94 protein-coding genes and 13 pseudogenes (1 of these 107 running past the window's edge) are annotated in these 113,964 nt (G+C 69.1%); 58 read left to right on the top strand and 49 right to left on the bottom strand.

From position 1 onward, the window contains the following. Positions 1–244: 244 nt before the first annotated feature. From ACIP2X_RS07210 to ACIP2X_RS07200, 3 genes and pseudogenes are all read right to left on the bottom strand, one after another. Positions 245–427, bottom strand: a complete 183-nt coding sequence (locus ACIP2X_RS07210) for a hypothetical protein (protein ID WP_401668565.1) — start codon at positions 425–427, stop codon at positions 245–247. 240 nt (positions 428–667) lie between these two features. Beyond that, positions 668–1,348, bottom strand: coding sequence for a hypothetical protein (locus ACIP2X_RS07205; RefSeq protein WP_401668563.1), 681 nt, complete (start codon positions 1,346–1,348; stop codon positions 668–670). 294 nt (positions 1,349–1,642) lie between these two features. After that, positions 1,643–1,816: pseudogene (locus ACIP2X_RS07200) on the bottom strand (AraC family transcriptional regulator); the annotation flags it as partial. A 13-nt stretch (positions 1,817–1,829) separates the two neighbouring features. On the opposite strand from ACIP2X_RS07200, the pseudogene ACIP2X_RS07195 reads away from it, so the two are divergent. Further along, positions 1,830–2,155 (top strand): annotated as a pseudogene (locus ACIP2X_RS07195) (transposase); the annotation flags it as partial. A gap of 33 nt (positions 2,156–2,188) precedes the next feature. Here the strand turns inward: ACIP2X_RS07195 and ACIP2X_RS07190 are convergent. Further along, positions 2,189–2,572, bottom strand: a complete 384-nt coding sequence (locus ACIP2X_RS07190) for a peptidoglycan-binding domain-containing protein (RefSeq protein ID WP_401668561.1) — start codon at positions 2,570–2,572, stop codon at positions 2,189–2,191. A 206-nt stretch (positions 2,573–2,778) separates the two neighbouring features. On the opposite strand from ACIP2X_RS07190, the gene ACIP2X_RS07185 reads away from it, so the two are divergent. Both ACIP2X_RS07185 and ACIP2X_RS07180 read left to right on the top strand, forming a co-directional pair. Continuing rightward, a complete protein-coding gene (locus tag ACIP2X_RS07185; protein ID WP_401668558.1) occupies positions 2,779–3,645 on the top strand; it encodes a peptidoglycan-binding protein in 867 nt (288 codons plus the stop codon). Continuing rightward, positions 3,642–4,490, top strand: coding sequence for a DUF2690 domain-containing protein (locus ACIP2X_RS07180; RefSeq protein WP_401668555.1), 849 nt, complete (start codon positions 3,642–3,644; stop codon positions 4,488–4,490). The genes ACIP2X_RS07185 and ACIP2X_RS07180 overlap by 4 nt, the downstream gene beginning before the upstream one ends. 22 nt (positions 4,491–4,512) lie before the next feature. On the opposite strand, the pseudogene ACIP2X_RS07175 reads toward ACIP2X_RS07180, so the two are convergent. The 3 genes and pseudogenes from ACIP2X_RS07175 to ACIP2X_RS07165 all read right to left on the bottom strand — a co-directional run. Further along, positions 4,513–4,726 (bottom strand): annotated as a pseudogene (locus ACIP2X_RS07175) (winged helix-turn-helix transcriptional regulator); the annotation flags it as partial. 172 nt (positions 4,727–4,898) lie between these two features. Continuing rightward, positions 4,899–5,117, bottom strand: a pseudogene (locus ACIP2X_RS07170) (metal-sensitive transcriptional regulator); the annotation flags it as partial. A 72-nt stretch (positions 5,118–5,189) separates the two neighbouring features. Further along, the gene (locus tag ACIP2X_RS07165; protein ID WP_401668553.1) at positions 5,190–6,140 is read right to left on the bottom strand and encodes a hypothetical protein; all 951 of its coding nucleotides are present in this window, start codon (positions 6,138–6,140) and stop codon (positions 5,190–5,192) included. Between the two features lie 180 nt (positions 6,141–6,320). On the opposite strand from ACIP2X_RS07165, the gene ACIP2X_RS07160 reads away from it, so the two are divergent. From ACIP2X_RS07160 to ACIP2X_RS07140, 5 genes and pseudogenes are all read left to right on the top strand, one after another. Further along, a complete protein-coding gene (locus ACIP2X_RS07160; protein ID WP_401668550.1) occupies positions 6,321–6,575 on the top strand; it encodes a heavy-metal-associated domain-containing protein in 255 nt (84 codons plus the stop codon). A gap of 81 nt (positions 6,576–6,656) precedes the next feature. Next, positions 6,657–8,924, top strand: a complete 2,268-nt coding sequence (locus ACIP2X_RS07155) for a heavy metal translocating P-type ATPase (protein WP_401668547.1) — start codon at positions 6,657–6,659, stop codon at positions 8,922–8,924. A gap of 122 nt (positions 8,925–9,046) precedes the next feature. Further along, positions 9,047–9,880 (top strand): alpha/beta fold hydrolase, encoded by an 834-nt coding sequence (locus tag ACIP2X_RS07150; RefSeq protein ID WP_401668545.1) that lies wholly within the window; start codon positions 9,047–9,049, stop codon positions 9,878–9,880. A gap of 1,178 nt (positions 9,881–11,058) precedes the next feature. Then, complete coding sequence (locus ACIP2X_RS07145) at positions 11,059–11,484, top strand: cupin domain-containing protein (RefSeq protein WP_401668543.1); 426 nt, start codon at positions 11,059–11,061, stop codon at positions 11,482–11,484. A gap of 305 nt (positions 11,485–11,789) precedes the next feature. After that, positions 11,790–12,448, top strand: a pseudogene (locus ACIP2X_RS07140) (ATP-binding protein); the annotation flags it as partial. On the opposite strand, the gene ACIP2X_RS07135 reads toward ACIP2X_RS07140, so the two are convergent. Together ACIP2X_RS07135 and ACIP2X_RS07130 are read right to left on the bottom strand one after the other, a co-directional pair. After that, positions 12,405–12,695: a hypothetical protein gene (locus ACIP2X_RS07135; protein ID WP_401668540.1), complete on the bottom strand. Its 291-nt coding sequence runs from the start codon at positions 12,693–12,695 to the stop codon at positions 12,405–12,407. The pseudogene ACIP2X_RS07140 and the gene ACIP2X_RS07135 overlap by 44 nt on opposite strands. Positions 12,696–13,067: 372 nt before the next feature. Beyond that, entirely contained in the window at positions 13,068–13,847 is a 780-nt protein-coding gene (locus tag ACIP2X_RS07130) for an alpha/beta fold hydrolase (RefSeq protein WP_401668538.1), read from the bottom strand. A gap of 237 nt (positions 13,848–14,084) precedes the next feature. Here ACIP2X_RS07130 and ACIP2X_RS07125 point away from each other — a divergent pair. From ACIP2X_RS07125 to ACIP2X_RS07110, 4 genes and pseudogenes are all read left to right on the top strand, one after another. After that, a pseudogene (locus ACIP2X_RS07125) lies at positions 14,085–14,357 on the top strand (site-specific integrase); the annotation flags it as partial. 112 nt (positions 14,358–14,469) lie between these two features. Then, on the top strand, positions 14,470–14,847 hold the full coding sequence (locus ACIP2X_RS07120) for a nuclear transport factor 2 family protein (protein ID WP_401668535.1): 378 nt from the start codon (positions 14,470–14,472) through the stop codon (positions 14,845–14,847). A gap of 22 nt (positions 14,848–14,869) precedes the next feature. Continuing rightward, entirely contained in the window at positions 14,870–15,433 is a 564-nt protein-coding gene (locus ACIP2X_RS07115; protein ID WP_401668532.1) for a carboxymuconolactone decarboxylase family protein, read from the top strand. A 147-nt stretch (positions 15,434–15,580) separates the two neighbouring features. Next, positions 15,581–16,159 carry a TetR/AcrR family transcriptional regulator gene (locus ACIP2X_RS07110; RefSeq protein ID WP_401668529.1) on the top strand — a complete coding sequence of 193 codons (579 nt, stop codon included), beginning with the start codon at positions 15,581–15,583 and terminating at the stop codon, positions 16,157–16,159. 23 nt (positions 16,160–16,182) lie between these two features. On the opposite strand, the pseudogene ACIP2X_RS07105 reads toward ACIP2X_RS07110, so the two are convergent. The 3 genes and pseudogenes from ACIP2X_RS07105 to ACIP2X_RS07095 form a co-directional block, all read right to left on the bottom strand. After that, positions 16,183–16,424, bottom strand: a pseudogene (locus tag ACIP2X_RS07105) (Tn3 family transposase); the annotation flags it as partial. A 64-nt stretch (positions 16,425–16,488) separates the two neighbouring features. Further along, positions 16,489–17,190, bottom strand: a complete 702-nt coding sequence (locus ACIP2X_RS07100; RefSeq protein ID WP_401668932.1) for a zinc ribbon domain-containing protein — start codon at positions 17,188–17,190, stop codon at positions 16,489–16,491. 780 nt (positions 17,191–17,970) lie between these two features. Beyond that, positions 17,971–18,440 (bottom strand): annotated as a pseudogene (locus ACIP2X_RS07095) (baseplate J/gp47 family protein); the annotation flags it as partial. A 220-nt stretch (positions 18,441–18,660) separates the two neighbouring features. Between ACIP2X_RS07095 and ACIP2X_RS07090 the strand changes: the two are divergent. From ACIP2X_RS07090 to ACIP2X_RS07075, 4 genes are all read left to right on the top strand, one after another. Continuing rightward, complete coding sequence (locus tag ACIP2X_RS07090; protein ID WP_401668526.1) at positions 18,661–19,050, top strand: ArsR/SmtB family transcription factor; 390 nt, start codon at positions 18,661–18,663, stop codon at positions 19,048–19,050. Continuing rightward, entirely contained in the window at positions 19,047–19,538 is a 492-nt protein-coding gene (locus ACIP2X_RS07085) for an SRPBCC family protein (protein WP_401668523.1), read from the top strand. Before ACIP2X_RS07090 ends, ACIP2X_RS07085 begins: the two co-directional genes overlap by 4 nt. 153 nt (positions 19,539–19,691) lie before the next feature. Further along, on the top strand, positions 19,692–20,333 hold the full coding sequence (locus tag ACIP2X_RS07080) for a M15 family metallopeptidase (protein WP_401668930.1): 642 nt from the start codon (positions 19,692–19,694) through the stop codon (positions 20,331–20,333). 99 nt (positions 20,334–20,432) lie between these two features. Then, a complete protein-coding gene (locus ACIP2X_RS07075) occupies positions 20,433–21,203 on the top strand; it encodes a PIG-L deacetylase family protein (protein ID WP_401668520.1) in 771 nt (256 codons plus the stop codon). Positions 21,204–21,352: 149 nt separating this feature from the next. Here ACIP2X_RS07075 and ACIP2X_RS07070 read toward each other — a convergent pair whose 3' ends face one another. Further along, positions 21,353–21,637 (bottom strand): hypothetical protein, encoded by a 285-nt coding sequence (locus tag ACIP2X_RS07070; protein ID WP_401668518.1) that lies wholly within the window; start codon positions 21,635–21,637, stop codon positions 21,353–21,355. 378 nt (positions 21,638–22,015) lie between these two features. On the opposite strand from ACIP2X_RS07070, the gene ACIP2X_RS07065 reads away from it, so the two are divergent. Together ACIP2X_RS07065 and ACIP2X_RS07060 are read left to right on the top strand one after the other, a co-directional pair. Then, a complete protein-coding gene (locus ACIP2X_RS07065) occupies positions 22,016–22,465 on the top strand; it encodes a hypothetical protein (RefSeq protein ID WP_401668515.1) in 450 nt (149 codons plus the stop codon). 185 nt (positions 22,466–22,650) lie between these two features. After that, a complete protein-coding gene (locus tag ACIP2X_RS07060; RefSeq protein ID WP_401668512.1) occupies positions 22,651–22,929 on the top strand; it encodes a hypothetical protein in 279 nt (92 codons plus the stop codon). Positions 22,930–23,327: 398 nt separating this feature from the next. Here ACIP2X_RS07060 and ACIP2X_RS07055 read toward each other — a convergent pair whose 3' ends face one another. The 3 genes and pseudogenes from ACIP2X_RS07055 to ACIP2X_RS07045 all read right to left on the bottom strand — a co-directional run bounded on the left by ACIP2X_RS07055 (position 23,328) and on the right by ACIP2X_RS07045 (position 26,645). Continuing rightward, positions 23,328–24,524, bottom strand: a complete 1,197-nt coding sequence (locus ACIP2X_RS07055) for a phosphatidylinositol-specific phospholipase C1-like protein (protein WP_401668509.1) — start codon at positions 24,522–24,524, stop codon at positions 23,328–23,330. Between the two features lie 388 nt (positions 24,525–24,912). After that, a pseudogene (locus ACIP2X_RS07050) lies at positions 24,913–25,263 on the bottom strand (transposase); the annotation flags it as partial. Positions 25,264–25,925: 662 nt separating this feature from the next. After that, positions 25,926–26,645: an alpha/beta fold hydrolase gene (locus tag ACIP2X_RS07045; protein WP_401668507.1), complete on the bottom strand. Its 720-nt coding sequence runs from the start codon at positions 26,643–26,645 to the stop codon at positions 25,926–25,928. A 270-nt stretch (positions 26,646–26,915) separates the two neighbouring features. Between ACIP2X_RS07045 and ACIP2X_RS07040 the strand changes: the two genes are divergently transcribed. The 4 genes from ACIP2X_RS07040 to ACIP2X_RS07025 all read left to right on the top strand — a co-directional run bounded on the left by ACIP2X_RS07040 (position 26,916) and on the right by ACIP2X_RS07025 (position 31,392). After that, on the top strand, positions 26,916–27,368 hold the full coding sequence (locus ACIP2X_RS07040) for a GntR family transcriptional regulator (RefSeq protein WP_401668504.1): 453 nt from the start codon (positions 26,916–26,918) through the stop codon (positions 27,366–27,368). Continuing rightward, positions 27,368–28,345, top strand: coding sequence for an ABC transporter ATP-binding protein (locus ACIP2X_RS07035; protein ID WP_401668502.1), 978 nt, complete (start codon positions 27,368–27,370; stop codon positions 28,343–28,345). Before ACIP2X_RS07040 ends, ACIP2X_RS07035 begins: the two co-directional genes overlap by 1 nt. Beyond that, positions 28,342–29,403: a hypothetical protein gene (locus ACIP2X_RS07030; RefSeq protein ID WP_401668499.1), complete on the top strand. Its 1,062-nt coding sequence runs from the start codon at positions 28,342–28,344 to the stop codon at positions 29,401–29,403. Before ACIP2X_RS07035 ends, ACIP2X_RS07030 begins: the two co-directional genes overlap by 4 nt. Positions 29,404–30,210: 807 nt before the next feature. Continuing rightward, the gene (locus ACIP2X_RS07025) at positions 30,211–31,392 is read left to right on the top strand and encodes an adenosylhomocysteinase (protein ID WP_401668497.1); all 1,182 of its coding nucleotides are present in this window, start codon (positions 30,211–30,213) and stop codon (positions 31,390–31,392) included. A gap of 297 nt (positions 31,393–31,689) precedes the next feature. Here ACIP2X_RS07025 and ACIP2X_RS07020 read toward each other — a convergent pair whose 3' ends face one another. Then, positions 31,690–36,351, bottom strand: a complete 4,662-nt coding sequence (locus ACIP2X_RS07020; RefSeq protein WP_401668494.1) for a family 78 glycoside hydrolase catalytic domain — start codon at positions 36,349–36,351, stop codon at positions 31,690–31,692. Positions 36,352–36,813: 462 nt separating this feature from the next. On the opposite strand from ACIP2X_RS07020, the gene ACIP2X_RS07015 reads away from it, so the two are divergent. Then, a complete protein-coding gene (locus ACIP2X_RS07015; RefSeq protein WP_401668492.1) occupies positions 36,814–37,119 on the top strand; it encodes a barstar family protein in 306 nt (101 codons plus the stop codon). 129 nt (positions 37,120–37,248) lie between these two features. Here ACIP2X_RS07015 and ACIP2X_RS07010 read toward each other — a convergent pair. The 3 genes and pseudogenes from ACIP2X_RS07010 to ACIP2X_RS07000 all read right to left on the bottom strand — a co-directional run. Beyond that, a pseudogene (locus ACIP2X_RS07010) lies at positions 37,249–37,509 on the bottom strand (transposase); the annotation flags it as partial. Between the two features lie 41 nt (positions 37,510–37,550). Then, positions 37,551–38,390, bottom strand: a complete 840-nt coding sequence (locus ACIP2X_RS07005) for a hypothetical protein (protein ID WP_401668490.1) — start codon at positions 38,388–38,390, stop codon at positions 37,551–37,553. A gap of 778 nt (positions 38,391–39,168) precedes the next feature. After that, positions 39,169–40,015, bottom strand: a pseudogene (locus ACIP2X_RS07000) (IS701 family transposase); the annotation flags it as partial. 88 nt (positions 40,016–40,103) lie between these two features. Here ACIP2X_RS07000 and ACIP2X_RS06995 point away from each other — a divergent pair. Further along, a complete protein-coding gene (locus tag ACIP2X_RS06995) occupies positions 40,104–40,499 on the top strand; it encodes a PPOX class F420-dependent oxidoreductase (RefSeq protein ID WP_401668487.1) in 396 nt (131 codons plus the stop codon). Between the two features lie 486 nt (positions 40,500–40,985). After that, positions 40,986–41,504, top strand: a complete 519-nt coding sequence (locus ACIP2X_RS06990; RefSeq protein ID WP_401668484.1) for a hypothetical protein — start codon at positions 40,986–40,988, stop codon at positions 41,502–41,504. A 101-nt stretch (positions 41,505–41,605) separates the two neighbouring features. On the opposite strand, the gene ACIP2X_RS06985 is transcribed toward ACIP2X_RS06990, so the two are convergent. The 6 genes from ACIP2X_RS06985 to ACIP2X_RS06960 form a co-directional block, all read right to left on the bottom strand. Further along, complete coding sequence (locus tag ACIP2X_RS06985) at positions 41,606–42,076, bottom strand: hypothetical protein (RefSeq protein WP_401668482.1); 471 nt, start codon at positions 42,074–42,076, stop codon at positions 41,606–41,608. A 206-nt stretch (positions 42,077–42,282) separates the two neighbouring features. Beyond that, entirely contained in the window at positions 42,283–45,417 is a 3,135-nt protein-coding gene (locus tag ACIP2X_RS06980) for a glycoside hydrolase family 38 C-terminal domain-containing protein (protein WP_401668480.1), read from the bottom strand. Between the two features lie 50 nt (positions 45,418–45,467). Further along, positions 45,468–46,691 (bottom strand): glycoside hydrolase family 76 protein, encoded by a 1,224-nt coding sequence (locus ACIP2X_RS06975; protein ID WP_401668477.1) that lies wholly within the window; start codon positions 46,689–46,691, stop codon positions 45,468–45,470. Between the two features lie 93 nt (positions 46,692–46,784). Beyond that, positions 46,785–47,600, bottom strand: a complete 816-nt coding sequence (locus ACIP2X_RS06970; RefSeq protein ID WP_401668928.1) for a carbohydrate ABC transporter permease — start codon at positions 47,598–47,600, stop codon at positions 46,785–46,787. A gap of 2 nt (positions 47,601–47,602) precedes the next feature. Further along, positions 47,603–48,562 (bottom strand): carbohydrate ABC transporter permease, encoded by a 960-nt coding sequence (locus tag ACIP2X_RS06965; protein WP_401668475.1) that lies wholly within the window; start codon positions 48,560–48,562, stop codon positions 47,603–47,605. After that, positions 48,559–49,872, bottom strand: a complete 1,314-nt coding sequence (locus ACIP2X_RS06960) for an ABC transporter substrate-binding protein (protein WP_401668473.1) — start codon at positions 49,870–49,872, stop codon at positions 48,559–48,561. Before ACIP2X_RS06960 ends, ACIP2X_RS06965 begins: the two co-directional genes overlap by 4 nt. Positions 49,873–50,164: 292 nt before the next feature. Here ACIP2X_RS06960 and ACIP2X_RS06955 point away from each other — a divergent pair, with 292 nt between their 5' ends. The 6 genes from ACIP2X_RS06955 to ACIP2X_RS06930 all read left to right on the top strand — a co-directional run bounded on the left by ACIP2X_RS06955 (position 50,165) and on the right by ACIP2X_RS06930 (position 58,426). Further along, complete coding sequence (locus tag ACIP2X_RS06955; RefSeq protein ID WP_401668471.1) at positions 50,165–51,883, top strand: class I mannose-6-phosphate isomerase; 1,719 nt, start codon at positions 50,165–50,167, stop codon at positions 51,881–51,883. Beyond that, complete coding sequence (locus ACIP2X_RS06950; protein ID WP_401668468.1) at positions 51,880–52,815, top strand: ROK family protein; 936 nt, start codon at positions 51,880–51,882, stop codon at positions 52,813–52,815. Before ACIP2X_RS06955 ends, ACIP2X_RS06950 begins: the two co-directional genes overlap by 4 nt. Positions 52,816–52,859: 44 nt before the next feature. Continuing rightward, positions 52,860–53,870: a LacI family DNA-binding transcriptional regulator gene (locus tag ACIP2X_RS06945; RefSeq protein WP_401668465.1), complete on the top strand. Its 1,011-nt coding sequence runs from the start codon at positions 52,860–52,862 to the stop codon at positions 53,868–53,870. A gap of 350 nt (positions 53,871–54,220) precedes the next feature. Beyond that, a complete protein-coding gene (locus tag ACIP2X_RS06940) occupies positions 54,221–55,525 on the top strand; it encodes a glycoside hydrolase family 125 protein (protein WP_401668463.1) in 1,305 nt (434 codons plus the stop codon). Between the two features lie 254 nt (positions 55,526–55,779). Further along, positions 55,780–56,985: a cysteine desulfurase-like protein gene (locus tag ACIP2X_RS06935; RefSeq protein WP_401668460.1), complete on the top strand. Its 1,206-nt coding sequence runs from the start codon at positions 55,780–55,782 to the stop codon at positions 56,983–56,985. Between the two features lie 232 nt (positions 56,986–57,217). Further along, on the top strand, positions 57,218–58,426 hold the full coding sequence (locus tag ACIP2X_RS06930; RefSeq protein WP_401668458.1) for an acyltransferase: 1,209 nt from the start codon (positions 57,218–57,220) through the stop codon (positions 58,424–58,426). Positions 58,427–59,032: 606 nt separating this feature from the next. Here the strand turns inward: ACIP2X_RS06930 and ACIP2X_RS06925 are convergent. Beyond that, entirely contained in the window at positions 59,033–60,001 is a 969-nt protein-coding gene (locus tag ACIP2X_RS06925; RefSeq protein ID WP_401668926.1) for a hypothetical protein, read from the bottom strand. Between the two features lie 601 nt (positions 60,002–60,602). On the opposite strand from ACIP2X_RS06925, the gene ACIP2X_RS06920 reads away from it, so the two are divergent. Continuing rightward, positions 60,603–61,523: an NADP-dependent oxidoreductase gene (locus ACIP2X_RS06920; protein ID WP_401668456.1), complete on the top strand. Its 921-nt coding sequence runs from the start codon at positions 60,603–60,605 to the stop codon at positions 61,521–61,523. Between the two features lie 504 nt (positions 61,524–62,027). Here the strand turns inward: ACIP2X_RS06920 and ACIP2X_RS06915 are convergent. Beyond that, a complete protein-coding gene (locus tag ACIP2X_RS06915) occupies positions 62,028–62,669 on the bottom strand; it encodes a TetR/AcrR family transcriptional regulator (protein WP_401668453.1) in 642 nt (213 codons plus the stop codon). 84 nt (positions 62,670–62,753) lie between these two features. On the opposite strand from ACIP2X_RS06915, the gene ACIP2X_RS06910 reads away from it, so the two are divergent. After that, positions 62,754–63,491, top strand: a complete 738-nt coding sequence (locus ACIP2X_RS06910; protein WP_401668451.1) for an SDR family NAD(P)-dependent oxidoreductase — start codon at positions 62,754–62,756, stop codon at positions 63,489–63,491. A 276-nt stretch (positions 63,492–63,767) separates the two neighbouring features. Here the strand turns inward: ACIP2X_RS06910 and ACIP2X_RS06905 are convergent. Beyond that, a pseudogene (locus ACIP2X_RS06905) lies at positions 63,768–63,935 on the bottom strand (transposase); the annotation flags it as partial. Between the two features lie 196 nt (positions 63,936–64,131). On the opposite strand from ACIP2X_RS06905, the gene ACIP2X_RS06900 reads away from it, so the two are divergent. From ACIP2X_RS06900 to ACIP2X_RS06890, 3 genes are all read left to right on the top strand, one after another. Beyond that, positions 64,132–65,067, top strand: a complete 936-nt coding sequence (locus tag ACIP2X_RS06900) for an SDR family NAD(P)-dependent oxidoreductase (RefSeq protein WP_401668449.1) — start codon at positions 64,132–64,134, stop codon at positions 65,065–65,067. Between the two features lie 108 nt (positions 65,068–65,175). Further along, positions 65,176–65,802, top strand: coding sequence for a TetR/AcrR family transcriptional regulator (locus ACIP2X_RS06895; RefSeq protein WP_401668446.1), 627 nt, complete (start codon positions 65,176–65,178; stop codon positions 65,800–65,802). A gap of 537 nt (positions 65,803–66,339) precedes the next feature. After that, positions 66,340–67,884: an alpha/beta hydrolase gene (locus ACIP2X_RS06890; protein ID WP_401668924.1), complete on the top strand. Its 1,545-nt coding sequence runs from the start codon at positions 66,340–66,342 to the stop codon at positions 67,882–67,884. Positions 67,885–67,894: 10 nt separating this feature from the next. On the opposite strand, the gene ACIP2X_RS06885 is transcribed toward ACIP2X_RS06890, so the two are convergent. Next, entirely contained in the window at positions 67,895–68,674 is a 780-nt protein-coding gene (locus ACIP2X_RS06885) for an SDR family NAD(P)-dependent oxidoreductase (protein ID WP_401668444.1), read from the bottom strand. 348 nt (positions 68,675–69,022) lie between these two features. Then, entirely contained in the window at positions 69,023–69,205 is a 183-nt protein-coding gene (locus ACIP2X_RS06880; RefSeq protein WP_401668441.1) for a hypothetical protein, read from the bottom strand. Between the two features lie 132 nt (positions 69,206–69,337). Between ACIP2X_RS06880 and ACIP2X_RS06875 the strand changes: the two genes are divergently transcribed. Further along, positions 69,338–70,090, top strand: a complete 753-nt coding sequence (locus tag ACIP2X_RS06875) for a calcium-binding protein (protein WP_401668438.1) — start codon at positions 69,338–69,340, stop codon at positions 70,088–70,090. A gap of 743 nt (positions 70,091–70,833) precedes the next feature. Here ACIP2X_RS06875 and ACIP2X_RS06870 read toward each other — a convergent pair. Continuing rightward, positions 70,834–71,559: a nuclear transport factor 2 family protein gene (locus tag ACIP2X_RS06870; RefSeq protein ID WP_401668436.1), complete on the bottom strand. Its 726-nt coding sequence runs from the start codon at positions 71,557–71,559 to the stop codon at positions 70,834–70,836. Positions 71,560–71,650: 91 nt separating this feature from the next. Then, entirely contained in the window at positions 71,651–72,352 is a 702-nt protein-coding gene (locus ACIP2X_RS06865) for a hemerythrin domain-containing protein (RefSeq protein WP_401668434.1), read from the bottom strand. Between the two features lie 72 nt (positions 72,353–72,424). On the opposite strand from ACIP2X_RS06865, the gene ACIP2X_RS06860 reads away from it, so the two are divergent. Both ACIP2X_RS06860 and ACIP2X_RS06855 read left to right on the top strand, forming a co-directional pair. Continuing rightward, positions 72,425–73,048 (top strand): TetR/AcrR family transcriptional regulator, encoded by a 624-nt coding sequence (locus tag ACIP2X_RS06860; RefSeq protein WP_401668431.1) that lies wholly within the window; start codon positions 72,425–72,427, stop codon positions 73,046–73,048. Between the two features lie 257 nt (positions 73,049–73,305). Further along, positions 73,306–73,617 (top strand): hypothetical protein, encoded by a 312-nt coding sequence (locus ACIP2X_RS06855; protein WP_401668429.1) that lies wholly within the window; start codon positions 73,306–73,308, stop codon positions 73,615–73,617. A 403-nt stretch (positions 73,618–74,020) separates the two neighbouring features. Here the strand turns inward: ACIP2X_RS06855 and ACIP2X_RS06850 are convergent, their stop codons facing one another. Next, a complete protein-coding gene (locus ACIP2X_RS06850; RefSeq protein ID WP_401668426.1) occupies positions 74,021–75,202 on the bottom strand; it encodes an amidohydrolase family protein in 1,182 nt (393 codons plus the stop codon). 809 nt (positions 75,203–76,011) lie between these two features. Between ACIP2X_RS06850 and ACIP2X_RS06845 the strand changes: the two genes are divergently transcribed. Further along, the gene (locus ACIP2X_RS06845) at positions 76,012–79,581 is read left to right on the top strand and encodes a S8 family serine peptidase (RefSeq protein WP_401668424.1); all 3,570 of its coding nucleotides are present in this window, start codon (positions 76,012–76,014) and stop codon (positions 79,579–79,581) included. Positions 79,582–79,732: 151 nt separating this feature from the next. On the opposite strand, the gene ACIP2X_RS06840 is transcribed toward ACIP2X_RS06845, so the two are convergent. The 8 genes from ACIP2X_RS06840 to ACIP2X_RS06805 all read right to left on the bottom strand — a co-directional run bounded on the left by ACIP2X_RS06840 (position 79,733) and on the right by ACIP2X_RS06805 (position 87,209). Beyond that, entirely contained in the window at positions 79,733–80,128 is a 396-nt protein-coding gene (locus ACIP2X_RS06840; RefSeq protein WP_401668422.1) for a cupin domain-containing protein, read from the bottom strand. Positions 80,129–80,432: 304 nt separating this feature from the next. Beyond that, positions 80,433–80,990: a DUF3152 domain-containing protein gene (locus ACIP2X_RS06835; RefSeq protein ID WP_401668419.1), complete on the bottom strand. Its 558-nt coding sequence runs from the start codon at positions 80,988–80,990 to the stop codon at positions 80,433–80,435. Between the two features lie 497 nt (positions 80,991–81,487). Next, positions 81,488–82,210 carry a hypothetical protein gene (locus ACIP2X_RS06830; protein ID WP_401668418.1) on the bottom strand — a complete coding sequence of 241 codons (723 nt, stop codon included), beginning with the start codon at positions 82,208–82,210 and terminating at the stop codon, positions 81,488–81,490. Positions 82,211–82,214: 4 nt separating this feature from the next. Next, the gene (locus tag ACIP2X_RS06825) at positions 82,215–82,739 is read right to left on the bottom strand and encodes a SigE family RNA polymerase sigma factor (RefSeq protein WP_401668415.1); all 525 of its coding nucleotides are present in this window, start codon (positions 82,737–82,739) and stop codon (positions 82,215–82,217) included. 168 nt (positions 82,740–82,907) lie between these two features. After that, positions 82,908–84,146 (bottom strand): ABC transporter permease, encoded by a 1,239-nt coding sequence (locus tag ACIP2X_RS06820; RefSeq protein ID WP_401668412.1) that lies wholly within the window; start codon positions 84,144–84,146, stop codon positions 82,908–82,910. Beyond that, entirely contained in the window at positions 84,143–84,877 is a 735-nt protein-coding gene (locus ACIP2X_RS06815; protein ID WP_401668410.1) for an ABC transporter ATP-binding protein, read from the bottom strand. The genes ACIP2X_RS06820 and ACIP2X_RS06815 overlap by 4 nt, the downstream gene beginning before the upstream one ends. Further along, positions 84,874–86,298, bottom strand: coding sequence for a peptidoglycan-binding protein (locus tag ACIP2X_RS06810; protein WP_401668408.1), 1,425 nt, complete (start codon positions 86,296–86,298; stop codon positions 84,874–84,876). The genes ACIP2X_RS06815 and ACIP2X_RS06810 overlap by 4 nt, the downstream gene beginning before the upstream one ends. Next, entirely contained in the window at positions 86,295–87,209 is a 915-nt protein-coding gene (locus ACIP2X_RS06805; RefSeq protein WP_401668405.1) for a hypothetical protein, read from the bottom strand. Before ACIP2X_RS06805 ends, ACIP2X_RS06810 begins: the two co-directional genes overlap by 4 nt. Before the next feature lie 380 nt (positions 87,210–87,589). Here ACIP2X_RS06805 and ACIP2X_RS06800 point away from each other — a divergent pair, with 380 nt between their 5' ends. Continuing rightward, complete coding sequence (locus tag ACIP2X_RS06800; RefSeq protein WP_401668403.1) at positions 87,590–88,030, top strand: SRPBCC domain-containing protein; 441 nt, start codon at positions 87,590–87,592, stop codon at positions 88,028–88,030. Positions 88,031–88,103: 73 nt separating this feature from the next. Here ACIP2X_RS06800 and ACIP2X_RS06795 read toward each other — a convergent pair whose 3' ends face one another. Continuing rightward, positions 88,104–88,517 carry a hypothetical protein gene (locus tag ACIP2X_RS06795; protein WP_401668400.1) on the bottom strand — a complete coding sequence of 138 codons (414 nt, stop codon included), beginning with the start codon at positions 88,515–88,517 and terminating at the stop codon, positions 88,104–88,106. Positions 88,518–88,751: 234 nt separating this feature from the next. Between ACIP2X_RS06795 and ACIP2X_RS06790 the strand changes: the two genes are divergently transcribed. Further along, positions 88,752–89,153: a hypothetical protein gene (locus tag ACIP2X_RS06790; RefSeq protein WP_401668398.1), complete on the top strand. Its 402-nt coding sequence runs from the start codon at positions 88,752–88,754 to the stop codon at positions 89,151–89,153. A gap of 152 nt (positions 89,154–89,305) precedes the next feature. Here the strand turns inward: ACIP2X_RS06790 and ACIP2X_RS06785 are convergent, their stop codons facing one another. Then, positions 89,306–90,028, bottom strand: coding sequence for a right-handed parallel beta-helix repeat-containing protein (locus ACIP2X_RS06785; RefSeq protein WP_401668396.1), 723 nt, complete (start codon positions 90,026–90,028; stop codon positions 89,306–89,308). Between the two features lie 370 nt (positions 90,029–90,398). Here ACIP2X_RS06785 and ACIP2X_RS06780 point away from each other — a divergent pair, with 370 nt between their 5' ends. Next, a complete protein-coding gene (locus ACIP2X_RS06780; protein ID WP_401668394.1) occupies positions 90,399–93,278 on the top strand; it encodes a BTAD domain-containing putative transcriptional regulator in 2,880 nt (959 codons plus the stop codon). A gap of 119 nt (positions 93,279–93,397) precedes the next feature. Then, the gene (locus ACIP2X_RS06775) at positions 93,398–94,015 is read left to right on the top strand and encodes a hypothetical protein (RefSeq protein ID WP_401668391.1); all 618 of its coding nucleotides are present in this window, start codon (positions 93,398–93,400) and stop codon (positions 94,013–94,015) included. A 45-nt stretch (positions 94,016–94,060) separates the two neighbouring features. On the opposite strand, the gene ACIP2X_RS06770 is transcribed toward ACIP2X_RS06775, so the two are convergent. Next, positions 94,061–94,777 (bottom strand): enoyl-CoA hydratase/isomerase family protein, encoded by a 717-nt coding sequence (locus ACIP2X_RS06770; RefSeq protein WP_401668389.1) that lies wholly within the window; start codon positions 94,775–94,777, stop codon positions 94,061–94,063. A gap of 618 nt (positions 94,778–95,395) precedes the next feature. On the opposite strand from ACIP2X_RS06770, the gene ACIP2X_RS06765 reads away from it, so the two are divergent. From ACIP2X_RS06765 to ACIP2X_RS06715, 11 genes and pseudogenes are all read left to right on the top strand, one after another. Next, entirely contained in the window at positions 95,396–98,452 is a 3,057-nt protein-coding gene (locus ACIP2X_RS06765) for a BTAD domain-containing putative transcriptional regulator (RefSeq protein WP_401668387.1), read from the top strand. Positions 98,453–98,670: 218 nt separating this feature from the next. Beyond that, positions 98,671–99,168 carry a GNAT family N-acetyltransferase gene (locus ACIP2X_RS06760; RefSeq protein ID WP_401668385.1) on the top strand — a complete coding sequence of 166 codons (498 nt, stop codon included), beginning with the start codon at positions 98,671–98,673 and terminating at the stop codon, positions 99,166–99,168. 288 nt (positions 99,169–99,456) lie between these two features. After that, entirely contained in the window at positions 99,457–101,079 is a 1,623-nt protein-coding gene (locus ACIP2X_RS06755; RefSeq protein WP_401668382.1) for a 4-hydroxyphenylacetate 3-hydroxylase N-terminal domain-containing protein, read from the top strand. Between the two features lie 171 nt (positions 101,080–101,250). Then, positions 101,251–102,381 carry a maleylacetate reductase gene (locus ACIP2X_RS06750; protein ID WP_401668379.1) on the top strand — a complete coding sequence of 377 codons (1,131 nt, stop codon included), beginning with the start codon at positions 101,251–101,253 and terminating at the stop codon, positions 102,379–102,381. Continuing rightward, entirely contained in the window at positions 102,374–103,240 is an 867-nt protein-coding gene (locus tag ACIP2X_RS06745; protein WP_401668377.1) for a dioxygenase, read from the top strand. Before ACIP2X_RS06750 ends, ACIP2X_RS06745 begins: the two co-directional genes overlap by 8 nt. Before the next feature lie 219 nt (positions 103,241–103,459). Continuing rightward, complete coding sequence (locus ACIP2X_RS06740; RefSeq protein WP_401668374.1) at positions 103,460–103,957, top strand: flavin reductase family protein; 498 nt, start codon at positions 103,460–103,462, stop codon at positions 103,955–103,957. Between the two features lie 244 nt (positions 103,958–104,201). Beyond that, positions 104,202–104,696, top strand: coding sequence for a pyridoxamine 5'-phosphate oxidase family protein (locus ACIP2X_RS06735; protein WP_401668372.1), 495 nt, complete (start codon positions 104,202–104,204; stop codon positions 104,694–104,696). Positions 104,697–104,909: 213 nt separating this feature from the next. Further along, positions 104,910–105,173: a hypothetical protein gene (locus ACIP2X_RS06730; protein ID WP_401668369.1), complete on the top strand. Its 264-nt coding sequence runs from the start codon at positions 104,910–104,912 to the stop codon at positions 105,171–105,173. Positions 105,174–105,349: 176 nt separating this feature from the next. Next, a complete protein-coding gene (gene gcvH / locus ACIP2X_RS06725) occupies positions 105,350–105,733 on the top strand; it encodes a glycine cleavage system protein GcvH (RefSeq protein ID WP_401668366.1) in 384 nt (127 codons plus the stop codon). A 197-nt stretch (positions 105,734–105,930) separates the two neighbouring features. Continuing rightward, on the top strand, positions 105,931–106,506 hold the full coding sequence (locus tag ACIP2X_RS06720) for a dihydrofolate reductase family protein (RefSeq protein WP_401668363.1): 576 nt from the start codon (positions 105,931–105,933) through the stop codon (positions 106,504–106,506). Positions 106,507–106,599: 93 nt separating this feature from the next. Next, positions 106,600–107,013 (top strand): annotated as a pseudogene (locus tag ACIP2X_RS06715) (ankyrin repeat domain-containing protein); the annotation flags it as partial. An 80-nt stretch (positions 107,014–107,093) separates the two neighbouring features. On the opposite strand, the gene ACIP2X_RS06710 reads toward ACIP2X_RS06715, so the two are convergent. Both ACIP2X_RS06710 and ACIP2X_RS06705 read right to left on the bottom strand, forming a co-directional pair. Beyond that, positions 107,094–107,618, bottom strand: coding sequence for a GNAT family N-acetyltransferase (locus ACIP2X_RS06710; RefSeq protein WP_401668360.1), 525 nt, complete (start codon positions 107,616–107,618; stop codon positions 107,094–107,096). 211 nt (positions 107,619–107,829) lie between these two features. Beyond that, positions 107,830–108,408, bottom strand: coding sequence for a TetR/AcrR family transcriptional regulator (locus tag ACIP2X_RS06705; protein WP_401668357.1), 579 nt, complete (start codon positions 108,406–108,408; stop codon positions 107,830–107,832). A 71-nt stretch (positions 108,409–108,479) separates the two neighbouring features. On the opposite strand from ACIP2X_RS06705, the gene ACIP2X_RS06700 reads away from it, so the two are divergent. Both ACIP2X_RS06700 and ACIP2X_RS06695 read left to right on the top strand, forming a co-directional pair. Then, positions 108,480–109,070 (top strand): dihydrofolate reductase family protein, encoded by a 591-nt coding sequence (locus tag ACIP2X_RS06700; protein ID WP_401668355.1) that lies wholly within the window; start codon positions 108,480–108,482, stop codon positions 109,068–109,070. Positions 109,071–109,308: 238 nt separating this feature from the next. Beyond that, positions 109,309–109,893, top strand: coding sequence for a DUF7010 family protein (locus ACIP2X_RS06695; protein WP_401668353.1), 585 nt, complete (start codon positions 109,309–109,311; stop codon positions 109,891–109,893). Between the two features lie 434 nt (positions 109,894–110,327). Here the strand turns inward: ACIP2X_RS06695 and ACIP2X_RS06690 are convergent, their stop codons facing one another. Beyond that, positions 110,328–110,783: a VOC family protein gene (locus ACIP2X_RS06690; protein ID WP_401668351.1), complete on the bottom strand. Its 456-nt coding sequence runs from the start codon at positions 110,781–110,783 to the stop codon at positions 110,328–110,330. Positions 110,784–111,218: 435 nt separating this feature from the next. Here ACIP2X_RS06690 and ACIP2X_RS06685 point away from each other — a divergent pair, with 435 nt between their 5' ends. After that, entirely contained in the window at positions 111,219–112,370 is a 1,152-nt protein-coding gene (locus ACIP2X_RS06685; RefSeq protein ID WP_401668349.1) for a PP2C family protein-serine/threonine phosphatase, read from the top strand. Between the two features lie 144 nt (positions 112,371–112,514). Here ACIP2X_RS06685 and ACIP2X_RS06680 read toward each other — a convergent pair whose 3' ends face one another. Further along, a protein-coding gene (locus ACIP2X_RS06680; RefSeq protein WP_401668346.1) for a trypsin-like serine protease crosses the window boundary here: on the bottom strand, positions 112,515–113,964 show its 3' portion. 368 nt of this gene lie beyond the right edge of the window; only the last 1,450 of its 1,818 coding nucleotides appear in the window; the start codon falls outside the window, past its right edge; it ends in the stop codon at positions 112,515–112,517.

Genomic DNA, 113,964 nt, shown 5'->3' with positions numbered 1-113,964 from the left:
AAAATGGTACTGAAGACGCTCAAACGGAGCCGTGACGTTCTTGACACGGCGCAGGTATCCGATCTGCTCAACTGGCTGATCCTGCCACCACCGTGCTGCCCAAGAGGCGGCTGTAGAGCGGACGCTCACGAGACGACATGACACTCGTCTCTGCCGCCGTCGCCCCGGCCCAATGCCTGACCAGCGCAAACACACCCGCCACTTCCGAAAGGGCAACGGCTTCTTACACAGCATCGTGGCTCAGCTATTCCTGCTGCCGTACGCGCCGCATCATGATGATTGCGGGGATACCGACCGCGAGCAGCACCGGGATTGCGGCGGCGATCCCGAACCAGAGGAAGACCGCGAGATAGCCGTAGACGGCGTTGTCCACGTCCGCGTCCGCCTTCACCAGGAAGACGATGCTGGCCACGAAAGCGACTGCCATGAGGGCCGCGACGGCGCTCGCGAGCCAGAGCAGGATACGAGCCCAACGCCGGTAGTCGGCACCGATCCCCTGCAACCCCGGCGGCCCGTACCCGCCGGGCGGACCGGACAGCGGGCCTGACGCCGGGCCTTGCGCCGGCCGCTGATCAGACATGAGGCCCAGTTCTACGGTGCGTTGCCGCTGAACGCCAAGTACCGCCGCCGCAGCATGCGCCGCGACGGGGTGTTGTCCCCCGGGCCACTACTTCACCGAGTCCCAAGCGCCTGCGTTGAAGCTGCGCAGGAGGGCGATCAGCGCTGCCCCGAGCCGCCAGTCCACTTCGGGTGCGTGTAGATACAGTTTGTCGCCCTTGGACCTGAACTCCAGCGGCACCTGCCCGTTCGCGCGCCACCGGATGCGCCGGGGTGCGCGTGCGAAGCCGCCCTCGTTGCCAGGGACGCTGTCGAAGACGCTGAACACGAGGACCACCGTCATCAGGGGCAGCAAAAGCCACCACATCCACCACCATACGATCCTCCCCTTGTAACCGACCGCTTCGCACCCGCTGGACTGCTGCACGGTCCAGCGGGTGCGAAGGCCTCTGCCGCGAAGCGCCTTCTCGCGCATGAGCGTGCCGATGACTTCGCCATGCGCGCCGAGCACCTGAAACCTCGCGACGCCGCCGCTGGCCGACAGGGTCACCACGGTGGCTACCCGCTGCCGGCGTTGATCGTCGGCCCACAGGGCGAAGGAACGGGCTCCGCCGCCCCGGGCCGCAAGGTACGCGGGCGTGTTTCCCGGCGGCAGATCGCGCTCCACGTACACGGCCGACGGCGTCGACCCCGACGGGTCGGAGAAGCTGACCATATTCGCCACCCTTGCCTGACCCTGGCCGTCACCTCGCTTCGGCCCGACATACAGGGTCAGTACGTTGTTGCTCATCCGACGTGCTCCAAGGGGGTAGTCGCTGCCGAGGTTCCGGCCCGGTCCGTAAAAAGGTGCATGTCTCGTGGCCAGTTCGAGGAGTCGTGCGTGTCAGGCAGCGCCCTTGCCGTCCGCAGAGTCACCGACTCGCAGGCCCACGAGGCGCCAAGCTGAGACAACATCTCTCCGCACAACCCTCATCGGATTTCACGACACAGGGTGTCGCCGTTCAGGCGTTCGAGCTACTGATCCCAGGTGGTAGGTCACGTGACACGCGGCCGGGCGCAGGCCACCACGTGCAGGGCGTGGGGGTGCCGAACAGATCCTGATGGGCCCCACGGCGCCCAGCCCGATACGAACGGAGATGTCCTCAGCCGGCGGGCCGTGGTCGAGGTCAACCGCCACCATGGATTCCCACACCGCGTTCCGGACCACTTCCTCCCGGTCCTGCGGCGGTATGAACGCGGTGTCAAGGACCGGGCTCACGGGGCAGGCCTCTTTCTCCATCGGCGACGACACGTTGTGGGGCGTCAACCGCCGCAGGAAAGGCGCCGCGGACATGCTGGCCGCGCTGAAGTCGATCCGCGCAGTCCGGCCCGACGGCGCCACCATCTACGTGCTCCTGGACAACCTTTCCGCCCACAAGGGCGCCGACCTCCGTCTCTGGGTCATGTCACACAGGGTCGAGCTGTGGTTCACCCGACCTATGGTTCCTGGGCCGACCCGGTCGAGGCGCACTTCGTGCCGCTGCGGCAGCTCACCGTCGCCAACTTCCACCACCCCGACCACACCGTCCAGACCCGGGCCCTGCACGACTACCTCCGCGGGGGCCGACACCCCTCGCCGCCGGGGCCTGCACTAGCAGGACTGCCGACTGGCGAACTCCGCGAATTCTTCTCTGGTCTCGGGTCCTGCGACGCCGGTGATCTCAAGGCTCGAGCCGGGCCTGCCGGACAGGAAGCGCTGCAGAGCCTTGATCGTGTCGGGTCCGACGATTCCGTCGACGACTCCGGCGTCGTAGCCCCAGGCGTTGAAGGCCCTCTGTGCCGCCTTCCAGCTGTCGGTGCCCAGCTGACCGTCGATCACGCCGGGGCTGTAGTGCCAGTCCCGCAGGTAGCACTGCCACTTCTTCGCCTGAGTGACGGTCAGTCCCAGGTTGTTCACCGCGAGCGGCGCGACCGCGCGGACGTCCGCCGTGCGCTGTGCCGCCGGCGCCGCCTCGGCCCCGCTCGCGGTCGCCATAACCCCGGCGGTGATTCCGACTGCGGCGACGGCACTGACAAGCGCCTTCGTCAAAGCACGCATCCTGTTCCTTCCACTGACATGTGAGCGGAGCCCGCCGCCCTGGCCGGCTCCGCCGACGAGCCTGCGGGTTCAGCACGGGGCATGGCTACAGTGGTGACCCGGATGGCAGCGTTGTGGGACGTCCCTGTCGCTGACCTGGTTGGATGTCGGCTGCCTTGTCATCCTCGTGGGACGCGAGTCGACGCTTGGTGGGGGAGAAAATGGTGCGCTGGAGGGCGCTGCCCGCTGAACTGCATCCGCAGGTCCTGCAGTTGATCGTGCAATTACGTGCGTTGAAGGATCGCAGCGAACTCCGCACGCGACAGTTGGCCGCGAAGACCGGCTACAGCGCGAGGTCGTGGCACCGCTATCTGAACGGCCTGTCACTGCCGCCCCGGGAGGCCGTCGAGGCGATGGCCCGTATCGGCGGGGTCGATCCGGTCCGGCTTCTGGCCCTGCACGAGACCGCCGCGCAGCGCTGGGCGCAGGGGCACGCGGTAGTCGCCGACGTCCCTGGGAGCAGCTCGCCGCCGGTGCCGGAGGCGCCCGTCGACGAGCAGTCGTACCGGCATAATGCGCGCTTCTCACACGCCTTCGTGATCGCGGGAGCGGTGGCCTTGGCGCTGTCCATTTCTCTGGCGCTCCTGCTGGCCGTGCGGCTTGCCGACGCCCGAGCGGAACTCGCGCAGGCCCGTGCCGACGCCGATGCCAGGGGGCCGGCCACTGTGTCGGAGTCCCTCGTGCCGGTCGTCTACACCTGCCGGCCACGACAGAGCGGCGACGGCCACTGGTACGCGGGACTGAGCCGTACTTCCAGCGTCATCCTCGCGTACACGCATGTCGGCCCCGAGGTGGCCGAGGCACAGTGTCTGTTGCGCAGGGCGGGCGCATCTCCCGGTGACATAGACGGGGTCTTCGGTCCCAAGACCCAGCGCGCCGTCATACGTGTCCAGACGCGGGAGGGACTGGTCGTGGACGGCGTCATAGGTCCGCACACCTGGAAGGTCCTGCGGGAGGCGGACTCGAAGTGAGCACGGGACAGGCGTATCTGATCACAGCGTTGCGGGAGCTGAGAGACCGTACGGGACTTAGCCTGGCCGCACTGGCGGAGCGGACGACCTACAGCAAGTCCTCGTGGGAGCGCTACCTCAACGGCAAGACCCTGCCCCCGAGACAGGCCGTTGAAGAACTGTGCAGAGTCGCGGACGAACCGGAAGGACGGCTGACGGCTCTGTGGGAGATCGCCGTGTCGGACCGGAGCGGACGCGCCCGGGTTCTCTCCCCCGTCAGCGAAGAGCCGCAGCCGACGACGGAGAAGCCGCGGGCGGGTTCCGGCCGTCGACGCAGTCGCAGGGGCCGGCTGCTCGTGATGATGGCTGCGGCGTACACCGTGATCGCCGCCGTCGCTGTGCTGGCGCTCGTGCTCCCGCCAGGCAGGGATTCGTCGGCCGGGGCGGCACCTTCGGACTCGGCCTCGTACTCGGTCGGCCCGCAGTGCAATGGGCCCGCCTGTGAGGGAAAGGACCCGATGCGCCTCATCTGCGGGATCAACCCCGCCTCCCTCACCACCTACCGGACCTCCACCGGCGCGCACGTCGAGTTGCGTCACAGCAACAAGTGCGGCGCAAGCTGGGCCCGAGTCTGGGGGACCCGGATCGGCGACCGCGTGGAGGTCACGGCGGGAGGACCGGTGCACGAGGTGCGCATCGCGAATCAGGACGACACGGAGACCTACGTCTACACCGACATGGCCGCAGCCCACGCAGGCAGTACCGTACGAGCCTGCTTCTGGCCCGCAGCTTCCGGGGGTGGACCGGAGTGCGTGCGGGCCCGCGTGGGCGAAGCCAGCAGTGCCGTCCTCGATCGCCGGTTGTGAGCAGCCTCGCCCATCTTCGGATGGCGGTGCATTCGGCTTCCTGTGCAGCCATGACCTCGTCACCATGCTCGAAGGCCCATCCTCCGACAGCGTCGATGGGCGCCAGCAAAGTCCGCCCTAGGACGGCGAGGCGGTACTCAACTCGTGCTGACGCTCGGGATGGGCCGCCGCTCCACCAGTCCGCTGGGCTGCAGGCCCCGCAGTGTCTCAGTGAGGACTTTTACTGATCCCTCGATCTGCTGGCCAGCGGAGGACGGGACGTGCAGAAGGCCCTTGCTGAAGTGGCGAAGTCGCCCTTCTCGGTGACCGAGCCCTCCTACGGTGATCTGGCCTCCCCGGTCGGGCGCTCCGGACCAGGACAATGAGTGGCAGCGAGGAAGCCAACGCCTCGGTGCTGTTCGACGTCTGCGAGCGCACAAGGCGAGCGAGGGCGGCTTGTGCTTCCTTCAGTTTCATGTCGCCGTCTTCGCCGTTTTCGCCGCCTTCCGCGACAGCGGTGCGCACGCAGGTGTTCCTGTGCTCGTCGAGCATCTGCAGGGCGAAGGATTGTAGGGCGCGTGTAGTGGCGGAGACTTGGGTGAGGACGTCGATGCGGTAGGTGTCTGCCTCGACCATTCGCTGCAGGCCGGCCGCGCCGACACGAATCCCCTGGCCATACCCCCTAGTGGTATGCAACCGCCTGGTCGTCGCTTGTGGGCGTCAGTGCTGGTGGGCAGGCCGTTCTTCGCTGTCGGCGTGTTCCGGGGCGGTGGGGGCTCTGTCGGTTTGCACGGTGAAGGCTGCGGTGCGGACGGTGCCGTTGTGCTGGAAGTCGAGGAAGAGGCGATAGATGCCGGCGCTCGGTGCCGTGGCGGTGAAGGAGATGTCGGGGCCGGGCTTGGTGGTGTTGTCGCCGGGCTCGCCATTGGGGTGGACGTGGAGGTAGGCGAGATCGCCGGATCGCAAGGCTACGAGGTGGCCGTAGGCGCCAAGGTAGGGCTGTAGGTCGGTGACCGGCTGTTCGTCATGGTCGACGGTGAGGGTGAGCTTGGTTGCCTTGCCTGGGCTCAGTTCGCCGTGGAGTGTGACGTCGTAGCCGTCGACGGTGGTGGTGGCGGCGGGTTCGGGCAGAGTGGCGGCGTTGTAGGCGCCGGAGGCGGCGAGGTCGGCGCCCAGGGTGAGGTTGGTGGCTCCTTCGGCGACTGGGGTGAAGTCGGCGAACACGCGGTAGGAGCCGGCGGCGGGCAGGGTGACGGGGGTGTGCCAGGTGCCGTCTGCGGCTCGCGCGGGGTGCAGGTGCCGGTAGGTGACAAGGTCGCGGGAGGCGAGGATGAGGTGCAGTTCCTTGCCGTGCTCGCGGCGGTAGGAGGTGACCTGCCGTCCTTCCTTGTCGCGGATGGCGAAGCTGAGTTCGCTCTTCTCGCCCGCGGTGATGCTGGGCGTCTTCAGGTCGAGGGTGTATCCGGCCTGGGAGATTTGCAGGCCCGCCGGTGTGGTGTCCGCGTGGGTGCTCTCTTCGTGGTCAGCCGGGCCGGGGCGGGGGTGGTCGGCGTGCGCGGCTGGTTCCGGGTCTGAGGTGACGGGGTCGATGGCGGTGCCGATGCCGTAGGCGGCCGCGAAGATCGCCGCGACGGAGGCGGTGTAAGCAGTGATCTTTACGCCGGTGTTCATGACGGTTCCTTTCTCGGTGTCCATCACGCTCGATGACTGACGTCGCCGACTATATACCCCCTGGGGGTATTGGCAAGCGATCGCCGGGCCACTTGTTCATTCATACCCCTAGGGGGTATATCTAAAGGGCGTCCCCAGTACCCCCCGGGGGTACATTCCTTGATCCTTCGGGAGGAACCCATGTCCTGCTGCACCCCTGACAGCAGCTGCTCCACCGACGGCAGGACCACCGTCTACAACGTCTCCGGCATGACCTGCGGGCACTGCAAGGCCACGCTCACCAAGGAGACAGGCGCGCTGGAGGGCGTCGGGGCGGTGAACGTCGACCTCGAGGCCGGCCAAGTCTCCGTCACCACCTCCGGACAGGCCGACGACATGTTGCTGGCACGGGTCGTCGACGACGCCGGCTACGAGCTCACCGGCCGCGTGAGCTGAGGGCTGCACCTACCTGCCGGGCCCGCCCACGGTCCCGGAGGCTCCTCTGCCCGTTCCGCACTCCCAGTCCGAGGAGCAGTGATGGTTACCACGGTCCCCGACACAGCCGAGGTCGAACTCGTCATAGGCGGCATGACCTGCGCCTCGTGCGCCGCACGGATCGAAAAGAAGCTGAACCGGATGGAAGGAGTCGTCACGGCCACCGTCAACTACGCCACGGAGAAGGCCAAAATCTCCTACGGCGGGGACATCGCGGTGACCGAACTGATCGCCACGGTCGAGGCCACCGGATACACCGCCCGTGAGCCTGAGCCGGAGCCCGCCCGCGGCTCCGCCGGCCAGGTCGGCGCGGCGGACGAGGCAGCGGAGCGCAGCGAGCTGCGGACGCTACGGCAGAGGCTGATCACAGCCGTGGTGCTCGCCGTCCCTGTGATCGCGATGGCGATGGTGCCGGCCTTGCAGTTCCAGTACTGGCAGTGGCTTTCGCTCACTTTGGCGGCCCCTGTCGTCACTTACGCCGCCTGGCCATTCCACCGAGCCGCCGTCACCAACGCCCGGCATGGCGCGGCCACGATGGACACGCTGATCTCGGTCGGAACCATCGCGGCGTTCCTGTGGTCGCTGTGGGCGCTCTTCTTCGGCACCGCCGGCATGCCCGGCATGACCCACCCCTTCGAACTGACCGTCGCCCGCACCGACGGGGCCGGCAACATCTACCTCGAGGCCGCCGCCGGAGTCACCGCATTCATCCTGGCCGGCCGCTACTTCGAAGCCCGGTCCAAGCGTCGCGCGGGATCCGCCCTGCGGGCACTGCTACAGCTCGGCGCCAAGGACGTCACCGTGCTGCGCGGCGGCCGCGAGAAGCAGATCCCGGTCGGTGAGCTGAACGTCGGCGACCAATTCCTGGTCCGGCCAGGCGAGAAGATCGCGACCGACGGCACGGTCGTCGAGGGATCCTCCGCCGTGGACGCCTCCATGCTCACCGGCGAATCCGTCCCCATCGAGGTCGGCGTCGCAGACGCGGTGACCGGCGCAACCGTGAACGCGGGCGGCCGCCTGGTCGTCGAGGCCACCCGGGTCGGCGCCGACACCCAACTGGCCCGTATGGCCAAGCTGGTCGAGGACGCGCAGAACGGCAAGGCTGCCGCTCAGCGGCTCGCGGACCGAATATCCGCGGTGTTCGTTCCGGTCGTCATCGCTCTGGCCCTGGCGACCCTCGGATTCTGGCTGGGCAATGGCGCGGGGCTGACGGCCGCGTTCACCGCCGCCGTCGCTGTACTGATCATTGCTTGCCCCTGCGCACTCGGGCTTGCCACGCCCACGGCGCTGATGGTCGGCACCGGACGCGGCGCGCAGCTCGGCATCCTCATCAAGGGCCCGGAAGTGCTGGAGAGCACCCGCAAGGTCGACACTCTTGTCCTGGACAAGACCGGCACCGTCACCACAGGACGGATGACCCTGCTGAGGGTGCACACCGTGGCGGGCACCGACGAATACGAGGTGCTGCGCCTCGCGGGCGCATTGGAGCACGCGTCCGAGCACCCGATCGCCCAGGCGGTGGCCGCCGGTGCCACAGAGCGGACTGGCACCCTGCCCACGCCGGAGGACTTCGCGAACGTACCCGGGCTTGGCGTCCAGGGTGTCGTCGAGGGCCACGCGGTCCTGGTCGGCCGAACCAGGCTGCTCGCTGAGTGGGCCCTGGAGCTGCCCACCGAACTGGCGCGCGCCAAGGCCGATGCCGAGGCTGCCGGCCGTACCGCGATCGCGGTCGCCTGGGACGGCCAGGCACGCGCGGTCCTGGAAGTCGCCGACGCGGTCAGGGACACCAGCGCCGAGGCGATCACCCGGTTGCGCGCGCTGGGTCTGACGCCGATCCTTCTGACCGGCGACAACCGGGCTGTGGCCGAAGCAGTGTCAGCCGAGGTCGGTATCGACGAAGTGATCGCCGAGGTGATGCCGCAGGACAAGGTCGATGTCGTCAAGGAGCTGCAGGGCAAGGGCCGTTCAGTGGCCATGGTCGGCGACGGTGTCAACGACGCCGCCGCCCTCGCCCAGGCCGACCTCGGCCTGGCGATGGGTACCGGCACCGACGCGGCCATCGAAGCCGGCGACCTGACCTTGGTCCGCGGCGACCTGCGCGCCGCTGCCGACGCGATCCGCCTGGCCCGCAAGACGCTGGGAACCATCAAGTCCAACCTCTTCTGGGCCTTCGCCTACAACGTCGCCGCCCTGCCGCTGGCCGCCGCCGGACTGCTCAACCCGATGATCGCCGGCGCCGCCATGGCGTTCTCCTCCGTCTTCGTCGTCGGCAACAGCCTGCGGCTGCGCCGCTTCAAGTCCACCAGCTGAATGCCCTTGGGGGCATCAGAACGAGGGGCGAGCCACAGCGGCCCGCCCCTCACCGTTCCTTGCACATGCGTCGTGCCTGAAGCCCCCGACCCGACCGTCCCCTTCCCGACAGGGAGAGAAGCGTGCGCGACTTCGTCTACCGCGGCAGTGACGGCTGCGAACTTCACGCCACAGCACTCGGGCGTGGACCCGGGCTGATCCTGCTGCACGGCGGCGGCCCCGACCGCTACAGCCTGCTGCCTCTGGCACGCCGGCTGGCCGACGGCCTGACCGTGATCCTTCCGGACGTCCGGGGCTACGGACGCTCGGTTTGCACCGACCCCACCCGTCACACCTGGTCCCAGTACACCGAAGATGTCGACGCCCTGCTGGACCATCTCGGCCTGCACCAAGCGGCCCTGGGCGGCACGGGTTTGGGCGGCACCATCACCCTGAGGGCGGCCGCCCTCCGGCCGGACCGGGTGAGCGCCGCGGTAGTCATCAGCATGGAAGACATCGAGGACGATGCGGCCAAGCAAGCCGAGTCCACGATGCTTGAGGACTTCGCCGTCCGAGTCCGCGAGCAGGGCATCGAGGCAGCCTGGGCCCCGATCCTTCCGACGCTCGCCCCCGTGATCGGCGCCCTGGTGCGCGATGCCATCCCACGCTCCGACCCAGCCAGCATCGCGGCCGCCTGCGCCATCGGCCACGACCGGGCATTCGTGCACGTCTCAGACCTGGCGGCCATCAGTCCGCCCACTCTGGTCGTCCCGGGATCCGACACACGCCACCCTGCTTCCCTGGCCGCCCAGGCGGCCCGCACTCTGCCACTCGGCCACCTCGCCAATGTGTCCCTGTCCGCGGAACTGAAGACCGCAGCCGACCTGGCGGATGCCCTGGCACCGGCCATCCGGGAATTCCTCACCACGCACCTGACCCAGCACGCCGACCGGCCAGGACAGCCCCCGCCCGCATGAGCGCCGCTGCTCTCGGCGAATCGGCCCCAGCTCGCTGGAACTCCGTGTAGGAGCCGCCGACCGGACAGCCTTCAACGGATCCGGTACGCCGTGCTGCGCGCATGCGGGAGATCGACAACCACGGCGAACTGCATCCCACTTGGCGAGGCGCCGAGGCCTCCGATTGACCCGAAAGTCCCGCCACCTTCCCCTTTCCAGGCGTGAGGCAATCCGGAGCGGCTCGGCGGCGGCCCCGGCGAGGTCAGACGGCGTGGGTGAGTCGCGCCCGGGGAGGGCCCCTCCGTAGCAACACCGTCCGCGAGTGCCGCCCCCTCGCGAGGCAGCCGCTCCAGCCAGTCGCGGACGGGCGCAGGCATCCTTGTCTCCGGCAGCGCCGAGCGCTCGGCAAGCAGAGCCCAGGCGGTCGCGACGCATGCGCGTGCGGCGTCCGCGGCACTCGTCGCCGCCGCGCGCCAACGACCAGCACACCGTGTCCGCGCGATGCAGGAGTACCGCGACAAGGACGGCAGCCGCCGCGTGGTGGGACGTCATCACCAGCGAGTCCTGCCGGCGTTCGTGCCAGGAGCTGTGGCCGTCCATGCCGTGGTGCAGATGCGCGGGCACGTCCATGGACGGCGGCAGGCCGCGATGCTCCACCGCGAGCCACTGGTGCAGACCCGCCTGCGCGACACCGCACGCCGCCATCACCGCGACGAGAGGACGCGGGCGCCGGGCACCGACCAGCCCCACCCCGAACAACACCCCGGCCGCGAGCGCGCACTGCCTCCAAGGCACGGGCCCTTCGGCGACCAGATGGTGCGCACTCACCCCGAGAACCGTTCCGACCAGCGCGAACACTGCTGCCCGAAGAGCAGGAAGCGACGCTTGGCGCGGTGGCGTACGAAGCTCGGTCATGGCCCGCCCATCATCGGGCATCGTCCGGCCCCACCGGAGGTGGGATGATCCCCAGAGGCGACCCATTCGGAATCTCGCCACTCGCTATTCCCATGCTGATGCGTGCCCGGCAGGGGTAGAGGTCGATGGCCTCCTCCAAATCCCGAGTCACCGCCGCACTCGACGGGTCGCTCCCGGATGGTGACGGCCGCCGCAATGGTGCAGGGTGGTTCTCGGGACCGGCGGGTCACCGTTCAGGCCGTAGCTGATCGCCCACTCCAGGCGTTCTGACGGAGGTGTGGTTCATGTCCGAGACGAACCCAGCGCACGAGGTCTCGCTGCCGCCAGAGGTCCAGTTGCTGCAGGAAGTCACTCCGCCCTTCTTCCCCGAGGGCGGTTCGGCGATGACGATCCTCGTCGAATGGCCTCCCGGTCATCCCGGGCTTCCTCCGCACCGCCATTCGGGGCCGGCGTTCGGCTACGTGATGGAAGGCGCGCTCCGGTTCGAGGTCGAGGGCCGACCCGAGCAGGTCATCCAGGCCGGGGGGACGTTCTGGGAGCCGGGCGGTGACGTGATCCACTACCAGGACGCCAACGCCAGCGCGGACGCACCGAACAAGTTCGTCGTGACCATGCTGTGCGCGCCGGGACAGCCCATGCTCACGCTGGTGGACCCCGAAGAGCTGAAGCAACGAGCGCACCTGCGGGCACCGCGACCATCGGACAGCTGAGCGTGCCGGAGAGCGGCCGAGAATCCCCATCCCGCCCTCAAAGAGCGCCTTGTTTCTGGCAAGGGTGTTTCGTAACTGGCGCGATACCACCTGCTTGGGGTGGCCCGTGCAGGCGTGTGAGGATCCGCCTGTGGAGTGTGATGTGTGCGGGCGGTCGATGTGGCGGTGGCCGGTGCCACCAACGGCCTGGGAAGAGGAGATCTGGTCCTGTTCCTGGTGCCATGCGGCCACCCATGTGGGCGGCGAGTGGTTCGAGGTTTCGCGACCGCCGTATCTGCCCATGGGATGCGTTGGGAGCAGGCCGTCCAGTTATCCGAGCTCGCCGAACCGCCGGCCGCGAGGAGATACCCTCCCTCGGCTTCCTCTCCGAGCTCCCTCTGGCTGAAGCGCGACGACCGCGCCCGGCGCCGGTCCGAACGGCGCATCAAGGCCGCCGGCTTCCCCCGCGACAAGTCGCTGCGCAGTTCGACTTCGCCGCCAACCCCAACATTGACCCGGCCATGGTCCACACCCTCGCCAAGTGCGAATGGATCAACAAGGCACTGCTGCTCTGCCTCATCGGTGGCTCCGACATAAGCAGTTCGCATTTGCTGATCGCGCTCGGCACGGAGGCTGCATTGGCCGGCCATCGCGGCCACGAGCTGGTCGGAGCTGCCCACGACAAGCAGCTGACCAAGAACATCGCCCTCTACGGCGCCGCGTCGACCCTGCTCTGCATCGACGAGCTGGGCTACATGGAACTCGACCACCGCGGCGCCGAACTCCTCTTCCAGGTCCTGACCGGACGCGAGGAGAAGAACAGCGTCGCCATCGCGTCCAACGAGTCCTTCTTCGGCTGGACCACGGCAACATCATCGAGACCGATTCCTACCGACTCGCCACCAGCCGAGCCCGCGCCGCACGCGGCTGCGTGAGCATGCTCAGCGCTCACGGATTCTTGACCACCACCAGCCGCCCACCGTGAAGGCGTTCACCGGCGCAGGATTCGGCAGAGTGCGACGCTCGAACTCATCGTCGATACGCGCAACCAGCCGGCCGAGATCGCGCCGGGCACCGCGAGGGAGGTGAAGCATGACCTCTTCCAGATCATCGCGGGCATACTCCACCTCAAGTCCGGGCTGCCAGACCTGCGGCGCGTTCAGATAACGGCCGGGTTGCCTGAACGCCCACTCGAAACGGGCGAGCGCGTCAGCAACCGCGCCAGGCCACATCCGCTCATCCTCGACGCGGTGGACAGCTGTACGAGTCCTCGCGGAAACGCCCCGGATCCGCCGAACTACAACGTGTCTGCGAGGCCGCCACCGCTCAGCACGGACGGCCTTCGGGCGCCTACGCGGCATCGCCCTTTCTGATCAACATGCCGTCATCCTGCCACGAACGGGGCCGGCTCCGCCCGCACGATCGAGCCCCACCACCCAGGGGTGCTCCCGCCTAAAACCTACGCAGTCAGGAGCAGTTGCCGAAGCTCTGTCGGCAGCGTTCGCCTGAATCGCGTCTCCGCTGCGACGAGATCGGGTGGCTGGACAGGATCCCGGAAGCCCACGATCTGTCTCTACATGATCCGGATACGGGCAGCCTTGGCGCTATTGCTGGACGTGGTTCGAGAGCGCCGCTGCGGTGGCGCGGGCGAAGCCTTCCGGGTTGTCCAGCATGATGTTGTGCCCGCAGTCCGGGACCGAGACCACGGTCACCCCGGCTTCGGTGAGCACATCCGCGCCCGGAAGCGGGCCGTCGGCCTCGGGCAGCAGGTAGGTGCGGGGGATTTTCAGGTCCAACAGCAGCTCACGCATGGTGGGAACGGTGCCGCGGGTGAGGTGCACCGCGCTGCGATGCAGGGCCTCCCGGCCTGCCAGACGCATCGTGGACCACCATTGGGGACCAGCCCGGTCTCCGATCTCCTCCCAGCCGCCCGCCAGGAACTCCTCCTCGGAGTAAGCGGCGATGCCGCTGCTGCCCGCTGAGCCGAGTGCGGGCGAGATCGGGTCAAGATTGGCGTCGACCAGGACCAGGCTGGAGACCAACTGAGGGTGCCGGGCGGCCAGGACGATGGCCACCGAGCCACCCATGCTGTGCGCGATGAGCTCGGCGCCCACGACACCCGCGCTGGTAAGGGCCGCGGCGAGGGCGTCGGCGTGCGATTCCAGGGTGTAGTCGAAGTCCGTCGGCCGGTCACTGATGCCGTGCCCGAGCAAGTCGATCAGCAGCGAGCGACGTCCGGCGAGCAGAGGATGAACCGCAACCTCCGCGAAGTAGGCCGGCGACGTGGCTCCCAGACCATGGACGTAGACACGTGACGGCTCCTGTCCCGGCAGCTCAACCCAGCGGATCCGACTGCCCTCGGGCGTCACAGCGGCGTTGCGCACAGTCTGCTCTCCTCCACTCCGGATCGACGGAGAGACGAGAGTAGCCACCTATCCTCGGTGCACCATCACCGCCCCACCACTGAGCCTTGGGCGGGCACCAAAAGCCTCGACCGGGCCCGCGACCTTGTCACTGGTGGTGCGATGATCGCCGTCACCTGCGTGAGGACGCCGGATTTAATAACCCGGGGGCGGCTCGGATGGACACGTTGCAGGAAGTTTCGCATCGGTGGAGAAGCGCCTGGCACCGATCTCGCCCGGCTGTCGTACGGGCAGGCCCGCGCTCTGCTGGACCGTCATACAGCCGTCGGCGGCGCGGCCGGCTCCGGCTGGGACCTGCACAAGTGGCGGCCCTCGGGCCTGACCCACCTCGGCGAAGCCGGCGTGAGCCTGCTGATGCTCATGGCCAAATCCCGACACCGCAAGCCGGAGAACGTGAAGCGGTACTGCAAGCCCTCGCCTGAGGCAATCGCCGAGGTCACCAGCCTGCTCGCGCCTGGCGACAGTGGCCGGCAATCAGGGCAGACGAAGACCGGGCTGGAAACGGACCCGAGGGTCCGGTACGCTCACTACCGGACCCTCGGGTCCGTTTTCGGGTTGCCGTCAGCATGTAAGGAAATTCCCTATGCCTCACGTCCGTATCAGCGAAGCTCTCCGGGCCCTGGTCTTCGAGCCTGACCCGAACGAGGAGCTGCGTCAGGTCCTCGACCGGTACTACGCCCCCGACTACACCCACCGCAGCGACGGAAAGACGCTGAGCCGTGAAGAGTTCGGGGAGATGGTGGCGCGCGTCAGGAGCCAGATAACCAGCGGCGCGGTAACCGTTCTTGACGAACTGCGTGAGGGCTCCACCTATGCCGAGCGCCATGTCTTCCGCATCACCCTGGAGAACGGCTCCACCCAAAGCCGCGAAATCACGATCTTCGGCACCTTCGCTGAGGACGGCCGCTTTCAGCACCTGAGCGAGACCGGTTTCGACATCGACGCGGACGAGACCCACTGATTCCCTGACGATCGGAGTGATCATGCCCCGCCTGACCGATCCGGACCCCACGTCGTTCCCGGCCGAGGTCCGCGAATTCCTCACTTCCCTGCCGCCCGACCCCATGGTGAAAATGCTGTCGCATTCGGCCGGCACCGTGAAGCCCTTCGTGCAGCTCGCGAAAGCGCAGTTCACCGCCATGGAGCTACCGGCCCGTTCGCGTGAGTTGGTGATCCTCGCCGTCGCCGAGTACACCGACAGCACGTTCGTCGCAGCTCAGCACAGCCCCATGTCACAGTCGGCCGGGGTCGACGAGCGGACGCGACAGCTGGTCCGCGCCAGGCAAATCGACAGTCAGGAGCTTTCTCCTTCCGACCGCGCCCTGCTTCGCTTCACGGTCGACGTGGTGCAGCGCCCCCACATCTCCGACGAAATATTCGGGCAGGCTTGCGGGTTCCTCACTGAGCGCGAATTGGTCGAGGTCCTGCAGGTGATCGGCTACTACTGGTCATTCGGCCGGATCTCCACGATTCTTGAGGTTGAGGTAACCAAGGTCTACGGCGAGGAACCAATACTGAACAAACCGACCGAAAGCACCTCCGGCTGAGACCTCGCGCCAGACCATCCGGAATTTCGGCCGGATGGATCACAGACCAGGTTCGCCGGTGGGCACGCCCGCGGTCGCCCACCGGCATCGCGCCCCTCATGCCGTCAACGTGATCGTCCACCACTTAGAGGCAGGTTTCCCCCGAAGATGACCCCTTCCAAGGCTTCCGAATCCGAACAGCGGACAGCCGGTACGCCGAGGCGGTCGGACGCCCGCCGCAACCACGAGCGCGTGGTGGCTGCTGCGGTCGAGATCTTTCGCGAGTACGGCACACAGGCATCCGTTCCCCAGATCGCGGCGCGTGCCCAGGTCGGGAAGGCGACGGTCTACCGAAGCTTTCCTGCCAAGGAAGACCTGCTGGAGGCGATCACAGGGCTGAGCTTGGGGCGGCTTGAACAGCGCACTGCCTCGGCACTGCGCGAAGCGGACCCCTACGAGGCATTCCGCCTCTATGTCCTCGAACTCTTCGACGCCTTGGCGCGCGATCGTCTCCTCGCGGAGAGGCTTGCGGATGCAACTTCCCCGGCCGCCGCATCCGTCTTGGAAACCCTGGCGAGGGCGATGGAGACGGCGCGGGCAGCCAAGACGCTGCGCGAGGACGTCACTGAGATGGATCTGCGGGTCATCCTGTGCGGTACGGCCTTGCAATTGGTGCGGTTGACCGAACGCGACCCGGCAACGTGGCGCCGCTACGGAGACATGGTACTCGCAGCTCTACGGCGCTGAACTGTGTTAATGATCGATTCGCGTCATCCTTCCTGCGTTGCATCAGGCGCGCGCAGGGGCCGCAGACCGTCCGGCAGGTCGGGAAGCTGAAGGAATACCGACCGAGCACGTTGATGTGGTTGCGCACGAACGGTGAGAGCCGGACGACGCCGTCGTCGCGGACCTCGAAGCCGTCGGCGCGGAGCTGGACGACGGCGGCGTCCATGTAGCGGGTGTTGAGGGGCACGATCGCGTTGACGACCAGCCCGAGGGCGCCGATCTGGTCGGCGCCTCGCGGCGTGGGTTCGCCTTGGCGCCGCGGTGCCGGGCCGGCGGCGCACATACTCCGGTCAGCTGCGCTGGAAGAACTCCACCTCCCCCACCGCCAGATGGCGGCCCTGGGTCTGTCCGACGGGTGAGCGCAGTGCCAGGCGGAACGCCGTCACGTCGCTGATCTGGATGGGGATCGTCTGCGGGCCCGGTTTGTCGCTGAGCGAGAGCACCTTGTGGCGCTTCCCGCCGTCCCGCGTCGTCACCTCCATGTCCAGCTGGAGCGCGCGCCCTTGACGGGCGTAGTCCTGCGGTTTCGCGGACGCGCCGTTGGTGATGATCAGGTCGACCAGACGGAACGGCTTGCGGAAGGTGTACGTCACCGTGGCGCCCGCCGCGGGTGCGCCCCAGTAGCGGTTGCTCAGCCCGTCCGTGGTGTTCGTCGCCGGGTGCCGGGCGACCTCCACGCTCGCCGTGATGTTCGCCGGGGTCACGGGCTTGGCCTTGCCCACCTTGTCGCGAGTGTCCTCGATCAGGGCGCGTCCGGCGGGCAGGAGCAGGAAGCCACCCGCGCATCGGGCCAGCACGACCGCCAGGATCACGAAGAACCGCCAGGCCTGGCCCGAACTCGCCCGCACCCGGCGGCGGAACGGCCAGGCCGTCCGCCACCACGGCAATGGCACCGGCTTGGCGGCGGGCTTCAGTTCGGCCGCGCAGCGCCGACAGAACCGCCGGCCCGGCTGGTTGGGCGTGCCGCAGGCCGGACAGGGTGTGCCCGCCACGGCGTCGGGGGTCGCGGCGGGACGTACGACGGGGCGGGGCGCCACTGGTTTGGCGGGGCGCACGGGCGCGGGGTCCTGCTGCGGCGGCTCGGGGGTGGGGTCCGCAGGGGTGGCGGGGGCGTGCGGTGGCTGTGTCTGAGGGGCTGTGAGGGCGGAGGGCGCGGGCTGTGCGGAAGGCTCCGCGCGTACGTCGTCCGACGCGGTTCGGGTCGGCGTGCTGGTGTGCTCCTCCTGGCCAAGGGTGGCGCGGTCGGCCTCCTCGGGGTGCGGGCCGGCTGCATGCGCGTCCTCGGCTCGGCCGGCGCGCGTCAGCCGGGTCCGCAGCGAGGGGGTGCGCCACCACCCGGCCGACGCGGACTCGTCGGCGGAAGGCGGGGACGGCGGCGGCGCGGGGTCGGGCGCCGGGTCCGGTGCTTCCGGGGCCTGGGGAGGGGTACTCGGGGCAGGCTGCTCCGAGCGATATGGCCGGGGCCTCGGCTGGCGTGCTCGCCGACGGTGTCGTGTCCAACCCCCCGAGATACGCCCCGCAGTTGCCGCAGAAGTCGTCCCCGGGGTCGTTGGACGCCCCGCACGCGGGACATGCGCGCATGGCGTCACCTCCCTTCGTCGGCGGGCGGGCCGGGCAGGAGCTCCACCCGGCAGACGGTGTGCACCGGGCACATGGCCCGGACGATCTCGCGGACCTTCCCGAGGTCCACCTGCTGCGCGCGAGGGCCCGGCCACACCCGGACCAGGGTCTCGGCGGAGGGCTCCGGCGGCCGGTCGGCGCCTGCGGTGCGCGACCACGAGCCGGGTGCCGAGCAGGCGCCGTTCGTCGAGGGTCGCGGTGATCGCCTGCAGCACCTGGTCGGAGGGGATCAGTTGCTCGAAGCGGAGCCGGTCGTCGCCCTCGCCGGCCACCGCGTCCGGCACGACGAGGACTCGTGCCGCGCCGGCGCCGCCCGCGGGCAGGCTGCGCACCCGGCGTATCGAGGGCGCGGCCTGCCGGCTGAGGATCTCGTAGTCCTCGGCGGTCACGGCGCGCTTCCGCATCCGCAGCGCCTCGGGCGCCCGCAGCTTGGCCTTGGCGACGCTCTCACCGGCGACGCCGCCGCGCGCGGCTTCCCGGTTGTCGACTCGGGCGACGTAGGGAACGAGCTGCGCAGTACGGAGATCGCGCCGCGGGCGACGTTGCCGGCCGGGCCGCCGCCGGTGCGGTAGCGGGCGACCCGTATCCGCGCGCCCTCGGGCGGTACGGCGCCGCACAGGCGCAGCATGCCACTACAACCAGCGCGGATGGGCGGCCCGGTCCTGGACCCGCCGGCCGTGGGCTCCCTTACCGCAGGGGCGGCGTTTCCACGGGGTGCTCGACGGACCAGCGGGTGACGACGCTGTCACGCCGGGCCCGCACCGGCTGTCGAGCCGGCGCGAACCAGCGCGGACCGACCGGTGCGCCGCCATGACGCGTAACCTATGGGTTACGCTTTTCCCGTGGACGAACTCACCGACGTGGCCGCCGCTGTCGCCGATCCCGTACGCCGGGACATCCTGGTCATGTTGCGGGACACCCCGCTCACCGCGGGCGAGATCGCCTCCCGCTTCTCCATAAGCCGGCCCGCGGTCAGCCGTCACCTGCGCGTACTGCGGGAATGCGGCCTGGTGCGCGACGAGCAGCACGGTCGCCACCGGCGCTACACGCTCGTCCCCTTCCCGCTCGGCCGGCTCACCGAGTGGCTCGCCCAGTTCGAGGCCCGCCAGGCTCCGGACTGGTCCCGCCACCTCGCGGCGCTGGACACCGAGGTCCACCGCGCGCGCCGGGAACGCCGCCTGGCCGAGCCCGTCGACACCCCCAGCACAGCACGAAAGAAGGACACCGCATGACTCTCGAACCCTCCGGGCAGCTCGTCCCCACCGCGACGGGCCACGACCTGATCCTCACCCGCACCTACCGCGCCTCCGCCGACGACGTCTGGGCGAGCGTCACCGAGCCGGAACGCACCGCGCGCTGGTTCGGCCCCTGGCGCGGCGAGGCGGGTCCCGGCCGCACGATCGAAGTGCAAATGGCGTTCGAGGAATCCGACGACTGGATTCCGGTCCGAGTCGACGCCTGCGAACCACCACGCCGACTCGCGGTCTCGACGCAGGACGAATCCGGCTCATGGTCGCTGGAACTGCTCGTGGCCGAAAGCGACGGCATCACCGAACTCCAGCTGATCCACCACCTCACCACAACCGAACAACTCGGTGAGACAGGACCGGGTTGGGAGTACTACCTGGACATGCTCACGGCGGCCCGCACGGGTGGCCCTCGCCCCGACTTCGCGGACTACTACCCCGCGCAGAAGGCCTACTTCGAGTCACTCGGCTGACCCGGCTCGCACACGCTCAGGCGCTCCCGGCGGGGCGAAGTGGTTCGCCTGCGGCAGCGGAGGCCCCCCGTGCACGCGAGCCGAGGGTGACGCAGACCCCTCGCATCATCGCGAACCGCGCCACCGAAGGAGACTCGATTGAAGATCGTACTGATGTCCGACCCCCGCGTCGCGGCCATCCCAGTCCAAGACTGCGGCGAAGAACTCAGCGACATCCGGGCATCCGGCGTGTTCCTCGTCGACGACCGCAAACGAGACCCGGAAGGCCACTACGCCCTTCTACGGCACAGCCTCATCGAACGCCTGCAACAAGCCCAACAGCTCCTGCCCTCGGGACTTCGCCTGCTCATCATCGAGGGATACCGGCCCCCGGAGCTCCAACGCGCCTACTTCGAGAAGTACGTCACCGAGTTGCGCCGCAACAATCCCGGCTGGACCGACGGCCGTGTCCATGAGGCCGCGAGCCGCTACGTCTCCCCACCCGAGATCGCGCCGCACAGCGCCGGCGCGGCCGTCGACCTCACCCTTGCCACCGCGGACGGCCAGGAGGTGGACATGGGAACGAGGGTGAACGCCTCTCCGGAAGAGAGCGGCGGCGCCTGCTACACCGAGGCGGACTCGATCAGCCCCACTGCCCGGGCCCATCGCGAAACTCTGTGCCGTGTGATGTCTTCCGCTGGTTTCTGCAACTACAGGACCGAATGGTGGCATTTCAGTTTTGGGGACCGGTACTGGGCACTGCACGTCGACCGACCGACAGCCATCTACGGCCCACGCGAGGGCACTGGCACGTGACAGACCTCGACTGCCGGGAAACAGCGGCGCTACCCGAGCAGCCAGGAGGGACGCCACTACCTCGACCGCAGCAGACCTCGGAGTCGACTGAGGAGACCCGTGCCCGCACAGATGCCGTCGCTGCTCGCCGTGTTCGCCCACCCCGACGACGAATCCCTGCTCGCCGGCGGCGTCCTCGCTCAGCACCGGGCAAGCGGAGGACGCACGGGAGTCGTCACCACCACGTGGAGCGCGGACAGCTCCCGCGCGGCGGAACTCCGCGACGCCCTGGCCGTGCTCGACGCCGGTCCTCCCCGCATGCTCGGGTATCGCGACGCGCGCGAGGACTCGTCGTCGCCGAACCGGTCACGGCTGTGCGACACCCCCATCGGAGACGTCGTCGACGACCTGGTCGCCCAGATCCGCCGCTTCCGCCCCGACGTCGTGGTGACCCATGACGCACTCGGCCAGATGACAGGGCATCCCGACCACCGCTTCACACACCAGGCCACCGTCCTGGCGGTCGAGGCCGCAGCGATCGGCAGCCTCCACCCAGAGCACGGACGGCCCTGGCAAACCCCGGCTCTGTACTTCGCCACTCACACCGAGTCCGGCTCCGGCCCCCTCGCAGCCGTACTGGCCGGCGTGGGTAAGAGCGCACTCACCGCCCCCGACACTCACGCCAGCGTGACGGTGGACGTGAGCGAATGGCTGCCCTTGAAGTGGGCCGCCATCCAGGCCCACCACAGCCAGGTCACAGCGGATCGCCCCCTGCCCGGGCTCCTGGCGCGAATGCCGTCGGCACAGCGAGATGACATCCTGCGCACCGAGGTCTTCACCCGCATGTCCCTCAGCCCCGGACCGGCGACGTCCACCGTGCTGACGTGCTGACGAGTTGGCGCGTTGCAGCAGCGATGTTCGAGGACGACGTGAGCCTGTCCCGGCTCGGGGCCGCGAGCGGTCCCGGCTCTGGCTCAGTTGGTGAAAGGCCAGGTCATCGGAGTCGGGCTGAGTGGGATCCAGCGTTACTGCGCTGATCCCTACGCGGCAGCCACCACCTGGCCGGCCGCGACCTGGGGAGGGTTGGGGAGCAGCGAGGCGAGGTTGTCCCGGACGAAGTCCGCCGCCCTCCTGGTCGACTCCTCGGCCCCGGCCTGGTCTTCGAAGACGCCGGTGGAGACCATCACGCCCGCTCCGGCGTCGACCCAGTAGTAGGCCACGAAGCCGGGGACCTGGCGGAGGATGGGCACGAATCCCTCGTTCACCCGGCGTCCCGCCTCGGCAGGGTCAGTCACCCCTTCGTAGCGCCGCACCACTGCGTACATAGCTGCTCTCCTCACAGATCCCACGATCACCTTGCCGGAGAGGGCATACCCCCATCACGCGTCGCCCGCTCGCGCGATGCCGGGGAACAGCACGGATAGGCGTATCGGTGATCCATACCGGGCCCCTGCCGTGACCGAGGCCGGGCAAGCCAGTCACCACGGACCCGGTGTCAGAACACGATCGGCGTCCCCCTCACCCCGCCCCGCCAGAAGCCACACCGACTGTCACGCCGGCCCGATCACCGACCGCGACAGCCCCGACCGCCCGGAAGTCATCCGCGACAACCTCGTCGCCCAACGGAAAGCTCCGGGTCAGCCTGGCAAGCTCGGCTCATGCCGTCAGGGAGCAGGGACAGGCTTCGCTGAAACAATCGCCGCATGACCCGCAATGAGATCCGCTTCGAGTTCCTGCACCGTGGCAGTGCCGGCGCGCTCATGATCGTCCCGCGTATCGATGGGACACCACTGCCACAGCTGATCGACGGGTTCGAGATCGCCGCCGGGATGAAGCCCTCAGGCGACGCCTACGGTGGTCTGATCCCGGAGTTCTTCCGCTTCGGCCCGCTGACGGACCACTTCCTCGGACGCTCCACCAACGCGATGGGCCCGAAGACACCGGTCCTGGGCTGTGAATGCGGCGAGTGGGGATGCTGGCCACTCATGGCCCGCATCACCGCGACGGCCGACCTCGTGACCTGGGACGCTTTCGAACAACCCCACCGCACCACGCGCGACTACACGGCGTTCGGCCCGTTCCATTTCGACCGCCACCCATACGACGGCGCCTTGCGTGCCCTGAGCGCGACAACCGGCGCCGACAACCCATGAGTTCACCCGCGCCATCTCACCGACTTCAGCAGGAGCCGCCGCATGGGATCCGGGAGACGGACGAAATGGCTAAGAGCACTGAGGAGTGCAACGCCGTCTGGGCAGCCCTCTCCCGTGTCACCCACACCGGAAGTGGAGCGCAAGCCCACTCACTCAACTCCCTCCTCGAACAGTGGAGCGCACTAGTGGACGAGGTGGAGGAGGGCTACACGTGGTGCGCGCCGGAACTCGACAACGATCTCTCGTGCCGGAACGCGCTCGCGGAAGTCTGGCCGCTGCTGCCTTCACGTGTCCGCGTGATCAGGGAACCGGAACTCGACGGCATCGACGTTCGCTACCGCCGCGCGACGATCCCATGGCCCGACCACTCCGAACAAGGCGCTCGATGGTGGACACGGCGTGTTCCCCGGCGTCTTTACGTCGAATCCGCAGAGCAACGGGACCCGGACTGGCCTTTGGGATAGGAAATGATGCCGTTCCCCCGGCCCACTGCCGTGGAAGTAGTCACTTGACTGTGCGTAGCGTACCGATCAAACCCCGGACGAAGCAGATGCAGTTCAGGGAAGTCTGTGTCCGTTGCCCAATGCTCCGCGTCGACCCACAGCAGCGCCGACGCACGCCGACGGCAGACCCTGGGAGTGAAGGCGCTGAAGATCAGCCTGAGGCCACCGGCAGCAGGCTGACCTCCCCCGGCCGGCTCACCCGGACCCCTGACCGCCCGCCCGTCGCACTGGGCATGGCGACCATCCCCGGACCAGCATCGTGAAGCCTCTGGTATCACTGCCGTCGGTGCTGCGGTTCGTCGTCTCGGACAAGAGAAGGCGGCCGTCCGTGGATCGGCCGGCCGCCTCTCACGACGCGCTCATCGGGTGGACGAGGGCTCCAGCCTGTCGTCGTGGCAGTTGCGCGGCGCGGTCACCGGGTTGCAGCGGACCGGCTCGTTGCCGGGCAGCTCGGCGACGAAGTCGCTGTTGTAGCGGGCGGCCATGCCGACGCTCGGGAAGTCGGTCGTGACCATCTGCGCACCGCTGTCCAGAGCGGTCTGGACCCGGCTGAACTCGTTGTTGATGACCGTCTTCAGCGGCTCGTCCGAGCGGGTGCGGACGATGTAGCCGCGCTCGACCAGGTCGCGGATGGTCGCCTCGTTGGCGCCACGCGGGTCGTTCACCATCGTGATCGCCGCATCCGCGTCGCCGGGGTTGCCGCGGGTGAAGACCGCACGGCCCTGAAGGCTGGGGTGCCCGTCGAGGTACATGTCACGGATGGTGCCGGGGCCGCCGTTGTCGAAGAAGAACATCACCTTGCCGCGCGCCCAGTCGAGGGTCGGCCAGCCGTTGTCCAGGACCGACTGCTCCAGCGTCAGGCCGGGGCGGCGCAGGTCGTCAGCGGTGATCAGCTGCGACTCGGAGAAGACCGAACGGATCTCCTTGTCGACGTCGTCGAGCAGCTTGCCGCTCCACGCCGGGCTGACGGCACCGCCGAGCTTCTCCCAGCGGTCGTCGGTCTGCTTGAGCTCGAGCTGCATGATGATCGGCACATGCTGCGGGTTGGCCTTCGACCAGGTCTTCACCTGCTGCATGCACACCACGAGGGTGCGGCAGGTCGAGTTGTAGTCCTGGTCGGCGACATGGATGACCTTCATGCCGGGTGCGGCCATCGCCGGGTCGTCGATCGGGCCGAGACCGGCCTGCTTGCGCGCCAGCGGATGCTGGTACAGGCCGCCGTCGGGATCGGGCAGCAGGTCGAACTCGAGCGCACGCACGTTCTGCCGGCCCAGCAGATCGGAGACGGAAGCGTGCGAGTAGAAACCCCACGACGGGTAACCAGGGTCGATCTTGACCGACTCGGCCAGCTCGACGCCCTGCATCTCCCGGTGGAAAGCGTTGTGGGCGCCCATGAACTGGATCTCGTTCATCCGGACCTTGCCGGAATGCGCGGTGGCGCTCGCGGCGGCCGGGTCCGGCTGCTGCGCCGAGACGGCACTCGGAACAACGGCGCTCGTGAAGACCGTCGTCAACACGGCGGCAAGTATGACGCCCAGGCGGGCACGGGTGATCATCGTTCCTCCAAAGGTGGCAACCTCCGCAACCTAGGAATCAGTTGTGTCCCGGCAGTGCCTTCCACTCTCCGGAAGATCACCGAAAACATGAACCCTGCCTGAACAGGCCACACGTCACCGCCCCACTCGAGGACGGCCGACAGCCACAGTGACCGGCAGCAGCGCCGGGGCAGGGAGAGCCGGCGAACCATACTCGCGTCGCTTGTCGCCCGTCGCTCGCCGCTCCGCGGCCTCACCCCAGGACTCCGGACCGGTCGGCGCGTCCGGCCGGAGCCAGTGGGTCACATCCACGGCCAGGACCGGGCGTTCGTCGGCGGCCTTGGGCTGCGGAAGCCCGGCCAGCACCTGCCGCAGCCGCGGAACATCGACGTTCCCGCTGTAACTGGTCCTAACAAAGCCGCTGGACCTGCCGGTGGGTGATCAGGCAGACGGCGAGTCCGAGGAACGTTTCGTGGATTTCGTCGCGCCGCTCCCACCGGATGCGCAGGCTGCGGAAGCCGTGCAGCCAGGAGACGGTCCGCTCGACGACCCAGCGGAAGGTGCCCAGGACGGTGCCGTGCGGTTGTCCGCGCTCGGCGATCGCGGGCCTGATCCAGCGCTGCCGCAGAAGCCGGCGGTACTTGTCGTGGTCGTAGCCGCGGTCCGCGAAGAGCACCTCGGGCCGGCGGCGCGGCCCGCCGACGGCTCCCGCCACTGCCGGGAACTTGTCGAGCAGGGGCGGGAGTTGGGTGACGTCTGAGCCGCGTGAGCTGGAGCGACTCCCAGTACTACCGCTACGCCAATCAGCCCCTACGCCTGCAATTCCGCGCACCCAACGGAACTTGCGTCAAGGTCAAGACAATGACCGTGAGTTCCACCGGCTCCCTGAAAACCACCATCACCGTCACCCGCGACGGATACCGGCGCTACAGCTACGCGGGCAACGCCACCACCTCAGCAAGCAATGCACCGGGGCGATTGCGTCAACATTCGGTGAGACGCAGCGCAAAGCATGACAGCGGAGGTCCCTGTCCCTCACCTGGCGTGAACAAACGCCGAGGCGGAAGTGGAGCCTCCGGACGGCGGCGGCTACAGCACCATCAAGACGGTGAAGAGCGGGCCGGCCCCTCGATGACCACTCCTCCGGGGCCACCCTGAACTGGCAGAACTCGGAGGAGGCCGCCGCCGCGCTCGTGCTGCCCCTGGGCTAGGGCCACAAGCGCACGGTCCCGGTGCGCCTCAAGCCGAACGACGAGGGGATCATCGTCACGGTGGAAGTGTCCCCGCCAACCGCCATTTACCGTGAGACGGCCTACTTCCAACCAACCCTGGGCTGAGCTGTGGGAACTGTCGACGAGGACCCTGGATCAGCTCACCGGACCCGGTCCTGGCGCCGGCGGCGCACCACTGCCCATTCCGCAGTCAGGCGGTGGCCCGAGCGGCTGCGTCGATCAGGCGCGTCACCTCGGCGGGGCGGGAGACGCTGACGGCGTGCGAGGCATCGATCTCGACGGTCGTCGCTCCCGCGCGCTCCGCCATCCATGCCTGCGTCCGCGGCGGGATGTTCCGGTCCTGCGCGGCGATGAGGACCCAGGACGGGATGCCTCGCCACGCGGGTGTCGAGGAAGCGTCTTCAAGCGCCACGTTGCTGACAGGACGCTGTGTGGCGGCCATGATCACGGCCCTCCCTTCAGGGACGTCGGCCGCGAACTGGTGGTGAAACCTGCCCTGCTCGATGTAGAGGTCCGCCGCTTCGCGGCCGTCGGCCAAGGTCACCGGCACCGGACGCAGCACTTCGCCCAGCGTGCTGCCGGGGAACTTGCCCGCAAGTTCGAGGGCGCTCTCCCCGCCATCGGGCATGAACGCGGCCACGTACACGAGGGCCCGGACGTTGTCTAGGCCACCTGCGGCATTGGTGATGACCGCGCCGCCGTAGGAGTGGCCCACCAGGACCACGGGGCCGTCGATGCCGGCCACAAGCTGGCGGACATGGAGGGCGTCACCGTGGAGTCCGCGCAGTGGGTTGCTGGCGGCTATCACGTCGTAGCCGTCGGCCTGCAGCTTCCCCACCACGTCGTTCCAGCTGGAGGAGTCCGCGAACGCGCCATGCACCAGGACGACGGTCGGCTTCAGCTTTCTCATGGGTTATGGGTCCTTCTCTCATGTTCTGATCAATTCGTCCCGGGCGTGGCATCGCCTCGGCCCCTGGGTCACGGGCACACCTGATGACGACGGCACCGGGTGAATGCATCCGTGTGCTCACTAGGACAAGAAGGAAGCCGTACGTGTGACAGTGGGACGAGGGTGCAGTGGTCCGCCCTCTGCCGCGGCCGTTCCTCCAGGCCTTCGATTTGACACCTGACGGTTTCACACGCAACCTTCTTCTACTAGTTCACTAGTAGAAGGTTGATTGTGGTGCGATACCGCATCGATCGACGCAGTGGCGTGACCGCCTACATGCAGATCGTCCAGCAGACCAAACAGGCGATGCGGCTGGGCCTGCTGGCGCCGGGCGATCGGCTGCCGACGGCTCGCGAAGTGGTGGGGATGACGGCCATCAACCCCAACACCGTGCACAAGGCTTACCGGGAACTCGAGCACGAAGGATTGGTCGAATCACGACGGGGCGCGGGGACGTTCGTGACCCGGTCACTGTCGCGACCCGAGACTTCCGGCGACTCGGCTCTGCGTACAGGCCTGTTGCAGTGGCTGCGGCGGGCCCACGCGGCGGGGGTCGGGAGGGACGACGTGACCGCCCTGTTCACGGACCTCATCGCGGATTTCGACGCACTGCCCGCGGAAGGCCATACCACCGATTCCCACGAAGGGCCCACGCCTTGTGAGAAAGACATTGAGGAAGTGTGATGAACAAGCCCCTCCCCACTGACCACGCCGGCGGACCAGGCGCTCACCATGCAGGGCCGGCTCTGGACCGAACCGCCTTGGAAGCCCACGGATTGGGACGGCGTTTCGGTCGGTCCTGGGCACTGCGGGACTGCAGCTTCCGCCTGCCCGCCGGGCGGATCTGCGCCCTAGTGGGCCCCAACGGTGCGGGCAAGACGACGCTGCTGTCCATGGCCGCCGATGTGCTGAAGCCCACTCAGGGCACACTGAGTGTGTTCGGCGACGATCCAAGGACGCCGGCGAGTCGCGGGCGTGTGGCGTTCGTCGGGCAGAGCAAGCCGCTCTACCCGGGGTTCACCGTCGCCGAGATGCTTCGTGCCGGCCGTGAGATGAACCCTGGCTGGGACCAGGGAGTCGCGGAGCGCCTCGTGGCACAGGGCGAGATATCGCTGCACACGAAGGTCGGACACCTTTCCGGCGGCCAGCGCACCCGTGTCGCCCTCGCCCTCGCACTCGGCAAACGACCTCGACTGCTGCTCCTGGACGAACCCATGTCCGACCTGGACCCACGTGTGCGCCACGAGATGACGGCGGCTCTGATGAGCGAGGTGGCCGAACACGGGACCACCGTTCTGATGTCCACGCACCTGGTCTCCGAGATGGACGCCGTGTGCGACTACCTGCTCACGATCACAGGGGGCCGCGTACAACTGGCCGGGGAGATCGACGAGCTGCTCGCCGCGCACACCATGCTGGTCGGCCGCGACAACGGGCACATCTCGCCCCCCGAACTCGCCCCTCACACCGTCGTCTCGACGGAGCGCTCCGGCGGGCAGATCACCGCACTGATCCGACCCGAGGGACCGGTGGCCGGTACATGGATGCGGCACCAACCGCACCTGGAGGAGCTACTGATCGCCTATCTCGGTGTCTCCGACGTCCCTCCCCTGATCACTCCCAGCGCGCGCACCGGCGCCGGTAAGGACGACGCCGCATGAACGACAGCCACGCCGCCACGGTCCCCCTCTCTCCTGTGCGGTTCCCGCACTTGTCCGGCCCTGTCTGGCTCATCTGGCGCCAGCACCGTGCCGCGTTCTGGACCGGTGCCGGTCTGCTCGCCGCGTTCGCCGTGTTCGTCGTCTTCCAGCGCGCCGAAATGGTCGCGTACATCGACGCCCACAACCTGCTCGGTTGCGTGTACGACTCCCCTGAGCCGCGCTGTGAGGGGGTCAACGCATTTCGGGGGCAGTTCTACGACCTCCTGCACTACACCGGCCTTGTGATCTCTTTCGCCCCACTGATCATCGGCGTCTTCCTGGGCGGACCCCTGCTCTCCCGTGAGATGGAGAACGGCACGTATCTGCTGTCACGGTCGCAGTCCGTCAGCGGTACTCGGTGGTTCGCGTACAAACTCGGTGTGCCCGCCGTCGTCACGCTCGTCGGCACCGGCGTCCTGTCGGCTCTCTACACCTGGTGGTGGAAACCCGCGGACGAACTGCTGAAGGGGATGCACTGGTACGACTCCCCGCCGTTCAGCAACATCGGCGTGGTACCGGTCGCCATGTCGCTGTTCGCACTGGTCACCGGCGCGGCGATCGGCGTCGTCATGCGCCGCACAGTGGCGGCCATGGCCGTCACCGGTGCTGCCTGCATCGTCGGCTGGGCCGGCTTGAGTCTCCTGCGCCCCCTGCTGTGGCCCACGAAGGAGGCGACGGCACAGCAGTTCACCGCCGACCTGTACGGCTCACCGACTCCCTTGGGGCTTCTGCAACCCCATGCGTGGCCGATGGACCTGCCCAGCAAGCCGTACTCCTCCTGGAACATCGACTGGGGGTACCTGACCACGTCGGGAGAGAAGTTCACCTCCACCGCATGCGGGGCTCTCAACGAAGCATCCGCAGCGTGTGCCAGGGCCCACGACGTGGCCGGTGTCTGGATTCAGTACCACCCGGCCACCCACTTCTGGCCGCTCCAGTGGGTCATGGCCGCGGTGCTGCTGGCCATGACGGGCGCCGTCACCGCATTCTGCTTCTGGTGGGTACAGCGCCGGTCATAGTCTTCATCCGTGCCGTACCGCGGGGATGCCCGAGCCGCTCGGCTCCGGCATCCCTGAGCGGCAGCAGCCTTGGATCCGGCGAGTCGGCAGCTCTCCCGACCTCCGACCATCAGGCATGACGAAGGACACGGAACACAACGTGTCACAACTTCTTGCCGGCAGCAGATGCGAGCCTCGGGCAAGCGGTCACATCCGGGAACAAGCATGCCACGGGGGCCGCGGTTCTCCCGGAGACGGCAGCTCCGGGCGCCGCACTCGGGGGAAGAGCACGGCGCCCGGCAGCCGGCACCCGCGGGCTCTAGTTCGCAGGCGCGCGTACGGTCGAACCCGAACGCCGACGACACACTACCAAACACATGAGCACTTATTACCAACGTTGTGTTCGGCGCGGATGCGCCGAGCCCCAAGGGCCTGAAGGTGCGCCGGGTCCGTGCAGCATGCCGGGCAGATCACGATCGCTTCGTCTGTCAGCCCCGCCCTGGTATTCCGGCACAGACCCCGCACGAGGGCGCACCTGTGTGCGGCAGGGATGCGGGCCGGCTCCAGTATCTTGTGAGCCCAGGGGTTATGCGTATAACCTCAGCGTAGCGGTACGTTCCACGACCCTGTCATCGGTGAGGAGGCTCCTGACATGAAAACCCGTCAAGGAAGCCGACACCTCTTCGGCGACCATTCCTACCGCAGCGAGTTCTACGGCTGACCAGTCGACCGACGCGAGGGCATACGTGTGCCCTCGTCCCGGCCACCAGGGCACAGGTGTGCCCTGCCCGACTGAGCTCCCTCTTCCACCAGCCAAGGAACCTCGCCATGTCTTTGCCCTCCCCCGCCCTTCCTTCCCTCGCCCACGACGGCACCCTGTGGGCGGCGAGCCACATGCCGCTCCTCATGGCCACCATGCGGAAGCAGGCATCGGTGTTCGCCGGCCGCCGGATAGGGATCTGCCTCCATATCGAGCCCAAGACCGCCGTCCTGGTCTCCTGCCTGGCCCAGGCGGGCGCCGACGTCGTGCTCACAGGGTCCCCTGGTACCACGCAGGAGGACACAGCCGACGCTCTGCGCGATGCCGGCGTCACGGTCGTGGGGCACCGCTCGGACACCCTCGACCAGCACCGCGAGAACATCCTCCAGGTCATCGATGCCCAGCCGGACCTCATCCTCGACAACGGCGCCGACCTGATCGAGGCGGTCATCTCGCGCGGCGGTCTGCCCTCTCTCATCGGAGCCACGGAGGAGACCACGACCGGAGGCCTGCGCATCCGCTCCTGGAACACTGCGCCGCCCTTTCCGATCATCGTCATCAACGACAGCCGGCTCAAGCTGCTGGTCGAGAACGAATTCGGCGTAGGCCAAAGCGTCGTCCAAGGCTTCATGAACGCCACCAACCTCATGCTCCCGGGCGCCCACGCCACCGTCGTGGGCTACGGCCCGTGCGGCCGCGGCGTCGCCGACACCCTGGCCGGTCTCGGTGCGCGGGTCAGTGTCGCCGACACCGACCCCTACCGTGCGCTGGAAGCAGTGATGGCGGGCCACCGCGTGGGCGACCTGCTCGACCTCCTCCCTCAGACCCAACTCCTCTTCCTCGCCACCGGACACCCGAACGTCATCGGCCCGGCGGAGATCGAGAACCTTCGTGACGGCACCATCGTCGCCGGCGTGGGCCACATGCCCTGGGAACTGGACACCCAGGCCCTTCGCGAGCAAACCACCTCCATGCACCGCTCCGGCGCCAGCGGCCAGGAGCGGGCGATCCACCGGCTGCGCGACGGCCGGGAGATCACCATCCTCGCCGACACCAAGATGATCAACCTGACAGCCGCGAAGGGAAACCCCATTCAGGCCATGGATCTGGGCCTGACCCTCCAAGCCCGCAGCCTGGCCGCGCTCGCCGGAGATGACCACCCGTCGCTCGTCAACGGCACCCAGCCCGTTCCTGAGCCCATCGACCGGCAGATCGCCGCCGACCTGGTGAAAACCCTGACAACCCTCTGATGCACCACGGCCGCGGCTGCAGACCAGTGACCAAGGCTTCACGGCGCAGCGGCCGGCTGGTCGGCCGTCCGGTCGCCGCGCCGGGAGTGGGTGTCGGCCTCGCTCCAGCGTCCCGTCCCGTCCCTGTCCCATGGCTCTGGTCGGGTCGGTGCGGCGGCCGTGGACAACGATCTGCCACAGTCCTCCCCACTCCTCAGGCAGCCGTTGCGCACGAGTCCAGAGATCGCTGTTGTCACAGGCCGTGTGCCTGGGACTCTGCCCACAGGGCCCCCAGGCACACAACCGTCGTAGGCTCGGTCAGTCGAACGGCACCACCCACACGTCGGCGATCGAGGGGTCGTAGTCGGTGCCGGTGTCCTGGAAGCGGAGTCGCACGGTGCCGTCCGACGTGTCGGCGGGTTCGACCACGAACTGGTGCGTGAGGGTGCCCTGGCCGCTCTCGCCTCGCCTCAAGTCGACGTTGTGCACCACCTCGCCGTCGACCTGGACGTCGTAGGTCTTGCGCCGGGCACCGTCGAAGGTCTCGACGACGCGGACCACGAAGCGAGCGCCGACGGGTACGGCGGCGTCGAACTCGAACCAGCCGCCCGGGTAGGAGGAGTGGGTGTAGCGCCGTGTCAGTCCGGCCTCGGTGTTCGTCCCCGAGTGCTCGGACGCCGTCAGCCGGTGGGCGGACTCCGACGGCCCGTCACCGAGGTCGATGTGGTCGCTCGACTTCGTGGGTGGGGTGGGCAGCGAGACCTCGATCGTGCCGGTCGCCTGCTCCGCCGTCGTCGATCCTGTCGCCACGGTGACCGTGGCCGCCCGCTCGACGACGGTGAGCGGCACCGTCACGACGGCTTCGACCGTTGTCCCCGCGCCCGGGTCCAGGTGGTAGCCGACCGGGTCCGGTGTCGGCCAGCCGTCGGGGAGGTCGAGCGTGAGCTTGCCGGACTGCTCCACCTCGGTGCGGTTGGTCAGCACGGCGGTGACGGTGGCCGGTTCGCCCGGGGCTGCCGATTCCGGCGTGGTGGACACCCTGGCGATGGCGACGCCGGGGGCGACCATCAGGCCCGCCGACACCGGTAGCGTGGCCGTTCCTCCCGCGTACTGGTACGACACCGAGCCGGTGAGATCGGCCGCGGACGCCTGCGCGTCGCTCGCGACCGTGACGTCGTAGGCGTGCTGGAGCGTGCTGCCCGTACCCGTGCTGGACGCGTGCCGGCCCACCGGCTTCACCGTCCAGCCACTGGGTGCCCGCAGAGACGAGTCGACGCCGGTCAGCGGCCGCTTGCCGGTGTTCTTCAACCCCACCGTCACGCGGACGACGTCGCCAGGGAGGATCTCACCGGGCGGCACGTCCAGCGTGGCCACCGCACCCACCAGGCGCGACGACGCCCGCGAGAGGAGCCGCTCGATGCCGGTCAACGACTCACGCAGCGCCGTGGCCGCCGTACTGCCGATCGCGCCCTGCTCGGCGTACGTCCGCGTCCATCGGTCGAGGTCGGCCACACTGGCGAGCGCGCGGTGCACCGCGGCGGCGGTCATCCGCTCGTCCGCGCCCTGGCCCTGCAGACGCCACGCAGCGGCGAGCTCGGTCCGCATCAGGGCGGTGCGCACCTGCAGATGCCCCTTGGCGATCTTGCCGGGACCGCGCACCTGCAACGCGTCGACGTCGTCGGCGAACGACGCCGCCTGCGTACGGGCCGCCCCCACGTCCCCGAGGACGGGGTCGACCGCGAACGCGTAGTGGCCTGAGCCGACCTCCAGCACCACGTCCCCGTCGGCCTGCTCGACGTACGTCACGTCGTCGACCTCGCCGATCGGCTTGCCGCCCTCCGTGACCGCCCAGCGGTTCGGGGCCGGGATGCGCACCTGCGCCGTGGTGTTCGCCGGGACGTCGACGTCGAGGTTCATCGCCCCGTCGGTCGTGTCCCACGTACTGCGCACCGTGCCGTACGGCGTCTCGTGGCTGAAGTCGACGTGGTCGATGCCCTCTCCGGGCTTCGGGGCGATGAGTACCTTGCGGTAGCCCGGTTCGGCCGCCGAGACGCCCGCCATGGTGCGGTACATCCACTCGCCGACCGCGCCGTACGCGTAGTGGTTGAACGAGTTCATCCCCACGTCGTTGAAGGTGCCGTCGGGGTTGATGGAGTTCCAACGCTCCCAGACCGTGGTCGCGCCCTTCCCGATCTCGTAGCCCCAGGACGGGTAGTCCTCGTGTTGCAGCAGCCGGTAGGCGATGTCGGAGCGGCCCGCCTCGGTGAGTGCCGGCAGCAGTCCGTCGACGCCGAGGAAGCCGGTCGACAGGTGGTAGTCACGGCGCTCGAGTGTCTTGACGAACTTGGCGACGATCGCGTCGCGCCGGTCGGCGGGGGCGAGGTCGTTGGTGAGCGTCAGGATGTACGAGGTCTGGCTGTCGCCCTTGACGGTGCCGTCGGCCCCGATGAACGCCGCCTGGTACGCCGACCTGATCGCCTCGTAGCGCCGCTGGTAGGCGGCCGCGTCGTCGTCCCGGCCGAGGGCGGCCGCCATCTGGGCGAACTCACGTGTGCTCTTGGCGACGAACGCGGTGTCGAGCACGTCGGCCGGGGTCGCGTCGTCGAGGTTGAGCCAGTCGAGGTAGCCGCCGGCGGAGCGGATGTGTCCGGTGGAGTCGGCGTCGAGGAAGTCGACGTAGCGCTTCATCATGTCGTAGTTGTCGCGGATGACGTCGGTGTCGCCGTAGGCCTGCCACAGCGTCCACGGCACGTGCACGCCCGCGTCCATCCAGCCGGCCGACTCGTAGCCGCCGTCGAAGCGGCCGGGGACCACGGGGGCGACGCCGGGCAGCGAACCGTTGGGCCGCTGGGTGTCGCGCAGGTCCTGCAGCCACTTGGTCAGGAAGGACTGTGCGTCCATGTTGTAGACGGCGGTGCGGGCGAAGACGTTGATGTCGCCGGTCCAGCCCATCCGCTCGTCGCGCGCCGGGGTGTCCGTGGGGATGGACAGGAAGTTGCCGCGCATGCCCCAGACGATGTTGCTGTGCAGCTGGTCGACCAGGTCGGAGTTGGTGTCGAGTGTGCTGGTGAGGTCGCCGTCGGTGCCGACGACGACGCCGACCAGGTCGTCGGCGGCGGGGGCCTGGTCCACGCCGGATATCTCGACGTACCGGAAGCCGTGGAAGGTGAACGACGGCTCGAACGTCTCCGGTTGGTCGGTGGCGAAGGTGTAGTGGTCGGTCGCCTTCGCGCTGCGCAGGTTCGCGGTGTAGAGCGTGCCGTCGGGGTTGAGGACCTCGCCGTGTCGGATCTTCACGGTCCGGCCCGGCTCGCCCTTGAGGGTGAGGCGCACGTGGCCGACCATGTTCTGCCCGAGGTCGTAGAGGTAGGTGCCCTCGGTCGGCGAGTCGACCCGCTTCGCGGTCCGCAGCTCCTGGGTGACCCGCACATCGACCGCGGTCTGCGGTTCGAGTACGTTCGTCGGCTCGTCGCGGACGTCGGCCGGGGCCCACGTCGCGTCGTCGAAGCCGGGCTCGTCCCATCCGTCGACCTGCTCCGCCACCCGTGCGTCGTAGGACTCGCCGTCGAGCAGGTCGGCCTCGCGCGTCGGACCGCCGGTGGTGGTCCAGGTGCCGTCGGTACGGACGGTGGTGCTGGTGCCGTCCGTGAACTCGACCAGCATCTCGGCGATCACCGAGTTGTCCTGCCCGTAGACGTCGGTGCCGAACATGGCGACCTTGCCGCTGTACCAGCCCGGTGCGACCTCTGCGCCGAGCACGTTCGCGCCGGCGCGGACCTGCCGCGTCACGTCGTAGGTCTGGTAGTCGATGCGCTTGTCGTACGCCGTCCAGCCGGGTGCGAGTTCGGCGTTGCCCACCCGCGTGCCGTTGAGCCGCAGTTCGTACACGCCGCGCGCCGAGGCGTGGACGCGTGCCCGGGCGACCTCCTTGCCGCCGAGGTCGAACTCCTTGCGCAGCAGCGGGACCGGCTCGTCGCGGCGCAGCCAGGCCTCGCCGCCGTCACTGTCGACGCGCAGGCCGTCGGCGGTCACCGTGCCGGACGCGAAGGTGCGGTCGCCCGCCGGGAAGGCGGTGTCGACGAGGACGGTGCCGTCGGCGCTGGTGACCGTGACGTCGCGGACGATGCCGCGCTCGGCGCCGCTGGTGCGGAAGCCCATGACGCCGGGGGCCCCGAAGGTCGCATCATTGCGCTGGTCCAGCTGCTTGCCGTCGACTGTGGTGGTGATCGTGTCGCCGTCGACGGCGATCGCGTAGTCGTGCTCGGCGGCGAAGTCGAACCCGGCGGGGAACGGTGTCGCCTTGAGGACCGAGTAGCCGCTGTTGCGTTTCACGTGCGGGCGCAGTGCGTCGTCGGTGTCGCTGATCTGCCACATGTAGGCGTTCTCGGTGTTCTGACCGCGGAAGTAGACGCCGAGGGCCCCGCTGATGTCGGAGGCGGTGAACTCGATCGTGTAGTCGGTCCACTTGGCGCCCAGCGTCGGTGTCCGCGCCCCGATCCACTCGGCGGTCCACGGCCGATCGCCGAGTGCGGTGCCGAACTTGGCAGGCGCGCTCCACCGGGAGGCGATGCCCCGGTCGTCCCACACCCGGACGGACCAGACGTAGTCGGTCTGCGGCCTCAGCGCGGGGCCGCCGTAGCGGACGCCGACCGACTGGGAGGAGGAGACCTTGCCGCTGTCCCAGACGTCGGGGTCGTCGAGGCCCTCCGCCGAAGAGGCGACGTGCACCTCGTAGGCCCGCTGCGTGACGCCGCGGCGCCCGGAGTCGAGCTGCCAGCCGAGGGTGGGCGCCGTCAGGGGGATGCCGAGCGGGGTGTCGAGGGCGTTGACCTTCAAGTCGCCGACGCTCGTTGCAGCGGCGGCTGGCGGGGTGGGCGCGGCGGGGGCCGCGGGTGGACTCGCTGCCGTCCCCGTCGTGGTTGCCACCACGACGAAGACTGATGCAGCGACCGCGGCGGCGATCTGCTGACGCACGGGCACGAGCGCTCCTCTGGAGGCGTAAAGGATCGGCGCAATGAATCGCTTCAATCGCATACTTTGGGGGTGGGCGCTCCATGTGGCAACGGGTTGGACAGATTTGATGGAGCGTCTGTGCGAGATCAATGAATCGGTTCAAGCTGATCGATCATCGTATCCACGGGGCGTCGGGAGAGCCTGATGGCTCGGCACACGAGCCCATCACCCGCGCTCAGGCGGTTCTACGATGGTTCGTCTCCAGGGCACGCCCGTCCCATCGAAGGGCTCGCCACGCTCCGGCTCGCTGGGCTCCGACGCCCACAGCCGGAACTTCCACCCCGGCAGCTGCTGCCACGCCATCCCGGCACGCGGCAGATCCTCCCGGCGGTGCCGGTGTCCAGGCGCTCGACACGGACAGTGCCAACGCAGGGGCGCCCAGCGCCGACTCTTGGAACAGTCCCGGGCAGGAATGGCTACTCTGCTGTGATGGCGAAGAAGACGGAGACGGAGCTGGTGGTAGATCTGCGGGGTCGGCCGATCGAGACGCTTGATCACTTCTGGGACGCCGTCGCTGAGCCCTGCGGGCTGCCGGAATGGTTCGGCCGGAACACGGAAGCCTGGCGGGACACCATCCAGACACGAGGTATCTCCGATGTGATCGACAGCTACGACGTCCTGGTCATCCACGTGGACAAGCGCGGAGTCTTTGGCGCACGGCACCGTGAGGCTCGGGCCCTGCGCAGGGCGTTCGCGGGGCGGCAGTCGCGGCTGGTCGTGCACGAGCCATCCTGATCACGCGGTGAACAGGTCCGCGATATCAGCGGCAGGCCCGAGACAAGATTGCCGCCGAGTGCAGAGCAGCCGGTACCCCAGGGCAAGCCGGTCTGGCCGCGTGGCCAGACCGCGCCACTGCCTGAGACGGGCGTCGGCCGCTGTCAGGATCGCGGTGAGGATCCGTTGCCAAGTGCCGTCCACGGCCCACTTGATCAGCCGTTCATGTGGGGTCTGAAACGAGCCGAGTCCGTCCGGGGGCGGCCGGCCAGGACGAACAAGTGTGGCACTTCCAGGTGATGGCCTCCAAGGTGCGGCGGCGGTCGGCCCACCGCCGACCACGGACCGGATCAGCCGGCATGAGTCGATCCGGCTGCACATCACATCAGTTATCACCCAACGGACAGACACAGCCCGCCTGGTGCCGCGGTCGGCAACTGCGGCACTCACAGCTACTTACTCTCGGATTGACTGAAAGGCAGATCCATTCCGTCGTGGCGTGCCTGTATGCGCGCGATGACGCGCTCCTGTCCCAGCTTCTTGGCCTGGCGGAGCTTGGCTTCGGCAGCGAGCACAGGGACCCAGAGCAACCAGCCCCACAGGCTGAAGTCCACCACTCCCGTCCACACCAGCGCCTTGTTCAGTCCGAATGATGCGACGAAGGTCAGCACATACGCTGCGACGCGGTGCGCGAGAAGCAGGCGCAACGGTGCGTTCCGAGCTCCCTGCAGGAGCTCAACCGCCGCAGCAACCTCAACCGCCCGTAGGTCTTCCCCTGTGTCCTCGCTGGACTCGCCACGAGCAGCTCGTCGCAGCGCGTCGGTGACCAGCACGCTCTGCTCCGCTGTGGCCGCCTGCTGAGCTTGCCCTCGGGCAGCGGCTACCTTCAGGTCGTCCCAATAGCCCCGCCCGGCCCAGCCCGTCGCATCATCGACTCGCTCGCGCTCAGCGGACCCGGGCGGCGCCAGCTCTTCGATTCTCTCTTGCAGGAGCACCGCACGGCGCGCCCGTGCCGGGTATTCGAAAGAGTCCGAGCGCAGGCACAGCTCCACGTACGACACCAGAAGCCCGAGGTCGTCCGGTGCCAGGGCGAGGCCATCGCGATACGCGGCCTCAGCCTCACGGTCATGGTCCTCGTCGTCCTCCGCGGCGTGTGCCTGTCCGAGCCAGCGAAAGAGAACCGGATCCGGTCCGAACTCCTCGAGCCCCGCCTCAGCCGTTGCTCTCACAGCCGCATAGCCACCCACCGCGAAGAGCTCTGAGCACCGCTCCACATACTGCTGCCGTTCCACGTTCTGTTCCCACCCCAAGCCGTCAGAGCAAGCACCTTCTGACGTACTCACCACTGCTGTCAATGCGAGCACTTTGACGGAGGTCATCCTCAGCGTCGCCATCGCTACGGGCGGGGGTCATCACCCCTCCCCTGCAGGGAGATCAACGCCGTTGGCAGCGCGGCCCCGCTCGTCGCCCCCCGCGGGCTCTCACCATTCCCGCGGCAACTACAGAGTGTCGTCTGCCGTGGAACAATCCACGGGAGGAACGGACGTGGGGGGTGCGATGAGGCGGGGACGCTGGATGGCACTTTGTGTCATCGTGGTGGCTCTTACGCCCGCCGTGACTGGGTGTTTCGCTCGTTACGAGTCTTGTCCAGGCGAAGGCGGTCGACCCGATGACCTGGCGGTCAGCGACCTGGTCGGCACTTACCGGGACCTCTCAGGAAGCTCACTAACGCTGCGGAGCGATGGCTCCTTCACGACGGTGGCTTGGCCTACCGACCTCGACGACGCAAGGGGCCCCACAGACCGGAGAAGGGGTAGTGGGTGGTGGGAACTCACCGACGGCGGTCGCAACGAGTTCGACGTTTCGCTCGCCTTTCACGAGATCAATGATTACGAGGTCGGTCCGGGCAGTTACGGGTCCGGACTCGACATCAGCGGCAACGGTGAGGATCTGCGGCTGTATGCATGGATCGGTGACCCCGACGACTGCGCCAACATGAGCACCTTTCGCAATGAGTCGCCTGCTAAGCACTCCAGCCGTAGTTCGTGATCTTCATGCCTGAACGGCTTGTCATCGGTAGTGGCCGGCCCGGGATCGGGCCTGGTGGCGGCGTAGCACGTCGGACCAGGTAAGCCGGTCGACGGCGTTGTGATGGGTTGGGCGATGAGCGTGATGAACCAGTCGTTGGATCTCGTTGCAGGTGAGCGGTATGAGGGCGTCGGGGTGCGGGGTGGCGGTCGCGTTCGTCCGCGCGGATGACAGTCAGGAAGGCGTGCGCGAGCATGGCCGGGGTGACCCAGCGGGACCAGAACGGGTAGCGGCGGACCTGGTGTTCGTCGAGGGCGGCCAGCCCTTGCCGGACTGGAAGGACTCCTCCACCCGCCACCTTGATCCAGCGACGCGCACCAAGGTGGTCAGCGGCACCGGTGCGGGCGAGTAGCAGCGGTAGTAGGCGAGTTCCCCGGTGCTGCGGTTACGGCGGATGAGCAACTGGCGACTCCCTGGCCGGGGGTCGACGAGGTCGATGGCGGCCCAGTCGTTGAAGCGGTGGCCCTTGGCTCCGGCCCCCGGCGGACAGCTTCTGCCAAGTCCGCTTGGGCACCTTCTTGGCCAGAGCTTCCGCGCCGAACTTCCTGGTTCCGGTGGTGATTTCGTGCGAGCGGGCCACCGCGAGGACATAGCCGGTCCCGCGTCCCTCCAGCGCGGTCCGGTTGCCGGCGTCCAGGCATTGGCCGATCATGCGAGCGGCCAACTCCGAGTTGGTCGCCAACCCTGTCTCCTCGCAGACCCCGGCGGCCCGGCAGCGGTCGGCGTCGGAGGTCCAGGGGCGTGAAGTGTACTGTTCCCGGTCCACCGCGGCGTGCCCGCCGCGGCCCCCCATCAGGAAGATCACGATGGAACGGCTGGAAATCCAACCCCTCGATACCGCAGCGGGAAGGACCCGGCCTTCGCATCTGTTCTGCGCAAGTAGTGATCCCAAGAATGCTGAACAGAGGGGCGAGACTGTGTCAAAGCTCTTCAACGAGGAGATGCGCAAGCTGCTGGACGGGAGGAACTTCGCCACCGTCGCGACGCTGAACCGGGACGGCGGGCCGCAGACATCGGTGGTCTGGATCGTCAGGGAGGGGGATACGGTGCTGTTCTCCACGACGGCCGGGCGCCAGAAGGCGCGGAATCTCGCACGGGATCCGCGGGTAAGCCTCACAGTCTTCGACACCGCGAACCCGTACCAGTCCGTAGACATCCGCGGCACTGTCGAACTGATCAACGACTTGGAGAAATCGCTGCCGCGCAAGCTCTCGCAGAAGTACCTTGGCGAGGACCCACCGGCGGAGCCGGAGGAGGTGCTCCGGCTGATTGTCCGGGTGACCCCGCAGAAGGTCACAGGCTTCTCCGTTTGAGGCTCGCAGACGCCTGGTTGCCCGCCGTGCCAAGCACGGCGGGCAACCGCGTACACCCGGAGCAGGCTTGGCACAGCGACACTCTGCAGCGACTCATGCCGGATCACGATCTACCGTTGGAGTATTGGGCTGGCCCCTGCCGGTCAGTCAGTCTTCTGCTGAGGTGCAGCCCTGAGAAGGCCGTGACGCGACACTCGCCCACGATCAACCAACTACGGGACAACCATTACCAGCCCTCGGGGGCGGGTGCGTGGGCTTGGAGCGCTCCGGACGGCCCTGGGAGATCACGAAGCCGCAGATCCCGCCGTCGGGGATACGGCCGACGGGTGGCGGAACATAGGTCACGCCTGATGACACGCTCCTCGCGGCCACCCTCCAAACCCTCGTCAGTGGCTGCGCCTGGCGCCACCTTCCTCGCTCTAACATAGCTGCGCGCGATCACTGTTGTGGTCGCCATGACGCCCGTCGAGCCGGATGAGGGGGCACGTGCAGACGGAGATGTGGACGGGGCTGATCGGTCTCGGCGGAGCCGCCATCGGTGCCGGAGGAGCGGTACTGGGCGGATGGCTCCAAGCACGGTCCGCCAGAGTCGAGCGCGCGGAAGGCCACAGGCGAGACGCCGCCCAGGCTGCTCTCAACGAGCTGCTACAGCTCCGGCACGAGCTGATGGTCCACGACCGCGAGCGCCCCACGGACCAGAACTACGGGCTCACCGAGCCGTTCCAGAACTTCATGCACACCGGTGAGCGCCGCCTCATGGCCATGCATGCCTCCGCCCTGTTGATCCCCGACCCGCGGCTCCGGGAGCGTCTGGAGAGGGTGTACGAGATCGGCAACGCCTGGCTCCTCGCGCCTGGACTCGGCGCCGGCGCTCAACTCGCGTGGATGCAAGCTGCCTCGCGAGAAGGGATCGAAGTACTCGGAGCCTTTCTGCGGGGTGACCCTCTCCCTGCCGAGTACGAGGGGTTCACCTACCTGCGCCAACAGGTCGCGGAGGAGAACTGACGCACGTCACACGAGTTCTTACATTTCTGAATCCAGTTGACCGCCTGATCGGGCTCAGCAGGGCACCTACCTCCTCGACCCCGCGCCACCGGCGCACCGGGTCAGCGCGTCAGACGCTGAGCTTCGGCTATGACCTCCGCGTCGAGCTGGGCCAACGTCGTGTCCCCGTACCCGACGATGTCGTACTCGTCATCAAGCATCGCGAGGCGTTCGGCCAGGGGTAGCTGGTGGCCGTACCGCTGGTGGATGCGCAGAGCAAGCTCCCGCGGCGTCAGTCGGCCTGCGAGCATCTGGTGCGCCAGTGCCCGCACGGCGGCTTCCCTCCCGGCCTCGCTGTCGCGCGGGTAGAACACAAGGCCGAGCTCATCGAGTGCGACGGGAAGCAGGTCGGGCACCTCGTACGCCGCCTCGGCACGTGTGTATCCAGCCAGAATACGCAATGCCGGGCTGTCCAGCCCGGCAACGAGTGCCGCGCACGCAGCCTCGACCACATCATGAGCCTGGGCCTCGCCAGTGCTCCAGAGAACAGCGAGGTCCTGCAGGTCAGCGGTTGCGGCTTCGGTCGGCGACACCCCCACATGATCCCCTGCGCAAGAGGTCCCGACGACCGCATTAACGCCGCGAGGCGCGGGACGCTGGTCGGTGACGGTCACAGCACAGCGGGTGTCGTGCTCTGTCCTCCCGCGCCCAGCGGCCTTCGTGTCCTTCCCCTCCCCCTCGACGGGGAAGGACACGCTCACCGACCCACACGCGGTGCCCGACCGACGGCACCCTCGCCTCAGTTCGTGGACGGGCTCAAGTGCAATACGACCGCCGCCGTTCCGAGTGCCGGCACCTCTACCGGGACGGCGCCTTCGGGGTCGCGGTCTATCTCGTGGGAAGGCAGGCCGAGATAGTTCGTACGGACGGCGTGCGCGACGGTGAAGGGGGTACGCACGCGGCACGTGACCGGGGTGTCGGCCAGTGACTGCAGGCGGACCATGAGCGTGCCTTCGTCCGGCACGGTGAGGCCGACGAGCCGCACTCGGGAATCCTCCAGGGTCAGGAAGTGAGTCCGGGCCGGTGACGCGGTCCCGGCTTCGGCGCGGGCGCGCACCGGCACCAGCGGGTGACTGGTGACGGCCGCGACGCGCTGCGCGAACTCGTCGGCGTCCGCGGTGGCCGGGGCGAAGCCCACGCTGTAGCGGAAGACGTGGTCGAAGGCCTGCTGGGCGGGGAAGTTCGTGTCCCAGATGTTGTTGTGCACCCAGGAGAAGACGGTGGCCGGTTCCTCCTGGGGCAGGGACTGCGGGTAGGGGACGTAGGGGATCGCGATGCCGCCGATCTGGACGAGCGGGGCGTCGGCGGTGGCCAGTGCGACGTGATGTGTGCCGTCGCTCAGGCTGATCCAGCGCCGGACGGCTCGCATGTGGGCGGCGGAGCCCGGCACGGTCTCGCGATCGGTGCCGAGGACGCCGCCTGTCGCCTCCGTGCGGACGGTGGCGCCGTCCAGGGCGAAGGGGAAGGCGAAGTAGGCGCTCTCCTTGGTCAGGGTCGCGTTCTTGTCGAGACGGTTCTCGATGTCGACGCGGGCCGCGTCGTGCGGCAGGCGCACCGTCACGCGGAGCCTGCGGCTGCCGGCCGGGGCGCACTCGTACACCAGGGTCTGTGCCGTGGCGTCCGTGGTGCGCCCGACGAGGGCCGCGGGCGGAGCGGTGCTGCGTGAGGCGAGCAGGTGCATCGAGTCGTCGGCGACGGTCTTGCTCGACTGGTGGTTGAACGCGCCGGCCGTCGCGTACTCGTCGTAGACGTAGCCGTTGAAGCCGATGACGGCGTCCTGCCGCACCATCTCGCGCCCGGTGCGCTTGTCGACGACGGAGGCGATGCACGCCTCGCGCAGGTCGACGGTGACGCGCAGATGGTCGTTCTCCAGGACGGTGGCGTCGGCGGGCGCCGCGCTCTCCGCACCCGCCCCGACCGGGGGTTCGGCGCCGGTGACGACGTCCAGGCGCACCGCTCCGCAGGCCGGTACGTCCGCGACCGGCACGTGCAGGAAGCGGCCGGCCGCGCGGTGGCGGTCGTTGCTCTGGGCCTCCTGCGCGAAGGGCAGGGGCGTGCCCGTGCGCGCGTCGAGGACCTGGACCGCCTCGCCGAGGGCGACCGTGCTTTCGGGCAGGAAGAGCCGTACGGTCTCGGTGCGCGGCCAGCTGCAGGTGTTCACGGCGTAGAAGGACGCGTCCGCGTCGGCGGACGCGGCGAAGGCCTCGCCGAGCAGGGCGCCCGCGGCGTCCAGGAGCGTCTCCGCGTCGTCGTGGGCACGCATCGCCTGGGAGTACTTCCAGTGCCACTGCTTCTCGCCGGACCCGTGGCCGTGGTCGCCGTGCGTCCACGGGTCGCCTGCGCCCCAGGTGTGTTCGTTGAAGAGGGAGGCGGATCGGTAGACCGCCGGTGCGCCGCTGGTCACGGCCGTGCTGCCGGGTACGCCCATCAGGTGGGCGTACCCGGCCACGGTCTGCGCCTCGGCGAGGGCGGCCTGCCCGCGGCGGGTGGCCGCCAGCGGTACGGCGCCGGCACCGACGCCGTCGACCCACCAGTCGGTCCAGTCCCCCCGGTGGGTCTCCAGACGGTCGCCGTAGCGTTTCTCGGCGTCCTCGAAGAAGTCCTGGTTGCGCGAGGCCCGCAATTGCGGGAACGCCCACTGCTCGTTCCAGCGCCGCACCGTCTCCGAGATGATCCGCCGGGGCGGGCCGTTGTCCGCGAACTTGCCCAGCACGCGCAGGTGGAGCACGTCCCAGGGGTAGGGGTCGGCGGTGCCGGGGAGGTCGACGGCGGGGAAGCCGGGGATCCCGCGTCCCTCGTGGGGGTAGGGGAACCGGGCCAGGGCGCCGAGGTAGGCGGGGAGCAGGTCGTCGACGTGGTCGTAGGACTCGTCGAAGCCGAGGATCGAGCCCTCCATGTACGCCAGGCCGTGCGGGGTGTCCGTGCGCCAGACGAGCACGCTGTTGCCGCTCGGTGTCTCCCAGCGGAACAGCCGCGGCAGGTGTTCCCCGCCGACGAGGTGCGGCACCGCGCGTCCGGCCCAGTTGTGTGCCACGGACAGGTAGCGGATGCCGTTGTCCGTGAGGACGTCGGGCAGGCCCACCACCTGTCCGGGCACGTCCGTCTGCATGGCCGTGGTGATGTCGATTCCGTGCCGCTCGCGCAACTCGATCGCGGGGCGCAGGAGTTCGTGCAGTTCGTCGGTGGAGCAGGTCTCGGTGTGGAGGTTGAACGGCATGGCCGTGAGTTCGACGCGTCCCTCGCGCACCCGGTCGAGGAAGCTCTCCACCTGCCGTCGGGGCCGGTTGGCCCGCCAGTCCTGGAAGGAGTGGAAGCCTTCGACCGCCCAGCGGAACCGGGCGGGGTCGGGCCATTCGTCGGTGTCGCGGCACAGCTCCAGGAGCGAGTCGAGGTAGGCGCGGCTCTCGGCCATGACGCGGCCCTGCGGGTCGGTGTAGCCGATGTCGAGGTGCGAGTGCTGTACGAGGTGCAGGGTCCAGTGGCGCTGCGGACGCGCCTCGAACGCGAGCCGGGTGCCTGCCTCCAGTTCGGGCAGTTCGATGAGCAGCGGGGTGGGGGTGTCCACCTCCGGTACCAGGAGGCGGGTGTCGCCTCCTGGCCCGGGGAGGACCTCGCAGTGGACGGGGGTGCCGCCGGCCGTCGTGACGCGGGCCCGGGTGACGCGCGGTCGCGGGCTCGCGGTGTCGCGGGGGTGCACGCGTACCCGGACGGACTGGAGCAGTCCGCCGGTGGCGTCGCGGCGCAGCAGGGGTTCCCCCGAGAGCTGCACCCGCAGGTCCCCCAGGCCGACGGTGGTGGCCACGCGCTCGCGCAGAAGGTCACGCGCGATGTCGGAGTCCCACCAGGAGGGCCGGGTCAGCGGTGGCTTGGGCATGGTGCGTGAGTGTCCTTTGCGTCGGGGGTGCGGTGGTGCCGGCCGTACGGTCAGGAGGGCAGGTCGCCCTGGTGCGGGCGGTGACCGTGGTGGGTGGCGTCGGCGAGTGTGGCGAAGATCTGGACCATGGCGGACTGGTTGAGCGTCGCGGCCGGCGCCTGGGGGTCGTAGTCGCCGCCGTTGGAGGGCTGGAAGCGGAACAGTCCGGTGGAGGCGTCCCGGTTGCCGCGGTAGGTGTCGTCGGCGTAGGCGCTCATGGCCGTCAGGAAGGCGGGGTCGGGGCGGAGGGCGTCCAGGTCCAACAGGTCCTTGAAGTAGAACGAGTTGAAGATGGCCGGCTGTTCGTGGAGGCGGTCTCCCTCGGTCCAGTACGCCAGTGATCCGCGGGCGTCCGCCAGGGCCTGGTCCAGGTAGCGGGTGTCACCGGTGCCGCGGTAGAGGGCGGTGGCGGTGCCGATCATGGCGCCGGAGTTGTAGGTCCACAGGGTCTCGTTGGTGCTGCCGTCGTCACCGCGGTCGTTGACGTACAGGCCAGGCGCCTTGCGCATGCACGAGTACACCCAGCCGTACCACTGCTCGGCCTTGGCGAGGTAGGCGCGGTTGCGGGTGTGCTCGTAGAGGCGTGCGGCGAGTTGGGCGGACAGGGCGGTGACGTTGGTGGCCCGGATGGCGTTGTTGGGCGAGTCGTACCAGTCCATGCCGCCCGGACACGCCTTGGCGGGGTCGTCGTCCCAGGCCCTGGAGACGACGGGCACGACCTGCTCGGCCCGCTTCAGCGGCACGCGGTTGCCGGTGGCCTCGTACTGGTCGAGCTGGCTGAGGGCGACCACGGCGTTGTCGTCGTAGTAGATGTCGCCTCCCGTGCCCAGGGGTGCGGGCAGATAGGACGCGTAGCCGGGCCGCTCACCGGAGGCGTGGTAGAGCTCGGCCGTGGCGAACCGCTCGGCCGCGTCCTTCCGGTAGGAGGGCCCGGTACGCGGCAGTTCCTGCATGTCGACGGCCGCCTGCGCGGCCTCCCGGAAGGGCCACAGGTAGGAGTGCTCCCGGTCGGACGCCTGCCGGGGCGTGTGCTCCAGGTACAGGCCGTGCTGGTCGGAGCCCTCGTACAGGTGGTCCTGCAGGGCGCGGTACGCGGCGGTGGCCCGGTCGGCCCAGTCCGCCGAGGAGACGGGGCGGATGTGTCCGGGCGTCTGGGCGTGTGCCGGGAGGGCGCCCCAGAGCAGTCCGGCGCAGACGGCGGGCACGGCGGCACGGGTGAACAGCGATCGGAGCATGGGTGTGTTCCTTCGCGACCTTGAGGAGACAGGGAGAGGGGTGTGCGGCGTCACCGGTGGAGCTTGAGGAGACAAGAACAGGCGTATGCGGCGTCAGCGGTGGAGCTTGAGACTGCTGACGAAGAAGCGCTGGGCGGAGAAGAAGAGCACCACGGTCGGCAACGACACCAGGAGCGCGCCGGCCAGCACGACGGGCGGCCCGACGTTGGAGTAGTTGCCCTGGAGATCGGCGAGCGCGGCCATCACTGGCCGGATGTTGCGGCTCGTGACCATGGTGATGCCGAACATGAGGTCGTTCCAGACGGCCACGAACTGGAAGACGAACACGGCGATCATGGCGGACCGGGTCAGCGGGACGTGGATCTGCCAGAACACGCGCCACCACGACGCGCCGTCCACGCGCGCCGCCTCCACCACCTCCCGCGGCAGTGTGAGGGCGTAGTTGCGCATCACGAAGAACGCGAAGGGGACGGCGATCGCGGTGTAGAGCAGGACGAGCCCTACCTGGGTGTCGTACAGCGAGGTGTGGGCGTACGACAGGAACAGCGGCCGCAGGAACACCTGGAGAGGCAGCAGCGTGCCGGAGTAGATCACCCAGAACCACAGGGCCTGCCGCCTGACGGGCATGACGATCGTGGCGAAGGCGGCGAGTCCGGCGATCACCGCCGCGGCGACGGCGCTGACCACGGCGTACAGGAGGCTGTTGCCCAGCGCCGGTCCGAGTTGGGCCCGGTCCCAGGCCTGGGACATGTTGTCGAGGAGTCCGAAGTCCTGGGGCAGCCAGTGCGGGCTGCCGGAGTAACGCTCGGCGGGCACCAGGGCGTTTACCACGAGGAGCCAGGTGGGGATCAGCCACAGCACGGCCAGGACCGTGATGGTGGCGTTGCGCAGGAAGCGGCCGGGGGACATCGTCACACGCCTTTCACGTCGAGCTGTCGGCGCAGGTAGAGCCAGGAGGCGGCCAGCACGATCACGGTGAGGACGACCGCGATCGCCGCTCCCGCGCCGGGCCGCATCTCCAGGAAGGTCTCGTTGTACATGGACACCGCGAGGGTCTCGGTGGCCCGTCCGGGGCCGCCCTGGGTGAGCACCCAGATCAGGTCGAACGACTTGAGGCCGTTGACCAGGCTCATCCCGATCACGATGATCGACACCGGTCGGAGCTGGGGCAGGACGATGTGCCGGAACTGCTGCCATCCGCCCGCGCCGTCCAGGGCGCCGGCCTCAAGCGTCTCCGGCGGAATGGACTGCAGGCCGACCAGGAAGAGGATGACGGCCACGCCGGTCGCCTGCCAGGCGTTGGCGAGGATCATCACGACGGTGTTGCCTGGCCAGGTGAGCAGCCATCCCTGGGCCAGGGAGTCCAGGCCCAGGGCGGTCAGGACCTGGTTGACGGCGCCGTCGGTGGTGAGCATGAAGTTCCAGACCACCGCCACCGCGGACCCCGAGAGCGCGTAGGGCAGCACGACACACAGCCGCGCGAGGCGCGAGAGGCGGCCGGAGTTCGTCAGGCACGCGATGGCGAGCCCGAGCACGAACGGCAGGACGACCGTGCCCACCACCCACATCAGGGTGTTCTGGATGGAGCGGAACAGGGCCGGGTCCGACGCGAACAGCGCGTAGTTGTCGAACCAACTGAACGGTGTGGTGCGCGAGTCGCTGAAGAAGCTGCGGTAGACGGTCCACACGAACGGGGCCAGCAGGAACAGGGTGACCAGCAGGACGGCCGGGGCCAGGAAGCCGCCGGCCGGCATCCGCTCACGCGCGGTGCGCCAACTCCGTGACGGAGGCGTGCGCCGAGTTCCGCCCCGGGGTGCGGCCGCCGCGCCGTCCAAGGCGGGCGGGCGCCGGTCGGTCGTAGAAGTACTCATGCTTCGTCGCGCCTCCAGGCCGCCCATTCGTCGTGTGCACGCTCCTGCATCCGGCGGAGCGTGGCGGCCGGAGAGGTCTGCCCGGCCATGAATCCGCCCAGGTCGTCGGTGTTGCCCTGGATGAGGCTGGGCGGACTCGCCTCCCAGTAGCGGACCAGGGCCAGACGGCGTTCGCGGGCGATGTCGCGCTGGAGCCCGGCCACCACCGGATTGCTCGATCGCACCTTCGGGTTGGCCGAGCTGTCCTGCAGGAAGTCGCTCCACACACGCTGCACGGACGGCTCCAGCCAGGCCCCGACGTTCGCCGTCGCGGCGGCGTGCGAGGAGGCACGGCTGGGCACCACGAAGACACCCGACTCGGCGATCACGCTCTTCGGGGTGCCGGCCCGCACCGTGGGCAGGACGAAGGCGCCGTAGTCGGTGCCCGGCTTCATGCCGGCCGCCGCCATCCCCGACGCCTGCCAGGTGCCGTGCAGGAACATGCCCACCGTGCCCTCCTTCAGCGCGCCGGGGCCGCGGGCCTGGTCGAAGTCGGGCGGTGTCATCCATCCCTTGCGCATGAAGTCGTGCCAGATGTCCATGGCGCGCAGGGCCGCGTCGTCGGTGTAGGAGGCTTCGCCCGCCACCAACCGCTGGTAGAACCGCGGATCGACCTTGCTGACCAGTTCCTGGAACCACTCGATGGCGGGCCAGCCGCCCACCTGGCTGGCGAGGAACGGCGTGATCTTGTTGCGTTTGAGTACGTCGGCGCAGTGCAAAAGCTCGGCCCAACTGCCCGGTGCGGACAGGCCCAGCTTCTCGAACACGGGCTTGCTGTAGAAGAGGACGTAGTACGACTCGTACAGCGGGACACCGAAGACCGTGCCGCGGTAGGAGACGGCTTCCCGCGCGCTGCCGCGCACCCATCCCTTGTCCGCGTACCGCTGCCAGACGCGGGTCAGGTCGGTGAGCCCGCCCGCACGCGCCAGACGCTTGAGCTGGTATCCGGACGCCCACTTGACGAGGTCGGACGCCTTGGAGGTCTGCAAGGTCATCTGCACGACCTGCTGGTACGAGGTCACCGACGGGTTCGACAGCGGCCTGAGCGCATAGCCGGTGATCTTCTCCAGCTCCCGGCCGGCCGCACGGTAGCCGTCGTCCCAGGTGGCGTTGTCGTTGGAGATGCTCGTGGTGCCCGGCTGTGCGGACGTGCTCGCCCCGCGGGCGCAGCCTCCCGCTGTCAGGGTGGCCGCGCCGGCGGCGACCCCGGTGAGGAAGCGACGCCGAGCGAGCGACGCGGCTGCGCTGCCGGCCCTGCCCGATGCTGACATGGATCACCTTCACGGAATCGGGCCACCTGCATGGCTGAATGTGAATCACGGGGCGCTTGCAATCCGGGCTGAAGCCGGTGGCTCCCGGTGTGTGTTGCGTGGAGGTTAACGACACCATTCCGGAGCTAGCAAGGGTTCCGGGGCAAAGAATCTGCCCACGCTCACCACGGATCCGAGAAGGCCAGCTCAGAGGCATTGCATGGAGAGCCGCCGCCCGAGAAGCAGGCATGGACGTCTTGAGTCAGCCGCTGTTATCGTTAACTCACAGCCGTGAGCCCAGCAAGGAGCAGATGTGCCCGCGTCCCGTTCTTACGACCCCCATCCGAGCTACCAGCCGGTCGGCGCCGAGGTGACCGCCGGCTGGCCGGCCGCGGTCGCCGCTCTGCCGCACGGGCCGCTCGTGCTGGCCGTAGACGGCCCCGCCGCCCTGAACTGGGGCGCGCTGGCCGACGGTCTCGCGGCGGCCGTACGCTCGGCGGGCCGCGCAGTGGAGCTGCTGGACGTCCGCGGCCACTACGCGCCGTCCGCCGGCGAGCGGCTGACCGCGCGGCCGGTCCCCGCCGACGACACGTTCTTCACCCCGCTGTCCGAGGCGACCGTCTCCGACCTGTTCGACTCGGTCCCGCGACCCGAACGCCCCACGGACAGCACGGTGTCGGTGGTGTACGGGCCGGGCTCGTCGCTGTGCGCGCCGGATGTGCTGTGGTACGCGGACCTGCCCAAGCGGTACGCCGAGGCTGCCGTCTCGCGGGGGGAGCTGCCCGTCGGCACCAACCTGGGGCGCCCCGCCGAACCGGCCACCCTGGTACGCCTGTTCTACACCGACTGGCCCGTGCTGGACCGGCACCGTGACGCGCTCGCCGGACGCGTCGACCGATGGATCGACACCCAGGATCCGGCTACCCCGGCCTCGCTGGACGGCACGTCCCTGCGCGCCACCCTGGCGCATCTGGCCCGGGGGCCGGTACGGACGCGCCCGTACTTCAACTCCACCCCGTGGGGCGGCCAGTGGGCCGCGAGCGAACTCGGCTTCACCCCCCAGGCCGGCAACACGGCCCTGGGCTACGAACTGATCGCCCCCGAAGCCGGCGTCCTCGTCGGCGAGAAGGGTGGGCCACAGGTCGAGGTCCCGTTCCAACTGCTGTGCGTCGGCCACCCCGAGGACATGCTCGGTGCCGACGTGCACCGCCGCTTCGGCACCTCCTTCCCCATCCGGTTCGACTACCTCGACACGATGGGGGGCGGCAACCTGTCCCTGCATCTGCACCCGCGGGAGCAGTACATGCGCGAGGTGTTCGGCTGGCCGTACACCCAGCACGAGACGTACTACGTCACGGCCTGCGAGGACGATGCCCGGGTCCTGCTCGGCCTCACCGAGGGCGCCGATCCCGCCGTCATGCGCCGCCAGGTCGAGGACGCCATCGCGCACGGCCGCCCGATGCCCGTGGAGGACCACGTCCAGTCGCATCCGGCGACGGTGGGACAGCTGTTCATGATCCCGGCGGGCACCCCGCACGCCTCCGGTGCGGGCAACCTGGTGCTGGAGGTGAGCGCGACTCCGTACCTGTACTCCCTGCGGTTCTACGACTGGCTGCGCAAGGACGCCGCCGGTGCCTCCCGGCCCTTGCCCTATGATCACGGTTTCGCCAACCTGGACACGGCCCGGCGGGGGGAGGACGTGACGAAGGACCTGATCCAGCGGCCCCGCACGCTGCGCGACGGCGAAGGCTGGCGCGAGGAGGTCATCGGCGCACTGCCCGAGATGTTCTACGCGGTCCACCGCCTGGTCGTGGCCCGGGGCGCCGACGCCCCCGACGACACCGCGGGCCGCTTCCACATCCTCAACGTCGCCGCGGGCGAGGGCGCCGTCGTCGAGACCCACGACGGACGCACCCATTCCCTGGCCTTCGCCGAGACCCTCACGGTCCCGGCCGCGGTCGGGCCTTACCGCGTCCGCGCGCTGGGCGAGAGCGAAGTGCGCATCGTCAAGGCGCTGGTGGTCGAACCGTGACCGTCGCCTCCCCGCAGCGAACCTGCGCGCCCCTCCCCGTCCTCGACGTCGGCGGTACCCATGTGACCGCGGCGGTCGTCGACCCGGTGAGCGGCCGTCCCGTCCCCTCCACGGTGATCCGCAGGCCCCTGAGCTCGCACGCGGCCGCCGACAGCATCCTCGACGCCATCGCCACGGCCGCCCTCGCCCTGCCGGCAGAGCACGATCCGCGGTGGGGGGTGGCGATGCCGGGGCCGTTCGACTACGCCACCGGTGTCGGCCGCTTCACCGGCGTGGGCAAGTTCGAGTCGCTGTCCGGTGTCGATGTCGGGGCCGGCCTGCGCCGGCGGCTGGGCGGCCGGGCGCAGCGGCTGTCCTTCCTCAACGACGCCGACGCCTTCGCCCTCGGCGAGTACGGCGCGGGGGCCGCCGCCGGTCACGACCGTGTCGTCTGCCTGACCCTGGGCACCGGCATCGGTTCCTCGTTCCTGTCCGCCGGACGGCCGGTGCACACCGGCGACCGGGTACCGCCGAGCGGGCACGTGCACCGGCTGACCTTGCACGGCCGGCCGCTGGAGGACACGGTCTCGCGCCGCGGCATCCGCGCCCTTTACGCGCGGCTCGCGGGCGGTGCGGAGGGACGACGGCTCCTCGACGTCCATGAGGTGGCGGCGCGGGCCGACGAGGGTGACGCCGCCGCGGTGGAGGCGTTCCGCTACGCTTTCGACGCCCTCGGCCGGACCCTGACCCCGTGGATCGACCGTTTCGGTGCCACCGCGGTCGTCATCGGTGGTTCCATGGCCCAGTCGTGGCACCTGGTGCATCCCGCGCTCACCGCGGGACTGGCCGTGGCCGGTCGAACCCACGTACCCGTTCTCCCGGCCCGGCAGCCCGCCGAGGCACCCTTGATAGGGGCCGCGCATTGGGCCCGCAACACACCGGGCGCCCCGTGAGTACCGAGGCGCCGGAGCAGGCAGGCAGAGGAAGGGGCACGGGCATGACCGCTCGCCGCGGCGGAGGGCCGACCATGCACGACGTCGGCAAGGTCGCGCAGGTCAGTGCCATGACCGTCTCGCGGGTGCTCAAGAACGACCCCGGGGTCTCCGAAGCGACCCGCGAGCGGGTCTTCGCGGCCGTCGACCAACTGGGCTACCGCCGCAACCAGACGGCGCGCAGCCTCCGACTCGGCGGCAGCGGCATGATCGGCCTCGTCGTCACCAACCTCGCCAACCCGTTCTACTCGCGCCTCGCGCTCGGCGTGCAGGAAGTCGCGACGAAGTACGGCTTCCGCATGCTGCTGAGCAACTCCGCGGAACAGGCCGGGCAGGAACCCGAACTTGTCAACGGACTCGTCGATCATCAGGTAGAAGGGCTGATCGTGGTCCCGGCCGGCAGCCGGCAACAGCATCTGGCCGACGCCATGCGGCATGTCCCGGTCGTCCTGGCCGCACGGCCCCCCGCGGGACTGGACACCGACTGCGTCCTGGTGGAGGACTTCCACGGCGCCCGCGAGGCCACCGCCTGTCTCCTGGCCGAGGGCCACACCCGCATCGCCTTCCTCGGCAACCCGCCGGCGCTCTACACCGGTGCCGAGCGGCTGCGTGGCTTCTGGGCCGCGCACGAGGAGATCGGCATCGAGCCGGACAGTGCCCTCATCCGCCAGGGCCTCGTCGACGCCGCGACGGCCGAGCGGGCGACCCTCGACCTCCTCGGGCAGGCCGAGGGCCCCACCGCGTTGTTCTGCACCAACAACCGCATCAGCCAGGGCGCGATCCGGGCCTTGTACAAAGCGGGTACGACGCTCCCGCTCGCCGGTTTCGACGACTTCGACCTGTCCGACGTGCTCGGGCTGCCCCTGACGCTCGTCTCGTACGACGCCGACGAGATCGGCCGTCAGGCGGCCCGGCTGCTGATCGACCGCCTCGAACACGACGACGCTGCACCGCCGGCCTCCCGCCGTGTCACGATCCCCACGCGCATCGTGCGCCACGGCGTGTCCGCCGACTAGGCCCGCGACGGCGTGTCCGCGAGGCGGGCTGCAACAGCGTGTCCGCGGAGGAGGGCTGCGACAGCGTGTCCGGCGGCGACGGCCGCGACGGCGTGAGCGGCTCGCCGGGCTCCTCCTGATCCGATACCACCGATCGCCCGTCGCCCCTCCTCCGGGCCGCCCCGGCGGTCGGCTCCCCCTCGTCCAGTCATCCGGCGCCTCCGCGACGGCACTTCGGTCCGCGCCGAGCGCCGGAATCCACCGCGTCCCGGCGCTTCCCTGATCCTGACCAGCCGTCACCAACGGCCCCCCACCGGCTCCGGCCGAACGGCAGGGGCCCGGCAGACGGCCGACCCACCGAAGGGCTGACCATGCAGTATCCGGCCAGTGTCCAAGACCATCCGACCGTCCAGCAGGCGGTGCGACTCCTCGACGGACTCGGCGACCCACGCTTCGGGCAGACACTCGTGCGCTGCCTCGACGACACCTTGGCCCGCACCATCCGACCGATGCCCGACGGCACCGCCTTCGTCGTGACGGGCGACATCCCCGCCATGTGGCTGCGCGACTCCTCGACGCAGCTGATGCCCTACCTCGCACTCCTGCGAGACGCCCCGGCGCTGCAGGACCTCGTACTCGCCGTGCTGCGCCGTCAGTTCGGGCAGATCGCCCACAACCCGTACGCCAACGCCTTCAACGCCGAGCCCTCCGGGCAGGCGCACGACCCCGAGGACCTGTGCGACGACCCTTGGGTGTGGGAGCAGAAGTACGAAGTCGACTCGCTCGCCTTCCCCCTCCTGCTGGCCCACCGCTTCTGGGCGGCTACAGGACGGACCGACCACCTGGCCGAGGCATTGCGGACGGTGCGCACCGTCATCTCCGTGTGGCGGACGGAGCAGGAGCACGAACGTCTCTCCCCCTACCGCTTCCTGCGCCGCTCCGGCCCCCCGAGTGACACGCTGCCGAACGCGGGGCGAGGGACGCCCGTCGGCCGGACGGGGATGACCTGGAGCGGGTTCAGGCCCAGCGACGACGCGTGCCGCTACGGGTACAACGTGCCCGCGAACCTGTGTGCCGCCGCCGCCCTCGACGGCGCCGCCGAACTGGCACGGCACGTCCACGACACGGACCTCGCCGAGGACGCCGGCCGGCTGGCGGCGGAACTGCGCGAGGCCGTGGCGCGACACGGCACGGTGCACCACGACGAGTTCGGCCTGATCTACGCCTACGAAGTCGACGGCCACGGCAACGCGCTGCTGATGGACGATGCCAACATGCCCGGACTGCTGTCGCTGCCCCTGGTCGCGAACGTCCCCGTCACCGATCCGCTGTACCTCGCGACCCGGCGGTTCGCGCTCTCGCCGGCGAACCCGTCCTTCCACCGCGGAACGGCGGCCGAGGGCGTCGGCAGCCCTCACACGCCCGCGGAGCACATCTGGCCGATCGCCATCGCCGTGCGGGGACTCACCGGCACGGACGAGACGGAACGGATCGGCGCCCTGCGCACACTGATCTCCACCGACGCGGGGACCGGCGCCATGCACGAGTCCTTCCACAAGGACGACCCCCGCCGCTTCACCCGCCCCTGGTTCTCCTGGGCCGACGCCATGTACGCCGAACTGGCCCTGGACATCGTGGGACTCGGCACCCGGCCGCTGTGGGCGTCGACGGGGTGAGCGGTGCTGGCGGCCGACCGGCCTCACCTGTGCGATGTCGTCCCGGGACTTCGAGCGCTCCGGCTGGCGCATCGGCTGCGGGCAAGTACGTACCCGGAGGCAGCGGCCTCGGCGTGGGGCTGTCTCGCCGGTGCACATCAGCCTGCGAAGGGTGCCCCTCTCCCCCACGCTCGCCGTGGAGAGGCGATCTCGCTTCGGCCGGACCGATGAGGTTGACTCGTGCCCAGGCCCGGACCACGACAGGAGCTACGACGTTGACGTACGACATTGCCGCATTGCGCTCCCGCTTCCCCGCGCTCGCCGCCGGGACCGTCCACTTCGACGGGCCCGGGGGCACACAGACGCCGCAGCCCGTCATCGACGCGATCGCGGACGCCCTGTCGCAGCCCCTGTCCAACCGGGGGCAGTACTCCCTGGGAGAGCGCAACGCCGAGACCGTCGTCACGGGGGCGCGCCGGGCCATGGCCGACCTGCTGGGCGCGGACCCGGCGGGGATCGTCTTCGGGCGCAGCGCCACCCAGCTCACCTACGACATCGCCCGCACCCTCGCCGCCTCATGGACGCCCGGCGACGAGATCGTCGTCACCCGCCTCGACCACGACGCCAACATCCGCCCCTGGGTGCAGGCCGCGGAGCGGGCCGGCGCCACCGTGCGCTGGGCCGGGTTCGACCCCGCCTCCGGGGAGTTGACGGCCGACGACATCCGCGCCGTCCTGTCCGACCGCACGCGTCTCGTCGCCGTCACCGCGGCGTCCAACCTGATCGGCACCCGCCCCCCGATCGCCGAGATCTGCCGCCTGGTCCACGAGGCCGGAGCGCTCACCCATGTCGACGGCGTCCACTACACCGCGCACACCCTGGTCGATCTGCCGGCCCTGGGGGCGGACTTCTTCGTCTGCTCGCCGTACAAGTTCCTCGGCCCCCACCATGGCGTCCTGGCCGCCCGGCCCGCACTGCTGGAGACGCTGCGGCCCGACAAGCTGCTGCCCTCCAGCGACGCGGTCCCCGAGCGCTTCGAACTGGGCACTCTGCCCTACGAGTTGCTCGCCGGTACGCATGCCGCCGTGGACTTCCTGGCGGGCCTCGACCCGAACGCGGCGGGCACCCGGCGCGAGCGCCTGTCCGCCTCCTTCGCCGCGCTCGAAGCACACGAACACAGCCTGCGTACCCGACTCGAGAAGGAACTGGCCGCGCTCCCGGGTGTCACCATCCACTCCCGGGCCGCCGACCGCACCCCCACTCTCCTGCTCACCTTCGAGCACCACGACACCGCCGACGCCTACCGTTTCCTCGCCGCCCGCGACATCCACGCGCCCTCCAGCCACTTCTACGCCATCGAGACCTCCCGCCGCCTGGGCCTCGGCGACACCGGCGGCCTGCGCATCGGACTCGCCCCCTACAACAACCTGGAGGACGTCGACCGGTTGCTGGCGGCGCTGGCCGAGTTCCTGGAGCAGTGAACTCGCGCAGCCTGGTGTGGTACACGAGGACGTCCACCTCAGGGATCTGCCGAATGACCGTATCGCTCCCTCCGAGGTGCCGACGTCCGCGGTAACACCGCCGGCGGCCAGCTGCCGAGCGGTCTCTGCTACGCGCTGGGCGTTCCGGCGAGCGGAGTCCGTCGCGGGGGTGGCGCCCTGCGGCCGCCTTTCCAACACTGTTGACGTACAGGCGACCCGGGGGAGGACGGACATGGCGACACGCGCAGAACCGGCGTTGGCACCGCTACCGGAGCGGCGGCCGGAGCTGGACGCGATACGGATGCTGGTCGTGATCGGGCTGGTCTTCTTCCACTCGGCGCTCGTGTTCGCTGCCGACGACGACTTCTACGTCAAGAACGCCGAGACCACCGAAGCCATCATGATCATCGCCGGGTTCGGGGTCGTCTGGGCCATGCCGCTGCTGTTCCTCATCTCCGGCCTCGGTGCCTGGCACTCGCTTCAGCGCCGCGGCGCGGGCGGCTTCGCCGGCGAGCGGCTGCTGCGGCTCGGCGTTCCGCTGGTCTTCGCGACCCTCGTGCTGAACCCGCTGCCGCAGTGGCTGCGGCTGCGCTCTGCCGACGCGGGCTACCACGAGTCGTACCTCGGCTTCCTGCCCCGCTTCTACGACGTGCACCTGGAGCCCGAGGAGTTCCCCTTCCTCGTCCAGGGCGAGCACTTCGAGACCGGCCATCTCTGGTTCGTCGTGCTCCTCCTGGCGTTCTCCCTCATGCTGGTGCCGTTGTACCGGTGGTTGCCGCGCGATCGCGTCCGCCGCATCGGTGACCGGGTGGCGGAGGCGACCCTGCACCGCCGAGGTGTCGTCCTGCTGCCGGCCCTCGCCTTCGCGGCGATCTGTGCCTTCGCACGGCTGGAGGAGGACTACGCGGGCTGGCACCGCTGGTCGTACCTGCTGTTTTTCCTTGCCGGCTTCGCGCTCGCGGGCGACGACCGGTTCCGCACCGTGATGCGGCGCGATGCCGGGACCGCAGGCTGGCTCGGCGGTCTGCTGTTCGCGGCAGCCGGCCCCGGATTCGCCCTGGCCGACGAGCCCTTCACGGAGATGACCACCCTGGCCACCGTCTCGCGGGCGCTGTTCGGTGCGGCCGGATGGTGCCTGGTGGTCGCCATCCCGGGTCTCCTCGACCGTCGGCGGCCGGAGCGACCGCGTGCGGCGCCGAACCCGACCCCGACGACACGCCGGCGCCTCTACGGCTATCTCGCCGCAGCCGTGCTGCCGCTGTACGTCCTGCATCAGCCGATCGTGGTCGCCGTCGCATACTTCGTGATCGGCTGGTCCGCGCCGATCCTGGTTGAATACGCCGTGCTCGTGGTGACGGCCCTCATCCTCACCCTCACCACGTACGAGCTGTTGGTCCGCCGCACGCGGGCGACCCGCTTCCTGTTCGGGATGCGTCCCTAGGGGCGCCTCGAATGTGCCGGTCACAGCCGCTCGTTGACAGCCACTCGTTGACAGCCGCTCCGAGGACGGTCGCCGCGCAACGGCCCGCGGGCTTGTCGTGCCTCGTGGCCAACGCCCGTTGCCTTTGGGGGCGCTTGATGCCACACCGGACCGGGTGCCGAGCCCCGGAGTCCTCCGCGTCGAACTGGGACGGACGGAAGTCGCAGGAGCCGCGTTTCCCTCGGCTGCGGGCCTGGGCGGCCTTGTCCGGGACGGTGCAGCGAATACCACGTCTGCGCAGATGGGCGGGGTTCTTGCGGGAGGCGTACGCCTCGTCGCCGCGCACCCGCATCGACCGGGTGCGCGGTTTGCCGAACCCCGGCGGGGTGTGGGGATCGGAGCACAAGATCGCCGACGCGATGCTGCGCGTCGCAACCTCCTGCACGAGTGAAGGTCAGGCCACCCCGGCTTGCAATCGGACGGGCCTGACGCGATGCCGCGTCCGGTCAGGCCCTCGTCGGCAGCCTGGACGTGGGGCCGTAACAGGAGAGCCGCTGCGGCCGCACCGGGATGATGCCGGGCGGTTCAAGGATCGTGGCAGTCACCGTCCATCGACGGTCACGCGACCTACGAGGCGGGGCGATACGCCGCGGCCGGGCCGATGATGCCGGGCCCGAACTTGTCGCGTACGCGGTCGGTGGCCGCTTCGGCCAGGAGGCGGGCTTCGCGGGCGTGGTCGAGGCTGATCTGCTGGGCGACCTGATCGGCGTTGACCAAGTCCTCGGCCTTGAGGGTGAGTGCGACGAGGCGGCCGCGCTGGAGGGCGGCGGCGTCCATGAGCTGGTAGGCCAGGGTGCGCAGGTCGTCATCGTGGGCGGACGGTTCGGGCAGGCGGCGTGTCTTGTGCCAGGTGCCGCCGCCCGCGAAGCGCAGGGTCAGGGTGAGCCCGCGTGCTGCCTGGCCGCGGCGGCGCAGCAGGATGCCGAGTTGGACGACCTGCTGGAGCAGTGCGGATCGGACGGTGGCGCCGTCGAGGGTGTGCCGGTCGAAGGTATGGCGCACGGTTGCGGAGGCGGGCAGGGCGCGAGGCAGGACGGGGCGGGGGTCGATACCGCGGGCCCGGTCGGCGGCGAGGCGGCCGGCCTTGCCGCCCAGCAGGCGCTGGACCGTTGCCGGCGAAACGGTGGCGAGGAGGGCGACGGTGTGGATGCCGTAATCGTGCAGGACCGTCGCCTGTTGGGGGCCCATGCCGTGCAGTGCCTCGACCGGCAGTGGTCCCAGCCAGTCGGTGACCTGGCCGGGGTCGACGACGAGGACGCCGCCCGGCGTGGGGATCCGCGCGGAGGCGGTGGCCGCGACCGTGATCGAGGGCCCGACCCCCACCCGGACGTCGACGCCGAGGCGGGAGATCGTGCGAACCCGCAGGATTTCCCCCAGGTGCTGGGGGTCGGTGCGGTGGTAGCGCAGGGCGCCCTTCAACTCGATCAGAGCCGCGGTCGGCGGCAAGGCCTGCACGACCGGGGACAGCTCGGCCAGCTGCTCCAGCACCTCCCGGTACGTCTCTTCCGGAAGGTGGTCCGGGCAGCGCACGTGCATCACCGTTGCCACCTCACCAACCGCTGCGTCCACGGTCACCACCTCCTCCTCGCACGATATCGAACAGAAAATCGAACACGCGAATGCGGTCGCTCGGCCCATCGATCCGGCAGCACACAGGACCCCGAAGCCCCCCGCCTTCAGCAGCCGGCCGCAGAGGAGGAGCAGGCAGGCAAAGTGGGCCGCTGCTGCCGGACCGGATCGCCGAGTCCGGCATCGGGGTCGGCCGCCCGCCCGTCCAGGTGCACGCCCGCCATGGCCGCTGCCGCCGCTCAGCCAGCCGGGACGACGCCCGCCGCCTCCTTGCCCGGAACCGAGATCCTGCGGTCACCGTCGGCCCGACGTCCAGCTGCCCATCATCAGATGGCCCACTGGAAGTGGGCGCAAGTGGCCCACATCTTTGAGCCGCTTCGCTCCTAGGGTTCGAGGCGTGACGACAAGGGCGCCCGGCATCCCTCCCTTCTCCGCCGCTGTGTGCTGTGGCGGAGAAGTCGCACGGCGCCGATATTGATCATGGCGGGCGACCTCGTGCGGGACTGATGCCGAGCCCGCCAGGCGCCCTACCCGCTCCCTGAGCGTCCCCTACTCGGAGGAACCCCTCATGCAAGCCATCACCGTCCAAGACCGCAATGCCGGTGTCGACGGCCTGACCCTCTCCGAGCTGTCCCACCCGCACGCCGCCGAGAACGACGTGATCGTGGAGGTCCACGCCGCAGGATTCACCCCGGGCGAGCTGGACTGGCCCGGCACATGGACCGACCGGGCCGGTCGTGACCGAACCCCGAGCGTGCCTGGCCACGAGCTGTCCGGCGTGGTCGCCGAGCTCGGCTACGGGACCACCGGCCTGACCGTCGGGCAACGCGTGTTCGGTGTGACCGACTGGGCCCGTAACGGCTCGCTGGCCCAGTACACGGCGGTCGAGGCCCGCAACCTCGCTCCACTCCCGGCCGACGTCGACCACGTCACGGCCGCAGCGCTGCCGATCTCGGGGCTCACCGCCTGGCAGGCCCTGTTCGACCACGCCCGCCTGACCACCGGCCAGACCGTGCTCATCCACGGCGCCGCAGGCGGGGTCGGCTCCATCGCCGTTCAATTGGCCCACGAGGTCGGTGCCCGGGTGCTCGGCACCGGCCGGGCCGACGACCGCGATACGGCCATCGGTCTGGGCGCGGACGCCTTCATCGACCTTCAGGCCGAAGGACTGGCCGGCGTCGGTGAGGTCGACGTCGTGCTCGACGTGATCGGCGGCGACATCCTCGAACGCTCCACCGCACTGGTCCGCCCCGGCGGGACCCTGGTCACCATCGCAGAGCCGGTCACCGTCCACCCTCACGACGGCCGAGCCGTCTTCTTCGTCGTCGAACCGGATCGGGCCCGTCTGGCCGACCTCGCGCAGAGGCTGCGGGACGGCCGCCTCAAGCCGATCGTCGGTGCCGTCCACCCGCTCGCCGAGGCAGCCTCCGCGTTCACACCGGCCAAGCGCATCACTGGCAAAACGATCATCCGCGTCGCCGAAGACTGAGTCAGAAGGGCAGTACGGGGCGGCGCATCTATCTGTGCGAGCAGTGGATGCGCTCCCCGCCGTAAGGATCGCATCCCGATACGAGCCCGGGGCGGTGCTGCGCAGTCGCTCGACCAGCGCCGCAGTGCGCTCGGGGCACGCTCGTGGGCCGGTCCAGATCGGCCGCACGGGCAGATCGCATGCCGACTCGTGTAGGTCGACGGCGGTCAGAACGACATCCTCGCTGATGGTGCCCGACGCGCAGCGGGCCTGCTGGGCCGGCGTCGCGAGCCGCGCCGCCGAGTCCTGCGCAGGCTCGACAGCGAGTCGACCGACCCGGACCCGGACCCGGACCCGAGACGAGGCTCTCGGCAAGCGCACCGCCCGGCAGGCCGCGACCTCCACGATCCACAGCCCTGGCGCGAGCCTCGCTCGGCGGCCCGCCGCTCGCACAGCATCCCCGGCGATCGCGCTCCGCGCGCCTGGGCACTGTCCGGTGGATCACGTGGCCGTGATGGCGCCGAGTCAGTCCTCGCGGGCCGGACCGCGTCCGGTTGCGACGCCTTTCCGCCCCTCGGGCACGGGCAGGACCGCCAGGGCGGTGTCCGCGATGTTCCGCAGCGTCTCCGGGTCCAGGCCGGCCTTGCCGACCGCCTCGATACCGCGGACCACCGTCAGCAACAGTGCCGCCAACCGCTCCGGATCCGCAGCGCTGTCGATGTCGCCGTGGCGCTGGGCGGCGCTGATCTCCGTCCGCAGCAGGGTCAGCAGTGCCGTCATGGTCTCGGCCGACCGTCCGGCGACCGTCGGATCGTGCTGGGCCAGTTCCGCCGCGCCCTTGGCCAACAGGCACCCTCGGCGCTCGGTGTCGGAGGCCGTGTTCTCCGCCATCAGGTGCACGTATCCCGACAGCCGGGCCAAGGCCTCTGCGTCCGGGCCACCTGCCAGCCGCCCTTCGGCCACCTCGACGACCGCAGTGCACCAGTCGCCGAACACACGGTGGAACAGCTTGCCCTTGTCGCCGAATGCGCCGTACAGGCTGCCCTTGCCCAGGCCGGTCGCCTGGGCGATGTCGTCCATCCGGGTTCCGGCATAGCCGGTCGCCCAGAACTGTTCCCGGGCCCGCTCCAGGACTTGGCGTTCGTCGAATGCGCGTGGTCTCGGCATGCTCTCAGCCTAGCCATTCTTGACTCGATCGTCCATTACTGCCTACGTTATGGACGATCCGTTCCATAACTGAAGGGGTTCGACATGCCAGGCGTGCTTCATGAGAAGGTGGCCGTGATCACCGGAGGGACCAGCGGGATCGGGCTGGCCATCGCCCACCGCTTCGTCCGGGAGGGCGCACGGGTCTTCGTGACCGGCCGGAACGTCGACCGCCTCGAAGCGGCAGTCAAGGAGATGGGCCCTGCGGCCACCGGCGTCCGGTCTGACGTCTCCGCCCTTGCCGACCTGGACGCGCTCTACGCGCGAGTCCGCGAGGAGGCCGGGCACATCGACGTGCTGGTGGCCAACGCGGGAATCGTCGCGGACGCGGCGCTCGGCGCCCACACCGAGGCGAACGTCGACCTGACGCTCGCCGTCAACGTCAAGGGCCCACTGTTCACCGTTCAGAAGGCGCTTCCCCTGCTGGCGGACAACGCCTCCATCCTGGTCGTCGGCTCGAGCAACAGCGTGCGTCCCAATGAACAACTCGAGGTCTACAGCGCCTCGAAGGCGGCGGTGAGCAACCTCGTGCACAACTGGGCCCGGCAGTCGCGGGAGCGCCGATTCCGGGTCAACGTGCTCAGCCCGGGACCCACGCGGACCCCCGGCCTGCTGGGCGCCGCGGGGCCTGACGTCGACCAGTTCGCCGAGTCCGTCGTACCACTGGGGCGGCTGGCCGACGCCGAGGAAATCGCCGAGGCCGCCCTCTTCCTGGCATCGGACGCCTCATCGTTCGTCACCGGCGCCGAACTCTTCGCCGACGGCGGCTACACCCGGGCCTGAACGACGCCCGACGGTGCCATTTCGGCTCCCTCGATGACGTCGGCCGCCACCCCGGCGACGCCGACCTTCCGCTTGAAGCCGATGACAGACCGCCCCTGCCGCCTTCGTGCTGTCGGTTGCCCCGCTGGTTCTTCGGTCCGGGGATCGTCTGCTTGATCTTGCTTCGCCGGTCAGCCTTGCCACTACCGAGGGGGCCGGGCCGGTCCGTGTCGCCCGCCACCCCGGCGGGCGACACGGACACGGTTCATGACCGGGATGGGCAGCGAAGCGTCGCCCGCGCCGGGGCCGCTCGTACACGGTCTTCCCCCGAGCGAAACGCGCAGGCAGGTCCCGCCACGGCATCCCGGTGCGCTGCCGGAACAGCATCCCGTTGATCACCCTGCGACAGCTCTCCCAACGGCCCCCGCGCTGACCCGACTTCGGTAGATGCGGCTTCCGCACCAAGGCCGACCATCACAAGATCCGCCGGACACGGCGTAGCGACGCCTGCGCTTTCAGCAGCGTCGGCATCTCCCCATGCGAGGCATCCATACACCGTGTCTGAACACGATGTATGGTTACTCTCGCTCGACGTCGGGCGGCAGGGATCGTGGTCCGCCGCCCGCTCGGAACCACAGCCCCGTGTGAAGGCAGGACAGTCATGACGCTGACAACAACCCCCTTCGGCAAGCGCGCCACTGCGGCGGAGGTGCTGGACGGAGTCGACCTGAGCGGACGCCGGATGATCGTCACCGGCGGTTCCTCCGGACTCGGTGCCGAAACGGTGCGCGCACTCGCGGGCGCGGGGGCCCAGGTGACCATCGCCACCCGGAACCCCGACGACGCGAAGCCGCTGCTCGCGGAGTTCCCGCAGACACAGGCCGCCGCGCTCGACCTTGCCGACCTGAACTCCGTCCGCGCCTTCTGCTCCGCCTGGAGCGGACCGCTCGACGGCCTCGTCGCCAACGCAGGGGTCATGATGCTCCCGACCCGGCAGACCAACGCACAGGGCTGGGAGATGCAGCTCGCCATCAACTACCTCGGCCACTTCGCACTGGCCGTAGGACTGCGCCCGGCCCTGCAGAGCGCCGAGAACGCGCGCGTGGTCGTGGTCAGCTCCGGTGCCCAGCTGCGGGCAGGGCTCGACTTCGACGACCCGCACTTCGAACGCCGTTCCTACGACCCGTTCGTCGCCTACTCGCAGTCGAAGACCGCCGACGTCCTGCTGGCAGTCGGAATCAGCCGCCGATGGGCCGAGGACGGCATCACCGCCAACGCCTGCGCGCCGGGGTCGATCCACACCAACCTGGCACGTCACATGGACAAGGCCACCCTGATGGCCCTCGGTGCCATGGATGCGGACGGCAACCTCGTCACCCCCGACTACTTCAAGACCCCCGCCCAGGGCGCGGCCACCACGGTGCTACTGGCCGCATCGCCTCTCCTCGACGGCATCAGCGGGCGGTACTTCGAGGACAACCAGGAGTCGGAAGTCGTGGACGGAGGCCCCGACGTCAGGGAGGGTGTGGCGAAGTGGTCCGTGGACCCCGCAGCAGCGGACCGGCTGTGGGACTACGCTCTGCCCGTGGTGCACTGATCCACCGCGCCGCGCAGCGGTTCCGACCTGGAGGGGTGCCTTCGTGGGCCGTACGCCCACGGCACCACGCGGACCGAACGAGCACGAAAGACACCCAGAAGGTTACTGATGAGACCCGTGACCCGACGCCAGGCCGATCATCACGCCAGCCGCTCGGCCGCGACCGCGGCGCAGGTCATGTCCGCCCTCGAGCGGCTCCTCAATTCGCGTGAGGCCTTCTCCGAGATCAGCGTGCAACGCATCCTGGAGGAGGCCGGGGTGTCGCGTGCGACGTTCTACGCTCACTTCCAGAGCAAGTCGGACGTCCTCGTGCGACTCACCAACGACCTGCGGGAGTCGCTGCTCTCGCTGGTCAAGCAATGGGTCCCCGCCGCCGGCCCGGAAGAGCTCGCCCAGCTCTTCGAAGAAGTGATCGGAATTCACCGCGCGCACCACAGTGCGTTGACCGCGGTCCGCGAGGCGGCGGCCTACGACCCCGTGGTGAATGACTTCTACACCGCGGACCTGGAAGGCTTCGACGAGTCGACGCTGCGGCACCTGCTGTCGGAGCAGGCCGCCGGCCTGGCACCGGCCGATCTCGACGCGGTCTCGGCCAGCCGCATCATCGTCTGGGGAGGAGCCCAGGCAATCGCCCACCACATCAGTGTCGACGCCGGCGGCGGCGACGCCGCATTCGCCCGCGAGCTCGCACAGATCTGGTGGCACGGGGCGTACCGCCGCCCCTGCGAACCCTGACGCGTCCGCGCACGGATGCGGCGGGACGTCGCCCCTCGCATCGTCGATCCGCTGAGCCCGTCGTGCCGTCATGACCCCCTCAGGTGGCTACGGACTCGACGACGCGCGTCACGGGGCAACCCTTGGGAAGCAAGTGGTGTGACTCGTCCCGACCTCACAACTCTCTGACATCTTCAAGTCAGTGTCGTAGTGCACCGGGAGCCGGTTGCACCGCTGCACCACATGACGGAGAGATGATGCATCGCACCGGCAGCGCTGGACCGACTCCCGGCGACAACCGTGGCGGCCGACGTTCAATCCGTACGTGGCCTCCTGAAAGGCTGCCAGGAGTGCGACCGGCGGCAGATACTCGGACACGTGTGCACGCCCTCGGCGCCCGGCGGTACACCCCGGTCGTGATGCCGAGGGCCGCTGGTGTACTCGCCCGCTGACGGTGGCGGTGGCCTCCCGCATCCATGTCGGTCGCCTACGCATGACGCGGGTGGAGTGAGATGCAAGGCCCTCAAGCAGCGACGCCACGTGGGTGTCGCGCTGGTGATGGCTCTCACGCTCACAGCCTCGATCGCTGCCGTTCCGGCCGTCACTCCCCCAACACCATGGAACCCTGCGGTCGGAGCGCTTGACGGATTTGTCAGGCAGGATCCGCAGTGGAAACGCTGCGGGGACGAGTTCCCTGCGGATTTCACATGCGCCACGATCGAGGTTCCACTGGACTATCGAGCTCCCGCGGGAAGGCGCATCGACCTCGCCGTGTCTCGATTCAGGAGCGCAGCACCCGCCGAACGGCGCGGCATCTTGCTCTTCAATCCCGGCGGACCAGGGGTGGCAGGGCTTGAAATGCCCTTCAAGATGCGGCGAAAGCTCCCAGAATCCGTGCGGGACAAATACGACCTCATCGGCATGGACCCGAGAGGCGTCGGGCAGAGCAGCCCGATATCCTGCGCACTGAATCACGAGGAGGAGACCTGGCTACGTCCGTACAAGGCTCGGACATTCACCCATGACGTCGCCTGGGCACGCAGAGTCGCACGCAAGTGTGAAGCGAGATCCGGCGACAAAATTCCGCACATCACCACGTCTGATACCGCGCGCGACATGGATCTGCTCCGGGCGATCCTCGGCGAGGAAAAGATCTCATTCGTGGCTCGCTCATACGGCACCTACCTCGGCGCCGTGTACACCCAGTTGTTTCCAGGCCGGGCCGACAGATTCGTGCTGGACAGCGCAGTGGACCCGACGCGTGTCTGGCGCGAGATGATCCGATGGTGGGCGAGGAGTGCCGAACCGGCTTTCGACCGGTGGGCCGTGTGGGTCGCTGAGCGCTCTGAGACATACGGTCTCGGCGGAACCCCGGAAGCGGTGAAACGGACCTTCTGGAACCTGGTGCACATGGCCGACGACGACCCTTTCGAGACAGAGGGACAGCCCACCACCGGCGATGACATCCGCGGCCGCATGCGCACCGAGGCAGTCGACCCCCAGCGCGCCACTGAGATCATCGTCGGGCTCAGGCAGACAGCAGTCGACCGGCGCAGCACTTCGGGCTGGATGGCGGACGGCGCCGACTCCGAGGAGGGCTGGGCACCGTCCTCCGGCATCCTGGGGGCGGAAGTGCCGTCCGACAACGCGACAGCCAGCTTTTGGGCCGTGATGTGCGGCGACAACTCGGCCGCCTGGCCCCATGACCCGGAAAGGTATCAAAATGATGCCGTTCGGGACATGAAGCAATACCCGCTCTACGGTGACTTTGTTTCCAATGTCAAACCGTGTGCCTTCTGGCAGGACTCGAAAGAGCCAGCAATAAAGGTGACCAACAATGTGGGGGCGCTGATCGTCCAGAATGAGTGGGACCCGCAGACCCCGCTGGCCAGCGGCCTGGCTCTACATGCCTACCTCAAGGGCTCGAGTATGGTCACCATACTCGGTGGCGAGGGTCACATCGCCTACCCCAGTGGCGAACAATGTGCTGACGGTGCTGTCACCACATACCTGCTGACCGGCACGCTCCCGCAGAAGGAGCTGACCTGCCGGGCCGGTACGAGTAAGAACCTGAATTCTCAGACTGCCTCCCCGAACACGTGAACACAAAGGGTCAGTGGACGGACAGCCCGCCGTCGACGAAGATCGCTTGCCCGGTGACGAAACCGGAGGCACGGCCGGCCAGGAACACTGCCGCTCCGGCGAAGTCCTCGGCGAGGCCGTTACGTCCGACCATCGTGCGCGCGGCCAGCGCCGCGACCTTCTCCGGGTCGGAGGACAACCGCGCATTGAGGGGGGTCATGACGAACCCAGGCACCAGCGTGTTGCAGGTGACGCCGTGCGGCGACCATGCCTCTGCCTGCGAGCGCGCCAGAGCCTCCAGCGCCCCCTTGGAGACCCCGTAGGCGCCGCTCTGGACGAACGCGCGATGCGCCTGCTGGGAGGTGATGTGGATGATCCGTCCGAAGCCCCGCTCAGCCATGCCTGGCCCGAACCGCTGGCCCAGCAGGTACGGCGCTTCAAGGTTCACCGCCATGGTGGCGTCCCACACGTCCTCACCCAGCTCGCCGAGCGGCGGGCGCAGGTTGATTCCGGCACAGTTGACGAGGATGTCGGGCTCGCCGAAGACCGCGACCGCCTCCTCCGCGGCGGTGCGCACCCCGACGCGGGTACCCAGGTCGGCGCTGACCCAGGCCGCTCGGCACCCGTCAGCCGCCAACTCGTCGACGGTGGCTACCAGTTCCGACTCCCTGCGCGCCACGATCACCACCCGTGCCCCTGCTCGCGCGAGGGCACCGGCAATGGCCCGGCCGATGCCGGAACTGCCGCCCGTCACCACGGCGACCCGTTCGTCCAGCGAGAACAGTTCGGAGAGATAGCTCTGCGATGCCATGTGCGCACCCTAGGCGGTGCGCCCACGGCGACCGCGCCATTCGTGTTGCCGCTTCCGCGTACCACCGGCTTCGATCAAGGCCCGAGGCCGTGGTCGCATCGGGCCGGGGGGCGTCCTGTGGCCGCGGCCGACCAGCAGGCTGGTGTGGATCCGGGTAACGGATGTGCGGATTCACAAGTGCGGCGAGAACCGGTCGACCGGCCGGGCCTCAGCGCATCGCGGCTGTCCTACGCCCTGCGTCCAGTCATTGCACAGGTTTCCAGGACGGTCTCTCCAGAAGTCCCGCGGATGGTCGGGATACGCGGCCATGCGAAGCAGGAGCTCGACGGTGAACGCGGCCAGACAGGCTTACTCGGCGATACGTAAGCAGCGGTGCCACTCGGTGACGAGACCGGAGCAGGTCTCCAGACCTAGCAGCGCCGGCCGGACATGAGTTCGCTGCATGACGACCCGGCGCTGCGGAGCGTAGGGGTGCGCTCTGCGCCACGGTGCCTGCCGCGCGTAGGGCACGGCTGACTGATGGATCGACATGTATGCCTTCATCGCAGCTCGTTGCCGCTCCGGGCACAACCTCGGGCCTCGACCGTTGGTCTGACCCACTGCCACGTCCAGCCGCCTGGTGTTGCACCGCAGTGCACCCGTCGTTTCCCCGTAGGAGGACATATGCGCAGGAGACCCGCCGTCGCCGTGTTGGGCACGGCTGCGGCACTAGCCGTCTACGCCGTGCCCGGCGCACAGGCCGACGAACACCACGGCGACACGAGAATCACCCAGGTCGTCATGAACAACGGCAAGGGGGTCGCCGTCGGCACCGGCGGCAAGCTGTTCGGCTACAGGGTCACGGGCACCGACAACTCGGGGCTGCGGGCCATGGAAGCCTGGTTGTGGCGGGGCACCGACATCAACAGGCCGACGGCCGTCACCGGTGGCGTGTACTCGGGGTGCACCAGGAGCACCTGTTCCGTGGGTGGCGACATCGAACCCCGGCGAGACGGCCTGGTGAACGCCGACGCGGGCACCTGGCGCGTGCGCATCGCGCTGTTCGCCCAGGACGATGACTACCGCACGGTCGACCAGGCAGCCACGGTCCAGGTCCTGCGCATCGCCAAGATCACCACCGGCGCCTTTCCGGCGTCGGTGAAGAAGGGCTATCCCATTGTCGTCAGCGGTGACCTGATCAGGGCGGACTGGGAACAGCAGAAGTACGTCACGTTCGGGAACCAGGAGGCGCGGCTGCAGTTCCGTCCCGCGAACTCAGGCAGTTTCCGCACTGTCAAGATCATCAAGGGCGACGCCGACGGGTTCTTCAGGACCACCGTGCGGGCCACGGCAGACGGCTACTGGCGCCTGCGCTTCTGGGGCTCGTCGACCACGGCGGCGGCGTCCAACGCCGGGGCCTACGTCGACGTCAGGTAGCTGTCCGGCCCCGCCGGCGCTGCGGCACGAGCGGGGCCGGTGACCGGTCTGGCGGACCGGTACCCGCCCGGCCGGGGCGGTCGGCATCTCCGGCGCAGCCATCCACGACGGCCAGGGAGCGCCTCGTCGACGCGGGGCACCTGCCGGTCCGATCTCGCTACGGCCCCGGCCCTGCCGCCCAACCGGCTCCAGACGGACAGGAGACAGGGCGCCGAGGCCGGAGCCGAGGGTGGGCCGCTCGTCGATTTCTGTTCGGATGCCGCGCCGCAGCAGCAGGTGCCCACACGTGGTCGTGGCCTCGGTCGGAGAGAAGTTCGTCGGACCGACCGACGACCGCGGGGACCTTGTCCAGTGGTGGCAGCGCAGGCTCATGACGGCGTTGCGGTTGCCGCCGGTCAGCGACCCCGCGGGGGGATGCCCTGTCCCTCGGTGCGGACGCGGTGCTTGCTGCCCGGCCGTGCGCGGTCGACCGGACCGAACCCACTCCTGGGCGTCGGCGAGCGGCCCGCACGTGGGAGGAACCGATCGTCACCCGCGACCGGTCCGGCTTCCTCCCGGTCCACGTCACCTCCGAGTCGAGGCCGGCTCCTGCGGCAGGAACTCCCACTGCAGGCCGTGTGCAGCACGAACAGGATCACAGGATCCCGCACACTGCTCGCCGTCTCGGGGCCGCGGCCGGTGCTCCACCCGCTTCGGGTCCGGCGGTGTCGGGCAGCCGCGCCGAACACCCTTTGCCGCTGTACCTATCGCGTGCCCTCGGTGAAAACATCGCTGTCCGCGCTGAAGATGACGATCTTCTCGATCAGATCGCCCCTGAGGTGCAGGACCTCGGATCCCAGTGCCGTCTTGTTGCCCGGGAATCCGAAACTCCAGCTCCAGTGGATGAATTCCTTGTTCTGCGAGTGGCTGACGAGCCGACCGCTCAGGGGCGGGGCCTTGCGCTGTACGACGTCGATGTAGTTGCTGATCGCTTCTCGGCCCACGAAGACATCCTCAGGCTCCATGATGGTGATGTCTTCGGTGTAGATCTCCTCCATCGCCTTGGCACGCGCGGTCGCGTCCGTGATCATCCATACCTCGAGGTGCCTGGCTATGAGCAGCCGGGCGCGGTCCGTCCCTCCGGTCAGTGACAGGTGGAGCCGGGAGATCCGCCCGTCGGAGTCCAGGGCCAGGGAGACTTCACCGCTCCCGGAGCATCCGTTGCCCTGCAGGTCCAGGCCGGCCTGGCTCCACTTGCCGGTGAGGGAACCGTCCGCCTGCACGGATGTCGTCCAATGGTGGCTGGACTCCTTCCACCTGGCCGCCTGGTCCCGGTGGAAGTCGACGGCGGGCTCCCGGCCCTGGACCATTTCTCCGGCGTGCATCATCACTACGTTCTCAGCGAAGATGTCGCGAAGGCCGTCCAGAGCGGAGGGACCATGCTCGGCCCAGTTCAAGATCTCGAAATACTGGTCAAGGACTGTCGACATGAGTGTGATCCTCTTCAACGTATGAGTCATATTCAGCCTGCCAGGGAGCGAAGGTGTGCGCTTCTCCCCCGTGGGCCCCGGGCGTGCGATGTCAGTTGCTTGCGCCGCGCAAGATCTTCAGGTCTTCCCTCGCCTGCAGGCGGACAGCAGGAAGCAGTGCACGCAACTGCTCCGGCAGCCCTGCGAGCACCATGTCCACCTCCGCGGGTGTCCCCACTTCATCGAGGAAGCCGACCATCAGGTGGCCTTCCACAGGCGGCGTGGTCGCGATCACCCGCTGCGCGAAGGCCTGCCATTCGGCCCGGCTGATGTGGTCGCGAAGCGCGGGAAACAGCAGCGGCTCCTCGTGGGCGAGGTGGTCGTGCACCGTGTCGCGCACTTCGACGGCCGCCTTGCGCAGCGCGGCGCGGACCCGGTCCTCCGCCATGTCGCCGCTGGGCCCTGTCCGGTCGGCCGGACCGCTCGAAGCCAGGACATCGTTGTCCTGAAGGTCCACTGCGGAGAGTTGATCGAGCGCCCCTTCCAGGCGCTCGTGCTCCTCACTCAGCAAGCCGAGTGCACGAGCCGCTTCTGGCGCATTCGCGGCGATCCGGGGCCACAGGTCGTTGTCCTCGGTCTCGTGATGATGGCGCAGGATCGCGACGAGGAAGTCGCGTAGCCGCCCGAGGGCGCTCAACGGTACCGAGGGCTGCGCGGCCGCCTCGGCCAACAGGGTGGTGGCGACACGGTGGACCTCGTGAGCAAGCCGAGTCTCCATGACCGCCGGGACATGCTCGAGGGCGTCTTTGGGCATGAAAGAGACCATATTCATTGGATGCACCTATAGTCAATATGGCAACCAAGCTCACGGGGGTATGGTGTGCCGGTGACTACTCGGAAGTACGACTCTCCCCGCCGCACCAACTCGGCGGCAGCCACGCGTGAAACCATCCTCAGCAACGCGCAGGCACTCTTTCTGGCCCGCGGGTACACCGGAGTCACCATCGGGGAGATCGCCGAGGCGGCGACAGTCGCCGTGCCGACCGTATACAGCAGCGTGGGGAACAAGCCGAGCATCCTGACGGCCCTGCTGGAGCCGATACTCAACGCACCGAGCATCACCGATGCCGTCGCGGCCATCGAAGTCGGCGAGGACCCCCGCGGGGTGATCGACCTGATCGCCAAGGGCACCCGGCTCATCCATGAGCGCCATTGGGACCTCTTGTACGGGCTCCTGTACCGGAAGCCGCCCGGGGAACCCGCGGTCAAAGAGGTTCTGGACCGGGGAGCCGAGGAATACCTCCAAGCCCTGACCAGCGTGACCGACCGCCTCGTGGCGCTCGACGCGCTTCGCGTCGACGTCCCGCGCGCGGAGGCCATCGACCTGCTCTGGTTCTACCTCGGCCCGCAAGCCTGGATGACCCTCGTCGGAGACCGCGGCTGGCCCTTCGACCGCGCCCAGAACTGGGCCACCCGATCCGCCTGCCAGGCACTGCTGAAGGACAGCTAGGCCCGCAGTGCGGGGACATCATGTCGGGGGACTCGCGCCGCCATCCGCCACGATTCGCCCAGACGCACGGCCGCCGACGCCTCTCGCGGCGCGCCCTGGCGGCAGCCACGGCGCGTGACGGTGCAGCGGACTTGGCGCGCCGCGGGGAGTCGCACTGCCGATGCGGCGGCGCCGCCGGACTCATTATCCATGACCGGAGGAGACATGATCCGGGGCCGGGTTCAGGCCATCGACCTTCACCGGTCGCAGGCGGTCCGGTGGACGAAGACGAAGCTCCGCTGGACCGTTTCCACGGAGACCGACAAGTTCATCACCGGCAGCTGGAGCCAGGCCGGCCGGGACGTCGAGGGCAACGACTGCACGGGTACGGCGACTTCACCGCTTCCCCGGCCCCCGACGGGCGCATCTCCCGGCTTCACCTCACGCTGACCAGCGGATCGGATCAGACCCGCGTACTCATCACCGAGCACCTCGAGGTCTGGATGATCCAGGACTCGGCCGAGCGCGCCAAGGCGATGCAGAGCATCTACACGGAGACCGTCAGGCTCATGGAGCCCGACAAGGTTTGACGGGCCGGAAGGTTCTCAACGACTACATCAACACTGTTCAGAGGGAGGCTCCCCCATCGAGCGGCCGCGTCGTCGCGCACGCGCAGAACAGGGTCGCGAGCACACCATAGGCCAGCACCTCCCGGGTGGGGCGCCGCACCACCCAACTGGGCACCCCGCCCCGGCAGCGTTCCGGACCGCCGTCCCTGCGCCGGCAATGCCGATACCGAACGACGCCTCCGGCGTCCCACCCCATGCGGCGAGCGCACGGCCACCGCTGCGGCACGAGCCCCACTGACTCCCGATCGTTCAGCCTGACAAGGCCGCGAGACCCGTACCGTCGCCCGTTCGTTGAACGAAGCCGCATTCAGCTGTCGTCACAGACATGTCGTCGGCCAGGGAGTCCCACTGTCGCCCCAGTGAGTCACCGCACGCGGGTCCCGGCGCGGAACACCGCCTGTACGTTCAGGACGGCTTCGGGGTCATGTGCGACGTCCCCGTCGACGACCAGGATGTCGGCGTCGGCCTCCGCGGCGATCACTCCCTTGCGGCCCTCCACACGACAAAGCCGAGCTGCCAGGCTGGTCATGGAGGCCAGCGCCGCCAACGGCGAGACGCCCAGACGCGCCAGGTCGGCCACGCCATGGGGAAGGACGTCGTGGGGCTTCCACGGCGCCACACCCGCGTCCGATCCGACGACAACCTGGGCACCCGCCTTGTGCAGGTGACTGTAGGTGTCCAGCAGGGCATCCACATGCGCGGCCATACTCTCGGGCACCTGCACCGCCACGTTCGGGTCGAGGCCCATCGTCAGGCTGACGAAGGTCCCCTTCCGCACGAGCATGTCGACGAGCTCGGGCTCACAGGTGACACCGTCGGCGGCGAGGAAGGACACGTGTTCCAGGCTGTCGACACCCGCTTCCGCCGCGTCTTCGATGGCTCGGAGACCGTGAGCGTGCGCTGCCACCGGGAGGCCGAGGCGGTGCGCTTCGTCCACGACCACGCGCAGGTCGTCCAGGCCGTATTGCGAGGCATGCGCAGGCACGGAGTCAGGCGTCATGTGGCCACCGCTGGCCATGATCTTGATGACGGAGCAGCCGCGAGCATGACGCTCACGGACCGCGGCGCGTAGTGCGTCGGCACCCTCGACCTCGCCCCCGAGGAAGTGGCAGTGCCCGCCGGGGGTGGTCAGCGGAGGGCCGGCAGCGAGGATCTCTGGACCGTGCTCGGGCTGCCGGGCCAACTCCGCTTTCAAGGCAAGCGAGAGGTAGTCACGGTCACCGAGGTCACGCACGGTGGTGACACCGGCCAGAAGAGCTGACCGGGCCGCAGCCCGCATGTGTGCCAGGAGGGCGCTGTCGGGGGTGGACGCCAGGGAACTGACGGGATCCGGGCTCGCATCGAAGACGAGGTGGACGTGGGTGTCGATCAGGCCGGGCAGGAGACAGGCGGAGGGGCCCATGTCCAACACCTCGGTGCCGTCGGCCGGCATGGCGCCGGTGCGGTCCACACCTACGATGCGGTCACCCATGACGTGGACGGTGGCTGGGCCGGACAGATTGCGGCCGTCGAACAGCGCACCGGCGTGTATGGCATAGGAAGTCATGGACGGATGTCCGATCTGTAGACGTGCTCATGTGGCTGTCGCGGGGTGGCGTCCAGGGCTCCGCACAGCAGGGGCCGCGCGCCGCCGGAAGTCCGCCTGGCCAAAGTGGTAGGCACGCCTGCATTGATTAGAACATGCTCTATTGACTATGACCAAGCCGCCGGCCGCTCGCACAACGACCGGCACGCCGGGAATCGCCCGCTCGGGAACCCCATGCGATGTGCTGGATCGATGCCCTCGGCGCGTTCCGCCGGGCAGGCCGGGCGCCCCTTCCTCCGGAGGCCGGTCCGAAGCTTTCACCCAGGCACGCCGCTCAGCTGTCCCGATGCCCCCGAATGCCCAAGGGGTGCGCGGAGTTGAGGCCAGGCCCTGGGGCGCATCACCTCGACGGAGCGTCAGCGACTCCGCAACGAGGGCCCGTTGACCCCGGAGGTGATCCGTGTCGGAGTTTGGCCATGTCGTGTTTGCGCCATCCCAAGTCGTAGACCCCTTCGAACTGTTCCCCACATGATCGGCCAGGTTGTGAATTGCAGGTGGACGAAGGGTTCTGACTCATGTCTTCAAGAAGCCGCCTCAAGGCGGCAATAGCGGCGGGACTGGTACTGGTTGCCGCAGGCGTGCCCGCTGTGGCCACGGCACAGCCGACCTCTGCCGGTGGAGCCGACCGGGCCACCGCCGCGACGCAGAACTCCTCGACGAAAGACTCCTCGGCGACGGTACGGCTGATCAGCGGCGACCGTGTGACCGTGACGACGCTGCCCGGCGGGCGGCAAGTGGTGTCGGTCGAGCCCGGACCCGGGCGCGAACACATGCCTTTCAGGCGCGTCGAGGGCGACGGCAAGGCCCTGACGGTCATGCCCTTCGACGCGGAGGCCCTCGTGGCGGCCGGCGCCCTGGACCGCCGCCTGTTCGACGTGACCGGCCTCATCGCCGACGGCTTCGACGAGGCCCGCTCGTCCGCTCTGCCGCTGATCGTCTCGTCGCGGCCTGAGCCCGCGCGGGCGGGTGCCCGGGTGACCGCCCGGGCGGCGAAGGCAGCGGCGGCGACCGCCGACCGCCTCGTCGCGCTCGACGCCGGCAAGGCGCCCGCGCGCAACCTGGAGAGCATCGACGCCCGTTCGGTGCGGGTGTCCGGCCAGAACCTGGCAGCCTTCTGGCAGGCCCTCACCCCGGACGGGAAGTCGGACGCCGCCCGCGCCGAGGTCGCCCCACGGATCGCGCTGGACGGCAAGGTGCGGGCGGTACTGGACCGCAGCACCGCGCAGATCAACGCACCGGCCGCGTGGAAGGCCGGCTACGAGGGTCAGGGCGTCAAGGTGGCGGTGCTGGACACCGGCATCGACGCCGGGCACCGGGACCTCGCCGACCGCGTGGCCGGGGCGAAGGACTTCTCCGGCAGCGGCAACACCGGTGACCACTTCGGCCACGGCACCCATGTCGCCTCCACCGTCGCCGGCACCGGCGCGGCCTCCGACGGAACCCGACGCGGTGTCGCACCCCAGGCCGACCTGCTGATCGGCAAGGTGCTCGACGACAACGGCTACGGATCCGAGTCGGGGATCATCGACGGCATGGAGTGGGCCGCCGACGAGGGCGCCAAGGTCGTCAACATGAGCCTCGGCGCGGACATCCGCACCGATGGCACGGACCCGATGAGCGTCGCCCTCAACGCCCTGACCGAGTCCACCGACACACTGTTCGTCGTCGCCGCCGGCAACTCGGGCCCCGGCCGGTACACCGTCGGCTCGCCCGGCGCCGCCGACGCGGCCCTGACCGTGGGTGCCGTCGACCGCGGCGACACCCTCGCGCCCTTCTCCAGCCGCGGCCCCCGCTACGGTGACGACACGGTCAAGCCCGACGTCACCGCCCCTGGCGTCGGGATCGTCGCGGCCCGCGCGGCCGGCACCTCGCTGGGCACGCCGATCAACGCCGACTACATCGCGCTCGACGGCACGTCGATGGCCACCCCGCATGTCGCGGGCGCGGCCGCGCTGTTGGCCCAGCAGCACCCCGACTGGAGCGCACAGCAGCTCAAGGACGCGCTGATCAGCACCTCCCGTACCGTGGCGGGCACCAAGGTGACGGAGCAGGGTGGCGGCCGCGTCGACCTGGCCACGGCCACGGGCCCGCTCACGGCCACCGGCTCGCTGGCGCTGCCCCCGATGGACCTGGGCATGGCGAACGGACCGCGGCAGGCGGCGGCCGTCCGCTACACCAACAACGGCGACAAGCCGCTGACGCTGTCTCTGTCGGTGAAGCTGGCGACCGACTCCGGCCGTTCGCTCGCGGCCGGCGTGGTCGGCCTCGACTCCGGCACCGTGCAGGTGGCGCCAGGGGCGACGGTGCAGGTTCCGCTGCGCACCGACCCCGCGCACGCGGCCCGCGGCCGGTACTTCGGCTACGTCACCGCGAAGTCCGCCGACGGCACCGTGCTCACCCATACGACCCTCTCCCTCGCGGTGCACGCCCCCAAGCACCGGCTGACCGTCGTCCTGCGCGACCGCGCCGGCAAGGTCGTGCCCGGCGCGACCCCGCAGATCTGGGGCGCCGACGGCGAGGTGGACTACTCGGATCCCCACGCGGGCGTCGCCGAGGTGGAAGAGGGCACGTACCAGATCAGCGGCGCCTTCCAGGAGTCCGGCGACGACGGCACCGCCAGGGTCGGCGACGTCGTCGTGCCCGAGGTCAAGGTCACCAAGGACACGACCGTGACACTCGACGCCACGAAGGCCCGCGAGGTGAAGGTCCGCACGCCTCGTCCCGCCGAGCGGTACGGCATCCTCGACACCGTCTTCTACCGTCAGATCGACGGCAACGTCCGCAACGTGGCCACCATGGTCTGGCCCTCGGACCGCTACTACACCACCGCCACCGCACCGGTCACCGACGGTACCTTCGAGTTCGGCCTGCGCACCCAGATGAAGGCCCCGGAGCTGCGGGCCGAGGTACCCGGCAGCCGTGCGCTGGAATTCACCCCCACCTATGAGATCACGTCGCCGCCTTTCAGCGACAAGGGCGTCCGGCTCACCGCCGTGGACGCCGGCACGGCGCAGGCGCCCCGCTTCCGAGAGGTCCGCGGCAAGCTGGCCGTCGTGCGGGACGACTCCTCCGGCGGCTATGACGCGGCCGCACTCGAACGCGCCGCGGTAGATGCGGGCGCCGAGGCGCTCATGGTGGTGTGGCCCGCAGGTCTCAACCACCGTAGCGAGTGGTCGCCGGTTGGGGAGCGGCTGGCCCTGCCGGTCCTGCGTGCCTCGGAGACGGACGGCGCGGCCTTGCTGGAGCGTGTGAGGAGGGGCACCACGAAGGTGGACTTCTCCGGCACCGTGCGCAGTCCGTACATGTACGACCTGGCGATGGTCAAGGCCTCGATCCCGGAACAGAACGTCTTCACCGTCTCGGAGCAGGACACAGCGCAGGTGCGCAGCGCCTACACCCGGACCGGTGCCGCGTCGTGGGCAAGTGAGCAGCGCTTCGCCTGGCGCCCCTACCAGAACGTGGCGTTCTACGGATTCGACCGCTTCGTCCCGGTGGGGAAGGAGCGCGTCGAGTACGTGAGCACCGGGGACACCCAGTGGCAGCACGCCGTCGCCTACGGCCCCGTCAACCAGTTCTCCTCTCCGCTGCAGGGCGGCATGCGTGACGACCTGCACACCTATCGGGCCGGGCAGCGCACCACGGAGGACTGGTACCGAGCGGTGGTCCGACCGTCCATCCCGCGCGGTGGGCACCTGCCGTCGGTGCGCGAAGGCGACAACCTGTCGGTACACGTCTCGGACTTCAATGACTCCTCCGAGACCGTCCATTGGTCGCACGCTCAGTTCGGCAGCGGCAGCGAGCAGTCCGAGGCGGTGCTTCACCGCAACGGCAGGCAGATCGCGGAGTCCGAGCAGGGCGCTTGGGCCAACTTCGAGGTACCGGCGGGTGACGCCGAGTACCGTCTGGACCTGGCCACCAGCCGCACGTCCGAAAACTGGCGCTTCGGTACACGCACGCACACCTCGTGGACGTTCCGCTCGGACACCACGACCGCCAAGGCCGTGCTGCCGATGCTCCAACTCGACTACGACGTACCGGTGGACGTCCACAACGCGGTGGGCTCGCGGCGCGAGCACACCCTCGGCCTGGGCGTGCGCATGCAGGACGGTCTGGCCGCCCCGAGCGGAGTGACGGTCGAGGTCGAGGCCTCGTACGACGACGGCAGGAGCTGGAGCCGGGCCACCACGACCCGCAAGGGCAGCGGTTTCACCGCGATCGTCGAGCGGCCCTGGCGCGTCCACGGCGACGCGTACGTGACGCTGCGCGTGACCGCGACCGACGCGGCCGGCAACAGCGTCCAGCAGCGGATCGACCGCGCCTACCAGCACCGCGGCGCCTGAACCGCACGGTCATCACACCGCGGAGCAACCGGCCGCGACACGGCGGGTGTCCAGGGCCCAAGGCCCCGGCACCCGCCGTGCCCGCACTGCGGCCTCCCTCATGCGCATAGGGCTTCGGCCGGCTCCGGCCATCGCGCCAGCCGGAATGCGACTACCTCGGCGGGTCGTCGACCTTGATCTCGTCGCCCGTGTTGGACACGAAGACGACCAGTAGTTTCGCCGGTTTCGTGCGGCTGGCGTTCTCCGCGAGAAGGTGGTGCGAGCCCGGCGGCTCCACCCAGCTCTCGCCCTGACGATAAGTGCGGACCGGTTCGTCATCGAGCCGGCTGCGGACGGTGCCTTCGAGCACGTAGGCGTAGACGAAAGCCTGGCCGTGTCGATGAGGCGCTGCCCGGGCATCGGGCGGGAAGTCCACGATCGCCGAGGTGAACGTCTTGCCCTTGACGTTGGGAAGCTCCTGCTCGAGGAGGGGCGAGAGCTTGTCGTACGGCCTCTCGGAAGGACTCGCCGTCCGGGAGGGACTCGCCGTCTCGGCCGTGACCCGCATCCTGCCGGAGTCCTGTGCGGGGGCACACGCACTGGCCACGGCGATCAGGCCGGTAGTCGCGAGACCACACGCAAACCGTCTCCCGATCATCCGGATCTCCTGTCTGTCCGGGCGCTCCGCCCACCGCTCACTCGCCGGGAGGCGTGCGGTCCTCGTGGTCGAGCCAGCCACCCAGCCGCTGGCGCCGGCCCGCGAGCAACACGCCTGCCACCCCGGCGAACCGGCCGATGCCCACATTGCCCCGTTCTCGGACGGACCGCTCGCCGTACGACCACGCACTGGACCGAAGGAGTCAACCTCAGGGTCACACGGTCGGGCCGCTGATGTACTCGCCGTGCTCGTCGTACGGCCAGGCGTTGGAGAGGCAGCCGTTCAGCCCCTTGATCTGCTGCATCATCACCGGCGCGAGCTCTCCCGGACCGGAGCAGCCCAGGTGTGTGCGGATCCCTGTCTCGTGACCGACCTCGTGGTTGATGATCAGGTGGCGGTATTCCGCCGGAGTGCCGTCGAACTGCGGCGAGCCCTGCGTCCAGCGGCGCAGGTTGACCACCACACCTTCGGACGTCTCGCAGTTCAGTTCACCACGGGTGTCGAGACCCTCTGCCAGGCAGAGCCGGTCGGCGGTGGCGGGTGTGGCGATTTTGATGACGAAGTCGGCTGTGGAGGAGACCAGTTGGAACGCACCACGGCCGTGGGCGGCCCAGCTGCGCTCGTGGGCGAGGATCCCCTGGATCTCTGCTGCGGCATCCTCGGCCGACATGTCGATGCCGTCCTCGACCTGCACGCGGTAGCGGCGCAGCGGGCCAGAACCCACCGGGCTGCCGGATGACTGTGCCGTGGTGAACGTGCCGGGGCCGGCCACGAGGATCTCGGGCGTCGGGTCCGGCCGAGGGCTCCTGGTCGGCTGTGGCTGTACGGGTGAGGGGGTGCTGCTCCGAGGCGGAGAGACTGCCACATCCGGCGCCGACAGGGCCTGAGTACTTCCGGCCGCCGTCTCCGCACCGGGGCCGACGGCTTGCCGCAGGGCCAGAGCGCCTGCTCCGGCGACCGCGCCCGTGACGACCACGGCGAGAGTGATCCGGACAGCGCGGGAGCGGCGAGAGGCTTTGCGACGTCTCTTTCCCCGCGCTCTGCGACGTGCGACTCGTTCACCCACGGGAATCGACTCCGATCTCGCGGGCCGTTCGTGACGCGAGCGCCCCGGAGGTCGCGAGTGCGCACGACGTGTGTCCATGTGGTCCGGCCATCCGAAATGTCACTGCCTTAAAGGGAGAAGTGCGAACACGGTTGCGGACATGCGCAACACGGTGGTGGAAGCGATCGACCGGAAGGGCCGCAGCTCAAGTGGGACCCTGTGAGCTAGGGGAGGACAGCCTTGTCGAGGATGGACATCAGCTTGGAGTGAGTCTCCGTGCTGACCTCACCCACACAGGCCATCCCGGTGATCACGGCGTTCGGATGCCCAGTGCCCACCGACCGTTGCACCTTGTACATCGTCGTCCCGGAGAGGGACCGGCAGGCGGGTGACGCCGCAACGGCCCGCGCCTCGGTGTCGCGCCCGGCCTCGACGGCTGCCGCCGGATCTTCCTCGACCTGAAAGGCCACAAGGGCTCCGAGGTCGCGGCCGGAGTTCGGCAGGCAGGCCGGGTCGGTCCAGTCGTCCGCCCGCAGGTCCGGACAGGTCTCCCCCGGCATGTCGAGTCGACCCGTGGAGATGAAACGCACCGGAGAGGCGCCGGCGCGATGTGAGGGGACGGTGAGCTCGCTCCAGTCCGGTGGCACCGGCATCTGCAGGCCGTAGAGGTTCTGCAAGCTCGCGGCCCCCGGCGAAAAGCTCGGTTCGGCCGCCGGGCCGGCCACCTCGGCTGTCCGGCCCGGACCGAGCTGTTGTGGCACGAACACGGCCGCCAGCAGTACCAGCGGCACTGCGGTCGCCGCGACGCGCAACCGCCGGGTACGCCGGAACCGGTTGCGCACCGCCGCCATCCGGTCGGGCGGTGCCGGAAGGTCGGCCGGCCGATCCAGCAGCACTGCTCGCAGGATCTCGACCTCTGTCCCGGGCTCGTCCTTGCCGGTGCTCACCTGATCACCTCAGCAGGCCGGCGGGATGGGGCAGCGTGCCACGCAGCGTACGCAGGGCCTTGGCGGACTGGCTCCTGACCGTTCCGGCGGAGCAGTCCAGCAGCGCCGCCGTCTCCTCGACGCTGCGATCCTCCAGGTAGCGGAGGACCACCACGGCCCGCTGCCGGGCCGGCAGACGTCGCAGCGCCTGTCGCACCGTGCGTTCGAGATCCACTTCTCCGTACCGGTCCCCCGGCACCGCCAGCTCGGGCAGCGACTCGTGCGGCACCTCCCCCCGCCAGCGCCGCCGCCACCAGGAGGCGTGCACGTTGATCATCACCCGCCGCACATATGCCTCCGGGTGGTCGTCGCGGATGCGCCGCCACTTGGGCCAGCTGCGGGCCAGTGCGGACTGCAGCAGATCCTCGGCGAGGTAGCGGTCGCCGGTGAGCAGCCAGGCCGAGCGGAGCAGCCGTGGTCCGCACTGGGCCACGAACTCCTCGAACTCCGTCCAACCGCTTCGCATGCCGTCCTCGTACCGTCTGTTCATGTGCGCCGGGTGCTCTCACGCACTCTGAACCGTTTCGTACCCCTGGGGCGTTGCCCGCCGTGGCGCACCTCACAAAGTCCCGGCGCTCGACGTCGAGCCCGTCGCGGTCACCGGGATGCGCCGGCCGCGATCCGCGCGGAGGACGACCTGTCCGGCGCCTCGCGCGGGTCAAGAGGCGGCCCGCAAGGAGTCCACGGGTTCCATTCGGGCGGCGCGCAGCGAGGGGTACAGGCCGGCGAGGAACCCAACGACAGCTCCGGCCACCGGGGCACCGAACGCGAGGCGCAGGTCCAGCACAGGGGTCCATTCCTTTGCGCCTGCGACGCACACTACTGCGACGATACCGAGGGCCGCGCCGGTGACCCCGCCGAGGAGGCCGATCATCGTTGACTCCGCGAGGAACTGCCCCGCCACCTGCCGTCTCGACGCGCCGAGTGCCCGTCGTAGCCCGATCTCGCCGGTCCGTTCCATCACCGTGACGAGGGTGACGTTGGCGATGCCGATGGCTCCGACGACGAGGGAGACCAGTCCGAGCACCAGGAACAGCCCGTCGACATCGCCCTGGACGCCCTTCCTGGCCTTGGACAGGTCCGGCGGGGCCACCACGGAGAGAGCGTCCTCGTTCCCGGGAGACAGCGCGATCGGCGCCTGCCGGGCAACCTGCTGGGCCGCACCCAGCGAGGTGTTGAGCAGGACGTGGGTCACATGCTTCAGACCCATCCGGTCCGCAGCGGTGGTCGGCGGCAGGATCACCGACGTCGACAGTCGGTGTTCGCGCCGGAAACCGCCGAGCACGCCGATCACGGTGAAGGACTGGCCGCGGAAGAAGACGGCAGGCGCGTGCCGGACGTCGTCGATGCCGAGCAGCCGGGCCGCCTGGTCTCCCAGGACCGCCACCCGGTCGTGACGGCCGATGTCACCCCCGTCGTAGAAGCGGCCGCTGGCCATCGTGCCGCGGACAGCCTCGGGCAAGGCGGGGCCGGCCGCCACGACCGCCAGGGTCTGTGACGTCAGCTCCCCCGGCGCGACCACCTCATTGGCTCGCACCTGTACGTTCGCGGTGCTTGCCGAATCCGCGAGCGCCGCCGCCGAGACGACGCCGGCAAGACGCTCGACCGCCTCTGCGCCGGTCCAGTCGACCAGCGGAGGGCTGTCCGAACCGGGACGCGGTGATGGCACCGTGACCGTCACCGAGGTGGCGGTAAGTGCGTCGAACCTGCCGACGATCTGGTTCGCCGCCGTCGATGCCACACCTAGCGTGATCACCAGGGTGCCGATGCCGAGCACGGTGCCCAACGTCGTCAGCGCCGAGCGCACGGGGCGGGCCAGTACGCCGGCCAGTGCTTCCGACCACAGGTCTCGAGGGTCGATGCGTGGCCGCCCCGGCCGGTCGCGGCGGCACCTCATGTCGTCTCCAGACCGAGTCGGCCGTCATGGATCCGGACTCGCCGGGTCGCGCGGCGGCTGACGGAGTCGTCGTGGGTGATGACCAGCAGCGTGATGCCCTGGGCTTGCAGTTCGTCGAAGAGCGCCAGCACCGATTCGGTGTTCTCGCTGTCGAGGTTGCCGGTCGGCTCGTCGCACAGCAGCAGGGCCGGCTCGCCCATCAGCGCACGGGCGATGGCCGTCCGCTGCCGCTCGCCGCCGGACAGCCTGCCGGGCAGGAAGCCGATACGGTGTCCGAGGCCGACGCGTTCCAAGACCTCCCGGGCCCGCTCGGCCCGGGTACGCCGCCCGCGGCTCGGCCCGGAAGCCCGGTAGGCCTCGGCCAGCATGACGTTCTCCTCCACCGTCCGGTACGGCAGCAGGTGGAAGGACTGGAAGACGAAACCGATGCGGCTCCCCCGCAGAGCGGTGCGTTCCAGGTCGCCCAGGGCGTTGGTCAGCACTCCGTCGAGCCAGTAGCTCCCGGACGTCGGCCGGTCCAGCAGCCCCAGGGTGTTCAGCAGCGTGGACTTCCCCGACCCCGACGGGCCGACGATCGCGAGGTGTTCCCCTCTGTGGACCGACAGTTCCACGTCGTGCAGCGCACGCACAGGTGGTTCGGCGTCGAAGATCCGGCACACCTGGCGAAGCTCGATCACGGTGTTCACGTCCGGCGGGTCCTCGAACCTGGCCGCGGCGGTGCGTCGCCTCATTGTCCGACCACCACCTGGTCGCCCACGTGCAGCGACCCGCTGTCCGGAGTCACCTCGACGAGCCCGGCAGCGGCGATGCCCAAGCTGACGCGCACGGTGACAGTCGTACCGTGCCGCCGCACCTGCACCCGGGCCTTGCCGTCAGTGGATGTGCGGACCGCCGCCACGGGCACCACGAGGACCGAGTCCGCGGAGGCGCCCACCTCCACGCTCACCTTGGCGACGTCCCCCGCGTGGTTCCGCAGGGGCGCCGCATCGGGTACGGAGATCTCCAACGGGACCGGCGCCGACGGGTCGGCCGGGTCCGGTGCCCCTGCCTCGCCATACCCGCCGGACCCCTCGTCCGTGCCGGCTTTCCCGCCCTCGCCCGATTCGGCCCCGGCCTGGTCGCCGGCCTGACCGGCGCTCGCACCGCCGATCCGTGACACGACACCGCGAACCTCACGGCCGTCCGCCGTCTCGACTCGTGCCTCCATGCCCTCGCGCAGCGCCGCGCCGTCCGCTCCGGGCACCGTGGCCCGCACCACCACGTCGGACGACGTGACGGTCACCACCTCGCCGTCCGGAGGGCCACCGAGTCCCACCTCGACCTTGCCGACACGTACCGGGAGTTCGGGCAGGAAGACCACCTCACCCGCCGGGACCTTGGTGCCGTACGTGGCCTCGAACGCGTTCAGCGCCGCGTTGGCCTGGTCCAGCTGCCGTCGCGCGGAGCGCAGCCGAAGTTCCGCGGCCTCGCCCGGGTCCGGTCCGGCCGCCGTACCGGCGTCTCCGCCCGACTGCTCCTCGAGCAAAGCCAGTTGGGCGGAGGTGACGGCCGCTTCGAGATCGGCGCGCTGCTGCCGGTCGGCGAGAGCGGGGCTCTGCGGCGCGAAACCCTTGCTCTCGTACCACTGGCCGACCGCGGCCGCGGTGCCCTCACGGTAGCTGCCACTGACCGCTCCGGGGTCGTGGCCGAGTCTGCGCAACGCGCTCTGCAACTGGCGGACGTCCTCACCCGAGCTGCCCGGGCCGAGCACGCGGTACATCGGCACCGGACCTCTCAGCACGAATACCGGGCGGCCGCTGACCTGCATCAGGACGCTGCCCTCGGCCAGGGTCCGTCCTTCGGTCGGCAGCTTGGTGACCCGCTGGGCGGTCTCGCCGTCGCGAAAGGAGCCCACGGGTCCTGCCAGCGAGATGCCCTGCGGTGCCCCGAACTCGACGGTCCCCTGGGCCACCACGGTCGCGGTCAGCTTCTGGCGCGCCACCGCGACCGTCACCGGACCGGCCTTGGGTGGCTCGTGCGCTGCGGCGGCGTCGGCGGGCGACTGCATCTGCGTACCGGTGATCCAGCCACCGGCGCCCACTACGGCGACCACGCCGACGATGATCACGACCTGTCTGGTGCGGGCTGCCGGACCGCCACGGACGCGGCTCATCCGCCGAGTCCGGTGAAGGGGTGCTTGGCGAGCTTCGGGAAGTACGCGGCCCGGAACTTCCTTCCACACTCCAGATCCGCCAGGGCGACGTTGATTTCCTGGGCGAGCTCGGCACGCGCGGCTTCTATGTCCAGTTCGTCCACGCCTTGACCTTGGCCGTTCACGGCGAACTTCACCATGTCGCCTATGGAGGTGGGCTGCGTGGTGGTGACGGGGATCCCCTCACCACGAAGACAGGACGCGAAGTCCTGCGCCAGTGCGACCAACCGCGAGTCCCCGTCGAGTGCCTGCTGTGCCGCTCGATCGGCGGCCCTGGAGGCATTGGCCTCACGGGTCCGTTCGGCCTCCGACTTCTCCGGACCGTAGGCCCGCACCGTCGCGTCCTTGTGACAGCCCGGGAGCTCCGTCTTCTTTCCGTCCACCATCGCCAGCTCCCCGAACGCCTTCTCGTAGGCGCGCTGCTGCGCCGGGGAGAGCGAGTCCCGGTACGCCTGGTCGGGGTTCGATTCGTACTTCTCGGTGTACGCCCGCGAGCCGATGGCGTTGGCGTCGTTCGGGTAGACGACCCGGGCATAGGTGGCGCCGTACCCGTACTTTCCGCGGTACTCCTTCGCCAGTTCGTAGTCCTGACCGTCGAAGGGGAACGCCTCGGCTTCGACGCCCTCCACGCGCGGTGTGTAGGTGAAGCCCTTCGCGCGCATGCAGACGGCAAGGGCGTTCTGGTACAGGTATTGCTTCTTCGTCTCCTCGTCGACGTCCTGAGGGACCGTCAGTTCACCGTTCCCGGCGGGCGCCTGAGCCGAGGCCGAGCCTGCCGAGGAGGTGCCCGGGGATGAGGTGTTGTCGCCCTGGGAGCACCCGGCGAGCACCAGCACACCGGTCGCGGCGGCAACCGGCAGGGCAGCGCGCATTGTGAAGAGAGGAGTCACGTCGTTCCATCGTGTCGATCGGACATGGCCGTGCGGGGCGAAAGATCCCGTCGACTTCCTCAACCCGGTGGGGCCCCGTTCAGAGCAGAGACCTTGAGCCGAAAGTGGCACACGTCACGCTTCAGGATCGGCAGCAGTGACCTCGTCGACGACACGAGCCGCCCCAGCTCATCAGCGCGGCGGGCGGCAATGCGCCCCCTGGCGACGACGGAACTCTGAGGCTCGCGCTCCGCCGAGCGTGGACGCAGATGCCGAGAAAAGAATCTTCCGGGCGGTGTCGAGAACGTGTCATCGGCTCCGACGTTCTCCGTGAGTGTGCAGCCCAGTCCCGCACCCGCGGGATCAGACACAAGGAGACAGACATGGCCCCCGTCGCTTTCGACTACACCATCACCCGCACCCTGGAGGCTCCGGTCGAGCAGGTCTGGGCCGCCTGGACCCATGCCGACCAGTACGGACAGTGGGCCAACGCCGAAGAGGTCGTCCTCGACGTCCGGCCCGGCGGCGCCTGGAGCTCCGTCATGGTCATCCCCGACGGCACCCGCGTGCCGCTGTCCGGCCGCTACACCGAGGTCGTGGAGAACAAGCGACTGGTGATCGGCATGAGCGTGCCCGGCCGCGAGGAGCTCGTCCTTATGACCGTCGACCTGGCCGCCGACGGAGACCACACCCGGATCACCCTGTCCCAGACCTTCGAGAGCGCCGAGAACCGCGACCAGTCCGAGTTCGGCAGCAACATCCTCCTGGACGGCCTCACCGCCTTCCTGCGTGGTGGGTGGGGCGGGAACGGACCGGCCCGGTAGTCGGGGCCGGTCCTCCTGTCCGCGGGACACGTCACCGTGGGGTCGGGCGATCTGCGCGCGGTGGACCGACAGGTCACGGCCCGTAGCACTGCGGGACGCCGGGCAGCCAGTTGTCCGGGTGCGAGATGTAGTAGCTCGCCATCCACCCGTCGAAGCCCCGGGTCCGGTTGTCCACGAAGACCCAGTACGGGTTGCCGCCGACCGTCTCGCCCCGCGTCTGGCACGTCACTTCGAGCTGGTCGCCCGGCTGCGCCCTGCCCATCACCTGCGGGCAGTTGCCGGGCGAGGGGAACTCGGGACAGCGGAAGCCCGGGGCCGAGTCCTTGCGGACGTTCACATCCGTCGCCCAGGTGGTGAACACCGGCCCCGCGGAACGCTGTTCGGCAGACGCTTGGGCGGGCACGGCGCCCACCGTGATCGCGAGTGCGCACAACACCGCCGCCGCGCCGCCCAGTCGGACGCCGCGCCTCGCTGACTTGTTCAACATGTCGTCCCCTTCGCCCCGTTCTGGTGCCCGTCCCGGGCTCGTGGTCGGTCAGGTGCGTGGCCCGCACCACCGGGTGGACGAGCAGGCGCACCGCGCCGTATGAGGACGCGGCGAGGAGACATTCGCTGTCGGTACGGTCATACGCCGGGACGCCGAGTTCTGTCTGTGAGACGGAAACGGATGCCACCGGGCCGCTAACGACGAGCCCGGTTCCGGCCTGACGAGGAGCCCACCATGCTCAAGCGCAAAGCCCGTCTCACCGCCGCCGGTCTCGCGATCGGTTCCGCCTTCATGCTGTTCGGCGGGGCCGGCGCCTCCCAGGCAGCCCCCAGCGCCTCCGAGCGGGCTTCCCTCACCGTCCAGTCCTCTCCGATCCTGCAGCCGAACAGCAACATCAGGACCGGCCCCGGTACGTCGTACAGGATCCTCAACACGAGCGGGCCGGAGGGTGCCACCGGGGTGGTGAAGTGCTACGGGCGCGGTGAGCGCGTCACGGCCGGCGGTTACACCACGGACGTCTGGTACCAGGTCACTGTCCACTTCCCCGGACACACGTACTACTTCGTGTGGGCCTGGGGTGGCAACGTCAACGTCGGCGCCGACCCCGCCCCCGGCGTCGAGGTCTGCCCCTCCTGACGCCAGCGGTTCGACCAGCGCCGAGCGAGCCCGGCGGGACGCCGACCGTAGCCCCGGTCCGTCCCGCCCCCTCCTCCGCCGAACCCTGGGCGGACATCCGCCGTCCCCCTGACCTTCCCGGCCTCAGACTCCCCCGCCCTGGCGTCCGTCACCTACAGCTTGCTGTTGCCGCCCTTGTTGACGATGCTCGCCTTCTTGCAGTTGTTCCAGGTCAGCTTCAGGCCCGTGCTGCCTCCGCCCCTGCCGCCCCACTTGACGAGCGAGATCGCCTTGCCGCCGTAACCGCCGGCCTTGTACTTGTTGTTCTTGAAGATGTTGCCGCTTCCGCAGGTCTCGCCCTTGTCCAGGCGGCCCCACTCGCTGAACAGGCCGTACATCCCGGACCCGGTGAAGGTGTTTCCGCTGACGGTGTTGTTCTTGCTGCCGTCCCTGATCCGCACGGGGTCGCCGCTGATCGTCGAGAACTTGTTGCCGGTGATGCTGCTGCTCGACGTCTTGACCAGGTAGACGCCGTGCATGTTGCCGCCGTTGCGCAGGTTGGAGAAGGTGTTGTTCTTGATCACGATGCCTGAGGAGTTCTGGACGTGGACCCCGGCGTAGCCGGTGGAGCCGCTGAGGTTCGTGAACTGGTTGCCCGAGACGGTGACCTTCTTGACGTTCCTGAGCAGGATGGCGTTGTCGTGGCCGGAGAACTTCTTCCCACTGATGGTGAAGTTGCCGGGGCCGCCGTCGATGCAGAGCTGGTAGTCGCCCTTGGGGCAGGTGACCTGGCCGGGGTACTTGGCGGCGGCGACCGCTGATCCCGGCGCGGCCATGCCGGCCAGTGTCAGGGCGCCGCCTACGGCCGTCGCGGTGAGGGTACGACTGATACGCATGGGTCTCCTCCGTCACACGTGGCTGCTTCCTGCCGTCCGGCCGAAAGCTCTGACACCACTGTGCGCGGGAGGTCTTGGAGGAACCTTGAACCGGCGGCCGCCCTCGGGACCCGGCCCCGCACCGGGGGACGCGCGGTGGGCCAGGCCTCGAATTCCACCAATTGCGGTGGCGGTTGACGGATCACGAGCTCGAAGTCCGGTGCGGGCAGCTTGGAGACCGTTGCTGCCGGGCAGTCCTTGGTAGATCACGCCCGGTCGGGTCGCATCGCGTGCGCAACCGCGCGCCGGTATCCGCTGCCGGGCCGATCGTGGAACGTCTGGCCACCGCAAGTCGCCTCGTGGCGACCGCATGAGGGAGGAGGTCGAAAGAGTGCTGACCTTCGGCTTGCTCGGCACGATCGAGGCGCGCGTGGACGGCCGGCCGGTCGACGTGGGTCACATCCGCCAACGGTGTGTTCTGGCAGCCCTGCTCGTCGACGTCAACCGGGCGGTGCCGGTCGACGAGCTCGCCGGCCGGGTCTGGGGCGATCGTGCACCACAGCGCGCCAGGGACACGCTGTACGGATACCTTTCGCGATTACGGGGCGCGCTGGACCTGCCGGCGGATGTGCGGATCGTCCGGCAGCCCGGCGGTTACGTGCTGGAGGCGGACCCGCTGTGGATCGACGTCCACCTCTTTCGCGATCTGGTCTCTCGCGCCCGGACGGCAGGCGACGAACAGGCGGCGGAACTGATGCGGCAGGCGCTGGCGTTATGGCGGGGCGAGCCGTTCGCGACCGTGGACACGCCGTGGTTCGTCGATCTGCGCCAGGCACTGGAACGGGAACGGCTGTCGGCTCGGCTGGACGCCCACGACCTGGAACTGCGTCGAGGGGCGCACGGCGCGCTGCTGCCGGAGCTGACCGCCCTCGCCGGCGAGTATCCGCTGGACGAGCGGCTTGCCGGGCAGCTCATCCTGGCCCTGTACCGGGACGGCCGGCCCGGTGACGCGCTGGCCCACTACCAGACCGTCCGACGGCGGCTTGCCCAGGAACTGGGAGTCGACCCCTCGGCGCCACTCCAGCGACTGCACCAGGACATCCTGACCGGTGATGTGGCACTGGCCGTGCCGGACCGTCCCTCTGCTCCTCTCGGCGCCACGGCCTCTGTTCCGACACCGCGTCAGCTGCCGGCAGGCCCACGGTGGTTCTGCGGCCGGGACCAGGAACTGGCGGAACTCGACAAAGCCCTGGGGTCGTCCGGTACGTCGAGCGGGTCGGTGACCGTCGTCGCGATCGGGGGCAGCGCAGGGGTCGGCAAGACGCGCCTGGTCCTGCACTGGGCCCACCGCAACCTCGACCACTTCCCGGACGGCCAGTTGTACGTGGACCTGCGCGGCTTCAGCCCTTCGGGCGAGCCACCTCTGACACCGGCCGTGGCGGTCCGCGGCTTCCTCGACGCCTTGGGCGTTCCGTCCGAGGCTGTCCCCCTCGACGTCCCGGCGCAGACCGGCCTCTACCGGAGCATGGTCCAGGAGCGGCGCATGCTGATCGTGCTGGACAACGCCGCCGACGCCGAGCAGGCGGCCGCACTGCTGCCGGGCAGTGCCGGCTGTACGGTCCTGGTGACCAGCCGCAGACGGCTGGCCGGGTTGGCCGGCGGCTACGGGGCCAGGCTCCTGACACTCGACGTGCTGACCGGACCGGAGGCCCGAGACCTGCTCGCGGCCCTCGTCGGACACGACCGGACGGCGGCCGAGCCGGAAGCCGTGGCCGCTCTGCTGGACCACTGCGGCGGGCTGCCCCTGGCGATCAGCGTGGTCGGTGCCCGCGCGGCGGCCCAGCCGGGCTTTCCGCTCGCCGTGCTGGCCGAGGAGCTCACGGACGAATCGGCGCGACTGGACGCCCTGGACGCGGGTGATCTGACGGCCAGCGTACGTGCGGCCTTCACGGTGTCGTACCACGCCCTGACGGAAGCCGCCGCGGAGGTTTTCCGGCTCGTGGGCCTCGCCCCGGGACCGGATGTCGCGCAGGCCACCGTGGCCGGTCTCACCGCCCGGCCGCCGAGTGTCGTCCGCCTGTCGCTGCGGGAACTGGACACCGCCCACCTCGTACAGCAGACCGCGCCCGGCCGCTACCGCCTGCACGATCTCGCCCGGCTCTACGCCGTGGAACAAGCAGCGGTGGAACAAGCAACAGGGGCAAAGACAGCGGGAGATGAGGCAGCCCACGAAGCGGCCGGCGGCAGGGAGGAATCGCTGCGGAGGGGCGTGGTGGACTTCTACCTGCACACGGCACACCATGCGGCGCAGCGGCTCGATCCGCACCGCGATGCCGTCCGCCCGACGGCCGCCCTGCCCGGCGTGAAACCCCTCGTCCCGGCAGATCGAGACGCAGCCCTTGCCTGGTTCACCGCCGAACACCCCGTACTCCTCAACACGCTGGACCTGGCCGTCAGAACGGGTCTGGACGAGCACGCCTGGCACCTGGCACGGGCCCTTGAGACGTTCTTCGACTACCGCGGTCACTGGCACGACTGGGCCGCCACCCAGGATCTCGCCCTGCAAGCGGCACGCAGGCTGGGCAACGTCTCCTGGGAGGCCACCGCGCACCGCAGCCTCGGCAGCGTCCACACCCAGATGGGGAGCCTGGACGAGGGACGTAGTCACTTCCGCCGAGCCCTGGATCTCTTCGACGAACTCGGCGACCGCGTCAACCAGGCCCATTCCCACCGGGGTCTGGGCTGGGTGTGCGACGCAGAGGGCAACCAGCGGGACGCGCTCGAGCACGCCAAGCAGTCCCTGGTCCTGTACCAGCGTGCCGGGCACCGCAACGGGCAGGCGAAGGCGCTCAACAACGTCGGCTGGCTGCACATCACGCTCGGCAACTACCGCTCCGCACTTCAGTACTGCGCCCAGGCGGTCGCCCTCAACCAGGAGATCGGGGACCGGCACGGTGAGGCAGGGGCGTGGGACAGCCTCGGTTACGCGCATCATCACCTCACCGACCACGGGGACGCGCTTCGCTGCTACGAGCGTGCGCTGGAGCTGGTGCGTGGTTTCGGCGACCGCTACGGCGAGACGGAGATCCTCGGCCACCTCGGCGACACGCACGCCGCCGCGGGGGACGCTCACGCCGCCGGCCTCGCCTGGCACCGAGCTGCGGAGATCGCCGAAGAGATCGGGCATCCCGCCGCCACGGAACTGCGCGAAAAGCTGGGCACCGTCAGTGCGGGTGACGGCGTTGCCGGTGATCACACGCGGGAGACGTAGAGCTGATGTGAGGAGCGACGCCGCCGACCTCTTGTCGTCCTGACCAGGCAGCTCGTGTATGCGCAAGGCATCGATCCGTAGCGGCGAAACCGGTTGACGGGGTCGGCAGAATGTTCGGCATGGGCACGGACATAAGCGGCGTCATCGAGTATCGAGCGTCGCAGGACGGTCGGGAGGCAGCCTGGTACACCGCGCACGGCCTCGACCCCCTCAACAACACCCGCAACTATGATGCGTTCGGCTGCCTCTTCGGGGTCCGCAACTACGCCAACTTCCGTCCCCTCGCCGCATTCCGAGGGCTGCCCACCGACGCCTCGGTCACCTTGAGGACGCGGTTCGCGCAGCTGACCGAGTGGTACGGCGAGGACGGCTTTCACGGCACCACGTGGATCACGTGGGCTGAGGTGAAGGCGGTCGACTGGGACGAGCCTGCGGAGAAGCCCGACAGCCGGCTTCACGAGTATCGCCGGACTCCGAACGGGCTCAGGATGACAGGCAAGTCTTCTTGGAGTCCGGCGTTCGCCCAGGCTGTCGGTCTCGAAATGGGCGAAGTCCGGGAGTGGCCCGAGGGAAGTGAGTGGTTCGTCGGGGACACGCTCTACAGATCAGTCACCGTTCGCCGTAGAGACGCCGTCACCGACACCGGCGAGTGGCAGCCTGTCTGGAGGACCATGGAGGCACTCGCAGCACAGCACGGAGATGACGGCGTCCGGCTCGTCGTGTGGTTCGACGACTGAGCAAGTCGCTGCGACCTCACATCACTTGGCGCCGCAAAGAAGGCCTCAGTCGAACATCTCGACAAATCGTGACAGCGACGCGTCGAGTGCGTCGTCGTATGACATCGACGCGAACTCGTAGACGGAGCGCCGGCCAGGAGCTCCCGCATCGGCCGCCCTCAGCGCGTTGTCGAGCCACTCCTGAGCGACCACGGCTGCCCGGCCGGCCTCGACCACGGCCTGCACGAGACCTACCTCGCGGGCCCTATCGGCGGTGAAAGGCTCGCCGGAACCGATGTTCTCCATGGCACGGCGCGGCCCAATCCGATGAATGATGGGCACCTGCGCGATCATCGGCCACCTCCCGGCGTTGACCTCGAACGTGCCGATTCGCGCACTGTCCACGGCCACGGCGAAGTCGCAGGCCGCGACGAACGCGGCGCCCGCGGCGAGCGCGTCGCCGTTGACCGCAGCTGCGACCGGCACACCCAGACGAGGGAAGATCCGGAGGGCCTCCGTCAGCGTTTCGCCGAACAGAGCTGGATCTGCACCCGCTTTGATGGCAGCGACGTCGAGACCACCGCAGAAGCTCTCTCCTGCACCGGTGAGCAGAACGGCGCGGATGTCCGGGTCGTCGTCGCACTTTTGCAGGCGGGTACGGAGGTCGGTGAGGATGCCAGGATTCAGCAGGTTCTTCTCACCATGGTGAATGGTCAAGACGGCGGTGGCGCCGACCACTTCTTGCTCTACGTCGCCATTCCAGGCGTTGTCCGCACTGTTCATGATCCGATTCCTTTGACGTGAGGGCCAGTTCAAGCGGCGCAGCGTTCGATTCCTCCAGCCGGCGGGTCACTCCTTGTACGGAAAGTGCATCGGTACCGCTGAGGCCGCCGCAAGCTTGGCTAACGGTGGTTTCACAGAGGGCCTGTCGGGGCACCTCAGGCTTGGTAGCGGCAGGCATGGACTCGGTGGTCGAGCCCAGCGCAAGGGCAAAGTGATATGCGCACTACGGTGTCTTCGTCGCGATTAACGCCCCGCTAACACCCCTCAACTAAGGTTCACTTGGAGGCGAGCCAGTACGAGCCGGCTGCTAGGGCGACGACAGGCCGGTCCCGCTGCCCGTTACAGGAGTCCTGATTCGTCACGGGCGGCAGCGGCCCTGCCGTGCCGACTGCACTACGAAGACAGTCCCTCCTCGATGGGAGGGACGAGGTCGTCCAGACCGGCTGCCAAGCCTAGGTGGGTGTCGAGGCACGCGTGGCTCCGTCAACCAAGCTGGCGAGCACCGGTTGGCTTGATGCGCAGTCACCGGCACGACCCACCTCGGGCGGATTCTACTCTCCGGACGTCTGGCGCAAGCTTCCAGTTGAGCACTGAGGCGTAGGGAGGGCGCGACGAGCGATGGGTGACTACGGCCCCGATCGACCAACCGGCTCGAAGGCACCAGGTCGGCAGCAGGGCGCGATCATCAGGCGGAAGCTGGCGATGCCGGAGCCGTCGAAAGACATCGTCGTCCGCGAGAGGCTCAGCCGACGGCTGAGGCAGTTGCTCGACCGCCACACCGTGGTGAATGTGTTCGCGGCAGCCGGTGCCGGCAAGACCACGGCCGTGGCCATGGCTGTCGGTGACCTCGACAGGCCCGTTGCCTGGCTTTCCCTCGACGGTACGGAACAGGCCGCGGGCCGCCTGCTCGTCTACCTCGAGGCGGCAGTCGAGGGCACAGTGGCCGGCGCAGCCGGTGTGGCGTCCGATGCCCTGAGCAAGCGTCTTCACATCGGTGAGGCGGCCGGACTGCTGGCGGAAAGCCTCCAGGGAAGTCGGCTCACTCTCGTATGCGACAACGTGGAGCGCATAGCCACCGACGAGACCTGCGTCGCCGTACTGTCGTTCTTTGCGCGCTACCTCCCGTCCGGCGTGAACCTCGTCCTGATCTCGCGCGTCGACGTCCGACTCGACTGGGGGTCGACGAGCGAGCGTGACCGGGTGGGTGAGCTGGGCGAGGGCGCTCTCTCGTTCGACACCGAGGAAGCCGGCGCGGCCCTGCGAACCGTCGGCCGCGTCGACGTGAACCCGGCCCAGGCAGTGGCGGCGACAGGAGGCTGGGTCACTGGCGTCCTCTTCGAGGGCTGGCGTCATACGCAGTCTCACGAACCGGATCCCGACATGCTGAGGCCCTACGTCGCCGCCAATGTCTTCAACTCGCTCTCCCTGATTGAGAGAACGTTCCTCCTCCATACCGCTCTGCTGGACGAGGTCTCGCTCGAGAGCGCCCGCGCCATGGGGCAGGAGAACGCAGCACAGGTCATGGCGGGACTCCGCGCCCGGCATCTTCCGGTGACGTGGTCCCCTGACGGTTCGCGCATGACGCCGCACCCGGTGTTTCGCGACTTCCTGCTCGAGACCCTGGGAGGCGAAGACGCCACGACGCGCGACGCGCTCCATCGCAGGCACGCACAAGTGCTGATCGCCAACGGCGCACGCGAGGAAGCCGTCGACGAGCTGCTTCGGCTCGGGGACCTGGAGGCAGCCGGGCGGTTGGCCGCCGACGTCCTCCCAAGCCTCGTCGCGCGCATGGACTTTGCCCCGGCGGCGCGTTGGCTCGATGCTCTGGGTACGGCGGTCCACACCCCGACTCCGGAGATCGGATCCGTCGTCCTGCGCGTTGCTTTCGCACTGGAGCAGTGGGGTCGCGGAGTCGCGTTCATCGATCGGCACGGCTACGACTGGCTCCCAGAACTGGGGGCTCCCGACGCCGAGGAGTCCCGCGTCCTGGCTTGTTGGAGTCTCTGGCACTCCGGGCGGATCCAAGAAGCCCAGTTCGTTGCCCGGCAGCTGCCACCGGGTCGGAGCCGGCACATCGCCGACTCCTTGATCGCGGGCGCAACCGGCGACGAGCCGCCGCCCTTCCCGGAATACTCGACGATGCCCTCCGGTCCCCTCGACGGTCTGCTGATGCGCGTCGCCTTCTTCCGCGGTCGCCTCGACGCACTCGACGCACCGAGCTCGTTCGACCCGTGGCGCACCGTGCTCGGGGGCCCCTGGGCCGTCGCCGCCCTACGCGCCACCGGGCGCCTGGACGACGCGATGGCGATGTACGAGCCTCGCCGTGGATCGACTCAACCGGTCTGGCTGCATGCCGTCGACGCCGTCGATCTCATGCTTGACCTCGGCCGCGAGGACGAAGCCTGTGCATCCATCAAGCGAGGCAGACAGCTCATCGCGGCGACCGGCTCGAAGGTCTACCAGAACATGAGCCTTATCGCTGAAGCCAAGCTCTCGCTGCGGCTCAAGGGTGACACCCAGCATGCCGACCGTGTGCTGGCGGAGGCGACTGCCAGCGGAGCCTGCGAGTACGTCCTCACACGGGAGACGTGGCTGATGTGGTCGGGCCTGTCGCATCTGCTGCAGAACAAGGATGCCGAGGCGCACGAGTACCTCGCTGCATGCCTGCGGAGCATGCAGAAGGGAGACCGTCATCTCGATCTCCCGACGGTTGCCGTGTACCTGTCCGAGGCACAGTGGCGTCTCGGACTCGAGGACGAGTCCGACGCGACGGCCGACCTCGCGATGGCCACCGCCTCGACGGACGGAACCCAGCACTTGCTGCTCACAGCCCTGGCGGACGTGCCGTCGGTAGCGGCCCGAGCCGCGGACACGAAGTCCAGTCGCATGTCACCCTGGCACGAGATCCTCGCCGACCTGTCGGGCCAACATCGCGTACGCGTGAACGTCAGCACGCCCCGACTCGTGCTCGAGGAGTTCGGCGACCCGACCCTCACTGTCGACGGAAACAGGGCTCGGCCCCGGCTGACGAAGAGTGTCGAGCTCCTCAGCTACCTGCTCTGGGCACCCGACCGCAGGGCTACCCGTCAAGAGCTCCTCGGCGTGCTCTTCGGCGGCCGCAACGACGCCGCCTGTCGTAGCTATCTGCGGCAGGCACTCTTCCGGCTTCGCGAGGTGCTGCCCGACGACTTGGGTCCCGCCCAGGACGGCGATGTCTTTCACCTGGTCGGGCCGGCATGGGCCATGGGCTCGGCACAACGGGCGGTCGACCTCGTCGCCCAGGCCGGGAGACAGAATGGCGAGGTCCGTCTCCAGACCTTGTCGCACGCCCTCAGCATTGCTGAACGCGGGCCCTACTTGGCGCCGGCCTCAGGGGACTGGGTTGCCGAGCGTCGCGAAGTCCTGGCCGAGGCCTTCACCTCGGCTCGGGTCGACGCGGCCAAACTCGCGTACCGAATGAACCGATACCGTGAGGCAAAGGGACTGGCCGACCGCGTACTTCGCGACGATCCGTACCGCGAGCAGGCCTGGCAGCTCGCCATCAGACTGGCCCACGCCAGCGGCACCGACGACGCCGTACTCGCGCTCTACCAACGCTACGTCGCGCGCATGCGGGAACTCGGTGTGCCCCCGTCCGACGAGGTGCGCCGGCTCGTCATGCAGCTGCGCCGATAGCGGGCAGATTGCGGGCTCTAGGGGCCTCTTTCAGGAAGCCGTCGTCGCACGAGAACTCGTCCGAGGCGGCCGTGCCTGCCGGATCCGCACCGCCGACGCGGGCCTACGTGGTGCCCGTCCCCGGATCTGTGAACCTCTGCCGACCAGTGGCGCCGCACGGATGGTTGACCAGGTAACCGGTTGGAGCCGAGGAGCCTTCGCTGGCTACGCTTCCTGGCATGAATCCCGTGATCGACGTCCTGGCTGCTGCCGAGGTGGACTGCCTGGAGCCCCTGTGGGGGCAGCTCCTGGTCCACCACAGTCGGGAGGCGGCACACCTGACCGCTCTCGGCGCGGTTCGCTCGCCCGAGGACTCGTGGCGTCTGCGGCGGCGACAGTACCTCGAATGGCTGCAGGAGCCGCTCACCGCGGTACTGGTCGCTCGGGACGGGAATCACCTGCTCGGCTATGCGGTCGTGCGCGTTCTGGACGCCCCGGGGTCATGGCAGTGGGGAGACCAAGTCGGCGTGCTGGAAACCCTCGTGGTCGATGACGAGGCTCGCGGCGCCGGAGTCGGGCAGGCCCTTGTCAGGGCCGTGCGCGAGCGTCTCGCCGAGTCAGGTGTGCAGGTCATGAAGATCTCCGTTGTCGCGGGCAACGATGGCGCCCTGCGCTTCTACCAGCGGGAAGGCGCCGTCGACTTCGTGAAGACGCTGGTCATGCCCGTCTCGGAGTGACGGCGCGCACACCGGATCGGAGCCCGCAACGGCTGGGTGCGGAGTCCAAGTGCCGATAGGTGAGTCGGGGGCGAAGTTGGTCTTCGGTTCGGCGCGTGCGTTGCGGTACAGCCTCTCCCCATGCCAGCGGGTGCGCAGGCCTTTGCGTGGGCCGAGGAAAAGAGACCTCGCCGTCGCGCAGGAGCACCTTCATGAGCCGCAACCGTAGTTAAACGCCAAGCTAACACCGTCTCGCGGATGGTTAACGCCCTGGTCACGACGATGAGCCTCCCTGGAAGAACTGGAGGCATGACCATGAGGACCGGTTCGCAATACCTGGAATCTCTGCGTGACGGGCGCAACGTCATCATCGACGGTGAGCGCATCGAGGACGTCACGAAGCACCCTCTGACCCGCGGCTACGCCGAGCAGGCCGCACGTTTCTACGACATGCATCACGAGCCCGAGAACCAGGCCTCGCTGACCTTCGTCGACGAGGACGGCACGCGACGCCCGATCGGCTGGTTGTATCCGCGAGACCAGCAGGACCTCGAACGACGGCGCGACTACGCCAACCAGGTGATCCGCAGCTTCGGCGGCGGCGCGTTCGGCCGCCTCCCCCAGAGCAACAACGGCAACTGGTACGCCCTCGTCGACGACACCGCCCCTTGGGCCGAGCTGTCGAAGGACACTCCCCCGCACGTCGACCTCGCCCGCAACATCATCGCGGACTTCGAGACCAACCGCGACGCGGACCTCTGGACGGTCCCCCTGCTCAACGACGTCCAGCGCGACCGCTCGGACCCCACTGTGGCCGCACGCAACCCGATGCTCCGCGTCAAGGAGCGCAACGACGAAGGCATCGTGGTCGAGGGCTGGAAGGGCGTCTCCACCGCGGTCATCTTCGCCGACACGATTCTGCTCGGCAACATCGTGAAGCCCGGGACGGAACCGGAGCACATCATCTGGGCGAGCGTCCCCGTCAACCACCCCAACGTCACGCACGTGGGCCGCCGTTCCAACGCCACACCCGCCGACGCCGGCTTCGAGCGGCCGCTGTCGAGCCTCGGCGACGAGCTCGACTCCATGGCGTACTTCGACAACGTCCTCATCCCGTGGGAGCACATCTACCACCTGGGCGACGTCGATCACTCCCGGCTGTACGCGCAGCGCACGTTCGACTTCGAGCACGCCGACACCCTGCACCACATGATCGTCAACGCGGAGCTCATGACCGGTCTGGCGGTCCTCATCGCCCAGTCGACCGGAACCGCCCAGCACCCGGTCGTGGGATCCGACATCGCCGACCTCGTCCGCTTCCACGAGACGCTGCGCGCCTTCAGCATCGCCTCGGAGGCGACCGCGTTCGTGACGCCCAGGGGGCTGTGCAAGCCGAACAACATCTTCTACGACTTCGGCCGCGCGCACTACCTCGAGAACGTGAGCCGGCTGACGGAGAAGCTCGTGGAGATGTGCGGCCGCTCCGCGGTGCTGTCGCCGAGCGCGAAGGACTTCGAGGTTCCCGGTATCGGCACCAGGTTGCTGGAGATGTTCCACGGCACGACCTTGAGCGCGCACGACAGGGTGCGGCTCTTCAAGTTCGTCCAGGACCGGTTCCTCAGCGACTGGGCCGGCCGCTTCCGGTCCTTCGAGCGGTTCCAGGGCACGCCGTTGTTCCTCATCAAGCTGCTGACGATGCAGCGCATCTCGACCGACCCCGGCGGCACCATCACCGAACTGGCCCGCGAGGCGATCGGGCTCGGCACCGCCGAGGAGATGACCGCACGCGCCGTCGCCGAGCGGGAGGAGCTGTTCGGCTCCGTCGCGCCCGTCGCCACCAGGCCCGCCTCCGCCGGGGCGGCCGCCGCCAACCAGGGCTTCTCGCTGGACGACAAGGATCAGCCGGACTACATCAAGACCCAGGACGCATGACGGCCCCGATGTGCTCGGCCCGCGCGATCCGCGGGCCGAGCACATCGGCCGCGTGCCTCACCCGCCGCATCGACGCGTGGGCCCTGGGTCAGGTCGCCGCCGGCCGGTCGCCGCGTCGTCGATCCGCTCATCACGGTCGGCAGGGTGGTGAGCACAGAGGGAGGAATTCGGATGAGGAAGTTCGTTCATCGGGGACAGCACACCAAGGTGGTGTTCGGCAGGGGCACCCGCAGCCGCATCCCCGACGAGGTCGACCGCATGGGCCGCGAGCGCATGGTCGTGCTGTCCACCCCTGACCAGGCCGGACCGGCTGCCGAGATCGGTGATCTCCTGGGCGCGGCGGCGGTCGGGCACTTCGCCGAGGCGGCCATGCACACACCGGTCGAGGTCACGCAGAAGGCGGTGGCGTACGTCCGGTCGGTAAGGGCGGACGGCGTGCTCAGCGTCGGAGGAGGGTCGACGATCGGTCTCGGCAAGGCCATCGCGGCCAGGACCGGGCTTCCGCAACTCGCGGTGCCCACGACCTACGCGGGATCGGAGATGACTCCGATCCTGGGAGAGACCGAAGGCAGCCGCAAGACCACGCGACGACTGCCCGCGATCCTCCCCCGGACCGTTGTGTACGACGTCGACCTGACCCTGACGCTGCCTCCGTCCACGGCCGCGGTCAGCGGCGTCAATGCCCTGGCGCACGCGGTGGAAGCGCTCTACGGACAGGACTACGACCCCATCGTCCACCTCATGGCGGGTGAGGCGGTCGACGCCCTGATCCGTTCCCTGCCGGCGGTGACGACGCGCCCGGACGACGTGGAGGCACGCGCCGGGGCACTGTACGGCGCCTGGCTGGCAGGCACCTGCCTCGGGTCGGTCGGGATGGCGCTGCACCACAAGGTGTGTCATGTGCTGGGTGGCACCTTCGGCCTGCCGCACGCCGAGACGCACGCGGCGGTGCTTCCCCATGTTCTCGCCTTCAACGCGGCGGCCGCGCCCGATGCCGTCGGGCGCGTCGCACGCACCCTTCCCGGCTCCGAGGGCGGTACGGCGGCCGCACTCTTCGACTTCGTCGGGGAACTCGGCGCACCACGCGCCTTGCGGGACCTGGGCATGCCGGAGGCGGGGATCGATCGGGCAGCCGACCTGATCGTCCAGAACGACTACGGGAATCCGCGCCCCGTGGACCGTTCGTCGGCGAGGGCACTGCTGTCCCGCGCATGGGCCGGCGAACGCCCCGCCGCCGTCCGACCGTCACCTGGGCACTTGCCACCACGACACGTTCCTCACAAGGGAGCCCTAGATGCGTGACCTCACCAGTGAATCCATCACCGACACGGTGATCGCCACCTTGGACGGCGCCAAGGACCGCCGTACCGCCGAGCTTCTCGAGGCGCTCGTCCGCCACACCCATGCCTACGTCCGAGAAGTAGGACCGACCGAGGAGGAGTGGGCCACCGGAATCGACTTCCTCACCCGCACCGGTCACCTGTGCACCCCGACACGGCAGGAGTTCATCCTGCTCTCCGATGTCCTGGGCGTCACCATGCTGGTGGACGCGGTGAACCACCAGCGCGAGTCGTCGGCCACCGAGAACAGCGTCCTCGGCCCCTTCTTCCGCGAGGACCGGCCGGAGCACTCCCACTCCGCCGACATCTCCGCGGGCCTCGCGGGCACCCCGCTCTTCTTCGAGGGCCTGGTGACCGACCACGAGGGCGAGCCGGTCGTCGGTGCGCCTGTCGACGTGTGGCACAGCGACACCGACGGCCACTACGACGTCGACGTCCCCGGCCTGCAAGGGACCGCGATGCGCGCCCTGCTGCGCAGTGACGGCCAGGGTGGTTTCGCCTTCCGTTCCATTCGTCCGGCGAGCTACCCGATCCCGGGGGACGGCACGGTGGGCGAGCTCATGCGGGCCGCGGACCGGTCCTTGATGCGCCCCGCGCACGTCCACGTGGTCATCGACATGCCCGGCTTCCAGCGGATGACGACAACGCTGTTTCCGTCGGACGATCCGTACCTGGAGCAGGACCCGGTATTCGGCGTCAAGAACTCGCTCGTGGTCGATTTCGCCTCCCACGAAGCCGGTACCGGTCCGTACGGGAACCGCACGGACCAGTCCTACACCTTGCTGCGGCACACCTTCGTCCTCGCCCCCGACCAGGACTGAGCCCTCGGGGCCGGGCGTACAGCCCTGTCCCTCAAGAGAGATCAGGACCTGGCGGGCCGGCTGCGCCATCAGACCGGCCACCGCCACCGGGACCGGGACCCGCACATGAAATGCCCGCTTCGCCGCATGAATGGCCTCAGTTTCGCCGTCATTGACGGGCACTGGAGCACGCTGCAACTCACCCACGGGGCTCAGTTCGATCTGCCGGGAGGTCTACCGATGTCCGAGAGCCTTGAGATGCACGAAACCCTTGACATGAAGCACGCCTTCCGGGCCACGATGAGCCGACTCGCCACGGGGGTCAGCATCATCACCACCCGGTCGGGAGGCGCCCCGATAGGCATGACGGCGAGTGCCGTCACGTCCCTGTCGATGGACCCCCTGCAGCTCATCGTCTGTATCAGCAACCACCTCTTCACCCGTAGCGCGATCGCCGAGCACGGACGGTTCGCCGTCAACATCCTCGGGGAGGACGGTCAGGGTCTCGCCACCCACTTCGCGACCTCCAAGATGGACAAGTTCGCGGGCGTGAGCGTCAGCGAGGAACACGGTGTTCCGGTACTCAAGGACGCCATCGCCTCCGTCGTCTGCGACGTCTCGGCGGAACTCCCCGGCGGCGACCACACCATCTTCGTCGGCGACGCCCGACACTTCGAGCACCGGGTGGAAGCCCGGCCGCTGGTGTACTTCGCGGGCACGTTCGGAGCGATGACCTGAGCGTGCCCTGAGTCGACAGCAGGCCGAAGAACACGGCCGGCGCCACCGTCCCAGGGCAGCAGTGGACGGGACCATCGGCTCGGCGTCGGCCTGGGCCGCATACCCAGGCCTTCTGCTGTCACCGCCGGCCGCACACCCAGCTGTTGGACGGACGGAGAGGAGAAGCTGAGGGGGTCATCGGTCGCTGGGAGTAGGTCCTACGCCTCAGGCGCGCTTCGCGCCTGCTTGGTTAGGTTCGGTCCTCATGGAGACCACAGGAATGGTTCGGCGCGATACGGCGCAGCGTACGCGCGACGTCTTGGAGCGGCTCGTTGCCGAGCGGGATGTATGGGTGTCCACGGGTCACCCGGATCACGGGCCGCACCAGGTGCCGTTGTGGTTCATGTGGGACGGGCGAGCGGTGTGGATGTGCACCGGCGCCACATCCGTGACAGCGCGGAACGTCCATATCGAGCCGCGCGTGCGCCTGGCCCAACCGGACAGCAACGACGTGGTGCTCCTTCAGGGGCAGGCGGAGTGCTACCCGGACCAGGAGGTACCCCGAGACGCAGCGGAGGCGTTCGCCGACAAGTTCGGGTGGGATCCACGCAAGGAGGAGGGGTCCTTTCTGTATGTACGCGTGGTCCCGACCACTGTGCGCGCTTGGCGGGGCGAGCCGGAGCTACGAGGGAGAGTCATCATGCGCGACGGAATGTGGCTCGAACAGGGCCGTCCTTCTCCGGAAGCGCCTCTCTCCTGACTAGGATCATGCCAATTCTGGCTGGTCAGGCCGGCAATAGGGGTGGATGCAGTGCCAAGCGGTGCGGATACGGTGCTTCCCGGAGCGGACGGCGAATGGGGGCGGTGGCGTATGGGGAGCCGACGCCTGCATGGATGTCTCGGCATCTTGGTGGGGCTGGCTCTCGCAGTGCTTGCCGCCCTGCTTCTGGGCAGGTCGTTGAATGAGTGCGACGTGGGAGTGAACAATGCGGCCAACGGCGGCTTCCTCCTCTTCCTCTTCATCCCGGGTCTGTGGGCGCTCCTGGTGCTGGTCTGGGTCGCGGTGGGTGTGCTCACCGGCAGCCGGCCCCTTCTCCATGCCTTCGCCCTCGTGGTGACACTCCTCGCCGTCGTCTGGTGCGTCATCACGGTCTTCTGGGACGGCGCCACCACTCCTTCATGCCCCAGCGGTGTGCCCCCGTGGTGGCCGCGCTTCATCCCGGCCCCGGGATTCTGATGCCAGCCAACGGTCGAACTGGCATAGGCAGCTCTGGCCCGGGCGGGCGTCACCCACACTGCTGACTGTGGAGGGCGAAATACACGTCATTGCCCCGAGGTGCAGGAGGCTGTCCCTGCCGGCCGCCGACAGGGGCGACCGGCCCTGCTGCACCCCCCACGGCTGATGGAGCTGACATGTCCCACGTGCCCGCCGAACTCAAGTACAGCGAAGACCACGAGTGGATCCGCACCGAGCCCGACGGGACCGTCACCGTCGGCATCACCGACCACGCCCAGAAGACCCTCGGTGACATCGTCTTCTTCGACCTGCCCTCTGTCGGCAAGGCGGTCGAGGCGGGCGACGCGATCGGCGTGGTCGAGTCGGTCAAGGCGGCATCCGATCTGTTCAGCCCCGTCAACGGAGAGATCACCGCGATCAACGACGAGGTGATCGACAGCCCCGACGAAGTCAACTCCGACCCGTACGGCATGTGGCTCTACAAGATCAAGACCGCCAAGGGCTCCTCCCACCCCCTGCTCGACGCCAAGGCCTACCAGAAGCTCATCGACGGGGACTGACACCCCCTGCAGAGCCGCCCCTGTGGTCCACCGGGCGGACACCGGAAAGCGATACCGGCCCGTGGGATGTCCCCGGGCCGGTGTCCAACGCCCCGAAGACGCGCAGCGGCGCCCCGGCCGGCCGGGCGGCGATGAGTTTCCCTCTCCCCACCAGTCATCACCGATACCTGGAGATCTCCTGCTGAAGGGAAGGGCTCATGCAAAGCCTCATGGTGGACTTCATCATCTCGCTCGACGGCTACGCGGCTGCGGACGGCTGGCCCGGGTTCTGGGGAATGGAAGGGCCGGAATACCTCGGCTGGCTCGACGACGGCTCCGAAAAGGAGCACATCAGCCTGATGGGTGCCACGACCTACCGCCTCATGTCGCGGTTCGCGGCCGACATGCCCGACGAGACCGGGCTCGCCGAACTGACCGCGATGCCCAAGGTGGTGTTCTCCTCGACTCTGCGGCAGCCGCTGTCCTGGGCGAACACAGAACTCGTCACCGGCGACGCCGTCGAGGCGGTGCGGGACATGAAGCAGCACGCGTCACGGCCCCTGCGCACCATCGGCAGCCTCAGCCTGAGCCGCTCCCTCCTGAAAGCCGGCCTGGTCGACCGCTTTCGACTGGTCGTCTTTCCCGTCATCACCGGCGCCACCGGCAAGGGACGCATCTTCGACGAATACCCGGACATCAGCCTGGAACTGGTGGAGAGCCGCACGTTCGACGGCCGTCTGCAACTCCTGGACTACATCCCCACCATCCTCGAAGGCCCGCCCAGCACCCGCTGACATCCGCACTGCGCCCTCCGCCGTACCTCGGCCCGACCGACCGCCACCTCGGCCCCTCACAGACACCACCGCGGGTGGCTAGCCTGAGCGATCGTGAACAGGAGACGGCAGAAGAAGTTGTCCAAGCGTCTCGTCGCGGCGGCGACGTTCGGCGACAGCACCCGGATCAACGCCTTGCTGCGAGCCGGCGCCTGCGCGGAGGCCGGCGACACCGAGGGCACCACGCCGCTCTATGCGGCATCCGTCACCGGAGCCGCCGAAAACGTCCTGTGCCTGCTGGCAGCCGGGGCATTGCCCGACATTGAGAGCGGCCGCGGCGCGGAAGGCACGCCGCTCTGCGCGGCCGCATGCTGGGGTCATACCGAGACGGTGCGCGCCCTCCTCGCCCACGGCGCCGACCCCAATCTCCGCGAAGATCACGGCACGGGCCGTTCCCCGCTCGAATGGGCGATGACCGGGCCCTACCCCGAGACGATCTCCCTGCTTCTCGCCGCAGGCGCCCAACCGCAACACATGACCGCTGTCCTGGCTCCCCCCACCGCAAGGCTGTCAGCCGACGCCGGGGAAACCGGACGACGAAACCCGGGCTACCGGGCCGACGGCCTCGTCACGGATTGACCGGCATGGTCATCGGCAGCGGCGGAAACGCCGCGCAACCACGTGTAGTTGACCGGCTGGGCGGCATTCCAGTCATCGGCCAGTCCGGGATCTACCGGCTCGAACCCGGCACCCAGGTAGCACCTGAGCGCCCTGTCGTTGCCGGGATGCACGCGCATGAAGACATCGTCGAATCCGGCCTCGACAGCACGGGCGAGCAGACGTCGGACGAGTTCCCGCCCCAGTCCCTGACCCCGGATGTCGGGATCCACGACGAGCCGTGCAAGCTCGACCTCGTTCTCCTCGGCGTCGAACCACAACTCGCCGTAGGCGAGGAGCTTCTCGCCGTCGACGAGCACATGGGCCTGCACGTCGTCGTCCTGCCACCACCCTGAGATCGTCTGTTCAGCCACAGGGAACTCGCTCCGGCCGCACCACATGACGGCCTCCGCCGAAGATGTCGGCCAGGCAGCGACAGGCGCGGCATCAGCAGGGGCAGCGGGACGAAGTTCCATCACACATCACTCAATCCATCCTCGGCAGTGATCCGAGTCGATACCGGCACCAGCGGAGCCGACCCCGGCACGACAGGAGCCGACGGTACGCGGAACACCTCCGGCGCTCCACCGCCTTGCCTACTGTGCGATCCGTCCAGTCGGCCCGTCCGACCTCCGATGCACCAAGCCGCATCAGCCAGGTCAGCAACCGGTTCACGTGCGGAGTCGCCTACTGCGCCGCCACGATGCGCTCGACCGCTGCCGTCACCAGCTGTTCTCGCTCGCCCTCCGAGAACACGTCCGGCAGAGTGAGTTGCTCGACGATCAGCCAGTTGAGAGTCAGTATGAGCAGCTTGACGGCCATGGCATCCCCGGGAAGGCCGGATGCCTCGTGGTAGGCGACGTTGGCGTCGACGTCGGCCCGTACCCGTTCCGTGAGAATCCTCCGCAGTTCGGGGCGACGGGTGGCCTCAAGGCGCAGCTCCAGCAGTGCGAGGTAGCCGGTGCGGAACGAGGAGACGCGGTCGACGAGTTCCCGCATCAACTCCACGTACGTCTCCCGGTCACGGCGGGCCGACTGATGGCGGGCGATCGTGGCCTCGTCGGGCTGGAGCCGTTCATAGACACGGGCACCGGCCTGGGTGAACAGGTCGTCCCGGCTGGAGAAGTAGTTCGACGCCGTGCCAGCCGGTACAGCGGCTTGGTTGTCGACCGCACGGAAGGTCAGTCCGCGTGCCCCGTGGGCGGCCAGCACCTCGATCGCCGCGTCGACGAGTGCGGCGCGCCGCTGCTCGTTCCGTCTCACCATTGACACCACTCCATCTGTAGTACTAACTTCAAACCACTACAACAAGAGTACTACAGACGGAGTTATCAAAGATGCGAAAGCTCGTGTACTACATCGCCGTCACACTCGACGGCCGCATCGCCGGCCCCGGCGGCGAGTACGACTTCTTCCCGACCGGCGACGAACAGCAGACCGCCGCCTACAGCGCTTGGACCAACACCCTGTACCCCGAGACCGTCCCCACGGCGTACCGCGCTGCCGTCGGCCTCGACGACACGCCCAACCGGCACTTCGACACGGTCCTCATGGGCCTCGGCGCCTACCGACCCGCTCTCGACGCCGGGATCACAAGCCCCTACACGCATCTACGCCAGTACGTCGTCTCCAGCACGCTCAAAGCCGACATCGACCCGGCAGTCACCGTCGTCCCGGACGATCCGCTCGCCCTCGTCCACGAACTCAAGCAGGAGGACGACAAGTTGAACGTCTGGCTCTGCGGGGGCGGCAAGCTCGCGGGCACCCTGCTCCCCGAGATCGACGAACTCGTGATCAAGAGCTACCCGGTGGTCGCCGGCGCCGGGATCCCAGCCTTCGACGGTGCCTTCGATCCCACAGCGTTCGGTGTCGCCGAGCGCACCGCCTTCCCCAACGGCGTGACCCTCACCCGCCTCACCCGCCGCTGACCTGCCGACTCGCCGGCGAGGGCTGCTTCCGCCCTTCGCCGTGATCGCCCGGCCTCCGTGCCCGCCTCGCAGCAGCCCAGGGTCGAGCCGGCAAACGTGGGTGGCGCCCGACCGGGCCCGTGAGTTCGGGACGCGATCAGGAACGTCGTAATCGGCTGAAGAATGTCCCATGGCAGGGCGGGAGTTGGGCAAAAAAAAGACGACGATGAAGACCTCCCGGCCGGGGTAGTCTCCGCGCGTGACATCTACGCCCCCCACCCCGTCCGCCACGGACGCCGAGTGCCTCGCCCTCACCCGCAATCTGCGGCGCCGGGGCACGCTCGTGCTCTCGCTGTTCGCGCTCGTCTGGGCAGTGGCGGCGGCCTCCGGGACCGGTTCGGCGACGGACGTCGCGCCGATCGGCATCGAGGTGGCGGCTCTGCTGCTCACGGCCGTGGCGATCTACCTGGGCTACCGCAAGGACTCGGCTCCCTCGCCCCGAATGGTGAACCTGCCGGCGAACTGGGCGCGCGGCGTGGGCGTCGTCAACACCATCGAGCTGGTGGCCATCTTCGCCGTCATCGCCGCTTCCAACGCCTCTGGTCACCCCGAGGCCATCCCGGCGGGCATCGCCCTCGTCGTGGGGCTGCACTTCTTCCCGCTGGCCCGCTTGTACGACCAGTGGCAGTACAAGTGGACGGCGGCGCTGCTGACCGTGCTCGCGGCCGTCGGCTTCGTCCTCGTCGCGGCGGGCCTGGCGAGCGAGAGCGTGCGGTTCGTGGTGGGGCTGGGCAGCGCGGTGGTGCTGTGGGCCTCGGCGTACCACGTGGCGATGCGCGGCTGACCTCTCCTGCCGAGCCCGCGCGGTCGACTGCCTCGTCCAAGCGCCCGTAGGAGCGTTCTGGCCGGGCGGCGCACGGGCCCAGTTGGCCACTGCGGGTCAGGGTCGCGCTGATCCAAGAGTCGGCACGTCGCCCAGGCCGCCGCGTACAACTACGTCGAGGAGCTGGAGAAGAAGGACCGCAGCTGACGATTTGGTGCGCGGTAGGCGTTGAGGCGTCGAGTTCTCGATCCTTCGGGCCTGTCTGCCGGTGTGATCGCCGAACCGGTGGCTGAGGTGATGCGGCACGGAACCGGGATCCGAGTAGTCAGGCGCCCCGCGCGCCGGCCCGCCGCAGCCACGGCAGCGACACCGTGCAAGCCGTCGTCACCCTGCTGTCCCACCAGCAGACCACCGACCTGGTCCCGGCGCCAACAATGTGCGACGCGCCCGACTCGTCAGACAACGTCGAACTCGTTGCCTTCCGGGTCCTGCATCAGAGCGGCGTAATGGCCCATGTCCGGCTCATCTGCAATCCGCAGCACGCTGGCGCCCGCCGCGACCAGCCTCTCCACCATGGTGGTGACCCTCTGCGTGCGGACCGCCAACGGCACATCGCGCCCGCCACCGACCTTCAGATCGAGGTGTATGCGGTTCTTCACGGCCTTGGGCTCCGGCACCTGCTGGAACCACACGCGAGGCCCTCGTCCCGCGGGATCCACGATCGACTCCGGGACGTCGCCCGCCCCATCGGGCAACTCCTCCTCCGGCACCCCCATGGCTGCCCAGTACTCCCGCCACGTGGCATGCCCGCTCGGTGCAGGTTCGGGTACGTATCCCAGAGCCTCACTCCAGAACACCACCATCCTCTGCGGATCAGCACAGTCGATCGTCAGTTGCAGCGTCATCTCCATAGCCAGAGCGTGACAGACACCTCTGACAATCCCGCCTCCAGCGGGAACACCTGGCCGCGGGCGGCAGGGCTTCCCAGAAGTCTCCTGGGTCGCGCCACCTTCCAGCTCCCGAAGACTCCATATCATCGGGCACTCCGGCTTCGGCCCCGTCACGACCGCATCCTGCTGCCATCGCCCGCGATCGCGAAGCACGGGAGCCGCCGGCCGCACACACAGCGTGTCGGCCAGCTCACCCATCTCACCAGAAACCGAATATAAGATTGGACAACCAATGAAAGTGGGACGGAACGTACACTCAAAAGGTGTCTCAAGCACTTCCGAAACCCTGCAGAACCGCGTCGGGATACGCGCGGCGGTTCTCGTAAGGTGAAGCGCCCGGCTACTGGTCCGCCCCGCCCCCGCGGCCCAGCGCCGCGTCGGGGTCCGGGGACGAGCGTGTGGGATTCGTGGCAGTCGTTCACCGTCCACGGCCGAGGCCCGCTCGTCGTCGCCCTCAGCATGCTCACCGTGATTCTCGTCGCCGGCTTCCTGCTGCCGAAGTCGCAGCACCTCGGCTCACTGATGGTCGTCGTGCCGGCCACGACCGCCGCTCTCGCCGGCAGCCGGATCACGGCTCTGTCCGGCGTCCTGTCCTGTCTCGGGGCGCTCGCGCTCGACATCTACGACAACCTGCTCAACACCTCGATCTTCGCCGTCCACCTGCTGGCGATCGCGCTCGTGTCGGCGTTCGTGATCACCTTTGGCCGGTACAAAGAACGGAACATTCGCGAGCTGACCGAGGTCCGCGCGGTGTCCGAGACGGTCCAGCGCATCCTGCTCAGGCCCCTGCCCCCACGCGTCGGCGACCTGCGCATCGCGGCCGTCTACCACGCGTCGCACCCGCACGCGCTGGTCGGCGGCGACCTCTACGCGGCGGCGCGCACCGACGAGGCCCTGCGGGTCGTCATCGGGGACGTGAAGGGGAAGGGCCTCCCCGCCGTGGACGACGCGGCCGCGTTGCTCGCCGCGTTTCGCGGGGCGCCCCACAAGGGGCTCGCCCTCCCGGAACTCGTGGCCCACCTGGAGGTGGCGATGCGGGCCCACTTCGAGGATGCGGAGCGCAGGGAGGGGGACGTGTCGGAGCGGTTCGTGACCCTGCTCGTTCTGGAGATCCCCGACACGTCAGCGGACGTTCGCATGATCAACTGCGGCCATCCGCCTCTGTACCTGGTCTCACGGACCGGCGCTCGCGCGGTGTCGCCCGGCGTCCCCACGCCGCCGATCGGCCTCAACAGCGTCCACGCCGAGGACTACGCCGTCGACACCTTCCTGCTGGACCAGCAGAGCACCATCCTCCTCTACACCGACGGGGCGATAGAGGCCCGGGACAGCGCCGGCCGCTTCTACGACCTCCAGGGCAGGGTCGTCTCCTGGCGTCACGCCGGGCCCGGCGACCTCATCCGGCACGTCCTGGACGGCCTCGCCGAGCACGTCGGCGGCGAGATGCGCCTCGACGACGACATCGCGCTCGTGGCCGTCTCGTACAGCCCGGACGGCGACAAGGCAGGTCTGCGCCAACCGGCCGTGCGGGCGCAGCTACGCGGTTAGGTGGTAGATCCGCCGGAGCGGCGGAGGCATCGACAGCAGGGCTGTCGGGACAGGGGCGAACGACGCGCGGCGCTCACCCGGGGAGTCGGGTGAGCGCCGTGCGTAGCGGTGGCGGGTGGGACTTCTCCCCGCCGCCCCGCGGGGTCAGGTGAGGATGTCGTAGGCCTTGAAGTAGGTCCCGACCGAGACGCGCGCGGAGAAGAAGGTACCCGTGGCGTTCCCGGTGCCCCGGTAGAGGTAGAGGGTGCCGCCGGGCGTGCGGGCCAGGAGGTCGGCGCGGCCGTCGCCGCTGACGTCGCCGACCGTGGCGACCGCGTTGTACGTCGAGCTGCTCCAGGTCGTCACCTTGATCCTGCTGGCGAACGCCCCGGTGCCCGCCTTGCCCGTGCCCTTGTACAGGTAGACGTAGCCGTTGCTCGCGTTGCGGGCGACGAGGTCGGTCCGGCCGTCGCCCGTGAAGTCGCCGTGACCGCGGATCCAGTTGTACTGGTTCCAGCCGGTGCCGACCTTCACGCGCGTGGCGAAGGTGCCGTTGCCCTTGCCGGGGTAGATCCACAGCACGCCGGCCGAGTCGACCGAGAGCAGGTCGGGCAGGTAGTCGCCGGTGACGTCGCCCGGGATGGCCATCCGTGTGCGGGTCTTCCAGTTGTCGGCGATCCGCTGCGTGATCCAGGTGTTGCGGGACACGACGTAGTGCGCCCAGAAGACGTCGCCGTCGCTGCTGCGGCGGTAGACCATGTCCTGGTAGCCGTCCCGGTCGAGGTCGGTCTGCACGACCTGGTTCACCCCGGCCCAGTCGCCCCAGTTCTCACCGGCGACGAACGAGGTGCCGCGGGAGTACCGGGAGTACCCGATGTCCGTGGAGCCGCTGCGCAGCCACAGGTCGCCCCGGTGGTCGCCGTCGAAGTTGGTGTCGTCGAGACGCGGGTAGGCGGCTCCGACGTACGAGGTCACCTTGGTGAAGACGCTGTACGCACCGGCGGCGACGCAGTCCTCCACCCCCCAGGAGACGATGCCGACGATCCGGTTGTTGACGACCAGCGGGCCGCCGGAGTCGCCGTTGCAGGCGGTCGTGGTGCCGTCGTCGCTGCCGGTGGCGGGCGTGCCCGCGCAGACCATGTGGCCCTTGATGAAGGAGGAGCCGTAGGCGGTGGCGCAGGTGGTGTCCGACTGGACGGGCAGGGTGGCCGTCTTCAGCGTCTCGGAGATGTTGTCGTGGGTGGAGCTGGTCCGGCCCCAGCCGTACACCTTCGCGCTGGTCCCGGCGGTGTAGGAGGTGGTGTCTCCGGCCGTCGTCATGCGGATCGGTGTCGCCTTGATCGCGTACGGCAGGGTGAGGACCGCGAGGTCGGCGTCGAGGGTCGACGCGCGGTACGACGAGTGGTGCCACTGCCGCCAGACGCCCGTGATGGCACCGCCGTGCAGGTCGGTGATGTAACCCTGGTCGTCGACGGCCGGCAGCTGCGCGGTGCCGGTGATCACCGAGCCGTGCTGGTGCCAGTCGTAACCGGCGACGCAGTGCGCGGCCGTGATGATCTTGGTCGGCGCGACCACCGCTCCGCCGCAGAAGAAGCCGACGTCGTCGGCGGTGTCG

Source organism: Streptomyces sp. NPDC089424 (assembly GCF_044749345.1).
In the GTDB taxonomy this organism is placed as follows: domain Bacteria; phylum Actinomycetota; class Actinomycetes; order Streptomycetales; family Streptomycetaceae; genus Streptomyces.
This window is presented reverse-complemented; position numbering and strand designations above follow the sequence as displayed.

Excerpts from the sequence above, each read along its gene's own strand:
- ACIP2X_RS07210 (WP_401668565.1), bottom strand. The coding sequence starts at position 427 with ATGGCAGTCGCTTTCGTGGCCAGCATCGTCTTCCTGGTGAAGGCGGAC.
- ACIP2X_RS07205 (WP_401668563.1), bottom strand. The coding sequence starts at position 1,348 with ATGAGCAACAACGTACTGACCCTGTATGTCGGGCCGAAGCGAGGTGAC.
- ACIP2X_RS07190 (WP_401668561.1), bottom strand. The coding sequence starts at position 2,572 with ATGGCGACCGCGAGCGGGGCCGAGGCGGCGCCGGCGGCACAGCGCACG.
- ACIP2X_RS07185 (WP_401668558.1), top strand. The coding sequence starts at position 2,779 with ATGTCGGCTGCCTTGTCATCCTCGTGGGACGCGAGTCGACGCTTGGTG.
- ACIP2X_RS07165 (WP_401668553.1), bottom strand. The coding sequence starts at position 6,140 with ATGAACACCGGCGTAAAGATCACTGCTTACACCGCCTCCGTCGCGGCG.
- ACIP2X_RS07160 (WP_401668550.1), top strand. The coding sequence starts at position 6,321 with ATGTCCTGCTGCACCCCTGACAGCAGCTGCTCCACCGACGGCAGGACC.
- ACIP2X_RS07155 (WP_401668547.1), top strand. The coding sequence starts at position 6,657 with ATGGTTACCACGGTCCCCGACACAGCCGAGGTCGAACTCGTCATAGGC.
- ACIP2X_RS07145 (WP_401668543.1), top strand. The coding sequence starts at position 11,059 with ATGTCCGAGACGAACCCAGCGCACGAGGTCTCGCTGCCGCCAGAGGTC.
- ACIP2X_RS07135 (WP_401668540.1), bottom strand. The coding sequence starts at position 12,695 with ATGTGGCCTGGCGCGGTTGCTGACGCGCTCGCCCGTTTCGAGTGGGCG.
- ACIP2X_RS07120 (WP_401668535.1), top strand. The coding sequence starts at position 14,470 with ATGCCTCACGTCCGTATCAGCGAAGCTCTCCGGGCCCTGGTCTTCGAG.
- ACIP2X_RS07115 (WP_401668532.1), top strand. The coding sequence starts at position 14,870 with ATGCCCCGCCTGACCGATCCGGACCCCACGTCGTTCCCGGCCGAGGTC.
- ACIP2X_RS07110 (WP_401668529.1), top strand. The coding sequence starts at position 15,581 with ATGACCCCTTCCAAGGCTTCCGAATCCGAACAGCGGACAGCCGGTACG.
- ACIP2X_RS07085 (WP_401668523.1), top strand. The coding sequence starts at position 19,047 with ATGACTCTCGAACCCTCCGGGCAGCTCGTCCCCACCGCGACGGGCCAC.
- ACIP2X_RS07080 (WP_401668930.1), top strand. The coding sequence starts at position 19,692 with ATGTCCGACCCCCGCGTCGCGGCCATCCCAGTCCAAGACTGCGGCGAA.
- ACIP2X_RS07070 (WP_401668518.1), bottom strand. The coding sequence starts at position 21,637 with ATGTACGCAGTGGTGCGGCGCTACGAAGGGGTGACTGACCCTGCCGAG.
- ACIP2X_RS07065 (WP_401668515.1), top strand. The coding sequence starts at position 22,016 with ATGACCCGCAATGAGATCCGCTTCGAGTTCCTGCACCGTGGCAGTGCC.
- ACIP2X_RS07055 (WP_401668509.1), bottom strand. The coding sequence starts at position 24,524 with ATGATCACCCGTGCCCGCCTGGGCGTCATACTTGCCGCCGTGTTGACG.
- ACIP2X_RS07045 (WP_401668507.1), bottom strand. The coding sequence starts at position 26,645 with ATGAGAAAGCTGAAGCCGACCGTCGTCCTGGTGCATGGCGCGTTCGCG.
- ACIP2X_RS07035 (WP_401668502.1), top strand. The coding sequence starts at position 27,368 with ATGAACAAGCCCCTCCCCACTGACCACGCCGGCGGACCAGGCGCTCAC.
- ACIP2X_RS07030 (WP_401668499.1), top strand. The coding sequence starts at position 28,342 with ATGAACGACAGCCACGCCGCCACGGTCCCCCTCTCTCCTGTGCGGTTC.
- ACIP2X_RS07025 (WP_401668497.1), top strand. The coding sequence starts at position 30,211 with ATGTCTTTGCCCTCCCCCGCCCTTCCTTCCCTCGCCCACGACGGCACC.
- ACIP2X_RS07015 (WP_401668492.1), top strand. The coding sequence starts at position 36,814 with ATGGCGAAGAAGACGGAGACGGAGCTGGTGGTAGATCTGCGGGGTCGG.
- ACIP2X_RS06980 (WP_401668480.1), bottom strand. The coding sequence starts at position 45,417 with ATGCCCAAGCCACCGCTGACCCGGCCCTCCTGGTGGGACTCCGACATC.
- ACIP2X_RS06975 (WP_401668477.1), bottom strand. The coding sequence starts at position 46,691 with ATGCTCCGATCGCTGTTCACCCGTGCCGCCGTGCCCGCCGTCTGCGCC.
- ACIP2X_RS06970 (WP_401668928.1), bottom strand. The coding sequence starts at position 47,600 with ATGTCCCCCGGCCGCTTCCTGCGCAACGCCACCATCACGGTCCTGGCC.
- ACIP2X_RS06965 (WP_401668475.1), bottom strand. The coding sequence starts at position 48,562 with ATGAGTACTTCTACGACCGACCGGCGCCCGCCCGCCTTGGACGGCGCG.
- ACIP2X_RS06960 (WP_401668473.1), bottom strand. The coding sequence starts at position 49,872 with ATGTCAGCATCGGGCAGGGCCGGCAGCGCAGCCGCGTCGCTCGCTCGG.
- ACIP2X_RS06945 (WP_401668465.1), top strand. The coding sequence starts at position 52,860 with ATGACCGCTCGCCGCGGCGGAGGGCCGACCATGCACGACGTCGGCAAG.
- ACIP2X_RS06940 (WP_401668463.1), top strand. The coding sequence starts at position 54,221 with ATGCAGTATCCGGCCAGTGTCCAAGACCATCCGACCGTCCAGCAGGCG.
- ACIP2X_RS06930 (WP_401668458.1), top strand. The coding sequence starts at position 57,218 with ATGGCGACACGCGCAGAACCGGCGTTGGCACCGCTACCGGAGCGGCGG.
- ACIP2X_RS06925 (WP_401668926.1), bottom strand. The coding sequence starts at position 60,001 with ATGCACGTGCGCTGCCCGGACCACCTTCCGGAAGAGACGTACCGGGAG.
- ACIP2X_RS06920 (WP_401668456.1), top strand. The coding sequence starts at position 60,603 with ATGCAAGCCATCACCGTCCAAGACCGCAATGCCGGTGTCGACGGCCTG.
- ACIP2X_RS06915 (WP_401668453.1), bottom strand. The coding sequence starts at position 62,669 with ATGCCGAGACCACGCGCATTCGACGAACGCCAAGTCCTGGAGCGGGCC.
- ACIP2X_RS06910 (WP_401668451.1), top strand. The coding sequence starts at position 62,754 with ATGCCAGGCGTGCTTCATGAGAAGGTGGCCGTGATCACCGGAGGGACC.
- ACIP2X_RS06900 (WP_401668449.1), top strand. The coding sequence starts at position 64,132 with ATGACGCTGACAACAACCCCCTTCGGCAAGCGCGCCACTGCGGCGGAG.
- ACIP2X_RS06895 (WP_401668446.1), top strand. The coding sequence starts at position 65,176 with ATGAGACCCGTGACCCGACGCCAGGCCGATCATCACGCCAGCCGCTCG.
- ACIP2X_RS06890 (WP_401668924.1), top strand. The coding sequence starts at position 66,340 with ATGGCTCTCACGCTCACAGCCTCGATCGCTGCCGTTCCGGCCGTCACT.
- ACIP2X_RS06885 (WP_401668444.1), bottom strand. The coding sequence starts at position 68,674 with ATGGCATCGCAGAGCTATCTCTCCGAACTGTTCTCGCTGGACGAACGG.
- ACIP2X_RS06880 (WP_401668441.1), bottom strand. The coding sequence starts at position 69,205 with ATGTCGATCCATCAGTCAGCCGTGCCCTACGCGCGGCAGGCACCGTGG.
- ACIP2X_RS06875 (WP_401668438.1), top strand. The coding sequence starts at position 69,338 with ATGCGCAGGAGACCCGCCGTCGCCGTGTTGGGCACGGCTGCGGCACTA.
- ACIP2X_RS06870 (WP_401668436.1), bottom strand. The coding sequence starts at position 71,559 with ATGTCGACAGTCCTTGACCAGTATTTCGAGATCTTGAACTGGGCCGAG.
- ACIP2X_RS06865 (WP_401668434.1), bottom strand. The coding sequence starts at position 72,352 with ATGCCCAAAGACGCCCTCGAGCATGTCCCGGCGGTCATGGAGACTCGG.
- ACIP2X_RS06850 (WP_401668426.1), bottom strand. The coding sequence starts at position 75,202 with ATGACTTCCTATGCCATACACGCCGGTGCGCTGTTCGACGGCCGCAAT.
- ACIP2X_RS06845 (WP_401668424.1), top strand. The coding sequence starts at position 76,012 with ATGCCTTTCAGGCGCGTCGAGGGCGACGGCAAGGCCCTGACGGTCATG.
- ACIP2X_RS06840 (WP_401668422.1), bottom strand. The coding sequence starts at position 80,128 with ATGCGGGTCACGGCCGAGACGGCGAGTCCCTCCCGGACGGCGAGTCCT.
- ACIP2X_RS06825 (WP_401668415.1), bottom strand. The coding sequence starts at position 82,739 with ATGAACAGACGGTACGAGGACGGCATGCGAAGCGGTTGGACGGAGTTC.
- ACIP2X_RS06820 (WP_401668412.1), bottom strand. The coding sequence starts at position 84,146 with ATGAGGTGCCGCCGCGACCGGCCGGGGCGGCCACGCATCGACCCTCGA.
- ACIP2X_RS06815 (WP_401668410.1), bottom strand. The coding sequence starts at position 84,877 with ATGAGGCGACGCACCGCCGCGGCCAGGTTCGAGGACCCGCCGGACGTG.
- ACIP2X_RS06810 (WP_401668408.1), bottom strand. The coding sequence starts at position 86,298 with ATGAGCCGCGTCCGTGGCGGTCCGGCAGCCCGCACCAGACAGGTCGTG.
- ACIP2X_RS06805 (WP_401668405.1), bottom strand. The coding sequence starts at position 87,209 with ATGCGCGCTGCCCTGCCGGTTGCCGCCGCGACCGGTGTGCTGGTGCTC.
- ACIP2X_RS06800 (WP_401668403.1), top strand. The coding sequence starts at position 87,590 with ATGGCCCCCGTCGCTTTCGACTACACCATCACCCGCACCCTGGAGGCT.
- ACIP2X_RS06795 (WP_401668400.1), bottom strand. The coding sequence starts at position 88,517 with ATGTTGAACAAGTCAGCGAGGCGCGGCGTCCGACTGGGCGGCGCGGCG.
- ACIP2X_RS06790 (WP_401668398.1), top strand. The coding sequence starts at position 88,752 with ATGCTCAAGCGCAAAGCCCGTCTCACCGCCGCCGGTCTCGCGATCGGT.
- ACIP2X_RS06785 (WP_401668396.1), bottom strand. The coding sequence starts at position 90,028 with ATGCGTATCAGTCGTACCCTCACCGCGACGGCCGTAGGCGGCGCCCTG.
- ACIP2X_RS06775 (WP_401668391.1), top strand. The coding sequence starts at position 93,398 with ATGGGCACGGACATAAGCGGCGTCATCGAGTATCGAGCGTCGCAGGAC.
- ACIP2X_RS06770 (WP_401668389.1), bottom strand. The coding sequence starts at position 94,777 with ATGAACAGTGCGGACAACGCCTGGAATGGCGACGTAGAGCAAGAAGTG.
- ACIP2X_RS06765 (WP_401668387.1), top strand. The coding sequence starts at position 95,396 with ATGGGTGACTACGGCCCCGATCGACCAACCGGCTCGAAGGCACCAGGT.
- ACIP2X_RS06760 (WP_401668385.1), top strand. The coding sequence starts at position 98,671 with ATGAATCCCGTGATCGACGTCCTGGCTGCTGCCGAGGTGGACTGCCTG.
- ACIP2X_RS06755 (WP_401668382.1), top strand. The coding sequence starts at position 99,457 with ATGACCATGAGGACCGGTTCGCAATACCTGGAATCTCTGCGTGACGGG.
- ACIP2X_RS06750 (WP_401668379.1), top strand. The coding sequence starts at position 101,251 with ATGAGGAAGTTCGTTCATCGGGGACAGCACACCAAGGTGGTGTTCGGC.
- ACIP2X_RS06745 (WP_401668377.1), top strand. The coding sequence starts at position 102,374 with ATGCGTGACCTCACCAGTGAATCCATCACCGACACGGTGATCGCCACC.
- ACIP2X_RS06740 (WP_401668374.1), top strand. The coding sequence starts at position 103,460 with ATGTCCGAGAGCCTTGAGATGCACGAAACCCTTGACATGAAGCACGCC.
- ACIP2X_RS06735 (WP_401668372.1), top strand. The coding sequence starts at position 104,202 with ATGGAGACCACAGGAATGGTTCGGCGCGATACGGCGCAGCGTACGCGC.
- gcvH (WP_401668366.1), top strand. The coding sequence starts at position 105,350 with ATGTCCCACGTGCCCGCCGAACTCAAGTACAGCGAAGACCACGAGTGG.
- ACIP2X_RS06720 (WP_401668363.1), top strand. The coding sequence starts at position 105,931 with ATGCAAAGCCTCATGGTGGACTTCATCATCTCGCTCGACGGCTACGCG.
- ACIP2X_RS06710 (WP_401668360.1), bottom strand. The coding sequence starts at position 107,618 with ATGGAACTTCGTCCCGCTGCCCCTGCTGATGCCGCGCCTGTCGCTGCC.
- ACIP2X_RS06705 (WP_401668357.1), bottom strand. The coding sequence starts at position 108,408 with ATGGTGAGACGGAACGAGCAGCGGCGCGCCGCACTCGTCGACGCGGCG.
- ACIP2X_RS06700 (WP_401668355.1), top strand. The coding sequence starts at position 108,480 with ATGCGAAAGCTCGTGTACTACATCGCCGTCACACTCGACGGCCGCATC.
- ACIP2X_RS06690 (WP_401668351.1), bottom strand. The coding sequence starts at position 110,783 with ATGGAGATGACGCTGCAACTGACGATCGACTGTGCTGATCCGCAGAGG.